This window comes from Frankiales bacterium (genome assembly GCA_016125335.1).
GTDB lineage: Bacteria > Actinomycetota > Actinomycetes > S36-B12 > CAIYMF01 > Longivirga.
Genome location: WGLY01000004.1, coordinates 1 through 113308 on the forward strand (window position 1 = coordinate 1; position 113308 = coordinate 113308).

The following is a 113308-nucleotide window of genomic DNA, read 5'->3' on the forward strand; positions in this document are numbered from 1 at the left end:
CCCCACCCCGCCCGTCGTCACTGGCTGAATGACCGGAGAACCGGCCGGTTTCCGCGCTTTCCGGCAGTAACGCGCAGCCCTCGGGCCGCCGGATCGCAGGGGTCGCGGGGCGGGTCGCCTGGCTCGCAGGGATCAAGCCTGACCGCCCGGAGAGACAGGCGACCCGCCCCGACCCGCCCCACCCGTCGTAACTGGCCGAATGACCGGAGAACCGGCCGGTTTCCGCGCTTTCCGGCAGTAACGTGCGGCCCCGTCACCAGGCGGCGACGAGGAGGTCGCGCGTCCCTTCGAGCAGCTCCGGCATGGTCTTGGTCGCGCCGATCACGGTGATGAAGTTGGTGTCGCCGCCCCAGCGGGGCACCACGTGCTGGTGCAGGTGGCCGGCGATGCCGGCGCCGGCGATCGAGCCCTGGTTCATCCCGATGTTGAACCCCTGCGCGCCGGACACCGCGCGCAGCGTGGCCATCGCTCGCTGGGTGAAGGCGCCGAGCTCGGCGACCTCACCGGCGTCGAGCTCGGTGTAGTCCGCCACGTGCCGGTAGGGGCACACCATGAGGTGGCCCGCGTTGTAGGGATACAGGTTCAGCACGGCGTACACCTGCTCGCCCCGCGCCACCACCAGCGACTCGGCCCCGTCGGTCGATGGCGCCACGCAGAACGGGCAGTCCTCACCGGAACCCTCGTGCGTCGGCTTGTTCTCGCCGCGCAGGTAGGCCAGGCGGTGCGGGGTCCACAGCCGGTCCCACGCCTCCACCCCGCCCATCTCCGGCCTCACACCTGCACCCGTCGCGCCACGGCGTCGAGGATCTCCGCCACGGCGTCGGCGACCGGCACGCCGTTCTTCTGCGAGCCGTCGCGGTAGCGGAAGGAGACCCCGCCGGCCGCGACGTCGTCGTCGCCGGCGATGAGCATGTAGGGCACCTTCTGCTTCTGCGCGTTGCGGATCTTCTTCTGCATCCGGTCGTCGCTGCGGTCGACCTCCACGCGTACACCGGCCTTGCGGAGCTGGGCCGCGACGTCCTCCAGGTAGTCGACGTGCCCGTCGGTGATGGGGATCCCGACGACCTGCACGGGCGCCAGCCACACGGGGAACGCCCCGGCGTAGTGCTCGAGCAGCACCGCGAAGAACCGCTCGATCGAGCCGAACAGGGCACGGTGGATCATCACCGGGCGCTGGTGGCTGCCGTCCGCCGCGGTGTACTCGAGGCCGAAGCGCTCAGGCAGGTTGAAGTCCACCTGGATGGTCGACATCTGCCAGGTGCGGCCGATCGCGTCGCGCGCCTGCACGGAGATCTTCGGGCCGTAGAACGCGGCGCCACCCGGGTCCATGACCAGCTCGAGGTTCTGCCGCTCCGCCGCCTGGCGCAGCGTCTCGGTCGCCTCCTCCCACGCCTCGTCGGTGCCGACGAACTTCACCGGGTCCTTGGTCGAGAGCTCGAGGTAGAAGTCGTCGAGGCCGTAGTCGCGCAGCAGGTCGAGCACGAAGGTGAGCAGCGAGTCGAGCTCGCCGGGCATCTGCTCGGGGGTGCAGTAGATGTGCGCGTCGTCCTGGGTGAAGCCGCGCGCCCGGGTGAGCCCCTGGATGACGCCGGACTTCTCGTAGCGGTACACGGTGCCGAACTCGAACAGCCGCAAGGGCAGCTCGCGGTAGGACCTGCCCCGCGCGTCGAAGATGAGGTTGTGCATGGGGCAGTTCATCGGCTTCATGTAGTACTTCTGCGGCGCGCGCTTGAGCTCGCCGTCCTCGGAGTACTCGGCGTCGAGCTCCATGGGCGGGTACATGCCCTCGGCGTACCAGTCGAGGTGCCCCGAGATCTCGAACAGCCCCGCCTTGGTCAGGTGCGGGGTGTTGACGAACTCGTAGCCGGCCTCCTCGTGGCGCTTGCGCGAGTAGGCCTCCATCTCGCGGCGGACGATCCCGCCCTTCGGGTGGAACACGGCCAGACCCGAGCCGATCTCCTCGGGGAAGCTGAACAGGTCGAGCTCCTGGCCGAGGCGGCGGTGGTCGCGCTTCTCGGCCTCCTCGAGGAAGGCGAGGTGCGCCTTGAGCGCGTCGCGGGACTCCCACGCGGTGCCGTAGATGCGCTGGAGCATCGGGTTCTTCTCGCTGCCCCGCCAGTAGGCCGCAGCGGAGCGCATGAGCTTGAACGCCGGGATCATGCGGGTGCTCGGCACGTGCGGGCCGCGGCACAGGTCCGACCAGGCGGTCTCGCCGGTCTTGGCGTCGATGTTGTCGTAGATGGTGAGCTCGGCCCCGCCGACCTCGGTCGCCTCGCCCAGCTCCTCCGACGACCCGCCCTTGAGCCCGATGAGCTCGAGCTTGTAGGGCTCGTGGGCGAGCTCGGCGCGGGCCTCCTCGTCGGTGACGACCCGGCGTGCGAAGCGCTGGTTGGACTTCACGATGTCCTGCATGCGCTTCTCGAGCGCGCCGAGGTCGTCGGGGGTGAACGGGCGCTCGACGTCGAAGTCGTAGTAGAAGCCGTCGCGGATCGGCGGGCCGATGCCGAGCCGCGCCTCGGGGAACTGCTGCTGCACGGCCTGCGCGAGCACGTGGGCGGTGGAGTGGCGCACCACCGAGCGGCCGTCGTCGCTGTCGGCGGGCACGGCCTCGACCTCGTCGCCGTCTCGGACGGCGTAGGACAGGTCCCTGAGCTCTCCGCCCACCCGGGCGACCACGACCGAGCGGTCGGGGAACAGGTCGGCGGCGGTGGTGCCGTCGGCGACCACCCGCTCCTCGAGCGACCCGTCGGGCTGGCGGACGGTGATCTGCGGCACGTCGGCTCCTGGTGCTCGGCGGCACGGCCGTGACGAGGGGCCGACCGCGTGGGACCCGGCGGGTACGAGGCGCCGGGCTCTGGCCCGACGAGGGTACCGGCGTCAGGTGTCCGCGCACCGCCGGGAATCCGGCCGGCGGGTCACGCCACGGTGAACGTGATGCGGTAGAGGCCGCCGGACAGCGTGACGGCGTAGATCTCGCGGTTGTCGTCGACGCCGAACCCGGAGACCCCGGGCAGCGACGTCGGCGAGCCCAGCGTGCGTCCGCGCAACGGCCAGATCCGGCCGGTGACGTAGTCGCCGAACACGTAGGTGCCCACGGCCGCGGGGTTCGCGCGGCCGCGGTAGACGTAGCCGCCGATGATCGCCTCCGCGGCGCGCGAGGAGGGGCACCCACGGACGCTGTCGGGGTGGCACAGCTCCAGGGTCGGGCCGATCATCGACGCGCCGGTGCAGTGCGAGGCGAGGTAGGGGTGGGCGGCCTCCCGGCACGACCACCCCAGGTTCGCCCCGCGCGCCCGGCTGCGGCCCACGACGTCGATCTCCTCGTAGCGGTTCTGGCCGACGTCGCCGATCACCTGGTTGCCGTTGGTGTCGAACGACCAGCGCCACGGGTTGCGCAGTCCCGACATCCAGATGAACCGCTGGTAGACCCGCGACGTGGCGAAGGGGTTCGTGGGGGGCACGCACGTGAGGTGGCCCTTGCACATGACGTCGATCCGCAGCATCTTGCCCAGACGCGAGCGCAGGTTCTGCGCGTTGCGGTCGGGGTCGCCGCTCCCGCCGCCGTCGCCGGTCCCGAGGTAGAGGTAGCCGTCCGGCCCGAACGCGATGTCGCCGCCGTTGTGGTTGGCGCGGCCGGGGTGGCTCACGACGAGCAGGGTCTTGCGGGTGTTCGCACTGACCCGCGACGCCGAGGCGCTGGGCACGAAGTAGCGCGCGAGCACGAGCGCCCCGTCGCTGCGGGTGTAGGTGACGAACAGCCGGTGCGAGGTGCGGAAGTCCGGCGCGAAGGCCAGGCCGAGCATGCCCCGCTCTCCCCCGCTGGTGACCAGCGAGCGGATGTCGAGGTAGGTGCCGGTGATCCGCCCGCCCTGCACGACGCGGATCCGGCCGGCCTGCTCGACGACGAACAGCCGGCTCGTGCCGTCGTCGGCGGACCGGACGAGCACGGGGCTCGACAGCCCGCTCGCCACCCGGGTCGCGTGCAGCCGCACACTCGTGGCCGCAGGCGTGGCGGTCGCGGTCGCCGCCGCGGCGGGACGCACCCTGGCCACCGCGGACGTGGCTGGCCCCGGCGGGACGGCGGCCAGGGCGGGGGCGAGCAGCGACCCGCCGGCGACGAGCAGCGCGGTCGCGACGACCACCGCACGACGGTGACGAGGATGGGACATCAGCTCGGGCATCGGGCGACCTCCGGCGACGACGGTACGGGACGGCGCACGTCCCGGCGCGTCACCGATCCTGCATCAGGAGAGCCCCGGCGACGGGAGCTCGCGCGTCGGGTCCACCAGATCGGACGCACCGGCGGTGGCGCACCACAGGTCGACGTCGCTCACCCGCGCGCCGGCGCGGAGCAGGTCCGGCAGGGCCGGGTGCGGCCCCGGCACGCAGAGCCGCACCGCCCCGGACGGCCCCACCCGCGGACGCAGGCCGGCCACGAGGCGCACGAGCGCGCTCGGGTCCGGCGTGAGGGCGCGGGCGACGACCCAGGAGTCACCGTCGCGACGCACCGCGGCGGTGACGGCCGGCCCGCCCTCGGGGTCCCGCACCCGGGCGGTGGCGAGCCCCTCGACGCGCAGGTGCCATCCCGCCTCCCCCGGCATGTGCTCGCCCAGCTCCAGCGGCGGGGGCGCCTCGGCCGATGTCCCAGGGACGGCGAGGTACAGCAGCGGCCACCGCGGGACGGCCCCGTACCTCGCGTACGACGCCAGGGCGCGGGGGTCCTGCGACGCCGACGTGGCGCGGTCGCGCGAGCCGTCCCACAGCGCAGCCAGCAGCAGACCGCCCACGCCGTGGTCGCGCGCCGGGGGTGCCACGAACAGGTCCGTGAGGAAGCTCGTCCCGTCCCTGCGGATCGCACCCCCGTAGCCCAGGACGCCGGTCTCGCCGTCCGCCACCACCACGCGACCGCGGGCGGCGACGTGGCGGAGGTAGCCCGCGTCGCCGCCTGAGACCGGCCCCGTCTCGTCGCACTGCGCCGCGATGGCCGCCACGGCCTCGGCGTCGGCGTCCTCGAAGTCCCGGACACGCGTCACGCGGCGACTCTAGGACCGGACCGGGGGCGCCGTCCGGCCCGGCAGGCACTGCCGCCGGACGACGACGAGGGCCCCCGGCGACTGCCGGGGGCCCTCGTGCGCGGTGGGCGATACTGGGTTCGAACCAGTGACCTCTTCGGTGTGAACGAAGCGCGCTACCACTGCGCCAATCGCCCGTGCAGGCGGCGACTCTACCAAAGCGCCGTGGGTGCTCCGAACCCGCTGGGACGTCCCGGAACCCGCGGCCGGTTCCGTCCGTTCCCTGTGCGTGACCTCACAGCGTGAGCGGGCGTCGCGAGACGCCGCGACGGGGACATCCCGTCCGGACGCGCACGACGCGTGGTCCGAGAGGAGAACCCCCGTGCTACCCGTGAACGTCCGCATGCAGCTGCGCCTCGTCCTCGGCGACGACCGCGCCGTCGCCGTGCCGGCGACGCTGTCGTACTCCCGGGACCTCCCCTACGCCGTCACTGCGACGTTCCACACCGCCGACGGCGACATCGCCTGGGTCTTCGGCCGCGACCTGCTCTGCGCGGGGGTCGAGACCCCGTCCGGCGACGGCGACGTCGCCGTCTGGCCGTCCGTCGTCGACGGCCACGAGGTCATCTGCCTGTCGCTGTCGAGCCCCACCGGCAGCGCCCTGCTGGAGGCGGAGGTGGCCGCCGTCGAGGAGTTCCTCGACCTCGCCTACACCGCCGTGCCCGCCGGCACCGAGGGCGAGCACCTCGACCTCGACGCCGAGCTGGCGGCGCTGCTCTCGGACGACCCGTCGCCGCAGCCGTGATCCGGGCCGCTGGCACACTCGCGTCGTGACCCCGACGACGCGCCCGGTCGACGCCCCCACCCCCCGCCGCACCGAGTCCGGCGCCGTCGTCCTCGACTGGTGGTGCGACCTGGCCTGTCCCGACTGCGCGGACTCCGTCGAGATCCTCGACGACCTGCGCGACGCCGTCGGGGACGCCGTGGAGGTGCGGCTGCGCCACCTGCCCCTCCCGCAGCACGTGTGGGCCGTCGCGGCCGCGCAGTGCCAGGTGGAGGCGGCGGCCCAGGGGCGCGGCGACGAGTACGCCGTCCACGCCCTCGCCGCGCTCGACACGATCGACGGGCCCGCGGACTACGTGGAGCTCGCCGAGCACCTCGGGCTGGACTCCGACGCCGTCGCGGAGGCGCTCTTCGACGGCCGCCACGCCGAGGCCGTGCGGGCCGACCACGACCACGGCCGCGCGCTCGGCGTCACCACGACCCCCACCTTCGTCGTCGACGGCCTGCTCGTCGACGGCGACGCCACGCTCGACGGGGTGCTCGACCTGCTCGTGGCACGCGTCCGCGCGGCCCGCGGCTGACCGCACCGGCACCCGACGGGCGCCCGGCTCAGGGGTCGACGTCGGCCTTGCGGCGCTGCTCGAACAGGTCGGCCAGCAGCGTGGTGACCGGCCCCACCGCGAGCTCGCGGTCGTCCACCCGCACGACCGGGTGCACGTCGCGGGTCGAGCTGGTGATGAAGACCTCGTCGGCGGTGAGCAGGGCGTCGTAGGGCAGGTGCCCCTCGCGGGCCGGCACCACGAGCTGCGCCCACTCCAGCACCAGCTCGCGGGTGACCCCGGCCAGGCACCCGGTGTCGAGCGCCGGCGTGACCACCTCGCCGTCGACCACCACGAAGACGTTGCTGCCGGTGCACTCGCACAGCCGGCCCCGGGTGTCGGCGAGCACGGCCTCGGACGCGCCGGCCGAGCGCGCCCGGGCCAGCGCCACCGCGTTCTCGGCGTACGACGTCGTCTTGAGCCCGGCGACCGCCGAGCGCTCGTTGCGCACCCACGGGACCGTCGCCAGCGTGGTGGTGGGCGGCCAGGGCGTCGCGGGCGCGAGGGTGACCACCAGGGTCGCCTCGCCGTCGCCGCGCTCGCTGCCCAGCGGCCCGGCACCCGAGGTCACCGTGATCCGCAGCCGGGCGAAGTCGGTGGCCACCCCGGAGCCGGACACGACGGCGTCGACGGCCTCGCGCAGCCGATCCTCCGCGGGGCCGGCGATGCCCAGCCCGTCCAGCGACCGCCGCAGCCGGGCCAGGTGCCGGGTCAGGGCGAACGGGGCGCCGTCGCGCACGAGCACGGTCTCGAAGACGCCGTCGCCGACGGTGAGGCCGTGGTCGAGCACGGAGACGACGGCGTCGCCGGCGTCGACCATCCGGTCGCCCACCCAATACCTCGTCACGGGGCGTCAGCCTGCCACGCCGGCGACCGTCGACCCGGATGCCACGGCCAGCAGCCGCGCGGCCTTGAGCTCGGTCTCGCGCCACTCGGCCTCGGGATCGCTGCCCCACGTGATCCCGGCGCCGGTGCCGAAGCGCAGCACGCCCTCGCGCAGCCAGAACGTGCGGATCGCCACCGCGAGCTCGGCGCGCCGGCCGGCCCCCACGACGCCGACCGCGCCGCAGTAGGGGCCGCGCCCCTCGGGCTCCAGCTCGTCGATGAGCCGCAGCGCGCTCGACTTGGGCGCGCCGGTGACAGAGCCGGGCGGGAACGCGGCGTCGAGCAGCTCGGGCCAGCCCGCGCCGGGCCGCAGGACGCCGCGGACGGTGGAGACCAGGTGCACGAGCCCGGGGTGCTCCTCCACGGCGAGCAGGCTCGGCACCGTGACCGAGCCGGTGCGGCACACGACGCCGAGGTCGTTGCGCACGAGGTCAACGATCATGACGTTCTCGGCGGCGTCCTTCGCCGACAGGTCTGCGGGCGTGCGGCCCGTGCCCTTGATCGGACCCGACTCCACGACGTCGCCGTCCCGGCGCAGGAACAGCTCCGGCGAGGCGCTCACCACCGAGACTCCGTGGTCGGGCAGGTGGACCACGGCTGCGTACGGCGCGGGGTTGCCGGCGGCCAGCAGCGTCGCGAGACCGCCGACCTCGGCCGCGCCCGGGTCCGGCATCGCGGCCGTCATCACGCGGCACACGTTCGCCTGGTAGACCTCGCCGCGCGCGATGCGCTCGCGGACGGTGCGCACGGCCTCGACGTACTGCTCGCGGGTGAGCGAGGTGCGCCAGGCCGACGGCGCCGGCCCGCGCCATCGCCCGACCGGCAGCGGCGCCTCCCGCACCGTGGCGAACCGCGCCAGCACGGGGGCCGAGTCGTAGGGCAGCACCACGGCCCAGGCTCCCCCGGCGTCGAGCACCGCGGGGTCGTGCTCCACCGCCTCGAGCCCGGTGAGCAGCCGTCCGCCGGCCCACGCCCAGGCCTCGCTCACGCCCGCCCCGGCACTGCTCGCGGCGCCGTCGTGAGGGCCCGCGACGCGGTCCCGGTCCAGGTCACGGGTGCATCATCCCGGTGCGGCAGCACCGCGGTCCCGCTTTGGAGTGTCCTGCGCGGATGGGTTATGGTTTCGTCCCGCAGCAGGGGGAGCCCGGCTGCAGCGCGGACGTGGCTCAGTTGGTAGAGCATCACCTTGCCAAGGTGAGGGTCGCGGGTTCGAGTCCCGTCGTCCGCTCGGAAGACCTCCCTGAGGTCTCACTCGGTGGAGTGGCCGAGAGGCGAGGCAACGGCCTGCAAAGCCGTGTACACGGGTTCAAATCCCGTCTCCACCTCGGGTACCACCGGCACCATGGGCGATTGGCGCAGGGGCTAGCGCGCTTCCTTGACACGGAAGAGGTCACAGGTTCGATTCCTGTATCGCCCACCGAACGAAACCCCTTGCATCGCAGGGGGTTTCGTCGTTTCTACCGCAGGGGGCGGAGCTCCCGCGCATGGGAGCCGCACCGCCGGCGGCCGGGCCAAGGACAGCCTCCCCTGCGTGACGCACGCCGCCGCCGCGAGCCCGGTCCACGATGGGAACCTACGGTAACGTAACTGAAGGTTCCGACGTCGCCGAGGAGGGCCCCGTGACCCCCAGCAGCTCGCTCCCCCGCGTCATCCAGGGCGGCATGGGCGTCGCCGTCTCGTCGTGGCGCCTCGCCCGCGCGGTCAGCACGGCCGGCGAGCTCGGCGTCGTGTCCGGGACGGCGCTCGACGCCGTTCTGGCCCGGCGGCTCCAGGACGGCGACCCGGACGCGCGCCGCGCGCTCGACGCGTTCCCGGACCGCGACGTGGCGGCGGCCGTCGTCGAGCACTACTACCGGCCGCAGGGCCGGGGCCCCGGCGAGCCCTACCTGCCGACCCCGCGCCCCTCGCTCACCCCGTCGCTGCGCGCGCAGCGGCTCATCGTGGCGGGCAACTTCGTCGAGGTGTGGCTGGCAAAGCAGGGCCACCACGGACCGGTCGGCGTCAACTACCTCGAGAAGATCCAGATGACGACGCCGTGGGCCGCCTACGGCGCCATGCTCGCCGGCGTCGACGTCGTGCTCATGGGCGCCGGCATCCCCGCGCACATCCCCCGCCTGCTCGACGACCTCGCCGAGCACCGCACCACCTCGCTGCCGGTCGACGTGGCCGAGGCGGCGGAGGGCACCGCCCACGTCGTGACGATCGACCCCTCCTCGCTCGTCGCGGGCGACGGCGCGCCGCTGCGGCGCCCGCTGTTCCTGGCGATCGTGGCCAACCACGTGCTGGCCCAGTACCTGGCCCGCGACGCGGCCACCCGGCCGGACGGGTTCGTGGTGGAGGCGCCGACCGCGGGCGGCCACAACGCGCCGCCGCGCGGGGCCCTCGTGCTCGACGACGACGGGCAGCCGGTGTACGGCCCGCGCGACGCCGTCGCCGTCGACAAGCTGGTGGCCCTCGGCCTCCCCTTCTGGCTCGCAGGGTCGTACGGCTCGCCCGAGGCCCTGCGCTCGGCGCTCGAGCAGGGCGCCGCCGGGGTGCAGGTGGGCACGCTGTTCGCCCTCAGCCACGACTCCGGGTTCGATCCCGCGCTGCGCGACCGCCTGCTCGCGGGGATCGCCGCGGACTCGCTGGTGACCCGCACGGACGTGCACGCCTCGCCCACCGGCTTCCCGTTCAAGGTCGCCGTCGTCGACGGCACGCTCTCGGACCCCGCTCTGCGCACCGCCCGCACCTCCGTGTGCGACCTCGGCCACCTGCGGACGCCGTTCGTCCGCGCGGACGGCCGGGTGGACTACCGCTGCCCCGCCGAGCCCGGCGCGATCTTCCGCCGCAAGGGCGGCGACCCCGCGGCGTCCGAGGGGCGCGTGTGTCTGTGCAACGCGCTGATGGCCACCGTGGGCCTCGGGCAGACCCGACGCTACGGCACGGTCGAGCCGGCGCTGGTGACGCTGGGGGACGACCTGGCCGGGCCGCGAGAGCTGCTGCGCCGGCTGCCCGCCGGCTGGAGCGCCGCCGACGCCGTCGCCTACCTGCGCGACGCGGTGCCGGCCAGCTGAGCCCCGACGCCCTCCGCCGCGACCGGTGCCGGCCGTCCTAGGCTGGCGCGCCATGGGCGACCCCGTCTTCGACCTCACCGATCCCGCGACCGTGCGCGACCCCTACCCCGCGTTCGAGCGGCTGCGGGCCGAGGGCCGCGCCGTGTGGGACGACGCGCTCGGCATGTGGCTCGCGTTCCGCTACGACGACGCCAACGCCGTGCTGCGCACCCGTGCGCTCGGCCGCATCTTCCGGCCGCGCGAGCCGGAGGACGTCTGGGAGACGTTCAACTGGCTGCACGAGGACGCGCTGCTGGAGAACGAGCCGCCCAAGCACACCCGGCTCAAGGCGCTCGTGGCCAAGGCGTTCGCCCGCGGGCACATCGAGCGCCGCCGCGACCGCATCCGCGAGATGTGCACGACGCTGCTCGACTCGGCCGAGGAGCGCGCCCGCGACACCGGCACCTTCGACGTGATCGCCGACTACGCCGAGCCGCTTCCCGTCCTGGTGATCGCGGACCTGCTCGGCTTCCCCGAGTCCGACGTCGCGCTGCTGCGGCCGTGGTCGCAGGCGATCGTGAAGATGTACGAGTACGACCGCACGCCCGAGGACGACCGCCGGGCCGAGCAGGCCTGCCGGGAGTTCGCGGCGTACGTCGACGAGCTGGCCGACGCCCGCCGCCGCGAGCCGCGCGACGACCTCGTCACGCACCTGGCGCAGGTGGAGTCCGAGGGCGAGCGCCTCACCGAGCGCGAGCTGGCCGCCACCGTGGTGCTGCTGCTCAACGCCGGGCACGAGGCGTCGGTCAACGGCTTCGGCAACGGGATCGTGCAGCTGCTCGCCCGGCGCGACCAGTGGGCGCGGGTGCTGGCCGACCCCTGGGGCGCGGCGCCCACGGCGGTCGAGGAGATGCTGCGCTACGACACCCCCTCGCAGCTGTTCGAGCGCACCGCGACCGCCGACGTGGAGGTGGCCGGGGTGACGGTGCGCGAGGGCCAGAAGATCGCCGCGATGCTCGGCTCGGCCAACCGCGACCCCGAGGTGTTCGCCGACGCCGACACCTTCGACGTCGGCCGCGACCCCAACCCGCACATCGCCTTCGGCGCGGGCATCCACTTCTGCCTGGGCGCGCCGCTGGCCCGGCTGGAGATGCAGCAGTCGCTGCCGGTGCTCGCCGAGCGCATGCCCCGGCTCGAGCTCGCGGACGGCGCCCGGCCGCGTCCCACGTTCGTGCTGCGCGGCTGGGAGACGGTGCCGGTCGCCGTCGGGTAGCGATTCGCACTGGGCGACGCGCGAGAGGTCTGACAAGGTCCTGCCATGACCACCGCCGCGCTCGAGGGCCACGAGGCCCACCACCGCAGCCCCGACGACCTGCGCGCCGGGCTCGACGACGTCCGACGCAGCCCACGCGACGAGGGCGTGCTGCTGGGCCTGGTCGCCCGGCCGGCCGAGCTGGAGCGCCGCGAGCTCGACAGCGGCACGCTCGACCTCGAGCTGGGCCTGATCGGCGACACGTGGATCGAGCGCGGGAGCAGCCGCACGGCCGACGGCGGCCCCAACCCGGACGCCCAGGTCACCGTGATGAACGCGCGCGCGGCCCAGCTCGTGGCCGGCAGCCGCGAGCGGTGGGCGCTGGCCGGCGACCAGCTCTTCGTCGACCTCGACCTCGGGGTGGAGAACCTGCCCACCGGAACGCTGCTCACGATCGGCGAGGCGCAGCTGGAGGTGACCGCCGCCCCGCACACGGGCTGCAAGCAGTTCTCCGCGCGCTTCGGTGTCGAGGCCCTGCGCCTCACCGCGACGCCGGACGGGCGCGCGCTGCGGCTGCGCGGCATCAACACCCGGGTCGTGCACGGGGGCACGGTGAGCGTCGGCGACGCCGTCCGCGTGACCCGCCCGGGAGACCAGGGCTGAGGGTGCCTCAGTCGGCGGCGGCCACCAGCCGCCGCTGCTCGGCGACGTCGAAGTCCGCCGGCGGGAACACCGGGTTCATGTCGCGCAGGGACGACACGAGCAGGTTGGCCACCACCCAGTCCCGGTACCACTTGTGGTCGGCGGGCACCACGAACCAGGGAGCGGCGTCGGTGCTGCACCGGGTGAGCGCGTCCTGGTACGCCGCCTGGTAGTCGTCCCAGAACGCCCGCTCCTGCAGGTCGCCGGGGCTGTACTTCCAGTACTTATTCGGGTCCTCCAGGCGATCGGACAGGCGCTGCTTCTGCTCGCCCTTCGACACGTGCAGCATCACCTTCACGATGTGCGTGCCGCCGTCGACCACCCGGTGCTCGAACTCGTTGATCCGGTCGTAGCGCGTGCTCCACTCCGACTCCGGCACCAGGTCGTGCACGCGCACCACGAGCACGTCCTCGTACTGCGAGCGGTTGAAGACGCCGACGTGGCCGGCAGGGGGCAGCGCCTTGTCGATGCGCCAGAGGAAGTCGTGCTTGAGCTCCTCGGGCGTCGGCTTCTTGAACGAGGCGATGCGGACGCCGGCGGGGTTCATGGCGCCCACCACGCGCCGCACCGTGCCGTCCTTGCCGGACGTGTCCATCCCCTGGAGCAGGAGGAGCAGCGCGCGCCGGCCGCCGCCGACGCCCTCGGCGTAGAGCCGCTCCTGCTGGCCGGTGAGCTCCTCGAGGAGGGCCGTCGTCGCCTCCTCGGTCTCCTCCCGCTCCCCAGGGGCGGTGGAGGTGTCGTCCGGATCGCGGTCGGCGAGCAGGTCGCCCGAGGTGAACATCACGCTCCCCGCGACCGCGCGCGGCTCCAGCACCGAACCCTTGCCCATGGCCGACCTCCGTACGACAGGATGCCGCCATGGCAATCAGCGGCATCTTCTCGGCGATCCTGGTCGGTCTCATCATCGGGGCTGTGGCGCGGATCGTCGTGCCGAACAGCCAGCCGATCGGCTGCTTGCTCACGATGCTGGTCGGCATCGTGGCCGCGGCCATCGGCGCGGCGGTGGGCAGCGCGCAGAACTGGAACTTCTGGCTCACCTTCGCGCTCCAGGTGCTCATCGGCGCCATCATCGTCGCGATCTTCTCGGCCACGGCGCGTCCACGCGGGTAGGCGCCACCCCTCCCGCGTCCCGTCCTCGGGGAGTGCGCGCCGACCCGGCGTGCCACGATCGACCGGTGCGCATGCTGCTGCCCCGGTCGCGCGACGACCTCACCGACCTCGACATCGACGAGGCCTACGCCTGGCCGGACGGACCGTGGCTGCGCGCCAACATGGTGAGCACCGCGGACGGCGCCGCCCGGTCCCCCGACGGCCTGTCCGAGGGGATCTCCAGCGAGGCCGACCGCCGCGTGTTCGGCCGGCTGCGCGGGCTCGCCGACGTCGTGCTCGCCGGCGCCGGCACGGTCCGCCAGGAGGGCTACGGCCCCGCCCGGCCCAAGCCCGCGTTCGCCCAGCGGCGTGCGGCCGCCGGCCAGCGCCCGAGCCCCGTCGTCGCGGTGGTCACCCGGTCGCTGGCCCTCGACCTGGCCTCGGCGCTGTTCACCGACGCGCCCGAGCGCACGATCGTCGTCACCTCCGCCTCGGCCGACGCCGCGGCGCGTCGGCGCACGGCGGAGGTGGCGGACGTGCTCGTGGCCGGGGAGCACGACGTCGACCTCGGGCTGGCGCTCACCCTGCTGCACGAGCGGGGGCTGCGCCGCGTGCACGCGGAGGGCGGCCCCACGCTTCTCGCAGAGCTGGCGGCCCGCGACCTGCTCGACGAGCTGCTGCTCACCGTGTCGCCGGCGCTGGCCGGCGGCGGCTACACGGACCGGTCGGAGGTGCACCGGATCCTGGCCGGCTCGCCCCTGCCGGACGCGCCGCGCCCGCTGCGGCTCGAGCACGTGCTGGAGGACTCCGGCAGCCTGTTCCTGCGCTACCGGCGTCCCTGACCGGGCCGCGCCGCGGTCCTGAGCACGCGCGGCCGGGCGAGGTCGGTGTTGTCGAGCACGACGTCCGCGCGTGCCTGCGGCGCGGCGTCGGCCCGGTAGATCTCCTGCGCCTCCACGTAGCGGCGGGCCGAGGGGTGAGCCGGGTCGGGGTCGGTGCCGTCGCGCGCGGCCATGCGGGGGAAGGTCACCTCCGGCGGTACGTCCAGCCACACCGAGAGGTCCCAGGCGGCGACGAGCTCGGGCCGGTGCAGGAACAGGCCGTCGACCACGACGACTGTGCCCGGCGGCACGGCCTCCGGCACGCGCGGCAGCACCTCGTCGGTGCCGAGCACGTGCGCCCGGGGGCTGATGCGCAGGTCGCCGTCCGGCCCGAGGGGGTCGAGGACGTCGCGGCGGAACCGGTCCAGGTCGAACGAGTCGCGGTAGAAGCCCTCCGGCGAGGACCGGCCGCGGGCGTAACGGATCGCCCGCGGATGGTGGAAGTCGTCGATCGACACCTGGCGCACCCGGCGCCCCGCGGCGGTCAGGACGCCGGCCAGCTCGCCCGACAGGACGGTCTTGCCGGACCCGTCCGGGCCGTCGACGCCGACGAGCACGCAGCGGCCGGCGCCCGTGAGCGGCACGAGCCCGGCCAGCAGCGCGAGCACGGCGTCGCGCTCCGGTGTCCGCGTCGTGGGGGTCATCGAGCCGAGGATGCACCACGTGTCGGCGGCCACGGGCAGGATGAGGCGCCATGGACCTCCCGGTGATGCCCCCCGTCTCGCCGATGCTGGCCAAGCCCGTGCCCGAGGTGCCCGCCCCGGACTCCGTGCCCGGCGGCCTCGTCTACGAGCCCAAGTGGGACGGCTTCCGGTGCATCGTGTTCCGCGACGGCGACGAGGTCGTGCTCGGCAGCCGCAACGAGAAGCCGCTCACGCGCTACTTCCCCGAGGTGGTCGACGCCGTGCGGTCCGAGCTGCCCGAGCGCTGCGTGGTCGACGGCGAGATCGTCGTGCGCACCGGCGAGCGGCTCGACTTCGGCGCGCTCCAGCAGCGGATCCACCCCGCGGACAGCCGCGTGCGGATGCTGGCCGAGGCCACCCCGGCGTCGTTCGTCGCCTTCGACCTGCTGGCGCTCGGCGACGACGACCTCATGGGCCGCCCGTTCTCGGAGCGCCGCGCCGCGCTGGAGGGTGCGCTGGCGTCGGCCCGCCCGCCGGTGCACCTCACCCGCGTGAGCGGCGACCTCGACGAGGGCCGCCGCTGGTTCGAGGTGTTCGAGGGCGCCGGGCTCGATGGGCTCGTCTGCAAGGCGCTGGCGTCGGCCTACCAGCCCGACAAGCGGGTGATGCTCAAGGTGAAGCACGCGCGCACCGCCGACTGCGTGGTCGCCGGCTGGCGCCCGCACAAGCAGAAGGGCCCCGAGGGGCAGGACATCGTCGGCTCGCTCATGCTCGGCCTCTACGACGACGACGGCCGCCTTCAGTCCGTGGGCGTATCGGCGTCGTTCCCCATGAAGCGCCGCGCGGAGCTGGTCGAGGAGATCGCGCCGTACATGATCGGGCCGGACGACCCGCACCCCTGGGGCGAGTGGCGCGACGCGATGGCCCACGAGAGCGCGCGGCTGCCCGGCGCGGTCTCACGCTGGACGTCGGGCAAGACGCTGGACTGGAACCCGCTGCGACCCGAGCTCGTGGTCGAGGTCGGCTACGACGCGATGGAGGGCACCCGGGTGCTCCCTGGAGGGGTGACCGTGGAGGGCGCGCGCTTCCGCCACACCACGCAGTTCAAGCGCTGGCGCCCCGACCGCACGCCGGAGTCGTGCACCTACGAGCAGCTCGAGCGGCCCGTGCGCTACGCCCTCGGCGACGTCCTGCTCTGAGCGCGTGGCGCAGCCGGCTCAGCGGCCGCCGCGGGGGTTCTTGCCGTTCATCAGCCGCCAGGCGACCACGCCGAGGACGCCGACGAGCACGATGAACAGGATGATCAGCGTGAAGACCATGCGCAGACCCTAGCGGCTGGTCCCGTCCTCCAGAGCCGCGACGCCGCGCCAGCCCGCGATCCGCTCCCCTGGCTCTGCGAACGCCAGCCCGTGCTGCCCGAACACCTCCGGCCGCGCCCCCGCGAGACTCGGCATCGGCGGGATGGTCGCCGGGTCCTCCTGATCGAACCGGCGCGAGGGGTGGGTGGCCCACGGCGGCGGGGTGATGCCGGCTCGCTCGCACGCATGGTGCACGCACGCCCCCAGCAGCACGTTGAACGTCACATCTCCCACGACCGGCGGCTCGTCCGACGTGGCTGCCATCAGGTCCTTCGGCCCCAAGGACAGGAGGATCGCGAGGCCGTGGTCTACCACGCCGAGGGCCTCGGTGTCCGACCTCAACCACTGCTCGCCGCACGCAGCTCCGACCGTGGCCCAGAATCGGGCACCCCGGTCGCGCGACGACTCACGCAGAGGCGTGGGCGCGTCTCCCGGTGACGGCTTCCAGCGCACCCCGCCACCGTCGACGACCGGCACCAGGCCCGCCAGCGGTGCGCCCTCGGCGAGGGCGTCGCGGCACGCGCTCAGGAACCCGCCGATCGACTCCCAGGAGACGCCCCAGAGGTACGCCGTGCCCACGCCCATCTCGAAGAGCGTGACGCAGCCGCGCCGCGGACCCGGCCTGAGGTCCACCACGACGTGTGATCCGGCGAAGTCGTCGGCCACGGGCAGCAGGCCAGCGCTGAAGAACGAGATCTGCTCACCGGCCAGACCGTCCACTCCGGCGTGCACATCGTCCATCCCCACACCGAGGGCGCCCGGGTCCGTCTCCTCCGTCCCCGAGCCGGCGAAGCGGACCACGGCGATGCTCTCGTCGAGGCTCATCGGCGCACCGCCCAGCAGCAGGCAAGCCCCATGGTCACGCCCGACGCCGCCCTGAAGCGCGAACCACGAGCGCAGATCCTCGGGCCAGGCACCGTCCGCCGCTGCTCGCCGCAGCCGTGGATCGTCGGGAGCGACGCCGGCGCGCAGCGCGTCGTGAGCCTTCGGCGCATGGTCACGCAGCCACTGGCGCAGGTCCGACCAGCACGCCTCGACATCGGCCGACCTGCCCATGCGTCCCCCTCTGACAAGCCTGCGCTGCTCGCGAATCCGCGGTGGTCAGGGCGAACCGGTCACCGCGACGACCGACAGCGCGGGAGTCCAGCGCGCCTTGCTCATGGCTCCCCCCCCGTCCACTCGCCGCGTGATGCCGTGCGCATCATGCCTGTCCCGACAGCCCGCGGTCGACCGGTCGTCGCCCCTCAGGTGTCGGGGCGGGCGCGGCTGGGCTGCACCCGCTTGGGCTCGCCGGCCATCTTGGGATAGTCCGGCGGGTAGGGCATGTCGCCGAGGCCGCTCTCGCGCTCGTCGCGCTCGTACCACTCGAGGAACGGCGCGAGGTCCACGGCGACGTCGTCGATGCCGGCGTGCAGGTCGCCGAGCTCGGCGAACCGCGGGCCCACGGTGCGCACGGTGAAGTCGAACGGCGTGACGTCGTCGAGCTCGTCCCACCGCACCGGGGTCGACACGGGGGCGTGCGGCTTGGGGCGCAGCGAGTAGGCCGAGGCGATCGTGCGGTCGCGCGCGTTCTGGTTGTAGTCGAGGAACACCGTGCCGTGCGGGCGCTCCTCCTTCCACCACTTGGTGGTCACCCGGCCGGGCATGCGCCGCTCCAGCTCGCGGCCCACCGCGATCGCGGCGTGCCGCACGTCCGTGAAGCCCCAGCGCGGCTCGATGCGCACGTACACGTGCACGCCGCGACCGCCGGACGTCTTGGGCCAGCCGACCATCCCCTGCTCGTCGAGCAGCGCGCGCAGCTCGTGCGCCACCTCGACCGCGTCGCGGAAGTCGGTGCCCGGGCCGGGGTCGAGGTCGAGCCGAAGCTCATCGGGCCGGTCGACGTCGGTCCGGCGCACCGGCCACGGGTGGAAGGTGATGGTGCCGAGCTGGGCGGCCCACGCGATCACCGCGATCTCGGTGGGCGCGATCTCGTCGGCGGTGCGGCCCGAGGGGAACGTGATGTGCGCGGTCTCGACGTACGGCGGGGCGCCCTGCGGCACGCGCTTCTGGTAGAACGCGTCGCCCTTGAAGCCCTCGCGCGTGGAGATCTTCGCGCCCTCGACGACGCCGCCGGGCCAGCGCTCCAGCGTCGTCGGCCGGTTCCGCAGCGCCCGCAGGATGCCCTCGCCCACGGCGACGTAGTGCTGGACGACCTCCAGCTTGGTGACGCCGACCTCCGGGAAGTAGGGCTTGTCCGGGTTGCTCACCCGGACCGTGTGCTCGCCGACCGCGAGCTCCACGGGTTCCCCGAACGTGGTCGCCATGCCACGACGCTACGCGCAACCCCGTCGCGCCGGGGACGACACGACCGGCACCATGTCCGCCGTGACCACACGCGGCGTCCTCCCGCTCCCGTCCCCGCGGCGGCCCCGATGATCGGCGCGCTGCTCGCCGGCCTGGGCATCGGGATGCTGGTCGCGCTCCAGGTGGGCCCGATCTTCCTGCTCTGCGCCCGCACTTCGGCGCGCTTCGGCTTCCGGCCGGGCGCGGCCATCGGCGCAGGTGCAGCAACGATCGACCTCGGCTACGCCGTGCTCGGCGCCGTCGGCGCCTCCGTCGTCCTCCAGGCCGAGCCGCTGCGCGTCGGCCTGGGACTCGTGGGCGCCGCCGTCCTCGTGGTGATGGGTCTGCGCACGCTCTACGACGCCTTCCGCGTGCGCATCGGCGGCGAGACCGCGCTCGAGGTGGTCCGCCCCGCGGCCGCCTACCGCACGGCCCTGCTCGCCACCGCGAGCAACCCGCTGACCATCCTCACGTGGGCCGCCGTCTTCTCCGGCGCGGCCGTGGGCGACATCGCCGGCGACCCGCTGCACGCCGCCGCGTTCGTGGTGGGCACCGCCGCCGGGTCGCTGCTCTCGCACCTGCTGCTGGCCCTCGCGATGTCGGCCCTCGGCAGCCGCATGAACGAGACCGCGCTGCGCGTCGTCGACGTCGTCAGCGGGCTCGGGCTCATGGTGTTCGGCGGCCTCCTCGCCGCCCGCACCATCGCCTCCGAGTCGACCCCCTAGCTCACCCGGGCCGGCCTGTTCCGCCACCCAACCCGGCAGAACGCACCGCGGGAGGCGGGGCGGGTCGCCTGGCGCGCAGGGATCAAGCCTGACCGCCCGGAGCGGCAGGCGACCCGCCCCGCCCACCAGCCGCCTCAGGCCACAAGGACCCCGAGCAGGATCTGACGCACCCCACGCGGGACGGGTCGCCTGGCGCGCAGGGATCAAGCCTGACCGCCCGGAGCGGCAGGCGCCCCGCCCCGCCCACCAGCACGCCACCCGGACCCCGCGTAGGACGTCACGCACCCCACGCGGGACGGGTCGCCTGGTGCGCAGGGATCAAGCCTGACCGCCCGGAGCGCCAGGCGACCCGTCCCGCCACCCCGGACAACGCCGTCGAGACGAGGTCCGCCGGCGGCTCCGCCGTAAGCGGACCGTCAGCGGTCCCCGGTGGTCGCCGGGCGGGGCGCGTCGTACCTTCGCCGCATGATGCGCTCAGGGACGATGCCCGTCACCCGGCCGGACGGCACGCCGTTCGTGACCGTGAAGTCCGAGGACGAGTGGCGCTCGCAGCTCTCGCCGGCTGAGTACCACGTGCTGCGCGAGGCCGGCACGGAGCGGGCGTTCACCGGCGAGTACACCGACACGCACACCCGCGGCACCTACTCGTGCCGCGCGTGCGGCGCGCACCTGTTCTCCAGCGACACCAAGTTCGACTCGCACTGCGGCTGGCCGTCGTTCTTCTCCGCCCTGGCCGGTGACTCCATCATCGAGATCGAGGACCGCAGCCTGGGGATGCGCCGGGTCGAGGTGCGCTGCGCCTCGTGCGGCAGCCACCTCGGGCACGTGTTCTCCGGCGAGGGCTACGGGACGCCGACCGACCTGCGCTACTGCATCAACTCCGTGAGCCTCGTCCTCGAGCCCGAGGACTGACGCCGCCCGACGTCACCCGACACCGAGGCGCCGCGCGGCACCGGTGAGCAGGCGCAGCGACTCGGCACGGCGGAACGCCGACAGGTGCGGCAGGCCGTGCGAGTCGCCCTGGCCGAGGATGGCGAGCTGGGTGCCCAGCGTGAGCACGAGGTCGGTCACCGCGCGGTCGCGCTCGTCGGCGGTGAGCGCGGCGCCGTACGACGGGATCGCGCGGACCCGCTCGTCGAACTCCGCACGGTGCACGGCGTGCAGGTCGAGGAACACCTCGTCCAGCCACGACGGCCCCGGCCGGGCCATCCCCCAGTCGAGCACCACCACGGTGCCGTCCGGCCGGGCCAGCAGGTTGTCGTCGCGGACGTCCATGTGGCAGTGCGACTCGGTCGCCACCTCGTGGGCGAGCCGGTCGACCCGCTCGAGCAGCTCGGCGGAGCGCTCGTGCCACCACGGCGGGAGCACCGCGCGCTCGTCGTCGGACGACCCGTGGATCGCCCGCGCCCAGCGGCTCGCGGTGCGCACCATGTCCGGGCCGTCGGTCACGAGCGGGTCCGGCGTCAGCTCGCGGGTCTGCCGGCGCACGGTCTCGCGCGCGGCCGCCAGCACGTCGGGGTCGTCGAGGTCGGGGTGGGTGCCCTCGACGTCGTCGAGTACGAGCGCCACCCAGTCGCCGTCGTCGTACGCCGCCACCAGGGCCGGGCGGTAGTCCACCCGCGGCAGCTGCTCGAGGATGGCCCGCTCGCGGCGGAACAGCCGCGGGGTGACGGGGTTGAGCGAGCTGCCCACGGCCTTCACGAAGAACCGGGCGCCGTCCTCGAGGGTGATCCGCGCGGCGGGGCCGGGCGACATCCCGCCGGTCTGCGTCACGGCGGACACCACGCGCCCGCCGAGCCGCGACTCGAGCCAGGCGAGCAGCTGCTGCGGCGCGGCGTCGAGGTCGACCCGTGCGCCCGCGGCCCGCGGGGCCACCGGACCGGTCATGACCGCAGTCTGCCGCCGCTGACGCTCTGCGCCGCCCCGGTTTACCGGGCCGGTACGATCCGCCCCGCTCCGTCGTTACTGCCCGGACGACCGGAAACCGGCGCGAACTCCGCGCGTTCGGGCAGTAACGACGAGGCGGGTCAGGGGAGGTCGGCGACGAGGTCGGCGACCGGACGGCGGCGGCCCGTGTAGAAGGGGACCTCCTCGCGCACGTGCAGCCGGGCGCGCGAGCCGCGCAGGTGACGCATGAGGTCGACGATGCGGTACAGCTCGTCGGCCTCGAACGCGAGGATCCACTCGTAGTCGCCGAGCGCGAACGCCGCGACGGTGTTCGCGCGCACGTCGGGGTAGTCGCGGCCCATCTGCCCGTGCTCCACGAGCAGCTCGCGGCGCTCGTCGTCGGGCAGCAGGTACCACTCGTAGGACCGCACGAAGGGATAGATGCACACGTAGGCGCGCGCCTCCTCCTCCGCGAGGAAGGCGGGGACGTGCGACTTGTTGAACTCCGCGGGACGGTGCAGCGCCATCTGCGACCACACCGGCTCGAGGACGCCGCCGAGCCGCGTACGGCGGACGCGGTGGTAGGCGTCCTGGAGGTCGTCGCTGCTCGCCGCGTGCATCCACAGCACGATGTCGGCGTCGGCCCGCAAGGCGGAGACGTCGTACCAGCCGCGCACCACGACGTCCTTCGCCGCGAGCTGCTCGACCAGCTCGTCGACCTCGCGCGCGACGGCGCTGCGGTCGCCCTCGCCGAGCGGACGCACGGCGCGGAAGACCGACCAGGAGGTGTAGCGGATCGCGTCGTTGATGTCGCGGGCGGCCTTGCCCTGCTGCGGACGCTTTCCGGTGGGGCCGGGGGTGGGGGTCGGCTCAGCCATGGCGCCATTCTCCGTCCGACGACAGCCGCTGGGAAATCAGGGTGGCGGCATGGTCGGCCCGCGCGATGCAGGCCGGGATGCCCACTCCGTCGAAGGCCGCCCCGACGGCGGTGAGCCCGGGCAGGTGCTCGAGCGCGAGCGTGATGCGCGCCGCGCGGTCGACGTGGCCGACCGAGTAGCGCGGCAGCCCGCCGCCCCAGCGGCTCACCCGCCACGCGACCGGGCGCGCGCGTCCGAGGCGGAGCACGAAGCCGAGGTCGTCGGCGGCGACCCGGGCGAGCGACTCGTCGTCGCGCTGGAGCACCTCGACGTCGTCGGCGTGCCCGAGCGAGCAGCGCACGGCGACCACGCGCCGCTCGGCGCACTCCTCGCCCAGCCAGCCCCACTTGTGCGAGGCGAACGTCGCCGCCTTCACCACGCGGCCCTCCGACGGCGGCACGAGGTAGCCGCTGCCCTCCGGCACGTCGCCGCCGGGCAGGTCGTCGACGGAGTAGAGCAGGGTCACCACGGCCACGGACGTGGTCTCGATCTCGCCGAGCTCGGTCTCGGCCTGCACGGACAGGCCGCGCACCAGCTTGTGCGCCGCGGGTGCCGGCACGGCGAGCACCACGGCGTCGGCGGTGACGACGCGCTCCGCGACGGTGGCCCCCACGACGAGCTCCCAGCCGCGCTCGGCGCGGCGCAGGTGGCGCACGGTGGCGCCGGTCTCGATCCGCACGCCGGCCTCGCGCAGCCGTTCGGCGAGGGCGACCGGCAGCCGCCCGACGCCGCCGCGGATCCCCGCGAACACCGGCCGCGGCTCGGCGTCCTCGCGCACCGGGCCGCGCACCGACCGGGCCGCGGCCAGCAGCGAGCGCTCGTGCTGGACGGCGTCGAACAGCCGCGGGACGGCGGCGCGCATGGAGACGTTGACGGCACGGTCGGCGTAGACGCCGAGCAGCAGCGGCGAGACCAGGCGGTCCACCACCTCCGGACCGAGGCGGCGGCCGACGAACTCGCCGAGCGAGATGTCCTCGCCGGTGGGCGTCTGCGGCAGCACGTGGTCGAGCGGGAGCCGCGCGAGGGCGGCGGAGGAGAGCACGCCGCTGCGCGCCAGGCGGGCGAGGTCGGTCGGGACGCCCATCACGAGGCCGGGCGGCAGCGCGAGCAGGTCGCCCCCGACCACCAGGCTGGGCGCGGCCACGGCCGGGTGCACGAGGTCGGCACCGAGGCCCACCTCGCGGGCCAGGGCCACGGCCTCGGGGCGGGTGGCGAGCATCGACTCGGCGCCCTCGTCGACGTCGACGCCGTCGAGCGAGGACACCAGCAGCTTGCCGCCCACGCGGTCGGCGGCCTCGAGCACGGTGATCTCGACGTCGTGGCGCAGCCGGCCGAGGCGCCACGCGGCGGCCAGGCCGGAGATGCCGGCGCCCACCACCACGACGTGCGGGCGGCGGGTGCGGTCGGCGTCGCTCACGGCACCACCCTGCCACCGCCCGCCGCGGTCGCGTGCCGGTGCCCCCGGCCCGCCCGCCCCCTCACCGGGCGGTCAGCTCGTGCACGAGCTCGACCACCCGCGTCAGCACGTCGGGGTCGGTCTCGGGCAGCACGCCGTGCCCGAGGTTGAACACGTGCCCGGACAGGCCCTCGGCGTCCGCGAGCGTGCGGCGCACGCGCGCCTCCACCGCCTCCGGGCCGGCGAACAGCGCCGCGGGGTCGAGGTTGCCCTGCAGGGCGTGGTCCGGGCCCACCCGTCGGGCCGCCTCGTCGAGGGGCACGCGGAAGTCGACGCCGACCACCTCGGTGCCGGCGTCGCGCATGTCGGCCAGCAGCTCGCCGGTGCCCACGCCGAAGTGGAACCGCGGCGCGCCCAGGGCGCCCACGGCCTCGAGCGCACGGCGGGAGTGCGGCAGCACGTACTCGCGGTAGTCGCGCGCGGGCAGGGCGCCCACCCAGGAGTCGAACAGCTGCACGGCGCTGGCGCCCGCGAGCACCTGCTGGCGCAGGAACTCGCCCGCGATCGCCGAGAGCCGCTCCAGCAGGGCGTGCCACAGCTGCGGCTCGCCGTACATGAGCGCCTTGGTGCGGGCGTGGTCGCGGCTCGGGCCGCCCTCGACCAGGTAGGACGCCAGGGTGAAGGGCGCCCCGGCGAACCCGATGAGCGGGGTGGACCCCAGCTCGCCGGCCAGGGCCGCGACGGCGGCCAGCACGGGAGCGACGTCGTCGGGCTCGAGCGCCCGCAGCCGGTCGAGGTCCGCGCGGGTGCGGAACGGCTCGGCCACCACCGGGCCCACGCCGGCGACGATGTCGAGGTCGACCCCGATGGCCTTGAGCGGGACGACGATGTCGCTGAAGAAGATCGCCGCGTCCACGCCGTGGCGCCGCACGGGCTGGAGCGTGATCTCCACGACGAGGTCGGTCGTGAAGCACGACTCGAGCATCGGGACGCCGGCCCGCAGGGCGCGGTACTCCGGCAGCGAGCGACCCGCCTGCCGCATGAACCACACGGGCGTGTGCGGCACGTCCTGGCGGCGGGCGGCGCGCACCAGCGGCGCGTCGACCGTGCGGCCGTCCACCAGCGGGTGGCCCGCCGGCAGGGCCGCGGGCGTGGTCGTGGGGGCCGGGCTGCTCGTCACACGAGGATGCTCGCACCCGGCCCCGCGGCCGTCGAATCGCCCGCCCCCGGGCGCGCCCTGCCGGCTCCGGCGCCTCTCGCGACCTACTCTCGGCGGGTGACCAGTCGTCGACGCGACCCGGGCGCCGACACCGGCGCGGGCGCGGTGCCGAGGGCGTTCGCGGACGCCCTCGCGGGCATCCGGGCGGTCACGCTCAGGCCGGAGATCGTCGTCGAGGAGACCCCCGCCCCGCTGCGGCTCTCGCCGTACGCCCTCGCCCTCCAGGCGGAGGTCGTGGTGGACGACGAGGAGGCCGCCACCGGCCGCTTCGTGCTGCTGCACGACCCCGTGGGCCAGGAGCCCTGGGAGGGCGACTTCCGGATCGTCTCGTTCGTCAAGGGTGCGGTCGAGCTCGAGATCGCCCAGGACCCCCTGCTCACCCAGGTGGGCTGGTCGTGGCTGCTCGAGGCCCTCGAGTCCCGCGACGCCGCCTTCCACGCCGAGTCCGGCACGGTGACCCGCACGGCGTCGGAGTCCTTCGGCGGGATCGCCGACCGCGGGCCATCCGGCGACGTCGAGATCCGCGCCTCGTGGACCCCGAGCACCGACGACATCGGCGCGCACCTGGCCGCGTGGGGCGACGTCCTGGCCCAGGTGGCCGGGCTCCCGCCGCTGCCGGCCGGCGTGGCGGCGCTGCCCCGCCCGCGCCGGCGCTGACTCCTACCGCCTCGCGCGGCGGCCCTGCGCCACCGCGCGGCGGGGCACACCCCGGACCCGCCCGATCGGCCCGACGACGCGGCACCGCCGCCCCGTGCCGCACCGCCCGCGATGACCAGCCCGGATGGCCCCACCGGGCCACCGCCGGGCGAGCGCACCGCCAACTGGCGCGGACGGTCAGGTCAAGACCACGCGCGATCCGGCCGATACGCACACGGAAGCCCGGACAGGACCCGAGGTCCGGCACGTGGGACGCAGGAGGAATGCCGTGGTGGCACTTGTCGAGCGCCCGTCGGCGGTCGTCCCGCTGCCGAGGGCTCGGTTCACGGCGCTCGTCGTGGCCGCGTCGCCCTCGCGCAGGGCCGCTCTCGTGGGTCGCCTGCGCCTGCTCGGCGCCCGCGACGTCGTCGAGGCGGCCAGCGGCGCCGAGGCCCGCGTGCGTGCCTTGTACGACGGTCCCCGCGACCTCGTGGTGATCGAGGGCGGACTCCCGGACGGGGCCGCGCTGCCCCTGCTGGCCGAGCTGGCGAAGGTGGGCTGGCGCCGCGTCGTCCTGCTCACGGTGCGCGACGACCCCTACGCCGTCCGTGCCGCGCTCAACGCGCACGTGCGCTGCTACATCGTGACCCCCGACGACCTGCCGGTGCCGGCGTCCGGCTCGGCCCTGCTGCGCAGCCGCCCCCGCGGCGGTTCGCCCGACGAGCTGTCCGGCCGCGAGGTGGAGGTGCTCCAGCTCGTGTCGGAGGGCCGGTCCAACAAGGAGATCGGCGACGCGCTCGGCCTCTCGGCGCTCACGGTCAAGAGCCACCTGGCCCGCATCGCACGGAAGGTCGGCACCGGCGACCGCGCCGAGATGGTCGCCCACGCCATGCGCTCCGGCCTCGTGCGCTGACTCCTCCGCCTCACCACCACCTCGCCCGCACCCCTGCCGACAGGGCCGGGGCAGCGCCCTGCGGGGCTGCGCACCGTGCGGTCCCTATCCTGAACGGGTGACCGACGCCGCGCCCGTGCCGATGCCGGGCGACGCGTCCTCTCCCCCGGCCGCCGCTGGCGCCGACACCTCCGGCGACCCGGCGCCGGCCGCACCCGAGCGCCCGGCCGCCGTCCCGCTGCTCGCCCCGCGCGAGGGCGTCCCGCCCGTGATCGAGACGGCCGAGGCGCTCGAGGCGGCCGCGGCCGCCCTCGCCGCGGGCACGGGTCCCGTGGCGGTGGACGCCGAGCGGGCCAGCGGCTACCGCTACGGCCAGCGCGCCTACCTCGTGCAGCTGCGCCGGGCCGGTTCGGGCACGCACCTCGTGGACCCCATCGCGGTGCCGGACCTCGCCGCCCTGGCCGAGGCGCTCGAGGGCACCGAATGGGTGCTGCACGCGGCGTCGCAGGACCTCCCCTGCCTGCGCGAGGTGGGGCTAGCGCCCGCGCGCCTGTTCGACACCGAGCTCGCCGGCCGGCTGCTGGGCCACCCCAAGGTGGGCCTGTCCGCCCTGCTCGAGGAGGTGCTCGGCTACTCCCTGGCCAAGGAGCACTCCGCGGCCGACTGGTCCACCCGCCCGCTGCCGGAGCCCTGGCTGCGCTACGCGGCGCTCGACGTCGAGCTGCTCGTCGAGCTGCGCGACGCGCTCGAGGCAGAGCTGCGTGAGGCGGGCAAGCTGGCCTGGGCGCACGAGGAGTTCGACGCCGTGCGCGACGCCCCGGCGCCCGCGCCCCGGGTCGACCCCTGGCGCCGGACCTCGGGCATGCACAAGGTGCGCCGGCCGCGCCAGCTCGCCGTGATCCGCTCGCTGTGGCTGCGCCGCGACGAGATCGCCCGGCGCCGGGACACCTCGCCGAGCCGGGTGCTGCCGGACTCCGCGATCGTCGCCGCGGCGACTGCCGCCCCCTCCCTGGGCCCGGACGGGCTCTCCGCGGTGCCGGCCTTCGGCGGCCGCGGCGCCCGGCGCCACCTGCGCGAGTGGCAGGCCGCGCTCGACGACGCCCTCGCCCTCGACGACGCGGACCTGCCGGTCACCTCCCTGCCGGCCGACGGCCCGCCCCCGCCGCGGTCGTGGGCGGACAAGGACCCCGACGCCGCCGCCCGCCTCGCCGCCGCCCGCACCGCGGTGGGGCAGGCGGCCGACCGGCTCCGGATGCCGGCCGAGAACCTCGTGACCCCCGACCTCGTGCGCCGGCTCGCGTGGGAGCCGCCCGCCGCCCTCACCGAGGACGCCGTGGCCGCCGCCCTCACCGGCGGCGGGGCGCGCCCCTGGCAGGTCGCTCAGGTCGCGCCGCTGCTCGTGCCCGCGCTGCACCGCACGGCGGCCGACGCCGCCGCCGACGCCGCGGCCGACGCGGCCCGGCACCCCGCTCCCGCGTCGTCCGACGAGCCGGCACCGCGCTCGGCTCCCGCGGCGTCCGGGCAGGCCGGCACCGCTGCGGGCACGGTCGCGGGCCCGCGACGCCGGCGGCCGGTTGCGGAGCCGCGGTCATCGTCGGGCGCGGCGTCCGGCTCGGCGCCCAGCGCGGCGCCCCTCGTGGAGCCCGGCGCGGCGCCCGCGGAGCCCGCCGAGGGACGCACCCGGCGTCGCCGACGGCGGTCCCGACAGCCGGACACCGCTCGACTTGAGACGGGCGACCCCGACATGCTTAGGTGAGCCTTACCTACATGGAGGACAGGAACGCCGATGCTCGCGAACTATCTGATCGGTCTGCGTGAGGGCCTTGAGGCGGCCCTCGTCGTCGGCATCCTCGTGGCCTACGTCGTCAAGGCGGGCCACCGCCAGCGCCTGGGGATGGTCTGGGCCGGCACCGGAGTGGCCGTCGGGCTCTCGCTGGCCTTCGCCGGGGCGCTCACGCTCACCTCGCACACGCTGACCGAGGAGGCCGAGCACGCCTTCGCGGGCACGCTGTCCGTCGTGGCCGTCGCGCTGGTCACCTGGATGGTCTTCTGGATGCGGCGCACCGCGCGCGAGCTGCGCGGCGAGCTGCACGGCCGCCTCGACCGCGCGCTGGCCGGCGGCGGGATCGCGCTCGGCATGGTCGCGCTCGTCGCGGTGCTCCGCGAGGGCCTGGAGACCGCGCTGTTCCTGTGGGCGGCCACGGTGGGCTCCACCGCCGCGGCCTCGGCCCTCCTCGGGGCGCTGCTGGGCATCCTCACGGCGGTCGGCATCGGCTGGGCCGTCTACCGCGGCGCCGTGCGGCTCAACCTGGCCACCTTCTTCACCTGGACCGGGGCCCTGCTCGTGGTGGTCGCCGCCGGCGTGCTCGCCTACGGCGTCCGCGACCTGCAGGAGGCCGGCTGGCTGCCCGGCGGCGAGAACATCGCCTTCGACGTGAGCGGCACCATCGACGAGAACGGCCCCGTGGGCACGCTGCTCGGCGGCTTCTTCCACTTCGACCCGGTCACCACCTGGCTCCAGCTCACCGTGTGGGCGGTCTACCTCGTGGTCACGCTCGCGTTCTACTTCCGGCCGCACCACCCGGTGCCGGCCGAGGTCGCCGAGCAGCCCGAGCCCTCCCGCGCCTGAGCCGCCCGAGCACCCGGTGGCCCCGGACGCCCGCCTGCTCGACGCCGTGCGCGCGGCCCTGCGCGCCGCGGCCGACCCGCAGCGCGCCCCGGCCATGCAGGACTACATGAAGTCCACGATGCCGTTCCTGGGCGTGCCCCGGCCGGCGTTCACCGCGGCGCTGCGCCCGGTGTGGGCGGCCCACCCGCCGCGGGACCGCGCCACGTGGGAGGACTCCGTCCGCGCGCTGTGGGACGACGCGGCCGCACGCGAGGAGCGCTACGCCGCCCTCGCCCTCCTGTCCGCGCGCCCGGCGCGGGGGTGGCACGACTCCGGCCTGGTGCCGCTGCTCGAGCACCTCGCGGTCACCGGGGCCTGGTGGGACCTCGTCGACGACGTCGCCTCCCACCACGTGGCCCCGCTGCACCGCGCGGACCCCGACGCCCTCGCGCCGGTCCTGCGCCGCTGGTCGGTGGCCGACGACCTGTGGCTGCGCCGGGCCGCGATCCTGGGCCAGCTGGGCTCGGGTGCCGGCACCGACCGCGACCTGCTCCGCGAGGTGATCGCCGCGAACCTGCCGGGATCGGCGTACGGCGGGGAGTTCTTCGTGCGCAAGGCGATCGGCTGGGCGCTGCGCGACCTCGCCCACCGCGACCCGGACTGGGTGCGCGCCTACCTGGCCGAGCAGGGCCAGGCGCTCAGCCCGCTCTCGCGCCGCGAGGCCGGCCGACACCTGGCCGCGGCGCCCTCCTGACGGCCACCCAGCCCCTGCACGCGCCCGCACCCGGTCTCTCAGCCGGTTCCCATCCGTGCCATAGGGCGACCTCAGGCCCACCCGACAGCATCGGACCCACGACGGCGCACCCCCGCGCCCGACCGCCAGGAGGCCTCGTGCAGCACCGCCCGTGGACGCCGAACCACCGCGACGCCCTGCTCGGCCGGGTCTCCCGGCTCACCGCCGGCACGGCCGTCGTGGGCACCGTGGGCGCCGTCGGGCTCGCCGCCGGCCTCGGGGTGACGGCCAGCACCACCGCCGCCGCGAGCACGACCACCACGCGGTCCACCACCGCGCAGCCGGTCCAGGCGCGCACCACGACCGGCTCCGGCACCGCCTCGTCCGGCACCTCCTCGAACGGCTCCTCGACGAGCTCGAGCGGCTCCTCCCGCGCGAGCCGCGCAGCCGTGCAGGTGCAGGTGCTCAACGGCAGCGGCATCCAGGGGGCCGCGGCGGCCGAGGCCCAGCGGCTCACCCAGCAGGGCTTCACCGTCGTCGGGATCGGCAACGCCCCGCGCGTGGCGCGCACGCTGATCGCGGTGTCGGCCCACGACATCGCCGGCGCCCGCACGCTGGCCGACGCGACCGGCGTGGGCCCCGTCGCCACCGCCGACACCAACGGCTACGTCGTGCTCATCCTCGGCCCGGACTGGACCGGGTCGGGCACCTCCTCGAGCTCGAGCTCGAGCTCGTCCTCCAGCCAGGTGCAGCCCTGGCAGCCGCCCGCCCCGTCCGTGCAGGGCGGCGGGGGCGGCCCGGTCGTGGCCTCCGGCGGGTCCTGACCCGCCCGGCTCTCCCCTGGGCCTGCCCGGCGGCGCCCGACCGGCGCCGGCGGGCAGGCGGGGCGCCACGCCGGCCCCCGACCCGGCGTCGCGGGCCCGGTTACCGGCGGGTAGCATCGGTCATTACCGACCGGTAACACCCGTCGGTCCGCCTCCTGCTGGGAGTTCCCGTGACTGCATCCCGTGCCGTGCGCGACGTCGTGCTGGTCGACGCCGTCCGCACGCCGTTCGGCAAGGCCGGCGCGAACGGCATGTACGCCGAGACCCGCGCCGACGACCTCGTGGTGGCCGCCTTCCGCGAGCTGCTGCGCCGCAACCCCGCGCTGCCGGCCGAGCGCATCGACGACGTCGCGGTGGCCGCGACCACGCAGATCGGTGACCAGGGGCTCACCCTGGGCCGCACCGCGGGGATCCTCGCCGGCTTCCCCCGCTCGGTGCCCGGCCAGTCGGTCGACCGGATGTGCGCCGGCGCGATGACCGCCGTCACCAACCTCGCGAGCGGCATCGGCGTCGGCGCCTACGACGTCGTCGTCGCGGGCGGCGTCGAGCACATGGGCCGCCACCCCATGGGCGAGGGCGTCGACCCCAACCCGCGCTTCGTCTCCGAGCGGCTGGTCGACACCGAGGCCCTCGTCATGGGGCGCACCGCCGAGAACCTGCACGACCGCTTCCCGCACCTCACCCGGGCGCGCGCCGACGAGTTCGCCCTGCGCAGCCAGGAGCGCACCGCCAAGGCCTACGCCGACGGCGTCATCCAGCAGGACCTCGTGCCCGTGGCGGTCCGCAGCGCCGAGAGCGGCTGGGGCGTGGCCACCGTCGACGAGCCGCCCCGCCCGGAGACCACGCTCGAGGGGCTCGCGGCCCTGCGCACGCCGTTCCGCGCCCACGGGCGGGTGACGGCGGGCAACTCCGCCGGGCTCAACGACGGCGCGACCGCCGCGCTGCTCGTCGCCGAGGACGTCGCGGCCGAGCTGGGCCTGGCCCGCAAGGCGCGCCTGGTGTCCTTCGCCTTCGCCGGGGTCGCCCCCGAGGTCATGGGCATCGGCCCGGTGCCCTCCACCGAGAAGGCCCTGGCCCGCGCCGGGCTGTCGATCGAGGACATCGGGCTGTTCGAGGTCAACGAGGCCTTCGCCGTGCAGGTGCTGGCCTTCCTCGACCACTTCGGCCTCGCCGACGACGACCCTCGGGTCAACCCGTTCGGCGGCGCGATCGCCGTCGGCCATCCCTTGGCGTCGTCGGGCATCCGGCTCATGGCCAACCTCGCGCGGTCGTTCGAGGCCCACCCCGAGGTGCGCTACGGGCTCACGACGATGTGCATCGGCCTGGGCATGGGCGGCACCGTCATCTGGGAGAACCCGCACCACGAGGGCGAGGACGCATGAGCACCGTGACCACCGCAGCGGCGCTGCCGGAGGAGATCGTCACCCGGTCCCTCGTGCGCGTCGTCGACCTGCCGGGCGGCGGTGGCCGGGCCGCCGTGCTCACGCTCGACAACGGCCACGACCACACCAAGCCCAACTCGTTCGGCATCGGCGGCCTCACGTCGATGTCCGAGGCGCTCGACCGGGTCGAGGCCGACGCCGCGGCCGGCGAGATCGCCGCGCTCGTCGTCACCGGCAAGCCGTTCGTGTTCGCGGTCGGGGCCGACGTCACCGGCATGCCGGCCATCCGCGACATCGAGCAGGCGCGCGCGCTCGGACGCCTGGGCCACCAGGTGTTCCGGCGGCTCGGCGAGCTGCCGGTGCCGTCGTTCGCACTCGTCAACGGCGCCGCCATCGGCGGTGGGCTCGAGGTCGCGCTGCACTGCACCTACCGTGCCGTGTCGACCGGTGCCGGCATGATCGCCCTGCCCGAGGTCTCGCTCGGCATCGTGCCGGGCTGGGGCGGGGCCTACCTGCTCCCCCGCCTCGTCGGCGCCAGGTCCGCCGTGAAGGTCGTCGTCGAGAACCCGCTCAACCAGAACCGGATGCTGCGGCCCGACGAGGCGCTCGCCCTCGGGATCTTCGACGTCGCCTTCGAGCCGGCCGACTTCCTCGTCGAGGGGCTGCGCTGGGTGTCGCGCGTGCTCACCGGCGCCGAGACGGTGACCCGGCCCGAGGTCGACCTCGGCCAGGCGTGGGACGACGCCGTCGCCGCCGGACGGGCCGCGGTCGACGCCAAGCTGCACGGCGCGGCGCCCGCGCCGTACGCCGCGCTCGACCTCATCGCTTCGGCGCGCACCCGCACCCGCGACGAGGGCTTCGCCGCCGAGGACGAGGCGCTCGCCACGCTCGTGATGGGCGACGAGATGCGCGCCAGCCTCTACTCCTTCGACCTCGTGCAGCGCCGCGCCAAGCGGCCCGTGGGCGTGCCGGACAAGGGCCTCGCGCGCCCGGTCACCAAGGTCGGCGTCGTCGGCGCCGGGCTCATGGCCAGCCAGCTCGCGCTGCTGTTCGTGCAGCGCCTCGAGGTGCCGGTCGTGATGACCGACCTCGACCAGGCGCGCGTCGACAAGGGCGTCGCCTGGGTGCACGGCGAGATCGACACCCGCCTGGCCAAGGGCCGCATCAGCCCGGACAAGGCCAACCGGCTCAAGGCGCTGGTCACCGGTGCGACGTCCAAGGACGTGTTCGCCGACGCCGACGTCGTCATCGAGGCGGTCTTCGAGGACCTCAAGGTGAAGCAGCAGGTCTTCGCCGAGGTCGAGCAGGTCGTGTCCGACACGTGCGTGCTGCTCACCAACACCTCGTCGCTGTCGGTGTCGGCCATGGCCGAGGGGCTGGCGCACCCGGAGCGGGTGGTGGGCTTCCACTTCTTCAACCCCGTGGCGCTCATGCCGCTGCTCGAGATCGCCCGCGCCGAGCGCACCGACGACCCGTCGCTCGCCACGGCGTTCGCGCTCGGCAAGTCGCTGAAGAAGTCGTGCGTGCTCGTCGCCGACGCGCCGGCGTTCGTCGTCAACCGGCTGCTGACCCGCTTCCTCGGCGAGGTCACCGCCGCGTACGACGAGGGCACCCCGTTCGACGTCGTCAACGCCGCGCTCGAGCCGCTCGGGCTGCCGATGTCGCCGTTCGTCCTGCTCCAGCTGGTCGGGCCGGCGGTGGCCTTCCACACCGCCGAGACGCTGCACCAGGCCTTCCCCGACCGGTTCGGCGTCTCGGAGAACCAGCGCCGCATCGTCGAGGCCGGTGTGGGAACCCTGCTGGCCTGGGACGGTCCGGTGCCCCGCATGGCCGACGACGTCGCCGCGCTGCTCGAGACCGGCACGACCCCCTCCACCGCGGAGCAGGTCCGGCAGCGGGCGCTCGACGCGCTCGCGCAGGAGGTCCGGCTCATGCTCGACGAGGGCGTCGTCGCCGACCCGCGCGACATCGACCTCTGCCTGCTGCTCGGTGCCGGCTGGCCGTTCCACCTCGGCGGCATCACGCCGTACCTCGACCGCACGGGCACCAGCGAGCGGGTCACCGGCCGCCGGTTCCTCGACCCGTGGGTGGCCTCGATCGGCTGAGGCCGACCGGACGCCGCCACGGCGCTGCCCGCGATCGCGTCCCCCCGGATGGGGGTCGCGTGACCGTGAGTCCACCCGCCGCCACGGTGCGTGCACCCGTGTCACCCTGCGGGGCGTCGAGGCGGCGCGGCCGGCCGCGTACGGTCGGAGCATGGCCGAGGACCGCGTGTCGACCGCACTGCGTCGCGCGGTCCTCGCCGTCTCCCTGCTCGACGCCGACCTCGCCGACGTCGAGCTCAGCGACGCCGGGGTGAGCCTCGGCGCGGCCGGGTCCACGCTGGCCGTCGGCTGGGGCGAGCTGGTGCTCGCCGCGGGCGGATCGGACACCCCGGGCGACGAGGTGCAGCGCCGGGTGCGCCGCTGGCTGCGGCTGCGCCGCGCCGTCGCCGAGGCCGTGGCGGTCGCCGACTCCCCGGAGTCCGGCGCTGACCACCTGCTCGCGCGGGTGCGTCCGCTCGGCCTGCCCGTGGGGCACGCCCTGCATCCCGGTCCGGCCTGGACCGTGCGGCCGGTGCTCGGCGGGGCGCTCGAGCTCGGCCTGGCGCTGCGCGGTGTCGACGACGACGCCCGGCGCGACCCGGACGCGTGCGGCGTGCTGCCCGTCTCCCTGCTCACCGCGGCGGGCCTCGACCCCGCGGCGGCGCTCGAGCGGGCCGAGCGCTACCTGGAGGACATGGCCGGGCTCGCGGCCGAGCGGTTCGTGCGCGACACCTCGGCGGTGCTGCGCCCGCTCGGCGACGCCGACGTGCCCACCCTGCTGGCCTCGGCGCGGTTCCGGCGGATGCTGCTGGGCGGCGAGGGGATGCGCTCGGCGGCGATCCCCACCCGGCGCCGCGGCTGGCTCGACCTGGGCCGGCTCGACCCGGCGTTCGTGCCCGCGGCCGCGGCCCTCACCGACCCGCAGGAGCAGGGGTTCCCGCGGCCCGTGCTCGTCACCGCCGACGAGGTGACCCTCGTGCGGCCGGGCGGCGACATCGTCGCCCAGTCGCTGGCCGACCCCGCCCCGGTGGAGCTCGGCACCCCGGTGGAGCGCCTGGCCTGAGCGCAGGGCCCCTCAGAGGCCCGGCCGGTCAGCCGGCGTCGTCGGTCGCGGGCGCGTCGGCGAGGTCGGCGGCCGGGGTCGCGGCGGCGTTGTCGAGCCGCGCGACGGTCTCGACCACGGCGCGCGAGACGTCCTGCGCGGTGAGCCCCAGGCGGGCCAGCACGCTGCTGCGCGAGCCGTGGGCCAGGAACGCGCGCTCGATGCCGAAGTCGCGGAAGGCGACGTCGACGTCCGCGTCGCGCAGCGCGGCGGCGATCGAGCTGCCGATCCCGCCCTGGCGCACGTTGTCCTCCACGCTGACCACGAGCCGGTGCTCGCGGGCCAGCTCGACCAGCGCGGGCGGCACCGGGCTCACCCAGCGCGGGTCGACCACCGTGACGGCGATGCCCTGCTGCTCGAGCCGGTCGGCCACCTCGAGCCCGAGGCCGGCGAAGGCGCCGACCGCCACCACGAGCACGGTGGCGTCCTGGTCGCGGCGCAGCACGTCGACCGTGCCGATGCGCTCGATCGCCGGGATGTCCGCGGCCACGGCCCCCTTGGGGAAGCGCAGCACGGTGGGGGCGTCGGACACGGCCAGTGCCTCGCCGAGCTCCTCGCGCAGCGTGGCGCCGTCGCGCGGGGCGGCGATGCGCAGGCCGGGCACCACCTGGAGGATCGACATGTCCCACATGCCGTTGTGGCTCGGGCCGTCGTCGCCCGTGACCCCGGCGCGGTCGAGCACGAAGGTGACGCCCGCGCGGTGCAGGGCGCAGTCCATGAGCACCTGGTCGAAGGCGCGGTTGATGAAGGTCGCGTAGACGGCCACCACCGGGTGCAGCCCGGCGTAGGCCATGCCGGCGGCGCTGGTCGCCGCGTGCTGCTCGGCGATGCCGACGTCGTAGGTGCGGTCCGGGAACTGCTCGCAGAACGCGTCGAGGCCGGTGGGCCCCATCATCGCGGCCGTGACGGCCACGACGTCGCGCCGCCGGTGCCCGAGGCGGACGAGCTCGTCGCTGAAGACCGAGGTCCACGAGGGGCCGCCGCTGCGCAGCGGCAGGCCGGTCTCGGCGTCGATCACGCCGACGGCGTGGAAGCGCTCGGCGTCGTCGCGCAGGGCGGGCTCGTAGCCGCGGCCCTTCTCGGTGATGACGTGCACGATGACCGGCCCCGGGAAGTGCCGGGCGCGGGTGAGCGCGTGCTCGAGCGCGAGGCAGTCGTGGCCGTCGACCGGGCCGATGTACTTGAGCCCGAGATCCTCGAACATGCCCTGGGGCGCGAGGACGTCCTTGAGGCCCTTCTTGACGCCGTGCAGCGCCTCGTAGACGGGCTCCCCCACGACCGGGGTGCGGCCGAGGGCGCGCTTGCCCCAGTCGAGCACGCGCTCGTAGCTCGAGGCGGTGCGCAGCGTGGCGAGGTGGGTGGCCAGACCGCCGATCGTGGGCGAGTAGGAGCGGCCGTTGTCGTTGACCACCAGGACGACGGGCCGCTGGGAGGCGGCGATGTTGTTGATGGCCTCCCAGGCCATGCCGCCGGTGAGGGCTCCGTCGCCGATGACCCCGACCACGTGGCGCTCGCCGAGCTCGCCGGTGCGCTCGAGACCCTTGGCGATGCCGTCCGCCCACGACAGCGCCGTGGAGGCGTGGGAGTTCTCGACGACGTCGTGCTCGGACTCCTCGCGGCTCGGGTAGCCGGACAGGCCGCCCTCCTGCTTGAGGGCGTCGAAGCCCTCGAGGCGGCCGGTGAGCATCTTGTGCACGTAGGCCTGGTGGCCGGTGTCGAAGACCAGGACGTCCTGCGGCGTGGTGAACACGCGGTGCAGCGCGATCGTCAACTCGACGACGCCGAGGTTGGGCCCGAGGTGGCCCCCGGTGCGCGTCACCTTCTCGACCAGCTCGGCGCGGATCTCCTCCGCGAGCGCAGGCAGCGCGTCGGGCGGCAGCGCCTTCAGGTCGCGCGGCGACCGGATCCCTCGGAGCACGGACATGCCGTCCAGTCTAGGGACGCGGGCGGGCTGCGCACGCGCTGCGCGGGGCGCGGTGTCCGTCCTCACACCGGACCGACCGCATCGCGGACCGGACGACGGGGCCGGCCGCCTCAGACGCCGGCGCGGCTGCGGCTCGAGCGGCGCCGGGGGGCGCTGACCACGCCGAGCGGGTCGTCGAGCAGCGGGGCGAACGCCACCTCGGCGGCCCCCAGCAGGGTGGAGTCGTCGCCCAGGGCGGGCGGCACGAGCACGACGTGCTCGCTCGGGGCCGCGGTGAGCGACCCCGAGAGCGCCCCCTCCACGCTCTCGCGCACCAGCGGCAGGATCTCGCGGAGCGTGCCGCCGAGCACCACGACGTCGGGGTTGAAGATGTTCACGAGGTTGACCACGCCCACCGCGAGCCAGCCGCCGACGTGCTCGAGGCCGCGGATCGCCTGCTCGTCGCCGGCCAGGGCCGAGCCGACGATCTCGCTCACGCTCGTGGACTCGTCCGCGCCGGTGGCCAGCCGGACGGCCGGCTCACCGATCTCGGTCTCCCAGCAGCCGATCGCGCCGCAGCGGCAGGCCCGGCCGTGGGGGTTGACCCGCATGTGGCCGACCTCGCCGGCGTAGCCCTCCGCACCGGTCAGCAGCTTGCCGTCCACGGTGATCCCGCCGCCGACGCCGACCTGCCCGGACAGGTAGATCACGTTGGCCGCGCCCATCGCGCTGCCGCGCAGCCGCTCGGCGATCGCACCGAGGTCGGAGTCGTTGCCCACGACGACCGGGGTCGACACGCTCAGCGCGGACGCGAGGTGCGCGCCCAGCGGGACGTCGACCCAGCCGAGGTTGGGGGCGAAGCGCACCAGGCCGTCCGGCTGGCGCACCAGGCCGGGCACCCCGACGCCCACGCCCACCTGCACGGCCCCCTTGGGCGCGAGCTCGAGCAGCTCCTCGCAGGTCTCCACCAGCTGGGCGAGGATCTTCTCCTCGCGCTGCTGGCCCTTGCGGTAGCGCTGCTCGCGCCGGTGGAGCACCACCCCGCCGAACCCCACGATCGCCGCGATCGTGCGGTCGACCCGCAGGTCGATGGCCAGGACGTACGCGCGGTCCTGCACCGGCTCGACGCCGTACGACGGCCGCCCGACCCCGCGGCCCACCGGCTCGGTCTCGCGGACCAGGTCGACGGCGACGAGGTCGGCGATGAGGCCGCCGACGGTGCTGCGGTTCAGGCCGGTGTGGCTGACCAGCTCGGAGCGGGAGGTCGACCCGTGGTCGTGCAGGAACCGGACGAGTGCCGCCAGGTTGTGGCGGCGCACCTCGTCCTGGGTGGCGCCTGCGAGCGACACGGGTCGACCTCCACGCCCCGCGTCAGGCTCGGCCGCTGGCCAGGGAGCGCCGGCGCGAGAGCGCGTCGACGCTCGCCGCGACCAGGAGGACCAGGCCGGTGACGATGAACTGGATGCCGGACTTGTCGGTGATCAGCGGGAGGCCGTTGCCGATCACCGCCACCACGAGACCACCGAGGATCGCGTCGCGGACCTTGCCGCGGCCGCCGAACAGCGACGTGCCGCCGATGACGGCCGCACCCACCGCGTAGAGCAGGGTGGTCGACCCACCCGTGGACGGCGAGATCGAGTTGTCCTTGGACGCGAACAGGATGCCGGCGACGGCGGCGAGCGTGGAACAGAACACGAAGCAGACGACCTTCACGTTCGCCACGCTGATGCCGGCTCGGCGGGCCGCCTCGGCGTTGCCGCCGACGGCGTACACGTGACGGCCGAAGCCGGTGCGCTGCAGCAGGAACGACAGCCCCACGAGCAGGACCAAGATCACGATGACGACCCACGGGATGCCCTTGATGGACGTCAGCTGCGGGTTGCGCGAGCGCTCCTGGTTGAGCAGGTAGGTCGCCCCGCCCCAGAGCACCACCAGGGAGACGACCTTGACCATCCAGACCGTCATTGACTGGACCTCGAGCCCGGCCGCCCGGCGACGCGACATCGCGCGGTAGGTCGAGAACACGTAGCCCAGCACCACGATCGCGAAGAGGATCCAGCCGGCGAGCGGCGACATGTTGCCGTTCATGATCGCGAGGATGAAGGGGTCCTGGACCCCGATCGTGCCGCCCTCGCCGATGATGATGAGCATCGCGCCCTGCAGCGCCAGGAACATCGCCAGCGTCACGACGAACGACGGGATCCCCAGCCGGGCCACCAGCAGTCCGATGAACAGGCCGATGATGACGCCGGTGAGCAGCGTGGCCGTGAGCGAGGCCCAGACCGGCCAGCCGTGCAGGGTGAGCGTGACGCCCAGCACTGCGCCGGCCGTGCCTGCGGCGTAGCCCGCGGACAGGTCGATCTCGCCGAGCAGCAGCACGAACACCAGGCCCATCGCCAGCACGATGTAGGTCGCGCTCTGCGTGATGAGGTTGGCGAAGTTGAAGGTGCTGAAGAAGATGTCGCCCTTCAGCGCCGTGAAGATGACGACGAGCGTGATCAGCGCGAGGACCGCGGGCAGTGCGCCGAGGTCTCCCCCGCGGATGCGGGCGATGTAGTCGCGCGTGGCGGCACCGAGGCCCCCGGCGGAGTCCGCCGGCTGCACCTTCTCCGGGGCGGACATGGTGGCGCTCATGCGACGGCTCCCGAGGTGGAGGGATCGCGCGGGAGACCGATGTCCCCGCTGCGGCCCGCGGTGATGAGCTCGACCACCTGGCCGTGGCTCACGTCCTTGGCGTGCACCTGCGCGGCCATCTGGCCGAGGTACAGGCAGGCGATGTCGTCGGCCACCTCGAACACGTCGTTCATGTTGTGCGAGATGAGGATGACGGCGAGGCCGTTGTCGGCGAGGCGGCGCACGAGCTTGAGCACCTGCTCGGTCTGCGCCACGCCGAGTGCGGCGGTCGGCTCGTCGAGGATGACGAGCTTGGAGTTCCACAGCACCGCGCGGGCGATGGCCACCGTCTGCCGCTGCCCTCCCGAGAGGCTGGCGACGGTCTGGCGCACCGACTTGAGCGTGCGTACCGAGAGGCCGGCGAGCGTCGAAGACGCGCGCTGCTCCATCTCGGCCTCGTTGAGCACGACGCCCCGCGACAGCTCGCGTCCCAGGAACATGTTGTGCACGACGTCGAGGTTGTCGCACAGCGCGAGGTCCTGGTACACGACCTCGATCCCGAGGGCGTTGGCGTGCTTGGGGTCCGACACGTGCACGACGTTGCCCTCGAACGTGTACGTGCCGCTGTCGAACGAGTGGATCCCGGCCAGGCCCTTGATCAGCGTGCTCTTGCCGGCGCCGTTGTCGCCGACGAGTGCGGTCACGCGTCCCAGGCTGACCGTGAGGTCGACGTCGCGGAGCACGTGCACCGCGCCGAAGCTCTTGTTCACCTTGCTGAGGGTCAGCAGGGGCTGACCGCTGTCAGGTTCTGTCATGCGTCCCTCGCTCGACGTCGGGAGCGGCACGACCGTGGGGTCGCGCCCGCGGGAGGTTGTCCCAGGCAGAGTCTGCCCCTGGGAGAGGGTCCGGGGTGGCCGCGCGCGTCAATCCACGCATATCGCGAGTCGGCGCGGCGGCTCGATCGTGCGGTTGCTGCGCCACCGGGAGCGGGTGGCACACGTGGGGGTGGACATCGAGTCGATGCCCACCCCCACGTGCTGCTGGGTCAGGACACGCCGTACTTCGTGCAGGCGGCCTTGAGCTCGGCGGTGGTGCAGAGCTTCGCGGCGGTGGTGAAGCCGTCGGCCACGACGTCCTTCACGGTCGCAGCGGTGATGCCCTGCGGGGTGAGCAGCACGGACGGGACGTCCTTGCCGGTGGTGCTGTCGGCGGTCTTGCCGGTCGCCAGGGAGTCGGCCTTGGCCTGGTCGCCCTGGATGAGCGCGATCGCCAGCGCGGAGGCCGCGTCGGCCTCCTTCTTGATGGCCTTGTAGACCGTCATGCACTGGGTGCCGAGCAGCACGCGCTGCAGGCCCTCGTCGGTCGCGTCCTGACCGGTCACCGGGATCTTGCCGGCGAGGCCGTTCTTCTTCAGGACGGCGATGACCGCACCGCCGAGGCCGTCGTTGGCGGCGTCGACGCCGACGAACTTGCCGGCCTGCTGGGCGTAGATCTGCTCGAAGATCGTGCCGGCCTTGGTGTTGTCCCAGTCGGGCACGGACTGGTCGGCCACGATCGTGTAGCCGGCGTCCTTGATCGCCTTCTCGTAGCCCTGCTTGAACAGCGTGGCGTTGTTGTCGGTCGGCGAGCCGTTGAGGAGCACGACGCCGCCGGTCTTGTCGCCGTTGTCCTGCATGCACTTCACGAGGCCCTCGCCCTGCGCGGTGCCGACCGCGACGTTGTCGAAGGACACGTAGTACGAGGCGCCGCCGCCGAGGGTGAGGCGGTCGTAGTCGATCGTCTTGATGCCCTGCGCGGCGGCCTTGGTCTCGCAGGCCTTGCCGGTGTCGCTGTCCAGGTTCACGATCATGAGGACCGAGACGCCGTTGCTGATGAACTGGTCGCAGAGCGTCGCGAACTTGGTCTTGTCACCGTTCGCGTTCTGGATGTCCGCCGTCACACCGGCCGCGTTGAACGCGTCCATGAGGAGCGGACGGTCAGCCGTCTCCCAACGCGCCGAGGAGGCCGTGTCGGGGAGGATGACGCCGACGGTGCCGCCCGAGGCGGCCGGGCTCGACGCGGCAGCGGTGTCCGAGCTCGCCGGCGAGCTGCTGGTGTCGGTCGCGGTGCTGCTGCCGCACGCGGCCAGCAGCAGGGACAGGGCCACGGCTCCCGCCACGGCCAGGGAACGCTTGCTCATTCTCGTCCTCTCTCGCACGGGTCCGCCGTGCCTGAAGGCCCCGGGTGAGCCACCCGGGAGGGAGCGCCCGGGGATCGGTGACCCGCCGGGAATGTTGCCAGCCCGAACATATTGGCCGCGGTGTGGCCCAGGCCACTGTTCCCGGCAACGAATTCGTTGTGTCCGGTAACAATTTCGTCACGCGCCCGACACCTCGGGCGGCTATGTCCGGATTCGTGTGCGTCCCAAGGGGATCCGAGCCCCACTCGGTGTAAACGCGTACACGCCGGATGGTCCGCGGGGCGGGACGACCGGTACGCCCGCGGTCTCCCCCGTCGCCCGGAGCGGGGCGCGCTCGGTGGCTCGCACGGCCTGACGAGGGCCCGGCGCACGCCCGGGCGCATCGCGACGGCGAGCGGACCGGGACGGGCGGAACCGCTCACGGGATCAGAGTCGCGGCCGCCAGCGGGTGCCCAGCAGCGCGTCCTCCACGAGCGCGACCTCCCGGGCCGCCCGTGCCAGCCGGGCCCCCTCGGCCTCGAGCGCCCGCAGCGCGGCGTCGAGCACGTCCACCTCGACCCGCTCGCGCAGCTCGCGGCGGGCGCCGGCGTACGCCGCACGCGCGCCGGCCAGGGACGCCTCCACGTGGTGGGCGGCGAAGCGGGCGAGCACCACGGGATGCCGGCGCAGCACCTCGTGGCCGCGGTAGTCGGCAGGGCACTGGTCGAGCAGCCAGGCGACCGCGGTGTCCTCCCACCCCGGGGCGGCCGGCGGCAGTACTGCGCGCGGCCATCCGGGAGGGGCCTGCTCGGTGCTCACGAGCGCGACTCTAGTGGGCGCTGGGGACGACACGCCGGTATGCGTCGCCGTGGATGACTATGTACGGATCTCGTTGCGGCGCAACGGATCCCGGCTGTCGGGGACTGTCGGCGGTGCCGCGTAGCGTGCCCGGCATGACGTCCACCGGCGCGAGGTCGCAGGAGCGCGCGCACGAGCTGCTCGCGCGGATCGAGCGCGACGTCGCGGCGCTGGCGCTCGCGGAGCACGAGGGCGAGCCCGCCGGCGGCCCGGCGCTGCCGGATATGGTCACGCGCCTGCTGGCCGCGGCCGACACCGTAACCGCGGTGGCGCACGCGGCCGCTGCGCGCCTCGAGCTCTCGGGCGAGCTGCGGACCACCGGGCACCTGTCGCTGCGGCGCTTCCTCGGCGAGCGCGCCGGGATGTCGGCCACCCGGGCCGGCGAAGTCGCGGGCACTGTCCGGCGCCTGCGGCGCTACCCGGAGGTGCTCGCGGCCTGGCTGTCCGGATCGCTCAGCCGCGACAAGGTCCAGGTGCTCACCCGCGAGATCGACCGCGCGGTAGCCGATCTCCCGCTGCTCGAGCGCGCCGTGCGCCGGAGCGAGGCCGTGCGCGAGCTGCTGCCCCTGGCCACCGTCGTCACGGTCGGCGAGGTGCGGCAGGCCACCGACCACCTCCGCCTCGCCCTCGACCCGGAGTCCGCGGGCGCGAGAGCGCTTCGCGCTTACGAGGAGCAGTTCCTCGACGTGGTGCGCGTGGGCGAGCAGTACGTCGTGCGCGGCGCGCTCGACCTCGGCACCGGTGCCGCGTTCCGCACGCTGCTCGACCGCGAGCGCGACCGGCAGTTCCGCGACGGGTCGATCCCGACCGCCGCCGATCCGACCGGCGACCCCATGCTGGACGAGGCCGCCGACGATCGCCGCCGCCGGCTCGCCGCCCCGCACCAGAACGCGCTCGCCCTCGGCCGGCTCGTGCACGACTGGCTCGGTGCCGGTGAGGTCGGCACCCGGCACGGCATCCGCCCCCACGTCACGGTGCTCGTCGAGGCCACGACGCTCGGCGCCGGGCTGCCCGGCGAGCTCGACGTGCCCGGCGAGCCCGGTCCGGTGCGGATCCCGGCGCAGACCGTACGTCGGCTGCTCTGCGACGCCGAGGTCACCGAGATCCTCACCGCCGGGAGCGTGCCGGACTCCACCCGCCCCCGTGGCCGGCATGACCGGATCGCCGGCCAAGCGCCGGACGGGCCTCCGGACCTGCTGCCCGGCCTGGCCCGGCTCCCCCGTCGTCACCACGTGTGGGACGAGCACCGGCGCTACCGCACCGTCCACCCGCGTCTGTGGCGGGCACTGGTCGCGCGCGACCGCCACTGCGCGTTCCCGGGCTGTCGCATGGGCCCGGACTGGTGCGAGGCCCACCACGTGCTCGAGTGGGAGCACGGCGGAGAGTCGACGCTGGCCAACCTCACGCTCCTGTGCTCACGCCACCACCACCTGGTCCACGAGGGCCGGTGGCGCATCGCCCGGCGCGATGGCCTCGACCCCGGGCACCCCGAGCACCTCGCCTTCGTGCCGCCCGACCCAGCCCGGCCCTGAGGAGGGGCCCCCAGCAGGCGCCACCCCGCCGCCCTCGCGGCCGGGTCCCGTCGGCGTGCCGAGGTGCGCCGGGTGCCCGGCGCGCCCTGCGGCTACGAGGCGAGCGAGCGGAGGACGTACTGGAGGATGCCGCCGTTGCGGTAGTAGTCGGCCTCTCCCGGGGTGTCGATGCGCAGCACGGCGTCGAACGAGAGCACCGAGCCGTCAGCGCGGGTGGCGTCCACGCGCACGGTGCGCGGTGTGCGGCCCTCGTTGAGCTCCGTGACCCCGGTGACGCTGAAGGTCTCGGTGCCGTCGAGCCCGAGGGAGTCGGCGTTCTTGCCGGCCGGGAACTGCAGCGGCAGGACGCCCATCCCGATGAGGTTGGACCGGTGGATGCGCTCGTAGGACTCGGCGATCACGGCGCGGACGCCGAGCAGCGCGGTGCCCTTGGCGGCCCAGTCGCGCGAGGAGCCGGAGCCGTACTCCTTGCCCGCGAGGATCACCAGCGGCGTGCCCTGGGCGGCGTAGGCCTGCGCGGCGTCGTAGATGAACGCCTGCGGCGCGCCCTCCTGGGTGAAGTCGCGGGTGTAGCCGCCCTCCACGCCGTCGAGCAGCTGGTTGCGCAGCCGGATGTTGGCGAAGGTGCCGCGGATCATCACCTCGTGGTTGCCGCGGCGGCTGCCGTAGGAGTTGAAGTCCTTGCGCTCGACGCCGTGCTCGGCGAGGTAGCGACCGGCGGGGGTGTCGGCCTTGATGGAGCCGGCCGGGCTGATGTGGTCGGTCGTGACCGAGTCGCCCAGCTTGGCCAGCACCCGGGCGCCGGCGATGTCCGTCACCGGGTCCGGCGTGGCCGACATGCCCTCGAAGTACGGGGGCTTGCGCACGTAGGTGGAGTCCGGCGCCCAGTCGAACGTGCTGCCGGTGGGCGTGGGCAGCGACTGCCAGCGCTCGTCCCCGGCGAAGACGTCGGCGTAGCGCGACGTGAACATGTCCGCGTCGATGCAGGAGTCGATCGTCGCCTGCACCTCGGCCGGGGTCGGCCAGATGTCCTTGAGCAGCACGGGGTTGCCGTCGGCGTCGGTGCCGAGGGGCTCCGAGGTGATGTCGAGGTCCATCGTGCCGGCGATCGCGTAGGCGACCACCAGCGGCGGCGAGGCGAGGTAGTTCATCTTGATGTCCGGGTTGATCCGGCCCTCGAAGTTGCGGTTGCCGGAGAGCACGGCCGCGGCGGCGAGGTCGTGGGCGTTGACCGCCGCGCTGACCTCCTCCGGCAGCGGGCCGGAGTTGCCGATGCAGGTGGTGCAGCCGTAGCCCACGAGGTCGAAGCCGAGCTTCTCCAGGTAGGGCGTGAGCCCCGCCTTGTCGTAGTAGTCCGTGACGACCTTGGACCCGGGCGCCAGCGTGGTCTTCACCCACGGCTTGCGGGTGAGGCCCCGCTCGACCGCGTTCTTCGCCAGCAGGGCGGCGCCGATCATCACCGACGGGTTCGAGGTGTTGGTGCACGACGTGATCGCCGCGATGGTCACCGCGCCGTGGCCGATCGTCACCTCGGTGCCGTCGACGGTGAAGGTGGCGGTGGCGTCCGGCTCCGAGGTGTACGTCGGCAGCGCCGTGCGGAACGCGTCCTTGGCCTCGCTGAGCACCACGCGGTCCTGGGGCCGCTTGGGCCCGGCGATCGACGGCACGACCGAGCCGAGGTCGAGCTCGAGCAGCTCGGAGTAGACCGGCTCGTGCGCGGGGTCGTGCCAGAGCCCCTGCGCCTTCGTGTACGCCTCGACCAGGGCGACCTGCTCCTCGGTGCGCCCGGTGAGCCGCAGGTACCGCAGCGTCTCGTCGTCCACCGGGAAGATGGCGACGGTGGAGCCGTACTCCGGGCTCATGTTGCCGATGGTGGCGCGGTTGGCCAGCGGCACCGCGCTCACGCCCTCGCCGTAGAACTCCACGAACTTGCCCACGACGCCGTGCTTGCGCAGCTGCTCGGTGATGGTGAGCACGAGGTCCGTGGCCGTGGCGCCCTCGGGCAGCGAGCCGGTGAGCTTGAAGCCCACCACGCGCGGGATGAGCATCGAGACCGGCTGCCCCAGCATCGCGGCCTCGGCCTCGATGCCGCCCACGCCCCAGCCGAGCACGCCGAGGCCGTTGACCATCGTGGTGTGCGAGTCGGTGCCCACGCAGGTGTCGGGGTAGGCCTGGCCGCCGCGCACCATGACCACGCGCGCGAGCGCCTCGATGTTGACCTGGTGCACGATGCCGGTGCTCGGCGGCACCACCTTGAACTCGTGGAACGCCGTCTGGCCCCAGCGCAGGAACTGGTAGCGCTCGAAGTTGCGCTCGTACTCCAGCTCGACGTTGCGGCCCACGGCCTCGGGGCTGGCGAAGTAGTCGGCGATCACCGAGTGGTCGATGACGAGCTCGGCCGGCGCCAGCGGGTTGATCAGGTCCGGGTCCCCGCCGAGGTCCTGCATCGCCTCGCGCATCGTGGCCAGGTCGACGACGCAGGGGACGCCGGTGAAGTCCTGCATGATCACGCGGGCCGGCGTGAACTGGATCTCCTCGGACGGCTCCGCCGCCGCGTCCCACGAGCCGAGCGCACGGATCTGGTCCGCGGTGACGTTCGCGCCGTCCTCGGTGCGCAGCAGGTTCTCGAGCAGCACCTTGTGGGTGTAGGGCAGGCGCGCCGCGCCCTCGACCGCGTCGATCCGGAAGATCTCGTAGGTCGCGTCCCCCACCGTGAGGTCGGAGCGGGCGCCGAAGGTGTCCTTGCTGGCCATGGGATGCGTCCCTTCGCAGTGCGGGGCGGTCGGTGGCGGAGGTCAAAGTATCTTGACGTCAAGATACTTCACCTTACCGCCCGGCGCCACCCTCCCGCGCCGGGGCCCCTCGCGCAGGGTCAGGACGACGGCGGCAGCAGCAGGGCGACGGCCTCGAGGTGGTGCGTCATCGGGAACAGGTCGAAGCCGCGCACCGAGGCCAGCCGCCATCCCGCCTGCCGGAGGTGGCCGACGTCGCGGCCCAGCGCCGCGGGGTCGCACGCCACGTACGCGACCGCGCGCGGGCCGAGGGCGGCCACCCGGTCGAGCACCGCCGCGCCCGCGCCGCTGCGCGGGGGGTCGAGCACCACGAGGTCGGCGTGCTGCACCGCGCCGGCCCGCAGCCAGCGCCCGACGTCGCCCTCGTGGATGGCCACGGTCGGCAGGTCGTGCAGGTTGCGCCGCGCGTCCCGGCAGGCGTCGGGCGAGGCCTCCACCGCGTCGACGCGCCCCTGCGGCCCGAGGTCCGGGGCCAGGCACCCGGCGAAGAGCCCGACACCGGCGTAGAGGTCCACGAGATGCTCGCCGGGGCGCGGTCCCAGGGCGCCGCGGACAGCGTCCACCAGCGTGCCCGCGGCGCCCGGGTGCACCTGCCAGAAGCCCGCGGCGCTGACCCGCCACGAGCGGCCGCCGGCCTCCTCGGACACCCACCTGCGGCCGCGGCGGCCGGCCACGGCGACCTCGCGCGGCAGGCCGTCCGGCACGGCGGCGGACGGCGGCTCGAGCACCACGGCCGCATCGCCGGTGGACGAGCGGATCGCCTCCACCTCGGTGGCGCCCGGCCAGCGCAGCGCCGTGAGGCCGAGGTCGCGCACCCCCGGCGTCGCGAGGGGGCAGTCCCCCACCACCTCGAGGTCGTGGCTGTGGAACCGGCGCAGGCCCAGCTCGCCCTGCGCCGTCACGGCGAAGCGCACCCGGGTGCGCCAGCCCAGCCCGTCGGTGTCCCCCGCGACCGCCTCGACGTCCACCGCGTCCGCGAGCGGCACGCCCTCGACGTCGTCCACCCCGCCGAGCCGGGCGAGCTGCTCGCGCAGCACCTCGGCCTTGAGCCGGCGCTGGGCGATCAGCGACGCGTGCTGCCAGTCGCAGCCGCCGCACCGGCCGGGCCCGGAGTGCGGGCACGGGGGCACCACGCGGTCCGGCGAGGCGTCGAGCACGCGCACGGCGTCGGCCCGGGCGAAGCGGCCCCGGGGCCCGATTGCGGTGATGACCGCCTCGACCCGCTCGCCCGGCAGCGCGTGCCGCACGAACAGCACGCGCCGCTCGTGGCGGGCGACGACGTGACCGCCGTGCGCGACGCGCTCGGCCACGACGGTCACCCGCTCGCCGACGACGGGCGACCAGGGCTCGGCGGGCTCTCCGCTCACGGACGGGTGGCGCGGCTGCGCGGCGCGGCCTCGTACTCGCCCGCGACGACGGCGTCCTGGATGCCCGCCTTCGGCTCGCCGCGGCGCACCGCGCCCGCGGCCACCGACTCGGGCCGGTCGGCCAGCAGCTCGCTCGAGGCCAGCTGCCACGGCACGGCGCACACCATGACGCCGGGGCTGAACAGCAGGCGGGTCTTGAGCCGCAGCGCGCTCTGGTTGTGCAGCAGCTGCTCCCACCAGCGGCCGACGACGTACTCCGGGATGTAGACCACGACGAGGTCGCGCGGGCTGTCGCGGCGCACGCTCCGGACGTAGTCGAGCACCGGCCGGGTGATCTCGCGGTAGGGCGAGTCGAGCACCGTGAGCGGCACCGGGATGCCGCGCCGCTCCCAGTCGGCCACGAAGGCCGCGGTGTCCGGCGGGTCGACGTCCACGGTCACGGCCTCGAGCGTGGACGGCCGGGTCGCGCGGGCGAAGGCCAGGGCGCGCAGCGTGGGCTTGTGCACCTTGGACACAAGCACGATCGCGTGCACCCGCGAGGGCAGTGTCACGGACTCGTCGTCGCCCGCGGCCAGCTCGCGCCGCACGTGGTCGTAGTGCTTGTGGATGCCCTGCATGAGCAGGTAGAGCAACGGCATCGCGATGCACACGATCCAGGCGCCCTTGGTGAACTTGGTCGCCAGCACGATGACGAGCACCGTGCCGGTCATCACGAACCCGATGGCGTTCACCGTGCGGCTGCGCAGCATCCGCCGCCGCTCGGCGACGCTGGGCTTCTGCCGCAGCAGCGCGTTCCAGTGCCGGATCATGCCGAGCTGGCTGAAGGTGAACGAGACGAAGACGCCCACGATGTAGAGCTGGATCAGGTTGGTGACCTCGGCCTGGTAGACCACCACGAGCAGGATCGCGAGGCCGGCCAGCACCACGATGCCGTTGGAGAAGGCGAGCCGGTCGCCGCGCGTGTGCAGCTGCCGGGGGAGGTAGCCGTCGCGGGCGAGGATCGAGCCCAGCACCGGGAAGCCGTTGAACGCCGTGTTCGCCGCCAGCGCCAGGATCAGCGCCGTCACGAAGGACACGTAGAAGAAGCCGAGGTCGAACTCGCCGAACACCGCCTGGGCCACCTGCGCGATGACGGTCTTCTCCACCTGGCCGTCCGGCAGGCCCTGGAGCACCAGCGACGAGTCGGGGTCGACGACGTGCACCTGCGTGTAGAGCGCGAGCCAGGTGATCGACACGAACATCGTCATCGCGATCGTGCCCAGCAGCAGCAGCGTCGTGGCCGCGTTGCGGCTCTTGGGCTTGCGGAAGGCGGGCACGCCGTTGGCGATGGCCTCGATGCCGGTGAGCGCCGTGGTACCGGACGAGAAGGCGCGGGCGACGAGGAACGCGAGGGCGAAGCCGGTGAAGGTCGAGGTGCCCACGATCTGCCAGTCGGCGCTCTCGGCCCGCAGGGTGTCGCCCGCCACGAAGATGCGGTAGAGCGCGTAGCCGGTCATCCCGAAGATGCCGAGCATGAAACCGTACGTCGGGATCGCGAACAGCGCGCCGGACTCGCGCACGCCGCGCAGGTTCATGAGCGTGATCACCACGATGATGCCGACCGCCCACTCGCCCTTGTTCGCCCCGATGAAGGGGTAGGCCGAGGCCAGGTTGGCCACCGCCGAGGCGATGGACACGGCCACGGTGAGGACGTAGTCGACCAGCAGCGCGCTGGCCACGAAGACGCCTGCCTTGGCGCCGAGGTTGGTCGTGACCACCTCGTAGTCGCCGCCCCCGCTGGGGTAGGCGTGGACGTTCTGCCGGTAGGACGCGACGACGACGGCGTAGACCAGCACCACCAGTCCGGCCACCCAGGGGGCGTAGGCGTAGAACGCGGTGCCGCCGAGGGCCAGGACCAGCAGGATCTCCTGCGTGGCGTAGGCGTTGGACGAGAGCGCGTCCGAGGCGAACACCGGCAGGGCGATGCGCTTGGGCAGCAGCGTCTCGGAGAGCTGCTCGCTCGCCAGCGCGCGCCCCACGAGCAGGCGCTTGCCGAAGTTCGTCAGAGGAGGCACGTCACCGCACTCTACGGGCACACGGGCGGCCCGGGCCGGTCGGACGCCGTGTAGCGTTCGACCTCGTGCACGTCGTCATCATGGGCTGCGGCCGCGTGGGCTCCGCGCTGGCCCTCACCCTCGACCAGGCCGGCCACTCCGTGGCGGTCGTCGACCAGTCCGCGACGAGCTTCAGCAAGCTCCAGGCGGACTTCGCCGGCCTCACCGTCACCGGGATCGGGTTCGACCGCGACACGCTGCTCAAGGCCGGCATCGAGCGCGCCCACGCCTTCGCCGCGGTGAGCAGCGGCGACAACTCCAACATCCTCGCCGCCCGGGTGGCCCGGGAGACCTTCTCCGTGGAGAAGGTGGTCGCCCGCATCTACGACCCCCGACGGGCGGAGGTCTACCAGCGGCTGGGCATCCCCACGGTGGCCAGCGTGGCCTGGCAGACCGACCAGATCCTGCGCCAGATCCTGCCGGACTCCGTCGGCGACGAGTGGCGCGACGGCTCGGGCAAGGTCGCCCTCACCCAGCTGCCCGTCGCCGAGGAGTGGGTCGGGCATCGCGTGAGCCGGCTGGAGAAGGAGTCCGGCGCGCGCGTGGCGCTCATCACCCGCTACGGCGAGGGCATGCTCCCCGACGTCGACACCGTGGTGCAGGCCGACGACGTCGTGCACGTGCTCCTCGACCCCGCGCAGCGCGACGCGATCGCCGCGGTGCTCGCCGCCGGACCGGAGGCGCACTGATGAGGATCGCCATCGCCGGGGCCGGCAAGGTCGGCCGCGCCATCGCGCGCGAGCTGGTCAACAACGGCCACGACGTGCTGCTCATCGACAAGGAGCCGGAGAAGGCCCGGCCCGACGTCGTGCCCGGCGTCTCCGCGCTGCTCGGCGACACCTGCGAGATCGCCGTGCTCGACCGCGCGGACCTGCCCTCGTGCCAGGTGCTCATCGCGGCGACCGGCGACGACAAGGTGAACCTCGTGGTGTCGCTGCTGGCCAAGACCGAGTACGGCGTCCCCCGCGTGGTCGCCCGGGTCAACCACCCCAAGAACGAGTGGATGTTCGACGAGGCCTGGGGCGTCGACGTCGCCGTCTCCACGCCGCGCATGCTCTCCGCCCTGGTCGAGGAGGCGGTGACCGTCGGCGACCTGGTGCGGCTGTTCACCTTCCGCCAGGGCAACGCCAACCTGGTGGAGCTCACCCTGCCGGCGTCCTCGGCAGTGGTCGGCGCGCGCGTCGCCACCGTGCGCTGGCCGGTCGACACCGCACTGGTCGCGATCATCCGCGACACCCGCGTGATCGCGCCGAGCCCCGACGACTCGCTGGAGTCCGGCGACGAGCTGCTCTTCGTGGCCTCCCCCGAGCAGGAGCCGGCGCTCGAGGCACTGCTCGGCGGCTGACCGCCGCGTCACCCGTCCGCCGTCCGGGACGGCGAGGGCGGGACGACCCGGGACGAACCCCGGGTGCGTCGTCAGTCGCCCGCCGCGCCCTCGCGGGCGAGCGCGTCGTCGGCGCGCTCCGGCACCGGAGCCTCGGCCCGCGCCTTGCGGATGAGCCGCCAGGAGAACAGCCCGGCCAGCGCGAACAGCGGCCAGCCGAGCGCGAGCTTGGCGACGCCGAGCGGCCCCACCGCTCCGGCGAGGTAGAGCGGCACCTGGATCACGAGCCGGGACAGGTAGACCGCCACGAACGACCACGTCGCCAGCGCGTAGGCGCGCCGCTGCTCGGGCACCGCGCGCCAGCCGGTGATGTCGCCGGTGGCCGCGCCCACGGCGTAGCCGAGCAGCGGGTGGCCCACCAGAGCCGAGATCCCGAGCGCGAGCCCGTAGACCAGGTTGATGAGCAGCCCGGGCAGGTAGAAGTCCTCGGCCCGCCCGGAGCGCGAGGCCAGCCACGCGCAGAAGGCGATCCCGATGAACCCGGAGAGCACCTGCTGGAGCGACTCGCGGCGCACCAGGCGCAGCACCGCGAGCACCGCGCCCGAGCCCACCGCCGCCCATAGCGCCGGGCCGAGCACGTTGCCGTCCAGGACGTAGACCACGAGGAAGAGCGCGCCCGGCACGCTGGAGTCGACCAGCCCGCGCCAGCCGCCGATGGCGTCGGCCATGAGCTGCTCGGTGGTGGCGTCGCCCGGCCGCCCGGTGCCCTCCCCGGCGCCGCCGCTGAACGCCTCCGCCAGGTGGTGGTCGTGGGGGTGCTCAGGATGGCGCTCCGGCTCGTGGCCGGCCGGCACCGCGTCCGCCGTCATCGGCGTCAGTCCGTCACGGTGGGGAGCAGCTCGTAGCGCGGGTTCACCATGGCCCGCTCGCCGTCGCGCACGATGGGACGGCCGTGCACGACCAGGTGGCGGCCCGGCGTGATGCCCGGGATGCGCCGGCGGCCGAGGAACAGCAGCGTGAGCCGGCCGGTGCCGTCCCACAGCTCCGCCTCGACGGCGGGCGCCTTGGCCACCGGGCGCAGGGTGACCGACCGCAGGCGGCCGGTGACCGTGGTGACGAGGCCGCCCTGGCAGTCGCGGATGTGCGTCGCGCCCTGCGCGGTGGCCTCGTCCTCGAGCCGGTCGGCGTCGAGCTCCGACTGGGTGCGCGCGATGCGCGCCAGCCGCCCGCGCCCCGCGGTGTCCGTGCTCATGCGTCCAGGCTAGCCGTCCCGCGGCCGCCCACACGTCGGCCCGAGCGCCGCGGCTCCCCCGCGCGGCGTGACAGCATCACCGGCTGTGACGGGCATCGCACTCCTCGTCCACGGTGCGGGCTCCTGCCCGGCCACGGCCGCCCGGCTGCTCGGCCCGGCCGTGCCCGCAGGAGCGGCGGTCGTGGAGGTCGACGCGCGCGGGCACGTCGAGGACGTCGTCGCCCGCCTCGCCGACCATGCGGCCCACGCGCACGTCGTGCTGGCGGCGGGGGTCTCGCTCGGCGCCCACGCCGTGGCCCTGTGGGCCGCCCGCGGCGGGCGGGCCGACTCGCTCGTGCTCGCGATGCCGGCCTGGACCGGCCCGGCAGGCCCCGTCGCGGGGCTCACCGCCGCCACGGCGGCCGAGGTGCGGGCGCGCGGGTCGGCCGCGGTGCTGGCCGGGCTGCGCGCCGCCGCGGCCGGCGACTGGGTGGTGGACGAGCTGGCCCGCGGCTGGGCCGAGTACGACGACGACGCGCTCGCCGCGGCGCTCGAGGCCGCGGCGGCCAGCCCCGGACCCACCCTCGACGAGCTGGGCGGCGTCGACGTGCCCGCCGCGGTGGTCGCGCTGGCCGACGACCCGCTGCACCCGGCGGAGGTGGCGGCCGCCTGGGCCGCGGCGCTGCCGCACGCCGCCCTGACCGTCGTGGCGCGCGGCGCTCCCGGTCCGGACCGCGGCGCCCTCGGCCGTGCCGCGCGCGCGGCGCTGGGGCGGCTCAGCGCGTCTCGGTGATCTCCGGCCCGCGCTCGGGCATCGACAGCGGCGGGCGCTCCTGCCCCTCGGCGCCCTGACGGGCCATGCCCTCGGGCACCTGCTCGGGCACCTGGAGCGGGAGCTGGTCGCCCGGCGCCATGGCCTCGACCCCGCGCACCACGACCGTGGCGCGCAGCACCTGCTCGAGCACCTCGGCGGCGGCGGCGTCGCGCGCGGCGGCGCCGGTGAACAGCGCGCGCAGGAACCACCGCGGGCCGTCGATGCCGACGAACCGCACCGGCTGCATCTGCGACTGGCCCTGCGGCCCCTCGGCCACGACGGTGGAGCGCACCTCCGGTCCGAACGGCCCGTTGACGACGTCCACGGTGCCGCCGGCGGCGAGGTTGGCGCGGATCTCCTCGCGCACGTCGTCCCAGATGCCCTGCGTGCGCGGCGCGGCGAAGGCCATGAGCTGCATGCCCGAACGGCCGTCGACGACCGTCACGGACATCACCCGCTCGGCGGTCTCGTCGAGGTCGAGGCGCAGCTCCATCCCCTCGACACCGGGCACCCGCAGGCCGCCGAGGTCGAGCCGCGTGATGCCGTCGTCGTCGACCTCGGAGACGTCGAACGGCCCGCCGCTTCGGTCCGCCGCGGCGGACGTGTCGGCCTGGGTCCCGGCGTCGGCGCCGTCGTCGGCGTCGTCCTCGTCGCCGGCCCCGGGGCCGACGTCGTCGATGTCGGGCTGGTCGGCGTCGGACGGATCGCGACGGCGGCGACGGAACACCAGGACTCCTCGGCTGTGGCACGGGACGGACGGGCGGGCGGTGACCGCCCTCGGGGACGACGCTAGCGGCCCGACGAGCCGAAGCCACCCGCACCGCGGTCGGAGCCGGGCAGGGACTCGACCTCGTGCAGCACGGCGTGCTCGACGCGCTGGACGACGAGCTGGGCGACCCGGTCGCCACGGTCGAAGGTGACCGGCTCGCGCGGGTCGAGGTTCACCACGGACACGGCGATCTCCCCCCGGTAGCCGGCGTCGATCGTGCCCGGGGCGTTCACCAGGGAGACGCCGTAGCGCACGGCGAGGCCGGAGCGCGGGTGCACGAACGCGGCGTAGCCCTCCGGGAGGGCGATCGCGACGCCGGTGGGCAGCAGCACGCGCTCGCCGGGGGCGACCACGGCGGCCACGCGCGTCACGAGGTCGAGGCCCGCGTCGCCGGGGTGGGCGTAGGACGGCAGCGGCAGGTCCGGGTCGATGCGGTGGACCAGGACGTCGACGGCGTGCGGCGGCCGCGGCGTCACGGGTTGACCTCGAGGTTGCGCAGGCTGCTGCGCACGGCGCGGTCCTCGCGCGCCTGCTCCACGTCCTCCGGGCGGCCGTGGGCGGTGAAGTGCTCGACCGGCACCTGGATGAACATCGCGGCCGCGGTGACGGCCACCGGCCCGTCGGCCGCGCCGATCCGGCCCACCGCGCGGGTGAAGACCTTGCGCCCCTTGACCCCCACGACGTCGGTGCGCAGGTGCAGCGTGGTGCCGACCGGCACCGGGCGGCGGAAGTCCACCTCGAGCCGCGCGGTGACCGCCGGGGCCGAGAGCAGCCAGTTGAGCGCGCCCAGCGCGTCGTCGAGGGCGGTGGTGAGCAGCCCGCCGTGGGCCAGGCCCGGGGCGCCCTGGTGCTGGTCGGTCACCGTGAACGTGCCGTGCAGGCTGAGGCCCTCGCCCGCCACCAGCGCCAGGTGCAGCCCGCTGCCGTGGTCCACGCCGCAGCCGTAGCAGCGGGTGTAGTGGCTCGGGATCGGCTCGCCGGGCGCCGGCGCGGCCGGGCTGCGCTCGGGCACGACGGCGTCCGGTGGCGGGGTGGTCGGCAGCAGGCCGCCGCGCGCAGGAGGCGCGCCCTCGGGCGCCGCGGGTGGCTCGCTCGTCACGGTGCTCGACCCTACCGGCCGGGCGTGCCCCGCGGACGTGGCAGGCTCGGGCGCGTGAGCGACGCCGACGACGCGGGCCCGGGGCCGCAGCCCTGCGTGGAGGGCGTGGACGGCACCCTCGTCGCCTACCGCGAGCGGGTGCACGCCCCGTGGTGGATGTGGCTGGTCACGGTGCTGCTCACCAGCTCCCTCGGCATCGCCTACGGGTTCCCCCTCGGCGCGGGGTGGGGGCTTCTGGTGTTCCTCGGCGCGCAGGGCCTCGCGGCCTGGTGGCTGCTGGGCTCGGCGCCGCTGCTCGTGGTCGACGACCGCGTGCTGCGCGCGGGCCGGGCCCGCCTGCCGCTGCGGTACGTAGGGCGGATCGCGCCGCTGGACGCCGAGCAGACCCGGCAGGTGCGCGGCCCGCGGGCCGACCCCGCCGCCTACCTCTGCCTGCGCGGCTGGGTCGCGCGCAGCGTGCTCGTGGAGGTCGACGACCCCGACGACCCGCACCCCTACTGGCTGCTGTCCACCCGCCACGGCCGCCGCCTCGCCACCACGCTCGCCCCGGCCCGCGACGCCGCCCGCGAGGCGGTGCCGCCGTCGGGCGGCCCGCCCACGTCCCGGGCGGACGTGGCAGGCTGGGAGGGCGAGACGAGCCGGACCATCGGCACGAGCACCAGCGACGGCACCGGCGCAGCCGGCGCCACCGGTGGTGGAGACGACACCGACGGCGACAGGACAGGAACGGCATGAGCACAGACGTCAGCCCCGTCCCCGCGGACGACGACCTGGTCGACGCGCCGCGCGCCCTCTCCCTCGCGGCGCCCGTGATCGCACTGGTCGGCACGTGGGCGGCCCGCAAGGTGCTGGAGAAGGCCTACGTGCGCTCCACGGGCAACAAGCCCCCGAGCGCCGCGGACCCCGACGCCTCGATGCGCCGGGTGATCGTGTGGGCGGTGGCCACCGCCGCGGTCGTCGCCGTCGTGCAGGTCGCGGTCGACCGCATGACCGCGCCGCGGCACGCGGGCGACTGAGGCCGCGCCGGCCCGCGCGACCGCGCTCGGCGGCTCAGGCCGGCGGGGGCGTCCCGCGCTCGGCGGCCACGCGGCGCAGGTCCAGGCGCATCGCGTCGGCCAGCAGCCGGGTCTCGCGGTGGTTGACCCGGGCGCCGATCGCGGCGCCCACGAGGAACGGCACGAGGGTGCCGAGGTTGCGGGCGAACCGGGCGAGCATCCGCTTGCCGAGCTGCTGGCGCCCGGCGATGCCCAGCACGTTGGGGATGGTCCACGGGCGCATCGGGTCGATCCCGCGCCGGCTCGCCCACGACCCGGCGAAGGCCACCGCGCGCTGCGCGCCCGTGCCGGGCACGGGCACGGAGTAGACGGCGTGCAGCTCGCCGACGAGCTTCACCTCGACGGCGGCCACGGCCACGGTCTCCACGACCACCTCGAGCGGGACGGTCACCAGCAGCGGCATCGCGGCCCACTCGGCCGCGGCCACGGCGCCGCCGGCAGCGCCGATGCCGCTCGTGGTCCGCGCGGCGTTGCGCACGAGGGCGTCGGCGAGCGCCTCGCCGGTGAGCCCGTGGTGGTGGCGGCTCAGGGTGTCGAGGTCGCGCACCGGGATGTGCGGTGCGGCGTCGATGAGGAGGTCGGCCAGCATGCGGCCGCTGGTGACCGCCTGGGCGCCGGCGCGGCGAGCCCGAGCTCCCACGATGGCGGAGAGCCGCACGAGCTGGCGGGCGCGCTCGGGCCGGGGCAGCGCGTCGTCGCCGAGCCGCTCGACGATCGCGGCCACCTCGCGGGCCTCCTGCTGCGCGACCAGGTCGGGCTCGGGCACGGCCGGGTCGCCCGGCGCGGGCGGACCCGGCGCCGGGTGCGGGGCATCGCGATGCGGCTCCCGCTCGCTCACGCGGGAGCCGCCCGGTGCTCGGGACCGGTCAGGCGCAGTCCCGGCAGATCGGGAGGCCCTTGACCTCCTTGGCCAGCTGGCTGCGGTGGTGCACCAGGAAGCACTTGGAGCAGGTGAACTCGTCGGCCTGCCGCGGGACCACACGGGTGGTCAGGACCTCGTCGGAGAGGTCGGCGCCGGGCAGCTCGAGGTTCTCGGCCAGCTCGACCTCGTCGACGTCCACGGAGGACGCCGCCTTGTTGGCGCGCTGGGCCTTGAGCTCCTCGAGGGAGTCCTCGGCGAGCTCGTCGTCGGTCTTGCGGGGAGCGTCGTAGTCAGTGGCCATGTGTCCTCGGCTTCGCGTGCGGTCCGTGCCCGGGCCCGCGTCCTCGGGGGCCCCTCGTCGTGCAGCCGGTCAACGTCCGGCCCCCCGGGTTTCATCCCCGCGGTCGGCCTCGACGTCCGGGGATTGTGCCCGACGCGGGTGACGGGAGAGAAACGACCCCCCGATGGCGCGTCGGAATGCGGGGTGGGAAGACTCACACCCGCGCGGGCTGCGCGCAACCGGCCCGTCCCGTCCAGGTGACCCAGGAGGCCCCCGCGTGCCCATCTACGCCCTCGGCGAACGAGTTCCGCGCGTGCACCCCGACGCCTTCGTGCACCCCGAGGCGGTGCTGATCGGCGACGTCACGATCGGCCCTGAGTCCACGGTCTGGCCGACCGCGGTGCTGCGCGGCGACCACGGCACGATCACCGTCGGCGCCCGCACCTCCGTGCAGGACGGCACCGTCGTGCACTGCACCGCCGACCTGCCCACGGTGATCGGCGACCGCGTCGTGGTGGGCCACAACGCCCACCTCGAGGGCTGCACGGTCGAGGACGACTGCCTCGTGGGCTCCGGCTCCGTCGTGCTGCACCGGGTGGTCCTACGACGCGGGTCGCTCGTGGGCGCGTCGGCCCTGGTGCCCAACGACACCGAGGTGCCCGGCGGCGCCATGGCGCTCGGCGTGACGTGCCGGATCCGCGAGGGCGCGGTGGCCGAGGGCGCGTTCGCCTACGCCGTCGAGCGCTACGTCGCGAACGGGCACTGGTACCGCGCCGAGCTGCGCCGCCTCGACGGCTGACCCCCGCGCCGGCGGCGTCGCGCGGCCCCGTCAGTCGGAGTCGGCCCCGAGCCCGGCCAGCAAGTCGTGCAGCGGCCCGAACAGGTGCGGGCCCGCGCCGATCACGAGCTCCTCGGACGCCGGGGCGCCGTGCAGCCCGCCGAGCCGGCCGCCGGCCTCGGTGAGCACCAGTCCGCCGGCCGCGACGTCCCAGGCGTGCGGTCCGCGCTCGTAGTAGGCGTCCACCCGGCCGGCCGCCACCCAGCACAGGTCGAGGCTGCACGCACCGGCGCGGCGGATGTCGCGCACCGTGGGCACCACCTCCGCGACCACCCGGGCCTGCGCCGCGCGGCGCTCCACGGTGTAGCCGAAACCGGTGGACACCAGCGCCTGCGGCAGCTCGACCGGGTCGTTCACGTGCAGGGTGCGCACCCCCTGCCCGTCGTGCAGGCGGGCGCCGCGACCGAGGACGGCGACGTAGGTCTCGCCCAGCGCGGGCGCCGCGACCACGCCGACGACGGTCGTGCCGTCGATCTCGGCCGCCACCGACACCGCCCACGACGGCAGGTCGTAGAGGTAGTTGACCGTGCCGTCGATGGGGTCGATCACCCAGCGCACGCCGGTCTCCCCCACGTGGTCCGCGCCCTCCTCGCCGAGGATGCCGTCGTCGGGCCGGGCCGTGAGGATGCGGTCGACGAGCAGCGCCTCGCTGCGCCGGTCCATCGCGGTGACGACGTCGGAGGCGCTGGTCTTAGTGGCCGCCACCGTGACGCCGGAGCGCCGCGCGGTGTGCACCGCGTCGGCCGCCTCGCACGCCGCGGCGACCGCGAGCTCGTGCAGCTCGTCGAGCAGGCCGGGGTCGTAGTCGAGGTTCACGTCCTCGATCCTGCCGCACCACGGCCCTCCCGCGCCGCCCGGGCGCGCGGGTCGCGCCCGCTCAGTCCGACCCGCACAGCGCCGGACGCGGGCCGCGCGGGTTCGGGCAGCAGCCGGCCGGGCACACGTCGTGCGACGGCCCCAGCGGGGTGAGCGCCCGGGGCGGCACGAGGCCGACCCGCTCGAGCACCAGCTCGCGCACGGCGGCGACGAACCGCGGGTCCGTGCCCACTGTCGCGGACCTCGCCGCCGGCAGGCCGAGCGAGCGCGCGTGCTCGAGCGCCACGGTGTCGAGGTCCCACACGACCTCCATGTGGTCGCTGACGAACCCGACCGGCACGAGCACGACGCCGGGGACCCCCGCAGCGGACAGCGCGTCGAGGTGGTCGCTCACGTCCGGCTCCAGCCACGGCACCTCGGGCGGCCCGGAGCGCGACTGGTAGACGAGGTCCCACTCGGGGTCCACCTCCACCCGCGCGGCGACCGCGGCGTGCACGGCGGCCGCCACCGCGCGGTGCTGGCGCACGTAGGCGTCGCCGCCCGGCCCGCTCGACGCCGCGGACGCGAGCGGGATCGAGTGCGTCGTGAACACCAGCCGGGGCGCGTCCACGCCGAGCCCCGTCACCGAGGACACGACCGCGTCGGCGACGGGCTCCACGAACCCGGGGTGGTCGAAGTAGTGCCGCAGTTTGTCCAGCCGCGGGGCCGGACCTGCGCCGTCCGCCTCGACGGCGGCCACGGCGTCGGCGAGGTTCTCGCGGTACTGCCGGCAGCCCGAGTACGACGCGTAGGCGCTCGTGACGAGGCAGAGCGCGGAGCCCACTCCGTCGGCGCGCATCTCGCGCAGGGCGTCGGCCAGGAAGGGGCCCCAGTTGCGGTTGCCCCAGTACACCGGCAGGTCGAGGCCCGCGCCCGCGAGGTCGTCGCGCAGGGCGGCGAGCAGCGCGCGGTTCTGGCCGTTGATCGGCGAGACGCCGCCGAAGTGCGTGTAGTGGGCGCCCACCTCCACGAGGCGCTCGCGCGGGATGCCGCGGCCCCGGGTCACGTTCTCCAGGAAGGGCACGACGTCGTCCGGGCCCTCCGGGCCGCCGAAGGACACGAGCAGCAGCGCGTCGTAGGAGCCGCGGGGTCCGGTCACCGTCATGGGGGCGATCCTGGCAACGGATTCGTGGTTCCGCACACCGGGTGGATAGCGTCCGGTCGTGCTCACCCGCTACGTCGACGTGCTGCGTCGGCCCGGCGCGTTCCGCATGTCCACGACCGGGTTCGTGGCCCGGTTCCCGATGTCGATGATCGGCCTCGGCGAGGTGCTGCTCGTCTCCAGCCAGACCGGCAGCTACGGCCTGGCCGGCGCGCTGTCGGCCACCGGCGCGCTGGCCAACGCCGTCTTCGGCCCTCTCATCGGCCGGGCGACCGACCGCCTGGGGCAGAGCCGGGTCGTGCCGCTGCTCGTCGGCGCGCACGTCGTCTTCCTCACGGCGTTCGTGGTGCTGGTGCGCACCGGCGCGCCCACGCCGCTGCTGTTCGTCTCCGTAGTGCTCTCCGGCGGCACGTTCCCCAGCTTCGGCTCGCTGGTGCGCGCCCGGTGGGCCTTCCTGCTCGCCGGCGACCCGCCCGCGCTGCGCACCGCGTTCGCCTACGAGTCGGTGCTCGACGAGGTGATCTACGTCGCGGGGCCGCCCATCGCGACGGTGCTCTCGGTGTCGGTGGTCGACTTCGGGGCGCTGGCCGCCGTGGCCGTGCTGCTGGTGCTGGGCACCGCGCTGTTCCTCCTGTCGCGCTCGACCGAGCCGCCGCCGTCCGGCTCGGTGGTGCACGGCCGCGGCTCGGCGCTGCGCTTCCCCGGAGCGCTCCAGGTGACGATCGCGTTCGTGTTCCTCGGCGGCCTGTTCGGCGCCTTCGAGGTCGTCACCGTGGCCTTCGCCGACGAGCACGGCGTGCGGTCGTGGACCGGCCTGCTCCTCGCCCTCTACGCGCTGGCCTCGGGCGTGTCCGGCGTGGTGCTCGGCGCGGTGCACCTGCGCGCCCCGCTGCACCGGCAGTTCCTCGGCTTCTCCGCGGCGCTCGCGCTGGCGACCGTGCCCTTCCCGTTCATCGACAGCCCCTGGCTGCTGGGCGCGCAGTGCCTGCTCGCCGGGCTGGCCGTCTCGCCGGTGCTCATCAACGGGTTCGCCCTCGTGGAGCGGCTGGTGCCCAACGAGCGGCTCACCGAGGGCCTGGTGTGGACCAACACCGGCATCGGCGTGGGCCTGGCCGCCGCCGCGGCCCTCGCCGGCTGGACGATCGACCGCTACGGCGCGTCCACGGCGTACTGGATCTGCGTGGTGTCCGCGGCAGCCACGTTCCTGGTGATCGCCGCGTCGTCGCGCACCCTCACCCGGGCCTGGGACGCCGCCTACGCCCCGGACGCCGCGGCCACCTGACGCCGCCCGCACCGCGTGCCCCGGTTGCCCGCGTGGCGGTGCTCGACCCGGGCGCCGTCTCGGGTGAGACTGGCGGGGACCCCGCTGCGACCGACCGCCGTGGGGGACGCGAGGAGGCCCTGATGCGCGAGCTGTCCTTCGTCGGGCTGTCGGACGACGGGACGTCCCTCGTGCTCAGCAGCACCGACGGGACCCGCTACGCCGTCCCCTGCGACGAGCGGCTCGAGGCGGCGGTCCGCCGCGACCGCAGCCGCCTGGGCCAGCTCGAGATCGCCCTCGACGGCACCTCCCCGCGCGACATCCAGACCCGGGTGCGCCACGGCCAGAGCCCCGACGACATCGCAGCGTCCTCGGGCCTCGCCCCCGAGCGGGTGATGCGCTTCGCCGGCCCGGTCCTCGCCGAGCGCGAGCACATGGCGGTGCAGGCCCGCGAGACCGAGCTGCGCGACGCCGGGCGCGCCGGCACCGTCGAGGAGCTCGTGCTCGTGGCGCTCGAGCGCGGCGGCGCCGACGTCGAGGGCCTCGAGTGGGACGCGTGGCGGCGCGAGGACGGCCGCTGGTCGGTGCTCGCCTCGTGGGACCCGGTCGACGAGGTCGCCGAGGGCGCCACGGCCGCGCTGTGGATCTACGACCCGGCCGGGCGCACCGTGCACGCCGACGACCCGGCCAGCGCGTGGCTGCTCGGCGAGGTGGCCACGGCCGAGCCGGAGCAGGCCGAGGAGGGCAGCGAGCGCCCGGTGCTGGTGGGGCTGCCCGCCCCGGACGACGCCTGGGACGACGACACCGACGACCCGGACGCCGCGCTCACCGCGATCGTCGACCGCGACTCCGGTGGCGCGCAGGTGGTCGAGCTGATCGACCGCCCGCCAGTGGAGCCCGACGACGCCTCGCCGCTCGACGACCTCTACGACACGCTTCCCGGGCTGGCCCGCCCGGAGAAGGCGCGCACGTCGCGCCGCTCGCGGCGCAAGGCCGCCCGCGCGGTGCCGGCGGTGGCCGAGGGCGACGTCGAGAAGGGCGGCAAGCCGCGGGCCACCGTGCCGAGCTGGGACGAGATCCTGTTCGGCAGCCGCAACCCCGAGTCCTGACCCGGCCCGTCGCCCGCGCGGCTCAGCCCATCGGCCCGGTGGCGACCGGGCGCCGCGGGTCGCTGACCCAGTCCGACCACGAGCCCGCGTAGAGCGCGGCGTCCACCCCGAGGGCCCGCAGGGCGAGCACGGTGTGGGCCGCCGTGACACCCGAGCCGCAGTAGGCGGCGACCTCCACGCCGGGGCCCACCCCGATGGGGTCGAACCGCTCGTGCAGGTCGTCGGGCCCCAGGAAGCGCCCCGCGATGTCCAGCGCCATCGACGCCGGGGCGCTGAGCGCTCCCGGGATGTGCCCGGCGACGGGGTCCACCGGCTCCACCTCGCCGGCGTAGCGAGCGGCGGCCCGGGCGTCGAGCAGCACCCCGTGGGCCGGCCACGCCGCGGCCTCGTCGGCGTCGATCACCCGCAGCCGCGCGACCTCCGCGACGAACCGGCGACCGTCGGGCGGGCCGTCGTCGCCGAAGGGCAGCGGCACCGGCCCGCTCTCGAGCTCGCCGCCGGTCTCGCGCCAGGCGGCCAGGCCGCCGTCGAGCACGCGGACGTCGTCATGCCCGTGGTGCTCGAGCAGCCACCAGGCCCGCGCCGCCACGGTGCCGTCGCCGGCGTCGAGCACCACCACGGGACGGTCGAGGGTGACGCCGCAGCGGCGCATGGCCCGGGCGAAGCGGGCCGGGTCCGGCAGCGGGTGGCGCCCGCCCGGCCCCCGCGGCGGGTCGGCGAGGTCGGCGTCGAGGTCGACGAACACGGAGCCGGGAACGTGCCCGGCCTCGAACAGCTCGCGCCCGGGCGGGCCGAGCAGGCTCCACCGCACGTCGAGCACCACCGGGGGCGACGCCGAGGCCAGCGCCTCGCGCAGCCCGGCGACGTCGACGAGCGGTCCGCGGGTCACCCGGTGCCCGCCGCCCCTCGCGGTGCCACCGGCTCATCGAGCCGGGTGACGGTGCCGGAGACGTCGACGGCCTCCTCGCCGAAGGGCAGCGGCGTGGGGCTCATGTGCGCCGCCTGCGCGCGGGCGGCGGTCATCCGCCGGGAGTGGTGGCGCCGGCAGAGCACCTCGTAGGCCACGGCGTCGGCGGAGAACGTGTCGCCCACCACCACCTGCTCGCCCTCCACGACCATGGCGCCGTTGACGGTGCGCGCGTTGTGCGTGGCGCGATCGCCGCACCAGCACAGCGCCTCCACCTGGAGCACCTGCACGCGGTCGGCGAGCTCCACGAGGCGGGCCGACCCGGGGAACAGACGGGTGCGGAAGTCGGTGAGGATGCCGAAGGCGAAGACGTCGACGCCGAGCTCGTCGACGATGCGGGCGAGCTGGTCGACCTGCTCGCCGGTGTAGAACTGCGCCTCGTCGCAGATGAGGTAGTCGCAGCGCCCCCCGGCCTCGAGCACGTCGACGACGTGGGCCCAGAAGTCGGTCTCCGGGCTCACCTCCACGGCCGGCACCTTGAGCCCGAGACGGCTCGAGAGCGTCTCCTCCCCCGCGCGGTCGAGCGAGGTGAACACGATGCCGGCGCGCCCGCGCGCCGCGTGGTTGTGGTCGGTCTGCAGCGCCAGGGTGGACTTGCCGCAGTCCATCGTCCCCGAGAAGAAGACGAGCTCGGCCATGCGCGGGGGCTCCTGGGGGTGCGGGGCGGGTGGGCGGTGCCGCCCAGTATCGCCCGGGCGGGCGGCGCCGCGGGCGGTGACGCACCGGGCGGGCACGCCGAGAGGCCCGGACGACGGGCGTCCGGGCCTCTCGTGGTGGCCCCGAGGGGCTGGTCCGGCGTCGCGGGCCGCCGGGCCGTGGTGCGGGTGCGGCCGTCAGGTGCCCGGCCGCCGGGTGCGGGTCAGACCCGGAACGCCTTGAAGTTCGACGCCCACGACCGGTCGATGCTGGTCGTCACCTTGTAGAGGCCCGTGCCGAGGCGCTGGCGGCCGAAGTTGAACAGGCCGCGCGCCTTCACGGACGTGGTGTGGATGCGGTACCAGCGGGTGCCGACCTTCTTCCACATCGACACGGAGCCGCCGACGCGGCCGGTCTTGCCGGTCACGATGCGGTAGACGCCCCAGCGCTTCACCGTGAACGACAGCGACGGGACGGCCTGCACGAGGCGGTTCGCCGACGTCGCCGGCGCGACGAGGTCGTCGCCCGCGTACTTCCAGTGGAAGTACGTGTTGCGCCAGATCCGCGGCGTGGTGCCGCTCGCGGCGGCGGGGTCGACGACCGTGGTCCAGGTCTTGCCGCCGTCGATCGACTTCTCGAGCACGCCGGCCACCGTGGAGACGTCCTGCGCGAGCCCGGTCTTGTAGGTGCCCGACGCCGTGTAGCCGACGGTGCGGCCGGCGAAGATGCGCGTCTTGGAGACCGCGAACGCCGCGGTGACCGGCAGCTTGTTCGCCACCGCGCCCACTGCCGGGGGCTCGGCCTGCAGCGGGGTGATCTGCGAGAACCACTTGCCGCTGCCGGTGGGCCACATGGTGCCCGCGGTCAGCGGGGTGGAGAACGTGTTGTCGGTGGTGGAGTAAGGCGTGATGTTCGTGATGGTGTTGCCGCTGTCGAGCGTGAGGCTCCACGCGTACCACGTGCCGCCGGACTGCTTGAGCCCCAGCAGGTTGTCGAGGTTCGGCAGCGCCGTGATGCCGGTGCCGGTCTGGACCCCGCTCTGGGCCGAGGACGGCGTGACGGAGAAGGTGGTCCAGGTGGCGCACGGGTCGTTGACGCACTCGCCGAACACCAGGGTGTCGTCGTCGGTGAACACGAGGTTGTAGGGCAGCAGCTGGGGGTCGCTCGCGGTGTTGCCGGTGTAGTTGTAGCTCGTCCACAGCGGGGTGGAGTCGAACGCGGCCCCGGTCTGGCTGATGTCGAACACCTTGATCTGGCTGCGGTTCACGCCGATCGAGCCGGAGTTGGGGTAGCTCTGCTGGAGCACCGCGGCCTCGAGGCCGTTGGGCGAGACGGCGAGCCGGTAGAGGTAGGTGTGCGAGCCGGGCGCCGCGGCCCACGGGTTGAACTCCGCGCCGATGCTGATCTGCGTGGTGGTCTGGGTGTCCACCGCGTACTTGAACAGGTTGCCGTGCACGACGAACCACACGGTGTTGCCGTCGGCGCTCACGACCGGGTTCGCGTCGTTGTAGGTCGACACGATGCGCGAGGTGCCGTTGTTGGTCACCACGAGCGCCTGCGTGCCCCCGGCGGTGCGCACGCTGGTCGCGACCGTCGTGGTGGCGGTGGTGGTGGTGCCGCTCGAGGCGTCGAAGAACCTCGTCGACAGGGTGCCGGACGTGAGGTTGGTGGCGTCGGTCACCGCGGCGGGCGCGAGCCCGGCCACCTGGCGCAGCGGCCCGGGCTGGGACGCGTCCGTGGTCTCGATGAAGGCGAAGTTCGTCGCGTCGGTCGGGGCGACGGCGGACGCCGCCTGCGGCACGGCGACGGCCAGGCCGACGAGCACGGCGCTCGCGGTGGCCAGGGCCGCGGCACGGCGCGCGGTCGGAACGGTCATGGAGGGTCCCCCTCGGGATCTGGTGCTCGGCTACTCTCAGTGACCGGTCCGCTCCCCAGGCCCGGCGACGGTCGGGCCCACCCTCGCACACGCGCACGGGTGGACACACACCGCGAACCCCGGATCACCCGAAAGGGCGAGGAGCGCTCCGTTCATCGGACCGTCGCGCGTGGTTCACCCGCCGTGCCCGGGCCGTTCGGCCCTTCTGCGGGGACGCCGGCCCCCGCACCCGGGGCGGCGGGAGCGCTCAGCGGCTACGCGCCGCAGTCGCCTGCGACAGCGCGGCGGCGAACACGAGGGTCTGCGCCACCACCTCGGCGCCGTCGGCGGCCTCGGACACCCGCAGCGCGAGGTCGTCGTTGGACGCCGTGCCGGTGTAGCCGTGGTCGGCCTCGCAGGCCGGGTCGCCACAGGTGGCCGGCTCGAGGTCGATGCGGCTCACCGCGCCCCACCCGATCGTGAGCACGACCTCGCGCACCGGGGAGCCCCGACGGTGGGAGGCGGCGTCGGCGGCGACGCGGGTGACGACCACGGAGTCGATCCGCTCGAGCCGCACGGCCTCGGTGGAGGCGGTGGCGTAGGTGGTGGGGCTGGTCTCGTCGGCCGGGTTCTCGTCGGTGTGCCCCACGATGAGCCGCGTGGGCGTCAGCGCGAGCACCGTGACGTGCCGGCGCAGCTCGTCGTGGTCGAACGTGGCCTCGTGGTGGACGACGTAGGACAGCACCGCCTCGTCGGCCAGCGCCGTGTCGAGGGTGTCCGAGACCAGCTCGGGGTAGTAGCCGCTGCGCTCGATGTCCGCGCGCAGGCGGGGTGCGAGGGTGTCGCCCGTCATGGACGTCATCCTCCCACCTGCACCGCCACGCCGGTGGCCGCACCCGTGCGCCCGTCCTCCTCGGGGGTGATGATCCGCCCGAGCATGCGCAGCGCGACGCCGGCCAGCCCGCAGCCCACCGCCAGCCCGAGCGCCCACAGCACGCCGAAGCCGTTGCCGAGCGCCCAGCCCGCGATCGCCGGCCCGAGCGCGCCGGAGACGCCCCACACCTGCCCGGCCACCGCGTTGTAGCGCCCGCGCAGGTGCGGCGGGGCGAAGGCGTTGATGAGGGAGGGACCCACCGGCGAGAACACCATCTCGCCGAGCGCGAAGAGCCCGAAGCCCAGCGCGATGACGACGCCGGCCGCCACCGGGTGCAGGCCGGCGGAGGCTGCCACGACGACCCAGAACACCGCCCAGATCGCGGCGGTGACGCCGAGCATGCGGGTGCGCGAGCGGCCCTCGATGCGCTTGAGCACCAGCACCTGGATGCCCACGATCAGCGCCGTGTTGAGGAAGAAGACCAGCCCGATCGCGCGGGCCGGCAGCCCCACGACCTCGGTCATGAACACCGGGAGTCCGGCGTCGATCGAGCCGTAGCCGCACGTGAGCAGCAGCAGCGCCCCGCCGAGGTACACCAGCAGCCGCCGGTCGGCGAGCACCGCCAGGTAGCCGACCGGCGCGTCCTCCTCGTGCGGCTCGGGCGCCTCGCGTCCGCGCACGTGCGTCAGGGACAGCACGGCGACGAAGTAGGCGAGGAACGACAGGCCGTTCACGACGTACACGGCGGTGAAGGTGCCCGGGCGGCTCGCGTCGATGAACGTCGAGGCGACCAGGCCGCCGAGGCCGAGGCCGAGGTTGAGCATCATGAACTGGAGGCCGAAGACGCGCTGCCGGTGCTCCGGCGGGGCCAGCCGCGCGAGCAGCGCCCCCTGCGGCGGCCAGAGCCCGGCGCCGCCCACCGCCATCGCGGTCGAGGCCGCGACGGCCTGGGGCACGGTGGTGACGAAGCCGAGCGCGATGGTGGCGGCCCCGGACACCAGGCACGCCACGAGCAGCACCGGCCGGGGGCCCACCCGGTCGACCAGCGCGCCGACGAACGGCGCGATGACGAGCATGAGGACCGCCTGGTAGCTGAGGATCAGCCCGGCGGTGCGGAGCTCGATACCGCGGACCTGGTGCAGGTAGACGACGAACAGCGCGAGCGCCAGGCCGCCGCCGAGGGCGTTGAGCCCGACCCCCACCAGCATGCGCACCAGCGGCGGGGTGAGCACCTCCCGGATCGAGACGTGCTCCCCATCGACGACCGTCCCGACCTCGCTCACCCGAGCATGAGACCACGCACCACCGACACCGCGGAAACGGGTTAGGCCTGGGCCGGACGGCTCACGCGCCGAGCCGGCGAACCCCTGTGTCGACCCGTGCCGCGGCCCGCCGCAGCACCGCCCGCGCACCCAGCACCGCGAGGCCGTGCGGGGCCACCACCACGGGCTCGAGGCGCAGCTCGGCGAGCTCGGGATGCTCGTCGGCGAGCAGGCCCACGCGCAGCAGCAGGTCCTCGAGCGCAGCGCGGTCGGCCGGGGCCGTGCCGCCGAAGCCCTCGAGCAGCGGGGCCGCCCCCGGGGCCCGCACGAGGTCGCGGGCGTCGACGTCGGTCAGCGGCGGGATGCGGTAGCCGCGGTCGCCGAGCAGCTCAGGCACCACCCCGGCGAGGCCGAACGACACCACCGGCCCGAAGAGCGGGTCCTCCTGCGAGCCCACCACGCAGGCCACGCCCGGCGTGGCCATCCGCTGGAGCACCAGGCGGCGCGCGGCCGCCGGGTCGAGCGAGGCCACCATCGAGAGGTAGGCCGTGCGCACCGCGCGCTCGTTCTCGATGTTGAGCCGCACTCCCCCGAGGTCCGTGCGCGTCGCGAAGCGGGGGTCGAGCGTCTTGAGCGCCACCGGGTAGCCCAGCGCGTTGGCGGCCTGGCGCGCGTCCTCCTCGGAGGACACCGGCACCACCGGCCACACCTCGATGCCGTACGCCGCCAGCATGCGGCTCAGCGCGTCGGCCGGGTCCTCGGCGTAGAGGATGAACTCGTCGAGCGCCGTCGGGGGCACCGGCGGGGCGTCGGGCAGCCCCGCGCCGGCGGCCGCGGCGTCGGCGTCGGCCTGCGTGACCACCGGCAGGATGTCGGTGTCCACGAGGTCGCGCGGGCGTGGCACCTGGGTGGGGCCGCCGGCCAGCACGTCCGCGACGACGGCCTCGGCGTCCTCCGGCCGCACCCCCGCCGGCTCGGGCACCTCGCCCAGGGGGCGCGCCCGCCACTCCGCGTAGCGGGTCACCCGCTCGAGCGCGAGCACCGCCTCCTCGACCGTGCCGTAGAAGGGCACCCGGCCCTCCGGGGCGATGTCCGGGTCGCCCTCGATGAGCCCGCTCTCCTCGCGCGCCGCGACCAGCACCGCGACCACCGGCTTCGCCCCGCGCGCGACGCTCGCGGCCACCACGCGCTCCCACGGCCGCCCGTCGGTGCCCACCACCGGAACGTGGGTCACCACCACGGAGTCGACGGCCGGGTCCTCGAGCACTGCGGCGAGCGCCACCGCGAGGTCCTCGGGTGTGACGTCGTGGCCCAGGGTCACGAAGTCGCCCACCACCTCGAGCCCCGCGCCGTCGCAGGCGTCGGCGGCCAGCACGCCGAGGGCGTCGGAGTTGCTCACCACGGCGACCCGGCGGCCGGTCGGCAGCGGCTGGAACGCCAGCAGCCCGGCGACGTCGTAGAGCTGGCTCAGGGAGTCGGTCTCGATGATCCCGGCCTGGGCGAACATCGAGTCGATCGCGGCCGGCGGCAGGGCGGTGCGGCGCGTGGTGTGGCCCAGCGGGTAGGCCTGCGTGGTGCGTCCGGTGCGCATGGCCACGACCGGCTTGGTGCGGCCGAGCCGCCGCGCGATGCGGGTGAACTTGCGCGGGTTGCCCAGGCTCTCGAGGTAGAGCAGCACCACCGAGGTCCGCGCGTCGTCCTGCCAGTACTGGAGCAGGTCGTTGCCGGACACGTCGGCGCGGTTGCCGGCCGAGACGAAGGTGGACACGCCCAGACCGCGGCGGGCCGCCCGGGCGAGGATCGTGCCGCCGAGCGCGCCGCTCTGGCAGAAGAACCCGATCGGCGCGCGCCCGGGCATCACGGGCGCGAGCGAGGCGTTGAGCGACACGTCCTCGTCGGTGTTGACGATGCCGAGCGCGTTCGGCCCGATGACGCGCATGCCGAGGCCGCGCGCGCGGCGCACCAGAGCGCGCTGGCGCTCCGCGCCCTCGCGGCCGGACTCGGCGAACCCGCTGGACACCACGAGCAGCCCGGCGACGCCGGCCGCACCGCAGTCGTCGACCACCGCCATCACCTCGTCGGCGGGCACCGCCACGACCGCGAGGGTGGGCACCTCGGGCAGCTCGAGCACCGACGGGTAGGTGGGGACGCCGAGCACCTGCTGCCCCTCAGCGGCGGCCCCGCGGTTGACCGCCGACACGGCACCGGTGAACTCGCCGTCGAGCAGGTGCGCGAGCAGCCGGTGGCCGACCGACGACGGGTCGCGGCCGGCGCCCACCACCACGACCGACGTCGGGTTCACCAGCGCGGCGATGCTGCGCGCCTCGGCGCGGTGCTCGCGCGCGACGCGCACCGCCTCGGACGACTCCGACGGCTCGATGTCGAACGAGAGCGACACGACGCCGTCCTCGAGGTGGTGCGACGGGTGGTAGCCCGCCTCCTCGAACGTGGAGAGCATGCGCCGGTTGGTGGGCAGCACCTCGGCCACGAACCGGCGCACCCCGCGCTCGCGCGCCGCGGCGGCGAGGTGCTCGAGCAGCACCGAGCCCAGTCCCCTGCCCTGGTGGTCGTCGCGCACCACGAACGCCACCTCGGCGTCGGTGCCGTCGACCCGGTCGTAGCGCCCGACGCCGACGAGCTGCCCGCCGACGGTGGCTACCAGCGCGACGCGGTCGACGTGGTCGACGTGGGTGAACCGGTGCAGGTCGCGCTCGGTGAGCTCGGGGTAGGGCGCGAAGAAGCGGAAGTAGACCGTCTCGTCGGACAGCGACCGGTGGAAGGCCGCGAGCCGGTCGGTGTCGTCCGGGGTGATCGGGCGGATGCGCACCGTCCGGCCGTCGCGGACCACGACGTCGGCCTCCCAGTGCGCGGGCGGCGGGGCCGGGGCCGCCGGCGTCGGGGCAGCGCTCACGGGGCCACGGTAGCGGTCCGCGCGGGCCGTCCTCCCGCACGGACCGGCGCGCCGCGGGCCGCCGCGAGAGGGCCCGCGCCCGCCGGTAGCGTGGCGCCATGCGCCTGCAGGTCCACCCCGAGGTGGCCGACGCCGTCGCCGCCGGCCGCCCCGTGGTGGCCCTCGAGTCGACGATCATCAGCCACGGCCTCCCGCGGCCGGACAACCTGCGCGTCGCGCGCGAGATCGAGCAGTCGGTGCGCGACGGCGGCGCCGTGCCGGCGACCATCGCCGTGGTGGGCGGCGTCCCGCGCGTGGGGCTCGACGAGGACGCCCTGGCCACGGTCGCCGGCGACGACTCCGTGGTGAAGGTGAGCGTGCGCGACCTCGGCACGCTGGTCGCCCGCGGCGGGCACGGCGCCACCACGGTGGCCGCCACCGCGCACCTGGCCCACCTCGCCGGCATCGACGTGTTCGCCACCGGCGGCCTCGGAGGCGTGCACCGCGGCGCCCGCGACACCTGGGACGAGTCGGCCGACCTCACCACCCTGTCGACGACGCCGGTCACCGTCGTGTGCGCGGGGGTGAAGTCGATCCTCGACGTGGGCGCGACGCTCGAGCGCCTCGAGACGCTCAACGTGCCCGTGCTCGGCTACCGCACGGACCGCTTCCCCGGCTTCTACCTGGCCGACTCCGGCTTCGCGCTCGACTGGCGCGTGGAGTCCGCGGGCGAGGTGGCCGACGTCGTCCGGGCCCGCCACGAGCTGCGGTGCGCGGGCGGCCTGCTCCTGGTCAACCCGGTGAGGGCCGCGGACGAGCTCGACCGCGACCTGCACGACGCCGTGCTGGCCGAGGGCCTCGCCGCGGCCGACGCCGCCGGGGTCCGCGGCAAGGACGTCACGCCGTTCCTGCTCGAGCACTTCCACACCGCCACGGCCGGGCGCTCGCTCGCGGTCAACGTCGCGCTGGTGCGCAGCAACGCGACCCTCGCCGCCGCCGTCGCGGCCGCCCTCGCGGCATGACCGGCGCCGAGCCGACGATGTTCGTCGTCGTCGGCCAGTGGATGACCGACGTCGTCGCGGGCCTGCCCGGGCCGGTGCGGCTGGGCACCGACACCCCCGCGCACGTGCGGGTGCTCGGCGGCGGCGCCGCGGCCAACACCGCCGCGTGGCTGGCGCACGACGGGCACCCCACCACGCTGGTGGCCCGGGTGGGCGACGACCTGCTCGGCCGCGCGGGCCGGACCGAGCTCGAGTCGCTCGGCGTCACGTGCGCGCTCGCCGTCGACCCCGTGCGCGCGTCCGGCACGTGCGTGGTGCTCGTCGGCCCGGACGGCGAGCGCACGATGATCCCCGACGCCGGCGCCAACGAGGCCCTCGCGCCGCAGGACCTCGCCGACGACCTGTTCGCCCCGGGGCGCCACCTGCACCTGTCCGGCTACGTCCTGCTCGTGGACGGCAGCCGCATGGCCGGCCTGTCGGCGCTCGACCGGGCCCGGCTGCGCGGGATGACGACGAGCGTCGACGTCGCCTCGGTGGGGCCGCTGTCCGACACCGGGGCGGCGCGCTTCCTGTCGTGGGTGACCGGCGTCGACGTGCTGCTCGCCAACGAGTCCGAGGCGGCGTTCCTGGCCGGGCTGCCCGAGCCGCGGCCGGACGACGACGCCGCCACGGTGCTGGCCACCGCCACCATCGCGGCCCGGACGCTGCGCTCGGCGGTGGGCACCGTGGTGGTGAAGCTCGGACGCCACGGCGCCTACGTCGAGGACGCCGAGGGCCGCACCGCCCACGCCGAGGCGCTGCCGGTGGACGTCGTCGACACCACCGGCGCGGGCGACGCCTTCGCCGCCGGGTGGCTGCCGGCCTGGTGCTCCGGCGCCGACCCCACGACCGCGCTCGAACGCGGCAACCGCTCGGCCGCGCGGGCCGTCACCCGGGTGGGCGCCCGCCCCTGACCTGCGCCGACGCCGCTCGCCGTCCGCTGCGGCGGCCGTCCGTCGTGGCGGTGCCGGGGGGCGTCGGGCGGCGGTGGCAGAGTGGCACCGTGACGGGACCCCGCCCGCACCCCTCCCGGCGAGCGCCCTCGCCCCGACGCAGGAGCACCTGAGCACCGCATGGCCCGTCGCACGACGCCCCCGCCGCCGGACGTCCCCGAGAAGATCGTCGACATCGACGTCTCCGAGGAGATGCGCGGCTCGTTCCTCGAGTACGCGTACTCCGTCATCTACGCGCGGGCCCTGCCCGACGCACGCGACGGGCTCAAGCCCGTGCAGCGCCGCATCCTGTTCCAGATGGCCGAGATGGGCCTGCGCCCGGACCGCGGCCACGTCAAGAGCGCCCGCGTCGTGGGCGACGTGATGGGCAAGCTGCACCCGCACGGCGACGGCGCGATCTACGACGCGCTCGTGCGCATGGCGCAGCCGTTCTCGCTGCGGCTCCCCCTCGTCGACGGGCACGGCAACTTCGGCTCGCTCGACGACGGTCCGGCCGCGATGCGCTACACCGAGTGCCGGCTGGCCGCGAGCGCCCTGCTCATGACCGCCGGCCTCGACGAGGACGTCGTCGACTTCTCGCCCAACTACGACGGCCGCGAGACCGAACCGGGCGTGCTCCCCGCGGCGTTCCCCAACCTCCTGGTCAACGGCGCGTCGGGCATCGCGGTGGGCATGGCCACCAACATCGCGCCGCACAACCTGGTCGAGGTCGTGGCCGCCGCACGGCACCTGATCGCCCATCCGCGGGCCACGCTCGAGGACCTCATGCGCTTCGTGCCCGGTCCGGACCTGCCCGGCGGCGGGCGCATCGTGGGCCTCGACGGCGTCCGCGAGGCCTACGAGACCGGCCGCGGCTCGTTCCGCATCCGGGCCACCGCCCACGTCGAGAACGTCACCCCGCGACGCAAGGGCATCGTCGTCACCGAGCTGCCCTACAACGTGGGGCCGGAGAAGGTGATCGCCAAGATCAAGGAGGCCGTCGACGCCAAGCGGCTCACCGGGATCGCCGACGTCATCGACCTCACCGACATGGAGTCCGGCCTGCGGCTGGTCATCGAGGTGAAGAACGGCTTCCACCCCGAGGCTGTGCTCGAGCAGCTCTACGCGCTCACCCCGATGGAGGACTCCTTCGGGATCAACGCCGTCGCCCTCGTCGACGGCCAGCCGCGCACCCTCGGGCTGCGCGAGCTGCTCGAGGTGTTCGTCGACCACCGGCTCGAGGTCGTGCGTCGCCGCTCGGCGTTCCGGCGGCGCAAGGCCGAGGAGCGGCTGCACCTCGTCGAGGGTCTGCTCGTCGCCATCATCGACATCGACGAGGTCATCGCGCTCATCCGCTCCAGCGACGACCCCGCCGCCGCGAAGGCCCGCCTCATCGCGGTGTTCGACCTGTCGGACGTGCAGGCCACCTACATCCTCGACATGCCGCTGCGCCGGCTCACGAAGTTCAGCCGGATCGAGCTCGAGGGCGAGCGCGACGAGCTGCGCGCCCGCATCGAGGAGCTCACCGCGATCCTCGACGACGACAAGCGGCTGCGGAAAGTCGTCAGCGACGAGCTCGCCGCGGTGTCCGCCGAGCACGGCACGCCGCGGCGCACCGTGCTGCTCGAGGCCTCCGCCGCGCCCGTCCGGTCCGCCGCGGTGCCGCTCGAGGTGGCCGACGAGCCGTGCGTGGTGCTGCTGTCGAGCACAGGGCTGCTGGCCCGCACCGGCGACTCGAGGGACCTGCCCGGCGACGGGGAGCGCGGCCCGCACGACGTCGTCGTGTCCGCCGTGCACGCCACGGCGCGCGGCCACGTCGGCCTGGTCACCAGCACCGGCCGGGTGCTGCGCCTGCCGGTGCTCGAGCTGCCCGCGCTGCCGCCCACCCACGGCGCGCCCTCGCTCGCCGGCGGCGTCCCGCTGGCCGCGCTCGCGGAGCTCGAGCGCGGCGAGCAGCCGGTGGCGCTGTGCTCGGTGTCCGGCGAGGGGCAGGGGCTCGCGCTGGGCACGGCGGCCGGCGTCGTCAAGCGGGTCTCGCCGGACGTGCCCGCCTCGGCCGACTCGTGGAGCGTGGTCCGGCTCGACGACGGTGACCGCGTGGTCGGCGCGGTCGAGCTCTCCACCGGTGAGGAGGAGCTGGTGTTCGTCACCACGGACGCGCAGCTGCTCCACTTCCCCGCCAGCAGCGTGCGCCCGCAGGGCCGCCCGGCCGGCGGCATGGCGGGGATCCGCGTGGACGACGGCCAGCGCGTGCTGTTCTTCGGCGCCGTCGACCCCGGCCGCGACAACGTGGTGGTGACCGCGGCCGGCACCACCGGCGCCCTGCCGGGCACCTCCGGCGCCACCGTCAAGGTCACCCCGTTCGCCGAGTTCCCGGGCAAGGGCCGGGCCACCGGCGGCGTGCGCGCGCAGCGCTTCCTCAAGGGCGAGGACACCCTGCTCGTGGCGTGGGCGGGCCCGGCACCTGCGCGCGCGGCCACCCCGCAGGGCGCGCCGGCCCCGCTGCCCCCCGTGGACCCGCGCCGCGACGCCTCCGGGCTGCCCACCTCGCGCCCGGTCGCGGCGGTCGGCGGCCCGCTCTCGCCCGGCGGCCCCCGGCCGCCCTCGGCGGACCCCTCCGCGGACGACGCCTCCGGCGCCGACGAGCCGGTCTCGTGAGCTGGGGCCCGCCGTCGGACGGTCCCTCGCGCTGCTCGGTGCTGGCGCGCCAGCTCGACGAGCCGCTGCCGGGCACCGCGCCCCGGGCCCGGGCGTGGCTCGTGCTCGAGCAGCCCGGGCCCTACGGCTTCCGCGCCGTCACCGAGTCGCACCTGCCCGCGCCGCTGCAGCACTCCCTGGGCACCCTTCCCAAGGACGCCGGCACCACCGTGCTGCTCGCCCGTCCGGTCGGCCGCCACGCCGACGACCACGTGCCGGTCGAGGGCCGGCGGTTCTGGCTGGCCCACACCTCGCCCGGCGGCGTGCGCATGCGCGCCGGGCGGCTCGACGACGCCGAGCTCACCCGGCCGGACCTGCACGACGTCCTGATCGGCGCGGCCGACGGCCGGCTCCCCCCGTGGGGCTCGCGCAGCACGGACCCGCTCCTGCTCGTGTGCACCAACGCGCGGCGCGACGTCTGCTGCGCCATCGAGGGCCGCCCGGTCGCCGACGCGCTCGCGGCCGACCCCCGGCGGGCCGGCTCCGTGCTCGAGGTGAGCCACCTCGGCGGGCACCGCTTCGCCCCCACCGCCCTCCTGCTGCCGACCGGGCACTCCTTCGGCCGCTTCGACGCCCGGGCGGCCGGCGACATCCTCGACGCCGCCGGCCGCGGCGAGCTCGGCGCGCTGGCCCACCACCGCGGCCGCACCGCGCTCGCCCAGCCCGCCCAGGCCGCCGAGCACGCCGTGCGCGCGCAGGCGCACGTCACCGAGATCGACGCGCTGGACGTGCTGCGCCGCTCCGGCGAGCAGGTGGTGCCGATCGCCCTGCGCTGGGGCGGCACCGACGGAGTCGCCGACGTCGAGGTGCGCCACCGCGACGGCCGGGCCTGGCGCGTGGTGGTGCGTCGTCGCACCCTCACGCCGCCCCGGCCGGAGTCGTGCGGCAAGGCGCCGGCCGACGGCCACGCGTGGGTCGCGGACGAGCTCGAGCCCGTCCGGCCGTGGCGCTGACCGGCTGCCGGCGCCCGCGCCACCGGGCGGGGCCGCGGTTCGCTACGGTCGCGCCGTGACCCAGTTCCCGAGCGAGACCTTCGCCGACGCCCTCGCCGGCAACGACCTCTACGCCGCCGGCTTCGCGGGCACCGCGCTGACGGGGCGCGCGGCGAAGGGGCTCGCGCTGGTCACCTGCATGGACAGCCGCATCGAGCCCCTGGGCCTGCTCGGCATGGAGCAGGGCGACGTGAAGATCGTGCGCAACGCCGGCGCCCGGGTGACCGACGACGTCCTGCGCACCCTCGTGCTCGCCACGTACTTCCTCGACGTCACGCGCGTGCTGGTGATGCCGCACACGCACTGCAAGATGGCCAGCGCCACCGAGGAGCAGATGCACACCCAGATCGAGGAGGACTACGGCGTCGACACCTGGTCGGTGGAGTTCCGCACCGTGCCGGACCAGGAGGCCGCGCTCGCCTACGACGTGCGGCGCATCCGCTCCTACCCGCTGCTCCCCCGCGACCTCGTCGTGGGCGGCGCCGTCTACGACGTCCACACCGGACGCCTGCACCCCCGCGACGTGTGAGGCGCAGATCCGGCGCGCGGGGCGCGTAGCCTGCTGCGCGTGGGGATCGCTGACCCGGTGCGCGCGCTGTACGGCGCGCTCCTGAAGCGACGGCTGCGCACCGTCGCGCTGCCGGCCCACGTCGCGGTCATCATGGACGGCAACCGCCGCTGGGCGCGGGAGCACGGGCACCCGAACCCCAGCGTGGGCCACCGGTTCGGCGCCGAGCACGTCGAGCACCTGCTGGCCTGGTGCGCCGAGGTCGGCATCGGGCACGTCACCGTGTGGGTGGCCTCGAAGGACAACCTGGCCAAGCGGCCCGGCCCCGAGGTCGCATTCCTCATGGAGGTCGCCGAGGACGTCATCGCCTCGCGGCTGGCGACCGCGGGCGGCTCGTGGCAGCTCCACCTCGCCGGCGACCTCGACCTCCTCCCCGGCTCCACGTCGCGGGCGCTCAAGGCGGCCCGGGAGGCGACGCTCTCCCGGCCCACGCGCCACCACCTCACCGTGGCCATCGGCTACGACGGGCGCAGCGAGATCGTCGACGCCGTGCGCTCCGCGCTCGTCGACGCGGCCGCGGCCGGCACCAGCGCCGCCGAGCTCGCGACCCGCTTCGACGAGGACGACGTCTCGGCGCACCTCTACAACCCGGGCCTGCCCGAGCCGGACCTCATCATCCGCACGAGCGGCGAGCAGCGGCTCTCCGACTTCATGCTCTGGCAGGGCGTCGAGTCGCAGCTGTGGTTCGCCGACGTGTACTGGCCGGCGTTCCGCCGGGTCGACTTCCTCCGCGCGCTGCGCTCGTTCGCCGCGCGCGACGCCGGGGCCTGAGCCGGCGCCGCGACGCTCACCCGCCGGCGGCGCCGAGCAGGCCGTCGCGCTCGTGGATCGTGGTGCGGTCGCGCCCGCGCGAGGCGCCCAGCGCGCGCTCGGCGGCGTCGATCGCCGCCCAGCCCGTGCGGTCGACGGCGGCCCGGCCGCGCTCGCGCAGCAGGTCGGCGCAGCCGTCGCCGGCGCAGGGGTCGACGCCCTCGAGGTCGGCCAGCAGCGACGCGACGGTGGCCGCGGCGTCCTTCTTGTTGGTGCCGATGATCCCGGTGGGCCCGCGCTTGATCCAGCCGGCCACGTAGAGCCCCGGAACCGGTGCGCCCTCCTCGTCGACGACGCGACCGTCGACGTTGGGGATGACGTTGCGGGCGGAGTCGAAGGGGACGCCGGGAAGCCCGACGCCGCGGTAGCCCACCGAGCGCACGACCAGGTCGGCGGGGACCTCGTAGGTCTCGCCCGTGCCGTGGGCGCCGGTCTCGTCGACGGTGGTGCGCTCGACGACCACCGACTCGACGCGGTCGGTGCCGCGCAGCTCGGCCGGGCGGGCGTGGAAGTGCAGGTGGATGTGGCGGTGGGTGGTGTCGGCCACGTGGTCGGACCAGCTGCGGATCACCTCGACGTTGCGCGCCACCACGCGGTCGCTCTCCACCAGCGCCGCGCTCACCGGCTCGAGCTCGAGGTCCGTGGGGTCGATGAGGACGTCGACGCCGTCGAGGTCCGCGAGCTCCTTGAGCTCCTTCGTGGTCCACGTGGCCTGCGCCGGCCCGCGGCGCCCGAGCACGTGGACGTCGGTGACGCCGGACGCCGCGAACGCGTCGAGGACGTGCTGCGGCATGTCGGTGCGTTCGAGCCGCTCCAGCGGCGCGGTGAGGATGCGGGTGACGTCGACGGCGACGTTGCCGACGCCCACGACCACCACGGACCGTGCCGCGGCCAGCGCCGCCTCGATCCTCTCGCGGTCGGCGTCGGGATGGCCGCAGTACCAGGCGACGAGGTCGGTCGCCGCGACGCTGCCCTCGAGGTCCTCGCCGGGCACGCCCAGGCGGCGGTCGCGCGCCGCGCCGTAGGTGAGCACCACGCCGTCGTAGGCCGCGAGGAGCTCGGCCACCGAGACGTCGGCCCCGGCGTCGACGTCGCCCACCTCCACCCCGGCGAGCAGGCGCACCTCCGGCCGCTCGAGCACGTGCGCGAGGGTGTCGCGCACCGAGCGGATCGAGAAGTGGTCCGGCGCGACGCCGTAGCGCACCAGCCCGAACGGCACGGGCAGGCGGTCGAGGACGTCGACGTGGACTCCGGCTGAGGCGAGGGCGTCGGCCGCGTAGAGCCCGGATGGGCCGGCACCGACGACGGCGATGCGATGGGTCACATCGGCATCCGACCACACCCGGCGCCCCCGACGCCGCCCGGGTGCCGCGTGTCGCGCGAGCTCACCCGGGCAGGCCGAGCGCCTCGCGCGCCTCGGCGTAGGACCGCGACGGGTCGGTGACGTCGAAGAGCACCGCGCGCATGCCCACGGCCACGGCGCCCGCGACGTTGCCGGGCTGGTCGTCGACGAACACGCACTCCTCGGCGGCCACGCCGAGGCGCTCGGTGACCAGGGCGTAGATGCGCGGGTCGGGCTTGAGCACGCCCTCGACGGACCCGTCGACGAGCAGGTCGACGTCGCCGAGCACCGACATCCGGGCGACCCACTCCGGGCTGTGGAACGCCTGGAGGTCGTTGGTGCACACGGCCACCGCGAGCCCGGCGGCGTGCGCGGCGTGCACGAGCAGGCGGGCCTCGGGCCGCACGAGCTCGCGCTCCTCGCCGTCGAAGAGCACGTCCATCAGCCCGCGGAAGCCCGCGTCGGCCCCGGTGAGCGCGGCGAACTCGGCCGCGCGGTCCTGCCAGTACGCGCGCTCGGTGGTCTCCCCCGCCTGCATCCGGCGCCACTCGGCGTCCGCGGCGGGGTCGAACGGGCCGGACCACGCCAGCGAGCCCGGCGCCAGCCCCGCGCGCCGCTCGCCGCCGCGCAGCAGCTCGAACGGCGTGCGCAGCACCGGGCCGCCGAAGTCGAGGACGAGGGCCTTCACCGCCGCACCGTCACCTGCACGCGGGCGCCGTCCGGGTGCGCGAAGGTCGCCGACACCGCACCACCAGGCCCGACCGGGTGCGCGGCGGTGAGCCCACCCGTGATCACGACGTCGTCGGGCCGCAGGGTCTCGCCGGCCTCGGCCAGCGCCCCCACGAGCCAGGCCAGCGCGGCGGCGGGGTGGCCGGCGGCGTCGGCTCCCCGGCCCGACGCCACCGCGCGGCCGTCGACCTCGAGGGTGACCGCCACCTCGTCGAGCCGCGACAGCGGCAGCTGGGGGCCGAGGACGACGCCCGCCGCCGACGAGCCGTCGGCCGTGTTGTGCTCGACGTCGAAGCGGTAGTCGCGCCACGCCGAGTCGACCACCTCGAGCGCGGCGTGCGCGGAGGCGCAGGCCGCGAGCACCTCCTCCGGGCCGGCCCCGGCCGGCGGGGTGCGGGCCAGGCGCAGCGCGATCTCCGGCTCCACCCGCGGGTGGATGAGCCCCGCGGGGAGGGTGTCGCCGTCGCCGATCACCATGTCGGACAGCAGCGGGCCGTGGTTGGGCCGGTCGATGCCCATCTGGGCGCGCATCGCCTGCGAGGTGTAGCCCAGCTTCCACCCGATCCGGTGCGATCCCCGGGCCGTGCGGCGGCGGGTGAGCGCAGCCTGCACGCGGTATGCCGTGGCCAGGTCGCCCACCGGCAGGCCGTCGGCGTCCAGCTCGGCCGCGCGCAGGTGGGCGGCGTCGATCGTCGCGGCGACGTGCTCCACGTCGACGCCGGTGCCGGAGGTCAGTGCTCCTCCTCCATGATGGTCACCCGGTCGAAGCGCACGACCTCGCCGAACCATCCGCAGGCGCCGCACCACGTCATGAAGTTGCGGGTGTCGCCGGTCCAGTACTCCGTGGTGATGCCGCCGTGCTCGCCGATCGAGGCCGCGCACATCGGGCAGAACCGCGGGCGGTCGAGGTAGTGCCGCTCGGCGTCGCGGGCGAACCAGGCCCCGGGCGGCGGCAGCTCGTGCGGGTCGGCCGGGAGCGGCGCGGACTCCGCGGCCCGCGCCACCACCTCCGACCGGTCGTCAGGCACCAGCCTCGGCCTTCTCCAGGTTCGCCCAGTAGGACTCGTGCAGCTCGAGCAACTGGTCCTTGATCGGGCTGTAGCGCATCGACCCGCCGTTGATCCAGGCCGCCGCGAACGTGCGCTCGGCACCGAACTTGTCCTTCTCGCAAGGCAGGTTGATGATGTCGTGCTTCTCCCGGACCGTCCCGATCGGGTCCTCGCCGTTGGCGACCTTGCGCATGTTCTCCTTGAACATCTTGCGCAGCATCGCGACACCGGCGTCCGAGCGGCCGAGGTGCTCCTGGGTGCGGTCGGTGATCTCGCCCTGCGACACCCAGGCCATGATGTCCTGGCCCTCGATGTAGTCCGTGATGAACCGGCCCTGCTCGTCCTTCCACAGGTACTCGTAGACGTGGGGGCGCTCCTGCGTCGTGAGCAGCTCGCCGGGGTTGTGCGTGGAGTAGAAGAGCTTCCAGGTGTGGGTCTCGTCGATGGGCACGCGGATCTGCATCTGGTCGATGTAGGCGCCGCCCACGCGCATGTAGAACGGGAACACCAGCGGGTGGCCGATCTTCCAGTCGTCGTTCTCCTCGGTGGAGCCCTCCAGCACGCGGCGCTTGAGGATCCCCCACTCCATCTCGTCGAAGCCCGTCTTGATGTGGCGCTTCTGGAACGCCTTGGGCGCCTCGAACCCCTGGGTCTCGCCGACGAAGTTGAAGTAGTAGCCGTGCAGCCACTCGACGTGGTGCGGGTCGACGGAGTTCTCCATGATCTGGAGCCAGTTGCACGGGATCGTGGTGTAGCCGACGTCGCGCACGCCGTCCTTCACGAACACGTCGAAGCGCGGCAGCTCGGGCGCCGGGTCCGGCCCGACGTACACCCACACCATGCCGCCCATGGTCTGCGCCTTGCCCGACTTCATCGTCACGCGGTCGCGGAAGTTCTGGTTGTCGGCCTCGGCCGGCTGCTCGACGCACGTGCCGTCGAAGCCGAACTTCCACCCGTGGTATCCGCAGCGGATGCCGTCCTCGTGCACGACGCCGTAGGTGAGCGACGCGCGGCGGTGCGCGCACTTCTCGCCGATGATCCCGTACTTGCCGCTCGGGGTCTTGTAGAGGGTCCAGTCCTCGCTGAGCAGCCGAACGGTGCGCGAGGGCACGTCGTCGAAGTCCTGCTCGAAGGCGATGGGGTACCAGTACCGCCGGAGCAGCTCGCCCATGGGCGTTCCCGGGCCGATCTGGGTGAGCTCGTTGTTCTGCTCCACCGTGAGCATCTCGTGTTCCCTTCGGACTGGACGCAGGTCTGGCCGTCGTTCGCAGTGTGCCGGAGCGTCCCGCCCGGGAGGCCGCGTCGGCCCCCCAGGCGGGACAGGGTGTCCTCAGTCGAGGACGGTGACCTTGCCGTTGGACCCGTCGACGCGGATGCGCTGCCCGGTCCTGATGGTGGAGGTGGCGAAGCCGGTGCCGGTCACGGCCGGCAGACCGTACTCGCGGCACACGATCGCGGCGTGGCTCATCATCCCGCCGGTGTCGGTGACGGTGGCCTGGATCTTGCCGAAGATCGGCGCCCAGCTCGGCGCGGTGAGCGGGGCCACGAGGATCTCGCCCTCCTGCACCTCGTTGATCTGGTCCGGGCCGAAGATCACCCGGGCCGGGCCCTCGACGACGCCGGGCGAGGCGGCCATCCCGGACAGCGACCCGTCCTCGCCGGCCCCGCCGCCCAGCCAGTTGGCGATGGAGTCGGAGGTGATGCCCCAGAGCATGATCGTGAACGGCTCGGTGACGACCTCCGGCGGCGTGCCGAGCGCCGGCGTCGGCTTCCACTGCTCGAGGGCGGTGAGGATCTGCTTGCGCTTGGCCACCAGCGGGGGCCAGTACGACGGGCCGCGCGGCGGGGCGGGCGCCGCCCACGAGTGGTAGAGGTCGAACAGTGCGTCGGGGACCTCGTGGCGCTTGAGGTAGAAGATGTCCTCGGGCTCCTCGAGGAAGCCCTCCTTGGCGAGCACGCCGCCGATGTCCTTCATCTTGCGCCAGATGACCGAGTGGCTCCAGTGCTCGACGTAGAAGTTGTGGTTCTCGACGTACGGGAACACCACGCGGGCGAGGCCGAGCTTGCCGTGGAAGGCCTCGCGGTCCTCGTCGCTGGCGAGCAGCGAGGTGTACTCGGCGACGATCCGGTCGCGCTCGGCCGAGATCGCCTCGGTGGGCCGCGCGATGTCGGCGCCCGAGCGCAGCTTGTCGATGTAGCCGCGGATGAACTCGAACGGGATCTCGACGTTCTCGATCCAGATCTTGTCCTGGCTGGAGAAGCCGGAGCCGGTCGAGAAGTTGAACCACGGCTCGGCCGACTGCTCGAAGGAGGAGATCCAGGCCTGCCCCGCCTCGCCCGAGGACTTCAGCGCCTCGCAGGTCGCCGTGACGTCGCCGAGCGAGAAGGCCTCGGCCACGCCCGTGTCGAGGGCCATGCGGGCCAGCCGCTTGAGCTCCTCGTCGGGGCGGAAGAGGTCGACCTCGACACCGGCGACCATCTTGGCGATCGCGAGGTCGGAGATGCCCGGGAACGCCTGCTTGCAGAAGCCGAAGAAGTCCAGGTAGGCGGCGTACCCCAGGTTGAGGAACTCGAAGTGGTACTGCCACAGGGTGCTCGCGGAGTTCAGCAGCTCGAGGTAGTTCGCCTGGATCTGGCCGCCGGCGCCCTTGCCGGCGCCCGAGGTCACGACCTCGAGCGGCTCGACGTCGGGCAGGGGCGAGAACTCCAGGGCCTCCATGCCCTTCACCAGGTCGCGGATCTTGACCAGCCAGTTCTCGTAGAGCTGGTTCCAGTTCACGAAGTAGTGGCCGGCGCGCTGCATGAACTGCTCGGCGCGGGCGGGGATGTCGGCCTCGGGGGCCGGCACCGGCGAGAGGTACGTGTAGCCGTTGACGATGCGGAAGTCGATCCCGTTCGCCGGTGGGACGAGGAGGTGACGCGTGTTGTACTGCGAGAGCGCGACGATCGCGACCTCCATCAACGACGCGTCCCAGGGCAGCAGGGGCTTGGGCCAGTGGACGCCGTCCTGGAACCAGAACATGGAGTCCTCGTACTCGGCGCGTGCCGGACTGCACGTGGAGGAGTACGCGTAGAGCTCCTGCCAGCCTTCGGCTCCGGGCGGAGTGGTGATCTCCGACGGGAGCGGGAACTTCCCAGCCATGCCCTCTCCTTCTCGACGGTCCTCGCGGTCCGTCCCTGGGGTGACTGCCGCTCCGTCGCGGCGGTCTCGGTGGTTGGCGTGCACGGGGAGTCGGTCAGGAACTCCCCGCCCCCTTGGAGTGCAGCGGCGACATCAGCGTCGAGACGATGCTCGACATGAAGTCGCCGGGTGCGGACCCGGGCGCCACGACGGCGCTCGGGCCCTTCTTGCTCCATACCGTCTCCGGCCGCGACTGCAGCAGGATGATGTTCTCGCCCTCCGGCAGGTCGAGGTCGACGGCCCACTCGATGTCCTGCGGGCAGCCGTAGTGCCGCTCGGCTGTCTTGGCCAGCTTGGCGATCGCCTTGATCTCGGTGTCGGTCAGGCAGGGCGCGTCCACCCGGTCCGGCGCGGTCTCCACCTTCTCGACGGAGTCGTGGTCGGTGAGCACGTACTCGTGGGTCTTGCTGCTCACGACGCGCTTGGTGACGTCGAGCATCACCTTGTCGACGCGGTAGTTGTCCGGGGTGACCTCCCCGGCCACCACGCCCTCGCCGAACCCCCACGCGGCGTCGATCGCCACCTGCGAGCGGTCGCCGTTGGTCGGGTCGAGGGTGAACGCCACCCCGGCCGCCTTGGGGTGCACCATCTTCTGGACGACGACGCACATCTCGACCGAGCGGTGGTCGTAGCCCATCTCCACCCGGTAGCAGGTGGCGCGGTCGGTGAACAGGCTGGCCCAGCAGCGGCGCACGGCGTCGATGACGTCCTCGACGCCGCGCACCCACAGGTAGGTGTCGTGCTCGCCCGCGAACGACGCGTCGGGCGAGTCCTCCGAGGTGGCCGAGGAGCGCACCGCGACGGGCACCTCCTTGGTGCCGGCACGCGCGCCGAGCTCGAGGTAGGCGCCCCGGATCTGCAGCTCGATCCCCTCGGGGATGGGCATGGTCTCGATCAGGCGCCGGATCTCCGCGCAGCGCTGCGTGACCGAGTCCGTGTCGTTGACGTCCATGCCGTACAGCAGCCGGGCGACCTGGGCGTCGAGGTCGGCCTCGTCGCGGGCCCGGCGGTAGGCGTTGGTGGTGATCGCGAAGCCGGGCGGCACCGGGAGGCCGGCGCCGGTCATCTCGCCGAGGCTCGCGGCCTTGCCGCCCACCTCGCTCTTCATCCCGGCCCAGTAGCTCTCGAACCAGCTGATCGTCGTCATCGGACCTCCTCGGCGACGTCGCGGCCGGTCGCGGTGCCGGACCACCAGTCGGGGAGCGAGTCCAGGTCGGGCACCTGCACCTCCTGCACACGGTTGCGGTAGAGGACGAGCGCCGTGACGCCGCCGTCGATGAGGCGGACCCGGACGAACTCGGTGTTGAACGGCTCGCCGGGGTCGTAGCCCATCGCCCAGGTGGCGAAGGCGCGGATCGGACCCGAGTGGGTCGTGACGACGACGGAGTTGCCCGGCGTCTCGCGGTGGATGCGCAGCAGCCCGGCCCAGAACCGGCGCACGGCCGAGACAGGGGGCTCGAAGTGCAGCAGCGGCATGGTGAGCCAGTGGGTGATGGGGTCGCCTCCGCCGTTCTGGATCTTCCAGAACCGGTCGATCTCCACCAGCCACCCGGGCCGCTCGCCCATCGAGGTGCGCTCGAACGCCTCGAGCTCCTTCGCGTAGAGGCGGAAGGCCGATGTGACGTCGCGCAGCCCCTCGGGCGTCGCGACCCCGAAGTTCTGGAACTCGCGGTAGGCGACGATCTCGCCGACGGTCGCCTCGCGGCCGAACAGGCTCATGCCGTCGAGCAGCCCGCGCCGCAGGTGCTCGGCGGTCTGGCGCGCCCGGTTGGTGTCGGCGCAGGCGATGCGCACCGTGTGGCCGTCCAGCACGCGGCGGGCGATCTCCTGGCCCCGCCGGTGGGACTGCCACGACCCCAGCGGCGTCAGCCCGGACTCCGAGCTGTAGCCCTGAGTCTCACCGTGACGCACGAAGTAGACGTCGGTGGCGACCTGCGCGGCCTGCTCGCGGCGCTCGGGGACGATCTCCTTCGTGCGGGTGACCTCCGCCCAGCCGCGGGTGGTGTTGATCTGCTGGCCGTCGTAGCTGGGGACCCGCGACTCGAAGGGGTCGACGTTCTCCCGCCGCTCGCGGAAGCGGCGCAGGTAGAGCGGCGTCGCGTCGTCGGCCGCCTCCTCGTGGGTGACGCTGCGGCCGGCGCGCTCGAGGTAGCGCGCGAGGTAGGCCGGCGCGTCCGGGCGCTCGGTGCGGGGCAGGGTGGGGCCGGCCTCCGGCTCCTGGACGGCGGTCACGTGTGCACCGTCAGGAACCGCTGGTTGACCACGCCGTCGTACCAGAAGAGCGCCCGGCCCATCTCCGCCTCGGTCCAGATCGTCGGCTCGTCGTCGGGGTCGACCCAGTAGCCGCCGGTGAACACCTCGTTGCGGTTGCCGACCGGGTCGAAGAAGTACAGGCAGTGGCCGCGCGTGGCGCCGTGCCGCGTGGGGTTCGTCTCGATGCGCACCCCGTGGTAGGCGCAGATGTCCGCGGCGTCGCGGATCGCCGTCCAGTCCTCGACCGCCCACGCGAAGTGGTGCAGTCCGCCGTTGGGCCCCGTGACCAGCGCGATGTCGTGGCTGGCGTGGGAGACCTCGAGCCACGTGGCGATGCGGAACCCGTCGTCGCCGAGCACCTGCTCGGTCACCCGGAAGCCGAGCACCTCCACCAGGAAGTCGGTGATGCCCCCGACGTCCTCGGCGGTGAGGAACAGGTGGTCGAGCCGGGGCGGGGCGATGCCGACGAGGCCCAGCGGCTTGGGCGGCGGGTTGGTGAGCGGGAGCAGGTTGCCCACCTGCTGCATCCCGTGCACGAGCTCCATCGAGTGCCCGCTCGGGAGGGTGAAGCGGATCGCGGCGCCGTGGCCGGGGGCCCACTCGTCCGGCGCGTACCGGGTGACGTCGACGCCGGCCTCCTTGAGCCGCGCGGCGTACACGTCGAGGTCCTCGGCGTCGGTGACCTTGAAGCCGAAGTGGTTCAGCCCGTGGGTGGGCTCCCAGGTGAGGACGACGGAGTGGTGCTGGTGCTCGTCCCAGCTCTTGAGGAACACCCGCTCGCTCTCGCGGGCGGTCTCCACGAGGCCGACGACCTCGCAGTAGTAGGCGGTGGCGAGCTCGAGGTCCGGGACGCGGACCTCCACGTGGCTCAGTCGCAGGATGCCCATCAGGTGTGCACCTTCATGAAGCGGTCGTTGAGCTCGCCCTCGTAGTAGAAGACGGCGCGCCCGATGTTGTCCTCGGTCCAGGTGATCGTGGGGAAGTCGGGGTCGGGCCGGTACCCGCCGGTGAACACCTCGTTGCGGGTCCCGAGCGGGTCGAAGAAGTAGATCGTGGATCCGCGGGTGACCCCGTGTCGCGTCGGGCCGACGTCGATCTGGATGCCGTTGTAGGCGAGGGTGTCAGCGGCCTTGCGGACCGCCTCCCAGTCGTCGAGCCAGAACGCGAAGTGGTGCAGCCCGCCGTTGGGGCCGGCCACCACGGCGAGGTCGTGCGGGGAGTGCGACCGCTCCATCCAGGTGCCGATCTGGTGGCCGTTGCCGTCGAGGAGCTGCTCGGTGACGCGGAAGCCCAGCACGTTGGTGTAGAAGGTCGTCGCCTCGCCGACCTCCTCGGCCGTCACCAGCAGGTGGTCCATCCGCGGCGGGGCGATCCCCGGCACCCCGGTGACGAACGGCGCCGGGTTCACCTTGGGCAGCAGGCCGCCGACCTTCTCGACGTCGTGCACCAGCTCCATGACGTGCCCGGACGGCGTGGCGAACCGGATCGACTCGCCCTGGCCCACGGACTCGCCCTTCGAGACCCGCTGCACGGGGAAGCCGTAGCGGGACACCGCGTTCTCCAGGTCGGACAGGTCGTCCTCGCGCTCGACCTTGAAGCTCATGAGGTCGAAGCCCACCCGCGGGGCGTACACCAGGCGCAGCGAGTGGTGGTCGGTCTCGTCCCAGCACTTGAGGTAGACCGAGTCCGCGTCGCGCTCGACGACGACGAGACCCATCACCTCGGTGTAGTAGGCGGTCGCGAGATCGAGGTCCGTGACCGTCACGTCGACGTGGCCGAGCCGCAGGATGCCCATGGCGGCGAAGGTAGGCGGTGCTGTCCCGCACATCGGACCGATGTGCCGCCATGCGGGACGTTGGTGACGTAGCGTCCGAGCCATGACCGCAGACCCCGGGCAGCTCCGCGAGGCCATGGCCGGCTTCGTGTCCGCGCTGCACGGCGCCTACCTGGACCAGGCACGGCACCTGCCCGTGGGCGAGCGCGGATCCCTGCCGCTCCTCCAGGTGGATCGTGTGACCGTGCTGGCCGTGGGGGTGCGCCACCTGCACGTGCTGGCCACCACCGCGCCGCTCGCGCCCCCGGCCGGGCCGGAGGTCGCCGTCCCCGGCTCCCTGCCGGGCCTCGAGTGGACGCTGCGGTTCTTCGACCCCATCGTGGTGCCCGCCCTGGGCGCCGTCGACGAGAGCGACGGGCCCCAGCCCGCGGCCGTGCGGGAGGTGCTCGGCGTCCCCGACGTCGTCTACCACCTGTCGGTCTCGCCGGGCGCCGGCCTCTCGGCGCACCACGCGCAGCACGCCGGGACGGCACTGGCCAACCAGCACGCAGCGGCCTTCCACGACCACGACACGATCCGCGCCCGCTCCGGCGGCGGCTCCCGGGGCGAGATCGCCGACGAGTACGCCGTCGCCGACCGGCTCGGCCTGCACCGGGCCGCGCGCCTGCTCGCACTTCAGCTCGCACCGCGCGACGAGCGCCTCTCGGCCGTCTGCGCCGACTCCGAGGCCGACGACGACGCCGTGCGCGCCGCCCTCGTCGCGGCGCTGCGCGCGCCGTCCGAGGTCCCCCACCCGGCGGGGCGCTGACATGACCGACCGGGAGCTGCGCCCGCTGGGCGACACGCAGGTGCTCGCGTCGGTGAGCAACGCCGCCCGCCTGCTCAAGGAGTTCGGCAAGGGGGACCGGGAGATCGGCGTCAGCGAGCTGTCCCGCCGGCTCGGCCTGGGCAAGAGCACGACCCACCGGCTGCTCCACACGCTCACCGTCGAGCGGCTCCTCGAGCAGGACCCGGACACCGGCTGCTACCGGCTCGCGCTCACCATGCACGAGCTCGGAGCGAGCGTGCAGTCCGCGATCGACCTGCACACCGCGGCGAACCCGGTGATCGAGCAGCTGCGCAACCTCACCAAGGAGACCGTGCAGATCGCCGTGCTCGACGGCCGCCACGTGGTCTACGTCGAGCGCCGCGAGTCGCCGCACACGATCCGGCTCTTCGGCCGCGTGGGCCACCGCAACGACGCGCACTGCACCTCCACGGGCAAGGTGCTCCTCGCGCACCTCCCCCAGGCCGAGCTCGACCGGGTGCTCTCCGGCTGGCGCCTGCCGCGCAAGACGCAGTACACGATCGCCGACCAGGCCTCCCTGCGCGTGCAGCTGCACCAGGTGCTGGTGCAGGGATGGGCCGAGAACGTCAACGAGACCGAGCTCGGAGTGGCGTCGATCGCCGCCCCGATCCGCGACCTGCGCGGCACCGTGGTGGCCGCGCTGTCCATCGCCGGCCCGATCCAGCGCATGGAGGGCGCGACGCTGCGCCGCTACGTGCGGCCGGTGACCGAGGCCGCGGCCGCGATCAGCCGGCGGCTGGGCTGGGTCGAGCCCGCCGCCCGTCAGGAGGGTACCCGATGACCCTGTCCGCCGAGCGCGCCGACGAGCTCGCCGCCGCGCTCTACGAGGCCCGGCGCACCCGCGTGCCGGTGCCTCCGCTCACCGAGGCCGACCCGGACCTCACGCTCGAGGACGGGTACCTCGTGCAGCAGGGCGTCGTGCGGCGCTACCTCGAGGACGGCGACCGCGTCGTCGGCTACAAGCTCGGCCTCACCAGCAAGCCGATGCAGCAGCTGCTCGGCGTGGACTCCCCCGACTTCGCTCCGGTGATGGCCTCGCACGTGCACCTCGACGGCGCCGCCGTCGCCGCGGCCGACTACATCGCGCCCCGCCTCGAGGCCGAGATCGCCCTCGTGCTGGGGGCCGAGCTGTCCGGGCCCGACTGCACCCCGCTCGACGTGCTCCGCGCGACGGAGGGCGTCGTCGCCTCGATCGAGCTCGTGGACAGCCGCGTCGCCGACTGGCGGATCAAGCTCCCCGACACGGTGGCGGACATGGCCAGCAGCGGGGCCATCGTCGTCGCCGGGCGGGTCGTCCCGGTGGCCGACGTCGACCTCCTGCTCACCGGCATGGTCTTCACCCGCGACGGCGAGGTCATCGCCACGGGCGCCGGCGCCGCGGCGCTGGGCAACCCCGCCGCCGCGGTCGCCTGGCTGGTGCGCACGCTGCACCCGCTGGGCGCCTCGCTCCCCTCCGGCTCGATCGTCATGACCGGAGCCCTCCACGCCGCGGTGCCGGTCGCCGCCGGCGAGACCTACCGCGCCGAGTTCGACCGGCTCGGCCCCGTCACCGTCCGGATCGTCTGAGAGGCCTCGCCGTGGGACTTCCCGTCGCCATCATCGGTTCCGGCAACATCGGCACCGACCTCATGTACAAGATCGAGCGCTCCCCCTCGCTCGACCTGGTCGCGCTGATCGGGATCGACCCCGACAGCGAGGGCCTGGCCCGCGCCCGCGCCCGGGGCTACGAGGCGCCGCACACCGGGATCGACTGGGTGCGCGAGCACCCCGACTCCGTGCGCATGGTGTTCGACGCCACGAGCGCCTACGTGCACGTGCGCCACGCCAAGGTGCTCGCCGAGCTGGGCATCCGTGCCATCGACCTGACTCCGGCGGCGCGCGGACCCAAGGTCATCGCCGCGGTCAACCTCGAGGAGCACCTCGACGCGCCGAACATCAACATGGTCACCTGCGGCGGCCAGGCAACCACCCCGATGGTCGCCGCCGTCAGCCGGGTCACCCGGGTGCCCTACGCGGAGATGGTGTCGGCGGTCTCGTCCCGCTCGGCCGGGCCGGGCACGCGGCAGAACATCGACGAGTTCACGCGCACGACGGCGAAGGCGCTCGAGGAGATCGGCGGTGCCGAGATCGGCAAGGCCATCATCATCCTCAACCCGGCCGAGCCACCGATCCTCATGCGCAACACCGTGTTCTGCGGGCTGCCTGAGGGGACCGACCACGCGGCCGTGCTGTCCTCGATCGAGGCGATGGTCGCCGACGTCGCCCGCTACGTCCCCGGCTACCGGCTCAAGCAGCGCCCGGTGATCGAGGAGGGCCCGTTCAACACCCCCGGCGGCCTCGTGCCGCACCGCGTCGTGATCCTCCTCGAGGTGGAGGGCGCGGGCGACTACCTGCCCACCTACGCCGGCAACCTCGACATCATGACCGCCGCCGCAGTGCGCGTCGGCGAGGCCATCGCGTCCCACCAGGAGGTCGCGGCATGAGCACCGCTCCCGACACCGGCCGCACCGAGGTGACGCGGGACTTCCGCCTCATCGACTCCACGCTGCGCGACGGCTCGCACGCCATCTCGCACCAGTACGACGTCGACCAGGTCGTCGCCATCGTCCGCGGGCTCGACGCCGCCGGCGTCCAGGTCATCGAGGTGGCCCACGGCGACGGGCTCGGCGGCTCGTCGTTCAACTACGGCTTCAGCAAGGTGGACGAGCTGGCCCTGGTCGAGGCGGCCGTCGGGGCCACCACGCAGGCCCAGATCGCCTGCCTGCTCGTGCCCGGCATCGGCACCGTCGACGACCTCAAGCGGGTGCGCGACCTCGGCGTGGGCGTGGCCCGCATCGCCGTGCACTGCACGGAGGCCGACATCACCGAGCAGCACATCAAGGCCGCCAAGGACCTCGGCATGGAGGCCGTCGGCTTCCTCATGATGGCCCACATGAACGACCCGAAGGGTCTGCTCCAGCAGGCCCGCCTCCTCGAGTCCTACGGCGCGGACACCGTCTACTTCGCGGACTCCGCGGGCGCGCTCACCACGAACGAGGTGCGGGCCCGCGTGGCCGAGATCGTGGGCGGCATCGACGTACCGCTCGGGGTGCACGCCCACCAGAACCTGTCGCTGGCCGTGGCCAACAGCATCGCCGCCTACGAGGAGGGGGCGCGCAACCTCGACGGCACCAGCGCCGGCCTCGGCGCGGGCGCCGGCAACTGCCCCACCGAGATCCTCGCGGCCGTGTGCGAGAAGAACGGCATCGAGTCCGGCGTCGACGTGCTGAAGCTGATGGACGTCGCCGAGGAGGTCACCCGGCCGCTCATGAGCCGCCAGCAGGTGGTCGACCGCGCCGGCCTGCTGCTCGGGTACGCCGGGGTCTACGGGTCGTTCCTGCTGCACGCGCAGCGTGCGGCCGAGCGCTACGGCGTCTCGCAGGCCGACATCCTGCTCGAGCTCGGTCGGCGCAAGGTGGTCGGCGGCCAAGAGGACATGATCATCGACGTCGCGCTCGAGCTCGCCGGGGCGCACGCCGACGCGGAGGCGACGGCGTCGTGAGCGACATCGCGCCCTTCGTCGACCGGCTGCTCGGCGCGGTCAGCGAGCGCCGCGCCCTCGAGCCGCTGTCGGCGAGCATGGAGCTCGACGAGGACACCGCCCTACTGGTGCAGGAGGCCGTGGTGCGCGCCCGCGTCGAGGCGGGTCACGCCGTCGTCGGCGCGAAGCTCGGGCTGACCAGTGCCGCCAAGCAGCGCCAGATGAAGGTCGACCGGCCGCTCTACGGCTGGCTCACCGCCGACATGGCGCTCGACACGGGTGCGGCGCTGCACTGCGAGCGGTTCATCCAGCCCCGGGTCGAGCCGGAGATCGCGTTCCTGCTCGGGCGCGACCTCGAGGGTCCGGACGTCACCGCCGCCCAGGTGCTCGCCGCGACCGAGGCCTGCTTCGGGGCCATCGACGTGCTGGACTCCCGCTACGCGGGCTACTCCTTCACCTTCGACGACGTCACCGCCGACAACGCGTCCTCGGCCGGCTTCGTGCTGGGCGGCACCGCGCTCGACCCCTACGGCATCGACCTGCGCCTCACCGGCTGCGTGCTCGAGCGCAACGGCGAGCTGGTGTCCACCGCCGCCGGCGCCGCGGTCATGGGCCACCCGGCCACGGCGGTGGCCTGGCTGGTGCGTGCGCTCGCGCGGCGCGACCAGGGGCTCGAGGCGGGTCACGTCGTCATGGCGGGCGGGATGACCGAGGCCATCCCCGTTGCGCCGGGCGACACCGTCGTGGCCCGTTTCGACCGGCTCGGCTCCGTCGAGCTCGCCTGCCGTTAAGGAGGTCCGACGATGCCGCTCATCCAGGTGACCATGGTCGAGGGCCGCACCGTGGAGCAGAAGCACGCGCTCATCTCCGGCCTGACCGACGCCATGGCCGAGGCCACGGGCACCCCTCGCGACCGCATCCGCGTCGCCATCTACGAGATCACCGGCGAGGACTGGGGCGTCGGCGGCGTCCCCTACTCCGTCGCCCGGGCCCCCCAGCCACCCGCCCCGGAAGGAACCCAGCCATGACCTCCGCGCCCCTCGTCGACCAGCCCCGCGCGGTCCGCCACTTCATCGACGGGCAGTGGGTGGACTCCCTCGACGGCGCCACCTTCGACTCCGTGTCCCCCATCGACAACTCGGTCGTGGCCACCGTGGCGGAGGGGTCGACCGCCGACGCCGACCGCGCCGTCGCGGCCGCACGGCGCGCTTTCGACGAGGGCCCGTGGCCGCGGATGTCGCCCGCCGAGCGGCGGCGCATCATCCACCGCGCCGCGGCCCTCATCGAGGAGCGGCTCGACGAGCTCGCGCTCTGGGAGACGCTCGACATGGGCAAGCCCATCAGCGAGTGCCGCACCAAGGACGTGCCGCGCACGGCGTACAACTTCCGCTTCTTCGCCGACTTCGCCGAGCAGCAGCACACCGAGGCCTTCCCCCGGCCGTGGGACAAGGTGCTCACGTACACCCTGCGCGAGCCCGTCGGGGTCTCGGCCTGCATCTCGCCGTGGAACTTCCCCATGATGCTGGAGTCCTGGAAGGTCGCCCCGGCGCTGGCGTTCGGCAACACCGTGGTCCTCAAGCCCGCGGAGCAGTCGCCGGTCACCGCGTCCCTGCTGGCCCAGTGCTTCGCCGACGCCGGCATGCCCGAGGGCGTGCTCAACGTGGTGCAGGGCTTCGGCCCGGACGCGGCCGGCGAGCGGCTCACCACGAGCCCCGGCGTCGACCTGGTCACCTTCACCGGGGAGAGCGCCACGGGGCGGATCATCATGGCCAACGCGGCCGCGACCCTCAAGCGCGTCTCCTTCGAGCTCGGCGGCAAGAGCGCGAGCATCGTGATGGAGGACGCCGACATGGACCTCGCGGTCAGGGGGACGATCGACGGCATCTTCCGCAACCAGGGCGAGGTCTGCCTCGCCGGGTCGCGGCTGCTGGTGCAGCGCTCCGTCTACGACGAGTTCCTGGCCCGCTACGTCGAGGCCGCCGAGTCGCTCGTGGTGGGCGACCCGCGCGAGGCCGCCACGCAGATCGGGCCGCTGGTCTCCACCGAGCATCTCGACAAGGTGCTCGGCTACCTCGAGCTCGGGCAGGCCGAGGGCGGCAAGCTCATGACCGGCGGCCACCGGGTCACCGACGGCGCCCTGGCCCGCGGCAACTTCGTGGAGCCCACCGTGTTCGCCGACGTCGACAACTCCTGGCGCATCGCCCAGGAGGAGATCTTCGGCCCCGTGCAGGTCGTGGTGCCGTTCGACACGGTGGACGAGGCGATCGCGCTCGCCAACGACAACCGCTACGGGCTCGCCGGCATGGTGTGGACCACCAACCTCGACACCGCGCACCGCGTCGCGCGGGAGGTCCGCACGGGGACGATGTGGGTCAACTGCTTCTTCGTGCGCGACCTTCGGGCCCCCTTCGGGGGCATGAAGGACTCCGGCATCGGGCGCGAGGGCGGCGCCTACTCCGAGGAGTTCTTCACCGAGTCCAAGGCCGTCGTCATCCAGTTCCCGTCCTGAGCACGGCACCGGGGACGAGGAGGCACGCGTGGCGACCGCACGGGTGAGCGCTGCCGCACTGGCCGGGCCGGGTCGGCTCCGGGTCGAGGTGGGCGGCTGCGCGGTGCTCCTGGCGCTGGTGGACGGCGTCCCCCACGCCGTGGCCGACGGCTGCCCGCACCGCGGCACGTCGCTGGCGGACGGGGTGGTGCGCGACGGCGTCGTGACCTGCCCCGCGCATCTCTGGCAGTTCGATCTCAGGTCGGGCGCCCGCCACGACACCCGGGGCGAGGGGCTGGCACGGTACGAGGTGAGCGTCGTCGGCGACGAGCTCGAGGTCACCGTGCCGGACGGTCCCCCGGCGCGCAGCCTGCGCGAGGTGCTCCTGGCGCACGCCCGGGGCGAGGAGTGACGGCCGGCCGGGCCGCACGGGAGGACGAGGAGGTAGGTCGGTGACCGGCGTGGACGTGGTGCTGTGGGACATCGGGCAGGTGCTCTACCAGTCGCCGTTCGAGCGGTTCGGCGAGCTCGAGGCCTACGCCGGGCTGCCGGCCGGGTCGCTGCCGCGCGGGCCGTTCGCACCCGACGGCGACCCCGAGTACGACGCCGTCGACAGCGGCAAGCGCGACGAGCCGGACTACTGGCGCGACATCGAGGTGCTGGCCCGGCGCACGGTGCCGGACCTGTCCATCTACGACGCGCTGCGCGAGCTGGGCTGGGACGGGCGCGGCCGGCCCGTGGTGCTCGACCTGCTGGCCGACATCCCGCGCCGCTACCGCCAGGCCGTGCTGACCAACGACGCCACCAAGTTCCTCGGGGAGGGCTGGCGCCGCACGTGGGAGTACTCCGGGTTCTTCGAGCGCGTCATCGACTCGCTCGACACCGGCGTCCGCAAGCCGGAGGAGCAGGCGTACCGCACCGCGGTCGAGCTGCTCGACGTCGCGCCGGAGCGCGTGCTGTTCGTGGACGACCTCACGGTGAACGTCGAGGGCGCCCGGGCCGCCGGCCTGCAGGCCTACCGGTTCGACACCACGGACCCGGCCGGCTCGGTGGCCGGCCTGCGCGAGGTGCTGGCGCTGGGCTGAGGCGGGCTCAGGAGGCGGTGTCGCCGCGCCGGCGCAGGTCGCGGGAGTCGAGCACGCTCGTGACCACGATCCCGACCACGAGCAGGGCCTGCACGCTGAGCACCAGCGGGCTGACGTGACCCAGCGCCTCCACCACCAGCAGGGCGAGGACGCCGACCACGCACAGCAGCCGGAGGCGGAACCAGCGGACGTCGTGCGGGCGCTTCACCGGACGCTCCTTCCCTCGCTCCGACCGTAGCCCGGGCCGGGCGCGGCCGCGGCCCGACGCGCTCAGACGTCGATGCGCGCCCGGTCGAGTCGGGCCGCGCCGTCGACCAGGAACTCCTTGCGCGGCGCGACGTCGGTGCCCATGAGCAGGTCGAAGACCTCGGTGGCGGCGTCGACCTCCGACATGGTGATCCGCCGCAGGGTGCGGGTGGCCGGGTCCATCGTGGTCTCGCGCAGCTGCGCGGCGTCCATCTCGCCGAGGCCCTTGTAGCGCTGCGGCGTGCGGAAGGTGCGGCCCTTCGCGGTGAGGTCGGCCAGGACGGCGCGGTACTCCTCCTCGCTGTAGGTGTAGACGATCTCGTTCTTCTTCCCGCCCGGGGAGGTCACCTCGAAGCGGTGCAGCGGCGGCACCGCGGCGTAGACCCGGCCGTCCTCGAGCAGCGGGCGCAGGTAGCGGTGCACCAGGGTGAGCAGCAGGCAGCGGATGCGGGCGCCGTCGACGTCGGCGTCCGACATCAGGATGACCTTGCCGTAGCGCGCCTGGGCCAGGTCGAACGTGCGGCCCGAGCCGGCGCCGATCACCTGGATGATCGCGGCGCACTCCGCGTTCTTGAGCATGTCCGCGACGGACGCCTTCTGCGTGTTGAGGATCTTGCCGCGGATGGGCAGCAGCGCCTGGTGCTCGGCGTTGCGCGCCAGCTTCGCGGTGCCCAGCGCGCTGTCGCCCTCGACGATGAACAGCTCGCTGCGGGCGACGTCGTCGCTGCGGCAGTCGGCGAGCTTGGCCGGCAGGGCGGAGGACTCCAGCGCGTTCTTGCGGCGCTGCACGTCGCGGTGCGCCCGGGCCGCGATGCGCGTGCGCGCCGCGCCGGCGACCTTCTCCAGCACGCTCTTGGCGATCGCCTTGTCGCCGCGCGGCGGCGAGGCGAACCAGTGGCCGAGCTCCTTGCCCACGACGTGCGCCACGATGCGCGAGGCCGCAGGGGTGCCGAGCACCTCCTTGGTCTGGCCCTCGAACTGCGGCTCCGCCAGGCGCACCGTGACCACCGCGGTCAGGCCCTCGACGATGTCGTCCTTGACGACGTTGTCCTCGGTGGTCTTGAGCACCTTCTGCGCCCGCAGCGCCTCGTTCACGCTCTTCACGAGCGCCCGCTCGAAGCCGGCGACGTGGGTGCCGCCCTTGGGGGTGGCGATGATGTTGACGAAGGACCGGATGTCGGTGTCGTAGCCGGTGCCCCACCGCAGGGCGACGTCGACGGTGAGCTCTCGCTCGACGTCCTGGGTGCTCATGTGCCCCTTGCCGTCGAGCACGGGCACCGTCTCGGTGAAGTGGCCGGACCCCTTCAGCCGCAGGACGCCGCTCACCGCCTCGTCGCGGCAGAGGAAGTGGACGAACTCGGTGATGCCGCCCTTGAAGCAGAACGACTCGGTGGTGGGCTCCGGCCCGCGCTCGTCGTGGATCGCGATGCTCAGGCCGGGCACCAGGAAGGCCTTCTGGCGGGCCTGGGCGCGCAGGGCCTCGAGGTCGAACTCGGCGTCCTTGACGAAGATCTGGCGGTCCGCCCAGTAGCGCGTGCGGGTGCCGGTGACGCCCTTCTTGGCGCGCCCGGCCACGACGAGGCCCGACTTCTTCGTGAACGGGGCGTCCGGGCCCTCGCCGTCGAACACGCCCGGGACGCCCCGGCGGAAGGACATGGTGTGCACCTTGCCGTCGCGGTCGACCTCGATGTCGAGGCGCTCGGAGAGGGCGTTGACCACGGACGCGCCGACGCCGTGCAGGCCCCCGGACGCGGTGTAGGTGCCGCCGCCGAACTTGCCGCCGGCGTGCAGGCGGGTCATGACGACCTCGACGCCGGTGAGCCGGGTCTTGGGCTCGACGTCGACCGGGATGCCGCGGCCGTCGTCGCGCACCTCGACCGAGCCGTCCGCGTGCAGCACGACGTCGATGCTCGTCGCATGGCCGGCGAGCGCCTCGTCGACGGAGTTGTCGATGATCTCCCACAGGCAGTGCATGAGGCCGCGGCCGTCGGTGGAGCCGATGTACATACCGGGGCGCTTGCGGACCGCGTCGAGGCCCTCGAGCACCGACAGGTGCTTGGCCGAGTAGCCGCCCGAGGGCTTGCCGGCACGGGCGGCGACGGGCTGGGCGGTCATGGTGCGGCACGCTCCGGGGACGGTCGGCGGGAGGCCGGCGCGAGCGCCGGCGCGGCGGCGGGAGGCGCCCCGCGGCCGTGCCACGAGGGTAGTCGCGCGCGGGGACAGGACCCCCGCGGGGACGCCGCGACACGCGCACCCGGGCCGCTCGTGTGTCCGGCGTGTGACGGCCGGGTGACGATCGCGGCACACCGGTCCGCAGGCCCCCCACCTGCGGGAGCCTGCGGAGGGTGACGCGCACGACACGCCGCGGGATGGGCTTGGAGCGCCCGGGTGATCCAGGTCACGATCGGCTTACGCCGGAGGCGAACCAGGGACGCCCTGGGCGGTGCTCGTCGTTGGACCGTGCGAGACTGATGGCCGACCAGGAGGTAGCCGATGACCCCCACGCTGAGCCCGACCACACCGCTCACTGCGCTCGACCGCTGTGACCGCTGTGGCGCCCAGGCGTACGTCCGGGTCACCCTCGCCGCGGGCGGCGAGCTGCTGTTCTGCGGGCACCACTTCCGCGAGCACGAGGCGCGGCTGCGTCCCCTCGCCCTCGACGTCCAGGACGAGACCGCGAAGCTGGCCGAGCCCGCTCCGGTGCGGCCCGAGGACGACTGAGCGACCCCGAACCACCGAAGGCCGCCGACTCCGTGTCGGCGGCCTTCGTCGTGCGTGACCGGCGTCGGGCGGTGAGGACCGGCGCCACGGCCGCCCGCCCGGGTTCCGGACCCGACGCACGAGGACCCCGGCTGCTGCCGGGGTCCTCGGGACGGTGCGACCTGGTGGGACCGTGAGGTCCGGGAGGTCAGGCAGGGATCGACTCGACCGAGGGCGCGCCGACCATCTTGCTCGCGTCCACGTGACGGCCGTGGTACCAGCCGATGCCGGCGAGGACCAGGAGGGCCACGGAGGCGCCGAGGGCGACCCATCCGGCGATGAAGGCGATGGTGCCGAAGATCGAGAACGCGTAGGTGTTGAGCAGCAGGCCGCGCAGGGTCTCACCCATGAACAGCGTCTGGCGCTGGGCGGCGAGGGCCGGGTCGCGCTTGGTCGGGTCGCTGTTCGAGGCGATGTACTCGGAGGAGACCTGGCTGTAGGTCTTGCCGCCCGCGACGCCCTCGAGGTGGACGGCGATCATGTCCGAGTAGGACTTGGCGAGCGCCCCGGTGGTGACCTGCTGGCCCGCGTACTGCTGGAGGTTCTGCAGCTCGGGCGAGGCGAGCTGGTCGGCCGGCGGGAAGTAGATCTGCTGTGCGGTCAGCTCGTCCGTCACCGTGTTCTGGGTGAAGTTCGCGGCGTACAGCAGGATGCCTCCGGCGATGGCCATGACGATCGCCACGACCAGTCCGACTGTCGCGAGCGTGAGGTCGAGAGTCCTGCGCTTCATGGTGTTGCCCCCTTGCTAGTTCTGGTGTCGTTGTCCGACAGCAAGGACGCTAGAACCGTTGGTTCAACGATGAACCACCCAACGCGTGTGGCCTGATGCACGCAGGCGAGCCTTACTTCAGTCGCTCGCCGGGCGACGTCCTGGTCACGACGGTCCCCCGATCCTGATATCCGTTGCGGCACAACGGCTTTCGTGACCGCACCGCGCCTCCGGCGAAGGCCGCCGTATCCCCCGGATGCACGGTCCGCGCGGGCCCGTGTCTGCTAGATCACGTCCCGTCACGGCGCTCCGCCGCGACACCGGCGCCCCGCACCGCGTCGGCGGGATGCGACCGCGGCACCTGCGGACCCGCGGGCGCCGGTCGCGCGCGACGCGGCGTCCGCCGCAGGATCGGGCGCCGCCGGGCCGTGCCGCCGCCGGATCTCCGGTGCGCGCGCCGCCCCGCCTCACGTCCGGTCGAGGGCTACGGTGCCGTCGTCGGGGCCACCGGCCCCGGCCGCGGCCGCGGGCGCCCGCCCGGGTCGCGGGTCTCGGAGCCGCGACGACGCGGCGGAGGAGCGGACGTGCTCACCGACATCGAGATCGCGCAGGGCGCCCGGCTGGAGCCCGTCTCGCGCATCGCCGAGCGCCTCGGCATCCCGGAGGACGCGGTCGACCCCTACGGCCGGTTCAAGGCCAAGCTCGACCTCGCCTACCTCGACTCCCTCCCGGACCGCGACGTCTCCCGACTCGTGCTCGTCACGGCCATCTCCCCCACGCCGGCGGGCGAGGGCAAGACGACGGCCACGGTCGGCCTCGGGGACGCCCTGCGCCGCACCGGTCGCGACGCGATGATCTGCCTGCGCGAGCCCTCGCTCGGCCCGGTGTTCGGCATGAAGGGCGGCGCGGCGGGGGGCGGCTACGCCCAGGTGGTGCCGATGGAGGACATCAACCTGCACTTCACCGGCGACTTCAACGCCATCGGCCTGGCGAACAACCTGCTGGCCGCACTGGTGGACAACCACGTCCACCACGGCAACGAGCTGGAGATCGACGTCCGCCGGATCACGTGGAAGCGCGTCGTCGACCTCAACGACCGCGCGCTGCGCCGGATCGCCGTCGGGCTCGGCGGCCCCGCCAACGGCTACCCGCGCGAGGACGGCTTCGACATCACGGTCGCGAGCGAGGTCATGGCCATCTTCTGCCTGGCCTCCTCGCTCGAGGACCTCAAGCGCCGCCTCGGGAACATCGTCGTCGGCTACACCCGCGAGCGGAAGCCGGTGACCGCGCGCGACCTGCGGGCCGACGGCGCGATGGCCGTGCTGCTCAAGGACGCGTTCCGGCCCAACCTGGTGCAGACGCTCGAGGGCACGCCCGCGCTGGTGCACGGTGGGCCGTTCGCGAACATCGCGCACGGGTGCAACTCCGTCGTCGCCACCCGCGCGGCGCTCAAGCTGGCCGACTACGTCGTCACCGAGGCGGGCTTCGGCTCCGACCTCGGCGCGGAGAAGTTCGTCGACATCATGTGCCGAGCGTCCGGCCTGCGGCCCACGGCGGCCGTCCTCGTGGCCACCGTGCGGGCGCTCAAGCTGCACGGCGGCGTGGCCCTCGCCGACCTCGGCCGTGAGGACGTGGACGCCGTCCGGCGCGGCTTCGCCAACCTCGAGCGCCACCTCCGCACGGTGACCGAGGTCTACGGCCTGCGCTGCGTCGTGGCCGTCAACCGGTTCGGCACCGACACCGACGCCGAGCTCGACCTGGTGCGCCGGCTGGTGCAGGAGCAGGGCAGCACGGCGGTCGTCGCGAGCCACTTCTCCGACGGCGGTGCCGGGGCCGTCGACCTCGCGGACGCCGTCGTCGCCGCCTGCGAGGACCCGACGCCCATGACGCTCGTCTACCCCGACGAGGCCACGCTGTGGGAGAAGGTCGAGACGGTGGCCCGGCGGGTCTACGGGGCGGCGGGCGTCACGGCCTCCGCGGCCGTGCGCGCGCGCGTGGACGAGCTCCAGGACTCCGGGTTCGGTGGCCTGCCCGTCTGCGTGGCGAAGACGCAGTACTCGTTCTCCACCGACCCCACCCTGCGGGGCGCGCCGTCCGGGCACACGGTGGACGTGCGCGAGGTGCGGCTGGCCGCCGGGGCCGAGTTCGTGGTGCTGGTGTGCGGCGACATGCTCACGATGCCGGGCCTGCCCTCGACCCCCGCCTCCACCCGGATCGACCTCGTCGACGGCCGGGTGGTGGGCCTGGCCTGACCGGCGCTGCGCCGCCCCGCGTCCGTCGGTCCGCTAGCGTGCCGACGTCGTCCCCGTCCGCCCGAGGTGCCCGTGCCGCAGCAGCCCACCGTCGTCGTCAGCTTCGACCTCGACGCCGAGGAGGTGTGGCTCGGCGAGGACCCGGCCAACGCGGGCCGGCCGGGCGTCCTGTCGCAGGGCGCCTACGGGCCGCGCGTGGCGGTCCCGCTGCTGCTCGACCTGCTCGAGCGGCTCGGCGTGCGCGCCTCGTTCTTCGTCCCGGGGCGTGTGGGCGAGCGCCATCCGGGGGCCGTGCGGGCCGTCGTCGCCGCCGGCCACGAGGTGGGGCACCACGGCCACACGCACACCTCGCCCACGCGGCTCGGCCCCGAGGCCGAGGAGGCCGAGCTGCTCCGCGGGCTCGAGGTGCTGCACGGCCTCGGCGCCGAGGCCCGCGGCTACCGGTCGCCGTCCTGGGAGCTCAGCGCGGTCACGCTCGACCTGCTCGAGCGCCACGGCTTCGCCTACTCCTCCAACCTGATGGACGACGTGCGGCCCTACCGCCACGAGGGACGGCGCATCGTCGAGGTCCCCGTGCACTGGACGCTCGACGACGCTCCGCACTTCTGGTTCAGCCTCGCCTCGTGGGACCGAACGATCCGCAGCGCAGCGGAGGTGCGGGCGCTGTGGGAGGAGGAGCTCGACGGCTACCGCCGCGTCGGGGGCACCGCCGTGCTCACGATGCACCCGCAGATCATCGGCCGGCCCGGACGGCTGGCCATGCTCGACTCGCTCCTCACCGGGCTCGTCGCCGCGGGCACGCGCTTCGCCACCGCCGGCGAGGCGGCAGCAGCGGTGCCCTGACGGTCAGCCCAGCCGCACCAGCGGACGCCGCGGATGGCGCCGCCGTGCGGCGGCCAGGCGGGCGAGGACCGTCTCGCGGTCGAGCGCACGGCCGCGGCGCGACTCGTCCGGCAGCACCGGGGTTCCTGCGGCTGCGGAGGCCGAGGCCGTCATTCCTGTCGTGATGGTCGTCATGGGTTCCTCCGTCCTATCGGGCCAGGCGAAGGCCGATGCCCAGCTCGGCCGACGCGAGGAGTCCGGACACCAGCGCGGCTCGCCGGGTGGCCGACGGCGTGGCGGCGACGGCGAGCATGCTGAGGGCGTGCACGGCGTCCACCGCCGCACCCGCCCGGCGCACGCTGGTCCTGGGCAGCAGCGCCGTCACCAGCCCCTGCACGAGGTCCCGCCCGCCGAGCACGCGAGCTGCCGCCACCCCGAGCTCGTCGTATTGATGGGCGTTCGCCGCGCAGAAGAGCCGGTCCGGTGCCGCGAGCAGCGCACCGCCCCAGGCGGCGCGCAGCACCGCGAACGAGCGGATGCGCGTCGCCGAGGTCATCGGCCACCGCCGGCGAGCACACGCCGGCCGGCGTCGACGGCGACCGACGCCAGGGCCACCGAGGCCACACCCGCCGCGGCGCCCACCACGCCGTGGTGCTGGCTCGCCCACGACTGGATGCTGTGCGACTTGGACCGGTGGTCGAACACGCCGTGGGCGCCGTGGTCGGTGCCGTCGCGGCCGTCGACCGGCTGCCAGAGGTTGACCTCGTCCGAGGGCGGCACGTCGTCGGCCTGCTGCGAGGAGTAGCCGGTGCGGGCCAGGTAGCGGTCGAGCAGCCCGGGCGCGACGGCGTTGGCGACCAGCGTGCCGGCGGTGGACGCGCCGACCCAGTACTCGCGTCGCCGCGGATGGTCCATGGCATGCAGCACGGCTCGCGCGGCGACCTCGGGCTGGTAGATGGGCGGCACGGGCTGCGCGTGCTTGGGCAGCCGCGAGAGCACCCACGAGAACTGCGGCGTGTTCACGGCCGGCATCTGCACCATCGTGGTGCGGATGCCGCTCTTCTCGTGCAGCAGCTCGCAGCGCAGGGACTCGTTGAAGCCCTGGATCGCGTGCTTCGCGCCGCAGTACGCCGTCTGCAGCGGGATGCCGCGGTAGGCGAGGGCCGAGCCGACCTGCACGATCGTGCCGCGGTCGCGCGGACGCATCAGCTGGAGGGCGGCCATGGTGCCGTATACGTAGCCCAGGTAGCTCACCTCGGTGACGCGGCGGTACTCCGACGGTGTGATGTCGGGGAACCGGGCGAACACGGACGTGAACGCCACGTTGATCCACGCGTCGACGGGGCCGAGCTCGCGCTCCGCGGTGCGCGCCGCGCTCATCACCTGGTCGGAGTCCGAGGTGTCGGTGGGCAGCACCAGCGCAGTGCCGCCGGCGTCCTCCACGTCCTTCGCGGCTGCGGCCAGGCCCGTCTCTCCCCGGGCCAGCAGCGCCACGGAGACGCCCCGCTCCCCGAGGCCGCGGACGACCGCACGGCCGATGCCGCCGCTCGCGCCGGTGACCACGACGACCTTCGCTTCCCTGCGCCTGCCCAGGTGCATCCCACGTCCTCTCCGTCGCTGGGGTACCGGTGCGCCGTTCCCGTGATGTCCGGGCCGAAACCCCTGCGGTGGACGGAATCCGGAGATCGATCCGCTTCTCGTCCAAGACTCGGCCCGGACCGTGCGGGGCCGTGGAGCGCCGACCACGGGGACGCCGTCGCGACCTCGCCCGGGCTGCGGACAGGGGGTCTGGATGCGGCGTCGCCGCCGCCCTAGGTTCACCCCGACGTCACCGCGCAGTCACGAGCCGGGACCACTCTCGGCCCGTCCGGTGCGTCATCGCCCGGTCCCTGCAGTCACTGCCGAAGGGAAGACCATGCATCTGCGCCGCCCCAGCTCGCGGCTCGCGACGACCGCCGTCACGGCCGCCGCCGCCGCGACCGTCACCGCAGCGCTCATCAGCGCCCCGTTCGCCCTGGCGAACGGGCGCGGTGACGACTCGCCGCACGACTCGGGCTCGACCCGGCTCGACCACGTGTTCGTGATCATGCTGGAGAACCACTCGAAGGAGGGCGTGATCGGCGACGTCAACGCGCCGTACATCACCTCGCTGGCCGACACCTACTCGGTGGCCACCCACTACTACGGCGTCACGCACCCGAGCCTGCCCAACTACGTGGCGACGCTGAGCGGCTCCAACTGGGACGTCAACAACGACGACCCCAACAACCGCTTCGACCACACGAACCTGGTCGACTCGCTCGAGAACGCCCACCTCACGTGGGGCGCGTACATGGAGGCCATGCCCGCGAACGACAAGCTCACCGACTACTGGCCGAGCGAGAGCACCAAGCTCTACGCCTCCAAGCACAACCCGTTCGTGCTGTTCGACGACATCCGCAACGACCCGCAGCGGATGGCGAACGTGAAGCCGTACACCGACCTCGCGGGCGACCTGAACTCCCGGTACGCGCCCAACTTCGTGTTCATCTCGCCGGACCAGTGCAACGACATGCACGGAGGCGTGTACACCCCGGTCGTCGGCTACCCGGAGACGCAGCACTGCGGCTACGGCTCGGCCAACGACGACCCCAACGACGCGGCGCTCAAGCAGAACGCGGACGCCTTCGTGAAGCAGGCGGTCACCACGATCATGTCGAGCCGCTCGTGGACCCGGCACTCGGCCATCTTCATCGTGGCCGACGAGGGCGACTACAACTCGACCGCCTCCAACGGCGGGTGGGCGACCACCGAGGGCTGCTGCGACTCCCCCGTCGTCCCGGCGGGTGCTCCGGACATCAACGCCGCGTGGCCCGGCGGCGTGTACGGCGGCGGGCTCGTGCCGGCCATCGTGATCCCCGGCGGCAACCACCCGCACCACGTGGTGGTCGACACCCCGTTCAACCACTACTCGCTGCTGCGCACGGTGGAGGACGCGTTCGGCCTGCCGGAGATCGGCTACTCCAGCGACCACGTCCAGGTGCGCACCATGGACGCGCTCCTGGCCCACTGATCGACCGGCCTGCGGGCCTGCGCACGCATGACGACGGTCCGCCCCTCAGGGGCGGGCCGTCGTGCGCGTCAGGGCAGCAGCCCGTGCCACGACCAGCGCGGCAGCTCGAGGTCGTCGGGCACGTCGTCGGCGGACTCGTGGTAGCGCGCCATCGTCGTCGTGGTGGCCCAGGCGAAGTAGTCGTGCAGCACGGCGCGCAGCCGCGGGTCGTCGATGCCGACGTCGGACATCGCGGCGTCGAAGCACTCGATGGCGCGCTGGTCCATCTCGTGGTGCTCGCCGTTGCCGCTGTGCAGCCGCACGACGAACGACTCGTCGGCCACCGCGCCCGAGTACGCCCGGGGCCCGCCGAGCGCCTCGCCCCAGTAGGCCGCGAGCCGCTCGTCGTGCTGCGGGTGGAACCCGTGCGAGAACGCGTGACTGACGACGGCGTCGGCCATCACCCGGGCGTGCCAGGCGCGGGCCAGGGCCAGCAGCCCGTCGGCCCCGCCGGCCGCGTCGTACACCGTGGTCATGCCCGCAGCATCCCACCGCCGCGCAGCCGAGGGGCTGCCGTCGCCGCGAGCGGCCCACCTCTTAGGGTGCAGCCCATGCTGGTGGAGCGACGGTGAGCCGGGCGACCTCGCAGTCGCCGCCGACCGTGCAGCCGGGGCTCTCCGACGAGCGGCGGATCGTCGCCTCCGTCGCGGTGTCGGCACTGGGGACGTGGAGCTACAACGTCGGCATCGCCGTGTACGCCTACCAGGAGACCGGCTCCACCGCCTGGGTCGCCGCAGCCACGGTGGGACGCTACGTGCCCGCGCTGCTCATCACGTGGGTCGGGAGCAGGTTCACCGACCGGCTGCCCCGTCGCTCGCTGGCCGTGGGCGCCGACCTGGTGTGCGCGCTCGTCATGCTCCTGCTGACCGTGACTGCGGCGCTGCACGGCCCGATCCCCCTGGCGATCGCGCTTGCCGCGGTGAGCTCGGGTGCCGCGCGGATCCAGAGCGCCTCGGCGCTCGCGGTGGCCGCCGACGTGGTGAGCGAGTCCCGGCTGCCGCGCACCGCGGGTCTGCTCAGCGGGGCCGAGGCCGTCGCGGTTGCGGCGGGCCCGGCGGTCGCGTCGCTTCTGCTGGCCGTCTCGGCGCCGCCCGTCCTCTTCGCCGTCAACGGGCTCACGTTCGTCGCAAGCGCGATCCTCCTGCGGCGCCTCCGCGACGTGCCGCCCAGGCCCGCCCACGAGCGCCCGGGCGGTGGTGGGCTGACGCACCCCGACGTCCGCGCGGCGCTGCGAGGTGTGCGCCCCCTGCTGGTGGTGCGCACCACGGTGGCGTTCGTGTACGGCGTCGACATCGTCCTGCTGGCCGTCATCGCCACCGACAACCTCGACATCGGCACCGGCGGGTACGGATGGCTGCTGGCGGGAGCCGGCCTCGGAGGGCTGGTGTGCGCCTGGTGGATCCGGCGTGACGGCGGCGGAGGCCCAGCCACGGCGCCGTCGATCGTGGGCCTCGCGCTCTACACCCTGCCTCTGCTGGCCTACCTCGCCATCGACACGCTCGGCGGGGGCCTGCTCGTGCAGGCCGTGCGCGGGTTCGGCTGCGTCCTGGCCACCGCCACCGCGGTGTCGGCGCTCCAGCGCTCCGTGCCGTCAGCCGTGTCCGGACGCGTCCTGAGCGCCACCCACATGCTGGTGATGGTGGGCACCAGCGCGGGCGCCCTGGTGACACCGGTCCTCCTGTCGGTGTGGGGCCTGCCCGCGACGCTCGGAGCCGTGGTCCTGGTCGCCGTCGTGGCGGCCGCGGTCGTCGTGCCGGCGCTCGCGCACTTCGACCGCCGCGGCGCCGAGTCGCTCGCCGCGCTCGACCCGCGGGTCGACCTGCTGCGCAGGCTGGCCATCTTCCACGACGCGAGCCGGGCCACCCTGTACGAGGTTGCCGATTCCCTCGACGAGAGCGAGGTGCCCGCCGGGGCACCGATCCTGGTGGAGGGCGAGCATGCCGATCGGCTGGTGGTGCTGGTCGCCGGCAGTGTCGAGGTCGCCACGGGTTCGGGCGACGCGAGGCGGTCCCTGCGCACGATGCACGCGCCGGCCTACGTCGGGGAGATCGGGCTGCTGCACGGCATCCCCCGCACGGCCACGGTGACCGCCGCGCAGCCGTGCCGGCTGTGGTCGCTCCCCGCGGAGACGTTCCTCGGAGCGGTCTCGCAGGCGGGCGTCTCCAGCGCGCTGACGGAGAACGTGCGCGTCCGGTTGTCGTAGGGCGCAGGTTTCGACCTGCGCCCGCCCGGTGAGGCCACCGTCAGTCCGAGGCCCGGCTGCGGGCGTCCCCGACGGGCGTCCGGACCCCCCAGCCGGTCGCAGGAAGGGAGGGTCGCATGTCGACCTTCGGTCACACCGTCACCGTGGACCGGCCGGTCCGCGAGGTCTACGAGCTCTGGTCCCGCTTCGAGTCGCACCCCGAATTCATGGACGGCGTGGAGCAGGTGGACGCCGTCTCCGACCGTCGTTCCCACTGGACCGTGCGCGTCGCCGGCGTCGAGCGCGAGTACGACGCCGCCGTCACGAGGATGCGCCAGGACGACCTCATCGAGTGGGACACCGTCGACGGGCCGACCCAGCACGGCTCGGTGTCCTTCACCGAGGTGGACGACGACGCGACGATGGTCACGCTCACCGTCACGTTCGAGCCGGAGGGCGTCACCGAGCTGCTCGGCGACGTGTCCGGCGTGGTGGCCGGCAGCGTCGAGCGCTCGCTCGAGGGGTTCCGCGAGTACGCCGAGGCCCAGCCACGAGCAGCCGGTTCCCCGTGACCCTCAGCGGCCTGGGCTCGGCGCACGACACCGACCGCGCCCTCCGGGAGCTGCTCGAGGAGATCCGCATCGCCCAGATGGGCGCTCAGATCATGCTCGGGTTCCTGCTCGCGATCGCCTACACCTCCACCATGCAGCGAGCGGACACGGCGGACCGCGTGCTGTGGGCGTGGGCGGTGGGGGTGACGTCGTCGGCGTTCGTGCTGCTGCTCGGGCCCGTCGTGCTGCACCGCCTCAACTTCGGCCTGCGCGACCGACCGAGGATCCTGCGCGTGGGTCACGTGCTGACCATGCTCGGACTCGCGGCGCTCGCCGCCGGAGTGGTGCTCAGCGTGTGGCTCGCGGCGCGCATCGCCGTCCCGGAGGCGGCGTCCCCGCTGCTCGTCTGGTCGTCCGCGCTGGTCGCGCTCACCTGGCTCGCGCTCCCGGCGGTGCTGCGCCGCCGGCGACGACCGGTGCGTGGCCCGGACGGCCGCGTCCCCCGGGAGCCGGGCCCGTGACACCCGGGTGTCCGGGCGGCCCGGGGACAGGACCGCCCGGACCGCCCCGCACCGCGGCCCGAGGCTCGAGCCTGCCTTTGGCTCAGGAGCCCTCGCGCACCAGGTGGATCTCGTCGGCGACGAGGCCGTGTGCCTCGCGGTGGACGGTGTTGGCGGCCTCGGCGTCGGGCGCCTCGGCCAGGCAGAAGATCCTGCCGTTGGGCTCGTCGACCCAGTACTGCAGGTAGCGCACGCCGTGCTTCTCCTGGTGCTCGAGGTCGGCCGCGTGGGCCTTGGCGACGTCCTCGAGCGTGACCGCGGCGCCGAGGTTGTGGACGTCCATGTACAGGGGCATGTCGGGTTCCTTCGGGGTGCGGCGGTGCCCTCTGCACCGCGTCGTCCCGTTTCTACGGCCGTGCGACCCTGCGGCGGATCGGTGACGACCACCCATCCGCGGACGTCGGCCCACCCAGGTTTGCCGACCGGGGCAGCGAGCGCGGGCTCAGCCCGCGCGCTCGACGTACTCCTGCGGGTCGCGGTCCTTGGCCCGCACTCCCTCGGCGTGCTCGGCCTCGAACCGCGCGAACGCCACCGCGATCTCGTGGCGGACGGCGAGGTCGGCGTGCAGCCGGAAGTCCGGGAGGTCCTCGCGCTCCTCCTCGGCCATGTGGTCGCTGTTGGCCTCCCGGGCCTCGGCCACCGCGTCCCACCAGCCTTCGCTGCCCACCTCGTGCCGCTCGACCTCCGCGCACGCGTCACGGATCTCGTTGTGGTCCTTGATGACGTCGGTGACCTCGGCCTCCACGCTCGGCTCGCCGCCCGCCCCGGTGCCGATGCGCAGCAGGTGGGGGTAGAAGAGCTCCTCCTCCGCCGCCGCGTGCACCTCGAGCAGGATCCGCAGCCTCGTCCAGAGCGCCTCGAGCGTGGCGGTGTCGTCGCGGTCGACGTCGTCGAGGTAGGAGAACAGCCGCCGCTGCTCGCTGTGGTCGTGGAGGATCAGCTCGGTGATGTCCATCAGGGCTCCCTGGGTCGACGTCGGCTCGGGCAGCCGCTACCCGGCGGACCACGTGACGAAACGCTCAGCACCGGATCCCCGGGGTTTCGAGGCGCCCCAGCGGGTAGGCCGCGGCGACCGAAACCGGAGCGACACCCTCCCGAGGAGGCCGCCATGGCTTCACGCACGCCCGGCCGGCACGGACCGCTCGCGACGGCCCGCTACCGCATCAAGCGCCTGTTCACGTTCCTCTACGGCCCCGCCGACCTGCGCGACGAGGTGGACCCGATCAGCCTGATGGACAAGGAGATGGGGCGCACGCACGAGCCGGCCGAACCGGTCGAGCCCAACGAGCGGCAGAAGTCCTACAGCCGGCTCCCCCGCCAGCACGAGTGAGCACCTGGTCCCGCAGGCCGCTGCGGCGACGGGCCGCGGCGCACGTCGACGGTCAGGAGGCGGCCGCGCCCGGACCCGGCGCCGTCGCGTCGACCACGGCGAGGAGATCGTCCTCGTCGGAGGCGAACGGCAGGACGAGCGCGATCGCGTCCGCGTGCCCCGCCCAGCGCCGGCACAGGGCGGGGGCCTCCTCGTGGGTCCCGAGCAGCAGCACGTCCTCGGCGAGCCGGCGCGCGGCCGACGGGAGCACCGGCGAGCGCGGGTCGTCGTTCGCCGCGAGCAGGGCGTCGATCTCCGGCCCGTAGCCGTGCGCGCGCAGGACACGCGGATACACCGGGCCCATGCGGGTGGTGTAGGCGAGCAGCCACTGCGCCGCGAGCCGCTCGGCACCGCGCTCGTCCGCCGCGATCGCGAGCGGCACGCACGCGGTGACCGTCGGCGCCGGACGCTCGTGCTGCGCCGCGGTGCGCACGAGCTCCGCCCGGCCGTCGTCGAGGGCCGTCGCCGGGAGCAGGAAGGGCAGCCACTGGTCGGCGACGGCGCCGGCCAGGCGGATGCTCGGCGTCGTCACCGCCGCGAGGGCCAGCGGCACGGGCGCCGGTGGCGGGCACTGGAGCGCGAGCGGACGGGCGCCCTCGACGGCGTCCGGCAGCCGCTCGCCCCGCAGCAGCGCGCTGGTCGACCGGCACACCCGCTCGAGCTCCGCGAGCGGCGAGCCCCAGGCACGGCCGGGCGACGACGGCGAGCATCGCGACGAGAACGGCGCGCCGGCCCCACACGGCCCAGCCGCGGACGTCGTCGCTCACCCGGGCGTGGGGCGACGTCACGCTCGGCGGGGCCGCGACCTCATCACGGAGCACGGCGCCCCAGGTACCCCTCCGACGCCGTCGCACACCCGGGGCTCGCAGGTTTCGTCGAACCCTGACGGGAAACCGCGGGCCGACCACGGGAACCGCTGGAGGCGACGCATGAGGATCGGCTACTTCCTGTCGTGCGAGGAGTACGGCGTGCAGGACCTGCTCGAGCAGGCCGTGCTGGCGCAGCGGGCCGGCTTCGAGGCGCTGTGGATCAGCGACCACTACCACCCGTGGACCGACGAGCAGGGCGAGAGCGCGTTCGTCTGGTCGGTGATCGGGGCGCTGAGCCAGGCGGTCGACCTCCCGGTGGCCACCGCCGTGACCTGCCCGACGACGCGGCTGGGCCCGGCGATCGTCGCGCAGGCCGCGGCGACCGCGCAGGTGATGCTGCGCGGCCGCTTCCGGCTCGGCGTCGGGACGGGCGAGGCGCTCAACGAGCACATCCACGGCCAGGCATGGCCCGCTGTGGACGAGCGACTCGACATGCTCGAGGAGGCCGTAGCCGTCATGCGCGAGCTGTGGACCGGTGAGCCGGTCGAGCACCGCGGCCCGCACTACACGGTGGACCGCGCGCGCATCTACACCCGCTGGCCGACCGCGCCCGAGGTGTACGTGTCGTCGTTCGGGCCGACCTCGGCGCATCGCACGGTCGCGTTCGCCGACGGGCTCACCACGACGTCGATCGACGACGAGGTGCTCCCGGTCTTCCGCGACGCCGCCAAGCCGCTCACCGCCGGGTACAAGGTCGGCTGGGCGCCCACCGAGGAGGAGGGCGTGGACCACGCGCACCGGCTGTGGGCGTCCTCGGGGCTGCCCGGCGAGCTCGCGCAGGTGCTGCCCACCCCGGCGCACATCGAGCAGGCCAGCTCGCTGGTGAGCCGGGAGGCGACGCGCGAGAGCGCGGTGTGCGGCCCCGACGTCGACCGTCACGTGCAGCAGGTGACCCGCTGGCGCGACGCCGGCTTCGACGAGGTCTACGTGGCGAACATGGGCCCGCACTTCCGCGACATGATCCGCGCGTACGGCGACGAGGTGCTGCCGCGCGTTCGAGCCGCATGAGACTGCACGCCGCGTCCGCGATCCGCCGAGCCGCGGTCGCGACGCCGGTGCTCGCGGCGACCGCTTCCCGGCAGCACCGGGCCGCCCGTGGGCATGTGCGCCATCATCGGAGCCGTGGACATGCTTCGGGGACAGGTCGCGGTGGTCACGGGCGGGGGGCGCGGCATCGGGCGCGCGGTGGCGGAGACCCTGGCCCGCGAGGGGATGTCGCTGGGGCTGCTCGGCCGCAGCGCC

110 protein-coding genes, 4 tRNA genes and 1 pseudogene (1 of these 115 cut by a window edge) are annotated in these 113308 nt (G+C 74.3%); 56 read left to right on the top strand and 59 right to left on the bottom strand.

The features are described 5' to 3' along the window. Positions 1 to 253: 253 nt before the first annotated feature. From GC157_02755 to GC157_02775, 5 genes are all read right to left on the bottom strand, one after another. Entirely contained in the window at positions 254 to 763 is a 510-nt protein-coding gene (locus GC157_02755) for an HIT domain-containing protein (protein MBI1376393.1), read from the bottom strand. An 8-nt stretch (positions 764 to 771) separates the two neighbouring features. Continuing rightward, complete coding sequence (locus tag GC157_02760; protein MBI1376394.1) at positions 772 to 2775, bottom strand: threonine--tRNA ligase; 2004 nt, start codon at positions 2773 to 2775, stop codon at positions 772 to 774. A 140-nt stretch (positions 2776 to 2915) separates the two neighbouring features. Continuing rightward, complete coding sequence (locus GC157_02765; GenBank protein ID MBI1376395.1) at positions 2916 to 4181, bottom strand: glucose sorbosone dehydrogenase; 1266 nt, start codon at positions 4179 to 4181, stop codon at positions 2916 to 2918. A gap of 63 nt (positions 4182 to 4244) precedes the next feature. Beyond that, a complete protein-coding gene (locus GC157_02770) occupies positions 4245 to 5033 on the bottom strand; it encodes a hypothetical protein (GenBank protein ID MBI1376396.1) in 789 nt (262 codons plus the stop codon). Positions 5034 to 5137: 104 nt separating this feature from the next. Continuing rightward, positions 5138 to 5209, bottom strand: a tRNA-Val gene (locus GC157_02775). A gap of 206 nt (positions 5210 to 5415) precedes the next feature. On the opposite strand from GC157_02775, the gene GC157_02780 reads away from it, so the two are divergent. Both GC157_02780 and GC157_02785 read left to right on the top strand, forming a co-directional pair. Next, positions 5416 to 5817 (top strand): SsgA family sporulation/cell division regulator, encoded by a 402-nt coding sequence (locus GC157_02780; protein ID MBI1376397.1) that lies wholly within the window; start codon positions 5416 to 5418, stop codon positions 5815 to 5817. 25 nt (positions 5818 to 5842) lie between these two features. Next, complete coding sequence (locus GC157_02785; GenBank protein MBI1376398.1) at positions 5843 to 6376, top strand: thioredoxin domain-containing protein; 534 nt, start codon at positions 5843 to 5845, stop codon at positions 6374 to 6376. Between the two features lie 28 nt (positions 6377 to 6404). On the opposite strand, the gene GC157_02790 is transcribed toward GC157_02785, so the two are convergent. Beyond that, on the bottom strand, positions 6405 to 7214 hold the full coding sequence (locus GC157_02790) for a 4-amino-4-deoxychorismate lyase (protein ID MBI1376399.1): 810 nt from the start codon (positions 7212 to 7214) through the stop codon (positions 6405 to 6407). Positions 7215 to 7247: 33 nt separating this feature from the next. Beyond that, entirely contained in the window at positions 7248 to 8327 is a 1080-nt protein-coding gene (locus GC157_02795; protein ID MBI1376400.1) for an anthranilate synthase component I family protein, read from the bottom strand. A 107-nt stretch (positions 8328 to 8434) separates the two neighbouring features. Here GC157_02795 and GC157_02800 point away from each other — a divergent pair. The 6 genes from GC157_02800 (at position 8435) to GC157_02825 (ending at position 12229) form a co-directional block, all read left to right on the top strand. Then, positions 8435 to 8507, top strand: a tRNA-Gly gene (locus GC157_02800). A 26-nt stretch (positions 8508 to 8533) separates the two neighbouring features. Then, positions 8534 to 8604, top strand: a tRNA-Cys gene (locus tag GC157_02805). A gap of 19 nt (positions 8605 to 8623) precedes the next feature. Continuing rightward, positions 8624 to 8696, top strand: a tRNA-Val gene (locus GC157_02810). Between the two features lie 148 nt (positions 8697 to 8844). Then, positions 8845 to 10335, top strand: a complete 1491-nt coding sequence (locus tag GC157_02815) for a nitronate monooxygenase (protein ID MBI1376401.1) — start codon at positions 8845 to 8847, stop codon at positions 10333 to 10335. A 52-nt stretch (positions 10336 to 10387) separates the two neighbouring features. After that, positions 10388 to 11587: a cytochrome P450 gene (locus GC157_02820; GenBank protein ID MBI1376402.1), complete on the top strand. Its 1200-nt coding sequence runs from the start codon at positions 10388 to 10390 to the stop codon at positions 11585 to 11587. A gap of 45 nt (positions 11588 to 11632) precedes the next feature. Next, positions 11633 to 12229 (top strand): MOSC domain-containing protein, encoded by a 597-nt coding sequence (locus GC157_02825; protein ID MBI1376403.1) that lies wholly within the window; start codon positions 11633 to 11635, stop codon positions 12227 to 12229. 7 nt (positions 12230 to 12236) lie between these two features. Here the strand turns inward: GC157_02825 and GC157_02830 are convergent, their stop codons facing one another. Next, positions 12237 to 13049 (bottom strand): polyphosphate kinase 2 family protein, encoded by an 813-nt coding sequence (locus tag GC157_02830; protein ID MBI1376404.1) that lies wholly within the window; start codon positions 13047 to 13049, stop codon positions 12237 to 12239. 77 nt (positions 13050 to 13126) lie between these two features. Here GC157_02830 and GC157_02835 point away from each other — a divergent pair, with 77 nt between their 5' ends. Together GC157_02835 and GC157_02840 are read left to right on the top strand one after the other, a co-directional pair. Continuing rightward, complete coding sequence (locus tag GC157_02835) at positions 13127 to 13378, top strand: GlsB/YeaQ/YmgE family stress response membrane protein (protein MBI1376405.1); 252 nt, start codon at positions 13127 to 13129, stop codon at positions 13376 to 13378. A 65-nt stretch (positions 13379 to 13443) separates the two neighbouring features. Continuing rightward, positions 13444 to 14199, top strand: a complete 756-nt coding sequence (locus GC157_02840; GenBank protein MBI1376406.1) for a pyrimidine reductase family protein — start codon at positions 13444 to 13446, stop codon at positions 14197 to 14199. Here the strand turns inward: GC157_02840 and GC157_02845 are convergent. After that, entirely contained in the window at positions 14184 to 14882 is a 699-nt protein-coding gene (locus GC157_02845) for a uridine kinase (GenBank protein ID MBI1376407.1), read from the bottom strand. The two genes, GC157_02840 and GC157_02845, sit on opposite strands and share 16 nt — an antisense overlap. A 50-nt stretch (positions 14883 to 14932) precedes the next feature. Here GC157_02845 and GC157_02850 point away from each other — a divergent pair, with 50 nt between their 5' ends. Next, complete coding sequence (locus GC157_02850; protein MBI1376408.1) at positions 14933 to 16060, top strand: ATP-dependent DNA ligase; 1128 nt, start codon at positions 14933 to 14935, stop codon at positions 16058 to 16060. Between the two features lie 129 nt (positions 16061 to 16189). Here GC157_02850 and GC157_02855 read toward each other — a convergent pair whose 3' ends face one another. Together GC157_02855 and GC157_02860 are read right to left on the bottom strand one after the other, a co-directional pair. Further along, a complete protein-coding gene (locus GC157_02855) occupies positions 16190 to 17275 on the bottom strand; it encodes a hypothetical protein (GenBank protein ID MBI1376409.1) in 1086 nt (361 codons plus the stop codon). Positions 17276 to 17463: 188 nt separating this feature from the next. Further along, a complete protein-coding gene (locus GC157_02860; GenBank protein MBI1376410.1) occupies positions 17464 to 18525 on the bottom strand; it encodes an ATP-dependent DNA ligase in 1062 nt (353 codons plus the stop codon). 108 nt (positions 18526 to 18633) lie between these two features. On the opposite strand from GC157_02860, the gene GC157_02865 reads away from it, so the two are divergent. Continuing rightward, entirely contained in the window at positions 18634 to 19269 is a 636-nt protein-coding gene (locus GC157_02865) for a hypothetical protein (protein MBI1376411.1), read from the top strand. 483 nt (positions 19270 to 19752) lie between these two features. Beyond that, entirely contained in the window at positions 19753 to 20181 is a 429-nt protein-coding gene (gene msrB, locus GC157_02870) for a peptide-methionine (R)-S-oxide reductase MsrB (protein ID MBI1376412.1), read from the top strand. 12 nt (positions 20182 to 20193) lie between these two features. Here the strand turns inward: msrB and GC157_02875 are convergent, their stop codons facing one another. The 4 genes from GC157_02875 to hemE form a co-directional block, all read right to left on the bottom strand. After that, a complete protein-coding gene (locus GC157_02875; GenBank protein MBI1376413.1) occupies positions 20194 to 21156 on the bottom strand; it encodes a phosphotransferase in 963 nt (320 codons plus the stop codon). A gap of 140 nt (positions 21157 to 21296) precedes the next feature. Further along, a complete protein-coding gene (locus GC157_02880) occupies positions 21297 to 22034 on the bottom strand; it encodes a hypothetical protein (protein ID MBI1376414.1) in 738 nt (245 codons plus the stop codon). Continuing rightward, a complete protein-coding gene (gene hemG, locus GC157_02885) occupies positions 22027 to 23451 on the bottom strand; it encodes a protoporphyrinogen oxidase (protein ID MBI1376415.1) in 1425 nt (474 codons plus the stop codon). Before hemG ends, GC157_02880 begins: the two co-directional genes overlap by 8 nt. A 100-nt stretch (positions 23452 to 23551) precedes the next feature. Next, positions 23552 to 24649, bottom strand: a complete 1098-nt coding sequence (hemE, locus tag GC157_02890) for a uroporphyrinogen decarboxylase (protein MBI1376416.1) — start codon at positions 24647 to 24649, stop codon at positions 23552 to 23554. Positions 24650 to 24655: 6 nt separating this feature from the next. Here hemE and GC157_02895 point away from each other — a divergent pair, with 6 nt between their 5' ends. From GC157_02895 to GC157_02935, 9 genes are all read left to right on the top strand, one after another. Beyond that, the gene (locus tag GC157_02895) at positions 24656 to 25345 is read left to right on the top strand and encodes a DUF3000 family protein (protein ID MBI1376417.1); all 690 of its coding nucleotides are present in this window, start codon (positions 24656 to 24658) and stop codon (positions 25343 to 25345) included. A 124-nt stretch (positions 25346 to 25469) separates the two neighbouring features. Then, positions 25470 to 26237, top strand: a complete 768-nt coding sequence (locus GC157_02900) for a DNA-binding response regulator (GenBank protein MBI1376418.1) — start codon at positions 25470 to 25472, stop codon at positions 26235 to 26237. 121 nt (positions 26238 to 26358) lie between these two features. Further along, complete coding sequence (locus GC157_02905; GenBank protein MBI1376419.1) at positions 26359 to 27972, top strand: ribonuclease D; 1614 nt, start codon at positions 26359 to 26361, stop codon at positions 27970 to 27972. Positions 27973 to 28002: 30 nt separating this feature from the next. Beyond that, positions 28003 to 28845 (top strand): iron transporter, encoded by an 843-nt coding sequence (locus GC157_02910; protein MBI1376420.1) that lies wholly within the window; start codon positions 28003 to 28005, stop codon positions 28843 to 28845. Positions 28846 to 28861: 16 nt separating this feature from the next. Continuing rightward, a complete protein-coding gene (locus GC157_02915; protein ID MBI1376421.1) occupies positions 28862 to 29578 on the top strand; it encodes a DNA alkylation repair protein in 717 nt (238 codons plus the stop codon). Between the two features lie 137 nt (positions 29579 to 29715). Next, positions 29716 to 30381 (top strand): hypothetical protein, encoded by a 666-nt coding sequence (locus GC157_02920; protein MBI1376422.1) that lies wholly within the window; start codon positions 29716 to 29718, stop codon positions 30379 to 30381. 188 nt (positions 30382 to 30569) lie between these two features. After that, on the top strand, positions 30570 to 31763 hold the full coding sequence (locus GC157_02925; GenBank protein ID MBI1376423.1) for an acetyl-CoA C-acyltransferase: 1194 nt from the start codon (positions 30570 to 30572) through the stop codon (positions 31761 to 31763). Next, entirely contained in the window at positions 31760 to 33868 is a 2109-nt protein-coding gene (locus GC157_02930; protein MBI1376424.1) for a 3-hydroxyacyl-CoA dehydrogenase, read from the top strand. The genes GC157_02925 and GC157_02930 overlap by 4 nt, the downstream gene beginning before the upstream one ends. Before the next feature lie 151 nt (positions 33869 to 34019). Beyond that, positions 34020 to 34910, top strand: coding sequence for a hypothetical protein (locus GC157_02935; protein ID MBI1376425.1), 891 nt, complete (start codon positions 34020 to 34022; stop codon positions 34908 to 34910). A gap of 28 nt (positions 34911 to 34938) precedes the next feature. On the opposite strand, the gene dxs is transcribed toward GC157_02935, so the two are convergent. The 6 genes from dxs to GC157_02965 form a co-directional block, all read right to left on the bottom strand. Continuing rightward, positions 34939 to 36873, bottom strand: coding sequence for a 1-deoxy-D-xylulose-5-phosphate synthase (gene dxs, locus GC157_02940; GenBank protein MBI1376426.1), 1935 nt, complete (start codon positions 36871 to 36873; stop codon positions 34939 to 34941). A 110-nt stretch (positions 36874 to 36983) separates the two neighbouring features. Continuing rightward, positions 36984 to 38201, bottom strand: a complete 1218-nt coding sequence (locus GC157_02945) for an ROK family protein (protein MBI1376427.1) — start codon at positions 38199 to 38201, stop codon at positions 36984 to 36986. A 22-nt stretch (positions 38202 to 38223) separates the two neighbouring features. Continuing rightward, complete coding sequence (locus GC157_02950) at positions 38224 to 39486, bottom strand: ABC transporter permease (GenBank protein ID MBI1376428.1); 1263 nt, start codon at positions 39484 to 39486, stop codon at positions 38224 to 38226. Then, positions 39483 to 40280 carry an ATP-binding cassette domain-containing protein gene (locus GC157_02955; GenBank protein ID MBI1376429.1) on the bottom strand — a complete coding sequence of 266 codons (798 nt, stop codon included), beginning with the start codon at positions 40278 to 40280 and terminating at the stop codon, positions 39483 to 39485. Before GC157_02955 ends, GC157_02950 begins: the two co-directional genes overlap by 4 nt. A gap of 230 nt (positions 40281 to 40510) precedes the next feature. Next, the gene (locus tag GC157_02960; protein MBI1376430.1) at positions 40511 to 41644 is read right to left on the bottom strand and encodes a substrate-binding domain-containing protein; all 1134 of its coding nucleotides are present in this window, start codon (positions 41642 to 41644) and stop codon (positions 40511 to 40513) included. Between the two features lie 426 nt (positions 41645 to 42070). Continuing rightward, positions 42071 to 42442 carry a hypothetical protein gene (locus GC157_02965; protein MBI1376431.1) on the bottom strand — a complete coding sequence of 124 codons (372 nt, stop codon included), beginning with the start codon at positions 42440 to 42442 and terminating at the stop codon, positions 42071 to 42073. A gap of 53 nt (positions 42443 to 42495) precedes the next feature. On the opposite strand from GC157_02965, the gene GC157_02970 reads away from it, so the two are divergent. Beyond that, positions 42496 to 44013 carry a DUF222 domain-containing protein gene (locus GC157_02970; GenBank protein MBI1376432.1) on the top strand — a complete coding sequence of 506 codons (1518 nt, stop codon included), beginning with the start codon at positions 42496 to 42498 and terminating at the stop codon, positions 44011 to 44013. A gap of 92 nt (positions 44014 to 44105) precedes the next feature. Here GC157_02970 and acnA read toward each other — a convergent pair whose 3' ends face one another. The 3 genes from acnA to GC157_02985 all read right to left on the bottom strand — a co-directional run bounded on the left by acnA (position 44106) and on the right by GC157_02985 (position 50226). Continuing rightward, on the bottom strand, positions 44106 to 46766 hold the full coding sequence (gene acnA, locus GC157_02975) for an aconitate hydratase AcnA (GenBank protein MBI1376433.1): 2661 nt from the start codon (positions 46764 to 46766) through the stop codon (positions 44106 to 44108). 119 nt (positions 46767 to 46885) lie between these two features. After that, positions 46886 to 48124 (bottom strand): class I SAM-dependent RNA methyltransferase, encoded by a 1239-nt coding sequence (locus GC157_02980; protein MBI1376434.1) that lies wholly within the window; start codon positions 48122 to 48124, stop codon positions 46886 to 46888. A gap of 44 nt (positions 48125 to 48168) precedes the next feature. Further along, complete coding sequence (locus GC157_02985) at positions 48169 to 50226, bottom strand: amino acid permease (GenBank protein ID MBI1376435.1); 2058 nt, start codon at positions 50224 to 50226, stop codon at positions 48169 to 48171. 65 nt (positions 50227 to 50291) lie between these two features. On the opposite strand from GC157_02985, the gene GC157_02990 reads away from it, so the two are divergent. Beyond that, on the top strand, positions 50292 to 50954 hold the full coding sequence (locus GC157_02990) for a TrkA family potassium uptake protein (GenBank protein ID MBI1376436.1): 663 nt from the start codon (positions 50292 to 50294) through the stop codon (positions 50952 to 50954). Continuing rightward, on the top strand, positions 50954 to 51610 hold the full coding sequence (locus GC157_02995) for a TrkA family potassium uptake protein (GenBank protein ID MBI1376437.1): 657 nt from the start codon (positions 50954 to 50956) through the stop codon (positions 51608 to 51610). Before GC157_02990 ends, GC157_02995 begins: the two co-directional genes overlap by 1 nt. 71 nt (positions 51611 to 51681) lie before the next feature. On the opposite strand, the gene GC157_03000 is transcribed toward GC157_02995, so the two are convergent. Both GC157_03000 and GC157_03005 read right to left on the bottom strand, forming a co-directional pair. Then, on the bottom strand, positions 51682 to 52458 hold the full coding sequence (locus tag GC157_03000) for a DUF3159 domain-containing protein (protein MBI1376438.1): 777 nt from the start codon (positions 52456 to 52458) through the stop codon (positions 51682 to 51684). A gap of 5 nt (positions 52459 to 52463) precedes the next feature. Then, entirely contained in the window at positions 52464 to 52841 is a 378-nt protein-coding gene (locus GC157_03005; GenBank protein ID MBI1376439.1) for a DNA-binding protein, read from the bottom strand. Positions 52842 to 52926: 85 nt separating this feature from the next. Between GC157_03005 and GC157_03010 the strand changes: the two genes are divergently transcribed. Beyond that, positions 52927 to 53613, top strand: a complete 687-nt coding sequence (locus GC157_03010) for an alpha/beta hydrolase (GenBank protein MBI1376440.1) — start codon at positions 52927 to 52929, stop codon at positions 53611 to 53613. On the opposite strand, the gene GC157_03015 is transcribed toward GC157_03010, so the two are convergent. From GC157_03015 to GC157_03025, 3 genes are read right to left on the bottom strand one after another with little or no spacing between them, the layout of a single operon-like run. After that, the gene (locus GC157_03015; GenBank protein ID MBI1376441.1) at positions 53597 to 54364 is read right to left on the bottom strand and encodes a DUF3710 domain-containing protein; all 768 of its coding nucleotides are present in this window, start codon (positions 54362 to 54364) and stop codon (positions 53597 to 53599) included. The genes GC157_03010 and GC157_03015 overlap by 17 nt on opposite strands. Before the next feature lie 59 nt (positions 54365 to 54423). Continuing rightward, complete coding sequence (locus GC157_03020; protein ID MBI1376442.1) at positions 54424 to 54879, bottom strand: dUTP diphosphatase; 456 nt, start codon at positions 54877 to 54879, stop codon at positions 54424 to 54426. Continuing rightward, a complete protein-coding gene (locus GC157_03025) occupies positions 54876 to 55448 on the bottom strand; it encodes a PaaI family thioesterase (GenBank protein ID MBI1376443.1) in 573 nt (190 codons plus the stop codon). Before GC157_03025 ends, GC157_03020 begins: the two co-directional genes overlap by 4 nt. Before the next feature lie 108 nt (positions 55449 to 55556). Between GC157_03025 and GC157_03030 the strand changes: the two genes are divergently transcribed. Both GC157_03030 and GC157_03035 read left to right on the top strand, forming a co-directional pair. Continuing rightward, on the top strand, positions 55557 to 56237 hold the full coding sequence (locus GC157_03030; GenBank protein MBI1376444.1) for a DUF3093 family protein: 681 nt from the start codon (positions 55557 to 55559) through the stop codon (positions 56235 to 56237). Beyond that, positions 56234 to 56518, top strand: a complete 285-nt coding sequence (locus GC157_03035; GenBank protein ID MBI1376445.1) for a DUF4235 domain-containing protein — start codon at positions 56234 to 56236, stop codon at positions 56516 to 56518. The genes GC157_03030 and GC157_03035 overlap by 4 nt, the downstream gene beginning before the upstream one ends. Before the next feature lie 34 nt (positions 56519 to 56552). Here the strand turns inward: GC157_03035 and GC157_03040 are convergent, their stop codons facing one another. Both GC157_03040 and GC157_03045 read right to left on the bottom strand, forming a co-directional pair. Continuing rightward, positions 56553 to 57323, bottom strand: a complete 771-nt coding sequence (locus GC157_03040; GenBank protein ID MBI1376446.1) for a hypothetical protein — start codon at positions 57321 to 57323, stop codon at positions 56553 to 56555. Positions 57324 to 57423: 100 nt separating this feature from the next. Next, the gene (locus GC157_03045; GenBank protein MBI1376447.1) at positions 57424 to 57720 is read right to left on the bottom strand and encodes a DUF4193 family protein; all 297 of its coding nucleotides are present in this window, start codon (positions 57718 to 57720) and stop codon (positions 57424 to 57426) included. Between the two features lie 256 nt (positions 57721 to 57976). Here GC157_03045 and GC157_03050 point away from each other — a divergent pair, with 256 nt between their 5' ends. Next, positions 57977 to 58498, top strand: coding sequence for a gamma carbonic anhydrase family protein (locus tag GC157_03050; GenBank protein ID MBI1376448.1), 522 nt, complete (start codon positions 57977 to 57979; stop codon positions 58496 to 58498). 30 nt (positions 58499 to 58528) lie between these two features. On the opposite strand, the gene GC157_03055 is transcribed toward GC157_03050, so the two are convergent. Beyond that, positions 58529 to 59329, bottom strand: a complete 801-nt coding sequence (locus GC157_03055; GenBank protein MBI1376449.1) for an inositol monophosphatase — start codon at positions 59327 to 59329, stop codon at positions 58529 to 58531. A gap of 85 nt (positions 59330 to 59414) precedes the next feature. Further along, complete coding sequence (locus GC157_03060) at positions 59415 to 60497, bottom strand: ferrochelatase (protein ID MBI1376450.1); 1083 nt, start codon at positions 60495 to 60497, stop codon at positions 59415 to 59417. Between the two features lie 58 nt (positions 60498 to 60555). Here GC157_03060 and GC157_03065 point away from each other — a divergent pair, with 58 nt between their 5' ends. Then, the gene (locus GC157_03065) at positions 60556 to 61776 is read left to right on the top strand and encodes an MFS transporter (GenBank protein ID MBI1376451.1); all 1221 of its coding nucleotides are present in this window, start codon (positions 60556 to 60558) and stop codon (positions 61774 to 61776) included. A 122-nt stretch (positions 61777 to 61898) separates the two neighbouring features. Continuing rightward, on the top strand, positions 61899 to 62864 hold the full coding sequence (locus GC157_03070; protein MBI1376452.1) for a DUF3071 domain-containing protein: 966 nt from the start codon (positions 61899 to 61901) through the stop codon (positions 62862 to 62864). A 22-nt stretch (positions 62865 to 62886) separates the two neighbouring features. Here GC157_03070 and GC157_03075 read toward each other — a convergent pair whose 3' ends face one another. From GC157_03075 to GC157_03100, 6 genes are all read right to left on the bottom strand, one after another. After that, positions 62887 to 63753, bottom strand: coding sequence for a sulfurtransferase (locus GC157_03075; GenBank protein MBI1376453.1), 867 nt, complete (start codon positions 63751 to 63753; stop codon positions 62887 to 62889). Beyond that, positions 63750 to 64469, bottom strand: a complete 720-nt coding sequence (locus GC157_03080; protein ID MBI1376454.1) for a thymidine kinase — start codon at positions 64467 to 64469, stop codon at positions 63750 to 63752. The genes GC157_03075 and GC157_03080 overlap by 4 nt, the downstream gene beginning before the upstream one ends. A gap of 221 nt (positions 64470 to 64690) precedes the next feature. After that, entirely contained in the window at positions 64691 to 66343 is a 1653-nt protein-coding gene (locus GC157_03085) for a hypothetical protein (protein MBI1376455.1), read from the bottom strand. A gap of 247 nt (positions 66344 to 66590) precedes the next feature. Then, complete coding sequence (locus tag GC157_03090; protein ID MBI1376456.1) at positions 66591 to 67175, bottom strand: phosphodiesterase; 585 nt, start codon at positions 67173 to 67175, stop codon at positions 66591 to 66593. Between the two features lie 5 nt (positions 67176 to 67180). Then, positions 67181 to 68479 (bottom strand): MFS transporter, encoded by a 1299-nt coding sequence (locus GC157_03095; GenBank protein MBI1376457.1) that lies wholly within the window; start codon positions 68477 to 68479, stop codon positions 67181 to 67183. 61 nt (positions 68480 to 68540) lie between these two features. Next, complete coding sequence (locus GC157_03100; GenBank protein MBI1376458.1) at positions 68541 to 71369, bottom strand: GNAT family N-acetyltransferase; 2829 nt, start codon at positions 71367 to 71369, stop codon at positions 68541 to 68543. 98 nt (positions 71370 to 71467) lie between these two features. On the opposite strand from GC157_03100, the gene GC157_03105 reads away from it, so the two are divergent. From GC157_03105 to uppS, 6 genes are all read left to right on the top strand, one after another. Next, positions 71468 to 72370 carry a pseudouridine-5-phosphate glycosidase gene (locus tag GC157_03105; GenBank protein MBI1376459.1) on the top strand — a complete coding sequence of 301 codons (903 nt, stop codon included), beginning with the start codon at positions 71468 to 71470 and terminating at the stop codon, positions 72368 to 72370. Between the two features lie 17 nt (positions 72371 to 72387). Beyond that, positions 72388 to 73302, top strand: a complete 915-nt coding sequence (locus tag GC157_03110; protein MBI1376460.1) for a hypothetical protein — start codon at positions 72388 to 72390, stop codon at positions 73300 to 73302. A 159-nt stretch (positions 73303 to 73461) separates the two neighbouring features. Next, complete coding sequence (locus GC157_03115) at positions 73462 to 75978, top strand: DNA topoisomerase 4 subunit A (GenBank protein ID MBI1376461.1); 2517 nt, start codon at positions 73462 to 73464, stop codon at positions 75976 to 75978. Next, positions 75975 to 76970, top strand: a complete 996-nt coding sequence (locus tag GC157_03120) for a sucrase ferredoxin (protein ID MBI1376462.1) — start codon at positions 75975 to 75977, stop codon at positions 76968 to 76970. The genes GC157_03115 and GC157_03120 overlap by 4 nt, the downstream gene beginning before the upstream one ends. A gap of 178 nt (positions 76971 to 77148) precedes the next feature. Next, positions 77149 to 77538: a carbonic anhydrase gene (locus tag GC157_03125; protein MBI1376463.1), complete on the top strand. Its 390-nt coding sequence runs from the start codon at positions 77149 to 77151 to the stop codon at positions 77536 to 77538. Between the two features lie 33 nt (positions 77539 to 77571). After that, positions 77572 to 78348, top strand: a complete 777-nt coding sequence (gene uppS, locus GC157_03130; protein ID MBI1376464.1) for a di-trans,poly-cis-decaprenylcistransferase — start codon at positions 77572 to 77574, stop codon at positions 78346 to 78348. A 16-nt stretch (positions 78349 to 78364) separates the two neighbouring features. On the opposite strand, the gene GC157_03135 is transcribed toward uppS, so the two are convergent. From GC157_03135 to GC157_03180, 10 genes are all read right to left on the bottom strand, one after another. Then, on the bottom strand, positions 78365 to 79729 hold the full coding sequence (locus tag GC157_03135; protein ID MBI1376465.1) for an NAD(P)-binding protein: 1365 nt from the start codon (positions 79727 to 79729) through the stop codon (positions 78365 to 78367). A 43-nt stretch (positions 79730 to 79772) separates the two neighbouring features. Further along, a complete protein-coding gene (locus tag GC157_03140) occupies positions 79773 to 80417 on the bottom strand; it encodes an HAD-IA family hydrolase (GenBank protein ID MBI1376466.1) in 645 nt (214 codons plus the stop codon). Then, positions 80414 to 81169 (bottom strand): hydratase, encoded by a 756-nt coding sequence (locus tag GC157_03145; GenBank protein MBI1376467.1) that lies wholly within the window; start codon positions 81167 to 81169, stop codon positions 80414 to 80416. Before GC157_03145 ends, GC157_03140 begins: the two co-directional genes overlap by 4 nt. A 20-nt stretch (positions 81170 to 81189) precedes the next feature. Continuing rightward, complete coding sequence (locus GC157_03150; protein ID MBI1376468.1) at positions 81190 to 81414, bottom strand: hypothetical protein; 225 nt, start codon at positions 81412 to 81414, stop codon at positions 81190 to 81192. A gap of 64 nt (positions 81415 to 81478) precedes the next feature. After that, positions 81479 to 82732 (bottom strand): Rieske 2Fe-2S domain-containing protein, encoded by a 1254-nt coding sequence (locus tag GC157_03155; GenBank protein MBI1376469.1) that lies wholly within the window; start codon positions 82730 to 82732, stop codon positions 81479 to 81481. Positions 82733 to 82837: 105 nt separating this feature from the next. Then, positions 82838 to 84649: a hypothetical protein gene (locus GC157_03160; GenBank protein MBI1376470.1), complete on the bottom strand. Its 1812-nt coding sequence runs from the start codon at positions 84647 to 84649 to the stop codon at positions 82838 to 82840. Positions 84650 to 84743: 94 nt separating this feature from the next. Further along, a complete protein-coding gene (locus GC157_03165; protein ID MBI1376471.1) occupies positions 84744 to 85835 on the bottom strand; it encodes a hypothetical protein in 1092 nt (363 codons plus the stop codon). Beyond that, on the bottom strand, positions 85832 to 86884 hold the full coding sequence (locus tag GC157_03170; protein ID MBI1376472.1) for a histidine phosphatase family protein: 1053 nt from the start codon (positions 86882 to 86884) through the stop codon (positions 85832 to 85834). The genes GC157_03165 and GC157_03170 overlap by 4 nt, the downstream gene beginning before the upstream one ends. 32 nt (positions 86885 to 86916) lie before the next feature. Continuing rightward, the gene (locus GC157_03175; protein MBI1376473.1) at positions 86917 to 87828 is read right to left on the bottom strand and encodes a catechol 2,3-dioxygenase; all 912 of its coding nucleotides are present in this window, start codon (positions 87826 to 87828) and stop codon (positions 86917 to 86919) included. After that, positions 87828 to 88736 carry a catechol 2,3-dioxygenase gene (locus tag GC157_03180; GenBank protein MBI1376474.1) on the bottom strand — a complete coding sequence of 303 codons (909 nt, stop codon included), beginning with the start codon at positions 88734 to 88736 and terminating at the stop codon, positions 87828 to 87830. The genes GC157_03175 and GC157_03180 overlap by 1 nt, the downstream gene beginning before the upstream one ends. Positions 88737 to 88818: 82 nt before the next feature. On the opposite strand from GC157_03180, the gene GC157_03185 reads away from it, so the two are divergent. From GC157_03185 to GC157_03230, 10 genes are all read left to right on the top strand, one after another. Further along, positions 88819 to 89523, top strand: coding sequence for a hypothetical protein (locus GC157_03185; protein MBI1376475.1), 705 nt, complete (start codon positions 88819 to 88821; stop codon positions 89521 to 89523). 1 nt (position 89524) lies between these two features. Then, complete coding sequence (locus GC157_03190) at positions 89525 to 90343, top strand: helix-turn-helix domain-containing protein (GenBank protein MBI1376476.1); 819 nt, start codon at positions 89525 to 89527, stop codon at positions 90341 to 90343. Next, the gene (locus GC157_03195) at positions 90340 to 91128 is read left to right on the top strand and encodes a 2-keto-4-pentenoate hydratase (protein ID MBI1376477.1); all 789 of its coding nucleotides are present in this window, start codon (positions 90340 to 90342) and stop codon (positions 91126 to 91128) included. Before GC157_03190 ends, GC157_03195 begins: the two co-directional genes overlap by 4 nt. A 62-nt stretch (positions 91129 to 91190) precedes the next feature. After that, on the top strand, positions 91191 to 92045 hold the full coding sequence (locus GC157_03200; protein MBI1376478.1) for an acetaldehyde dehydrogenase (acetylating): 855 nt from the start codon (positions 91191 to 91193) through the stop codon (positions 92043 to 92045). Continuing rightward, a complete protein-coding gene (gene dmpG, locus GC157_03205; GenBank protein MBI1376479.1) occupies positions 92042 to 93103 on the top strand; it encodes a 4-hydroxy-2-oxovalerate aldolase in 1062 nt (353 codons plus the stop codon). Before GC157_03200 ends, dmpG begins: the two co-directional genes overlap by 4 nt. A 77-nt stretch (positions 93104 to 93180) precedes the next feature. Further along, a complete protein-coding gene (locus tag GC157_03210) occupies positions 93181 to 93873 on the top strand; it encodes a 4-oxalocrotonate decarboxylase (protein ID MBI1376480.1) in 693 nt (230 codons plus the stop codon). A gap of 12 nt (positions 93874 to 93885) precedes the next feature. Next, complete coding sequence (locus GC157_03215; GenBank protein MBI1376481.1) at positions 93886 to 94110, top strand: 4-oxalocrotonate tautomerase; 225 nt, start codon at positions 93886 to 93888, stop codon at positions 94108 to 94110. Further along, entirely contained in the window at positions 94107 to 95591 is a 1485-nt protein-coding gene (locus GC157_03220) for an aldehyde dehydrogenase family protein (protein MBI1376482.1), read from the top strand. The genes GC157_03215 and GC157_03220 overlap by 4 nt, the downstream gene beginning before the upstream one ends. Positions 95592 to 95619: 28 nt before the next feature. Beyond that, positions 95620 to 95982, top strand: a complete 363-nt coding sequence (locus GC157_03225) for a Rieske 2Fe-2S domain-containing protein (protein ID MBI1376483.1) — start codon at positions 95620 to 95622, stop codon at positions 95980 to 95982. A gap of 40 nt (positions 95983 to 96022) precedes the next feature. Next, positions 96023 to 96655: an HAD-IA family hydrolase gene (locus GC157_03230; GenBank protein MBI1376484.1), complete on the top strand. Its 633-nt coding sequence runs from the start codon at positions 96023 to 96025 to the stop codon at positions 96653 to 96655. A gap of 7 nt (positions 96656 to 96662) precedes the next feature. Here the strand turns inward: GC157_03230 and GC157_03235 are convergent, their stop codons facing one another. Together GC157_03235 and GC157_03240 are read right to left on the bottom strand one after the other, a co-directional pair. Beyond that, positions 96663 to 96863, bottom strand: coding sequence for a hypothetical protein (locus tag GC157_03235; protein ID MBI1376485.1), 201 nt, complete (start codon positions 96861 to 96863; stop codon positions 96663 to 96665). 62 nt (positions 96864 to 96925) lie between these two features. After that, the gene (locus tag GC157_03240; protein ID MBI1376486.1) at positions 96926 to 99016 is read right to left on the bottom strand and encodes a DNA gyrase subunit B; all 2091 of its coding nucleotides are present in this window, start codon (positions 99014 to 99016) and stop codon (positions 96926 to 96928) included. Between the two features lie 378 nt (positions 99017 to 99394). Here GC157_03240 and GC157_03245 point away from each other — a divergent pair, with 378 nt between their 5' ends. Further along, the gene (locus GC157_03245) at positions 99395 to 99622 is read left to right on the top strand and encodes a hypothetical protein (GenBank protein ID MBI1376487.1); all 228 of its coding nucleotides are present in this window, start codon (positions 99395 to 99397) and stop codon (positions 99620 to 99622) included. A 187-nt stretch (positions 99623 to 99809) separates the two neighbouring features. Here the strand turns inward: GC157_03245 and GC157_03250 are convergent, their stop codons facing one another. Next, on the bottom strand, positions 99810 to 100391 hold the full coding sequence (locus tag GC157_03250) for a hypothetical protein (GenBank protein MBI1376488.1): 582 nt from the start codon (positions 100389 to 100391) through the stop codon (positions 99810 to 99812). 563 nt (positions 100392 to 100954) lie between these two features. Here GC157_03250 and GC157_03255 point away from each other — a divergent pair. Together GC157_03255 and GC157_03260 are read left to right on the top strand one after the other, a co-directional pair. Continuing rightward, complete coding sequence (locus tag GC157_03255) at positions 100955 to 102622, top strand: formate--tetrahydrofolate ligase (GenBank protein MBI1376489.1); 1668 nt, start codon at positions 100955 to 100957, stop codon at positions 102620 to 102622. Positions 102623 to 102628: 6 nt separating this feature from the next. After that, positions 102629 to 103465, top strand: coding sequence for a polysaccharide deacetylase family protein (locus tag GC157_03260; GenBank protein MBI1376490.1), 837 nt, complete (start codon positions 102629 to 102631; stop codon positions 103463 to 103465). Between the two features lie 187 nt (positions 103466 to 103652). On the opposite strand, the gene GC157_03265 is transcribed toward GC157_03260, so the two are convergent. Both GC157_03265 and GC157_03270 read right to left on the bottom strand, forming a co-directional pair. Further along, positions 103653 to 104000, bottom strand: a complete 348-nt coding sequence (locus GC157_03265) for a hypothetical protein (GenBank protein MBI1376491.1) — start codon at positions 103998 to 104000, stop codon at positions 103653 to 103655. Continuing rightward, on the bottom strand, positions 103997 to 105043 hold the full coding sequence (locus GC157_03270) for an SDR family NAD(P)-dependent oxidoreductase (protein MBI1376492.1): 1047 nt from the start codon (positions 105041 to 105043) through the stop codon (positions 103997 to 103999). The genes GC157_03265 and GC157_03270 overlap by 4 nt, the downstream gene beginning before the upstream one ends. A gap of 193 nt (positions 105044 to 105236) precedes the next feature. Here GC157_03270 and GC157_03275 point away from each other — a divergent pair, with 193 nt between their 5' ends. Beyond that, the gene (locus tag GC157_03275; protein MBI1376493.1) at positions 105237 to 106496 is read left to right on the top strand and encodes a phosphoesterase; all 1260 of its coding nucleotides are present in this window, start codon (positions 105237 to 105239) and stop codon (positions 106494 to 106496) included. A 68-nt stretch (positions 106497 to 106564) separates the two neighbouring features. Here the strand turns inward: GC157_03275 and GC157_03280 are convergent, their stop codons facing one another. Then, positions 106565 to 107011, bottom strand: a complete 447-nt coding sequence (locus tag GC157_03280) for an oxidoreductase (GenBank protein ID MBI1376494.1) — start codon at positions 107009 to 107011, stop codon at positions 106565 to 106567. A gap of 92 nt (positions 107012 to 107103) precedes the next feature. On the opposite strand from GC157_03280, the gene GC157_03285 reads away from it, so the two are divergent. Together GC157_03285 and GC157_03290 are read left to right on the top strand one after the other, a co-directional pair. Then, entirely contained in the window at positions 107104 to 108738 is a 1635-nt protein-coding gene (locus tag GC157_03285; protein ID MBI1376495.1) for an MFS transporter, read from the top strand. A gap of 116 nt (positions 108739 to 108854) precedes the next feature. Beyond that, a complete protein-coding gene (locus tag GC157_03290; protein ID MBI1376496.1) occupies positions 108855 to 109289 on the top strand; it encodes a cyclase in 435 nt (144 codons plus the stop codon). A 444-nt stretch (positions 109290 to 109733) separates the two neighbouring features. Here GC157_03290 and GC157_03295 read toward each other — a convergent pair. The 3 genes and pseudogenes from GC157_03295 to GC157_03305 form a co-directional block, all read right to left on the bottom strand. After that, positions 109734 to 109835 (bottom strand): annotated as a pseudogene (locus GC157_03295) (PadR family transcriptional regulator). A gap of 36 nt (positions 109836 to 109871) precedes the next feature. Beyond that, positions 109872 to 110123, bottom strand: coding sequence for a DUF4242 domain-containing protein (locus tag GC157_03300; protein ID MBI1376497.1), 252 nt, complete (start codon positions 110121 to 110123; stop codon positions 109872 to 109874). A 147-nt stretch (positions 110124 to 110270) separates the two neighbouring features. Then, positions 110271 to 110783, bottom strand: coding sequence for a cation-binding protein (locus tag GC157_03305; protein ID MBI1376498.1), 513 nt, complete (start codon positions 110781 to 110783; stop codon positions 110271 to 110273). Between the two features lie 153 nt (positions 110784 to 110936). Between GC157_03305 and GC157_03310 the strand changes: the two genes are divergently transcribed. Further along, positions 110937 to 111158 (top strand): hypothetical protein, encoded by a 222-nt coding sequence (locus tag GC157_03310; GenBank protein ID MBI1376499.1) that lies wholly within the window; start codon positions 110937 to 110939, stop codon positions 111156 to 111158. A gap of 52 nt (positions 111159 to 111210) precedes the next feature. Here GC157_03310 and GC157_03315 read toward each other — a convergent pair whose 3' ends face one another. Next, positions 111211 to 111849, bottom strand: a complete 639-nt coding sequence (locus GC157_03315; protein ID MBI1376500.1) for an LLM class flavin-dependent oxidoreductase — start codon at positions 111847 to 111849, stop codon at positions 111211 to 111213. Positions 111850 to 112126: 277 nt separating this feature from the next. Between GC157_03315 and GC157_03320 the strand changes: the two genes are divergently transcribed. Together GC157_03320 and GC157_03325 are read left to right on the top strand one after the other, a co-directional pair. Then, the gene (locus GC157_03320; protein MBI1376501.1) at positions 112127 to 113074 is read left to right on the top strand and encodes a TIGR03557 family F420-dependent LLM class oxidoreductase; all 948 of its coding nucleotides are present in this window, start codon (positions 112127 to 112129) and stop codon (positions 113072 to 113074) included. A gap of 93 nt (positions 113075 to 113167) precedes the next feature. Continuing rightward, positions 113168 to 113308, top strand: the beginning of a protein-coding gene (locus GC157_03325) for an SDR family NAD(P)-dependent oxidoreductase (GenBank protein MBI1376502.1). It continues 690 nt past the right edge of the window; 141 of the gene's 831 nt are visible here — the first part of the coding sequence; it begins with the start codon at positions 113168 to 113170; its stop codon lies off the right edge, out of view.

What these genes read in the sequence shown, in the direction of transcription:
- GC157_02815 (MBI1376401.1), top strand. Translation starts at nt 8,845, where the DNA reads ATGGGAACCTACGGTAACGTAACTGAAGGTTCCGACGTCGCCGAGGAG.
- GC157_03035 (MBI1376445.1), top strand. Translation starts at nt 56,234, where the DNA reads ATGAGCACAGACGTCAGCCCCGTCCCCGCGGACGACGACCTGGTCGAC.
- GC157_03275 (MBI1376493.1), top strand. Translation starts at nt 105,237, where the DNA reads ATGCGGCGTCGCCGCCGCCCTAGGTTCACCCCGACGTCACCGCGCAGT.
- GC157_03115 (MBI1376461.1), top strand. Translation starts at nt 73,462, where the DNA reads ATGGCCCGTCGCACGACGCCCCCGCCGCCGGACGTCCCCGAGAAGATC.
- GC157_03270 (MBI1376492.1), bottom strand. Translation starts at nt 105,043, where the DNA reads ATGCACCTGGGCAGGCGCAGGGAAGCGAAGGTCGTCGTGGTCACCGGC.
- GC157_03110 (MBI1376460.1), top strand. Translation starts at nt 72,388, where the DNA reads ATGTTCGTCGTCGTCGGCCAGTGGATGACCGACGTCGTCGCGGGCCTG.
- GC157_03195 (MBI1376477.1), top strand. Translation starts at nt 90,340, where the DNA reads ATGACCCTGTCCGCCGAGCGCGCCGACGAGCTCGCCGCCGCGCTCTAC.
- GC157_02910 (MBI1376420.1), top strand. Translation starts at nt 28,003, where the DNA reads ATGCTCGCGAACTATCTGATCGGTCTGCGTGAGGGCCTTGAGGCGGCC.
- GC157_03200 (MBI1376478.1), top strand. Translation starts at nt 91,191, where the DNA reads ATGTACAAGATCGAGCGCTCCCCCTCGCTCGACCTGGTCGCGCTGATC.
- GC157_03320 (MBI1376501.1), top strand. Translation starts at nt 112,127, where the DNA reads ATGAGGATCGGCTACTTCCTGTCGTGCGAGGAGTACGGCGTGCAGGAC.
- GC157_03265 (MBI1376491.1), bottom strand. Translation starts at nt 104,000, where the DNA reads ATGACCTCGGCGACGCGCATCCGCTCGTTCGCGGTGCTGCGCGCCGCC.
- GC157_03180 (MBI1376474.1), bottom strand. Translation starts at nt 88,736, where the DNA reads ATGGGCATCCTGCGGCTCGGCCACGTCGACGTGACGGTCACGGACCTC.
- GC157_02765 (MBI1376395.1), bottom strand. Translation starts at nt 4,181, where the DNA reads ATGCCCGAGCTGATGTCCCATCCTCGTCACCGTCGTGCGGTGGTCGTC.
- GC157_03155 (MBI1376469.1), bottom strand. Translation starts at nt 82,732, where the DNA reads ATGCTCACGGTGGAGCAGAACAACGAGCTCACCCAGATCGGCCCGGGA.
- GC157_03070 (MBI1376452.1), top strand. Translation starts at nt 61,899, where the DNA reads ATGCGCGAGCTGTCCTTCGTCGGGCTGTCGGACGACGGGACGTCCCTC.
- GC157_03085 (MBI1376455.1), bottom strand. Translation starts at nt 66,343, where the DNA reads ATGACCGTTCCGACCGCGCGCCGTGCCGCGGCCCTGGCCACCGCGAGC.
- GC157_02855 (MBI1376409.1), bottom strand. Translation starts at nt 17,275, where the DNA reads ATGGGCAGGTCGGCCGATGTCGAGGCGTGCTGGTCGGACCTGCGCCAG.
- GC157_02950 (MBI1376428.1), bottom strand. Translation starts at nt 39,486, where the DNA reads ATGAGCGCCACCATGTCCGCCCCGGAGAAGGTGCAGCCGGCGGACTCC.
- GC157_02850 (MBI1376408.1), top strand. Translation starts at nt 14,933, where the DNA reads ATGGACCTCCCGGTGATGCCCCCCGTCTCGCCGATGCTGGCCAAGCCC.
- GC157_03125 (MBI1376463.1), top strand. Translation starts at nt 77,149, where the DNA reads ATGGACAGCCGCATCGAGCCCCTGGGCCTGCTCGGCATGGAGCAGGGC.
- GC157_02875 (MBI1376413.1), bottom strand. Translation starts at nt 21,156, where the DNA reads ATGACCGGTCCGGTGGCCCCGCGGGCCGCGGGCGCACGGGTCGACCTC.
- GC157_02755 (MBI1376393.1), bottom strand. Translation starts at nt 763, where the DNA reads ATGGGCGGGGTGGAGGCGTGGGACCGGCTGTGGACCCCGCACCGCCTG.
- GC157_02830 (MBI1376404.1), bottom strand. Translation starts at nt 13,049, where the DNA reads ATGTTCACCTCGGGCGACCTGCTCGCCGACCGCGATCCGGACGACACC.
- GC157_03210 (MBI1376480.1), top strand. Translation starts at nt 93,181, where the DNA reads ATGGAGCTCGACGAGGACACCGCCCTACTGGTGCAGGAGGCCGTGGTG.
- GC157_03080 (MBI1376454.1), bottom strand. Translation starts at nt 64,469, where the DNA reads ATGGCCGAGCTCGTCTTCTTCTCGGGGACGATGGACTGCGGCAAGTCC.
- acnA (MBI1376433.1), bottom strand. Translation starts at nt 46,766, where the DNA reads ATGGCCAGCAAGGACACCTTCGGCGCCCGCTCCGACCTCACGGTGGGG.
- GC157_02935 (MBI1376425.1), top strand. Translation starts at nt 34,020, where the DNA reads ATGGCCGAGGACCGCGTGTCGACCGCACTGCGTCGCGCGGTCCTCGCC.
- GC157_03105 (MBI1376459.1), top strand. Translation starts at nt 71,468, where the DNA reads ATGCGCCTGCAGGTCCACCCCGAGGTGGCCGACGCCGTCGCCGCCGGC.
- GC157_03280 (MBI1376494.1), bottom strand. Translation starts at nt 107,011, where the DNA reads ATGACCACGGTGTACGACGCGGCCGGCGGGGCCGACGGGCTGCTGGCC.
- GC157_03175 (MBI1376473.1), bottom strand. Translation starts at nt 87,828, where the DNA reads ATGGGCATCCTGCGACTGAGCCACGTGGAGGTCCGCGTCCCGGACCTC.
- GC157_03045 (MBI1376447.1), bottom strand. Translation starts at nt 57,720, where the DNA reads ATGGCCACTGACTACGACGCTCCCCGCAAGACCGACGACGAGCTCGCC.
- GC157_03005 (MBI1376439.1), bottom strand. Translation starts at nt 52,841, where the DNA reads ATGAGCACGGACACCGCGGGGCGCGGGCGGCTGGCGCGCATCGCGCGC.
- GC157_03165 (MBI1376471.1), bottom strand. Translation starts at nt 85,835, where the DNA reads ATGACGACGATCAGCTGGTTCGAGAGCTACTGGGCCGGGATGAAGAGC.
- GC157_03300 (MBI1376497.1), bottom strand. Translation starts at nt 110,123, where the DNA reads ATGCCCCTGTACATGGACGTCCACAACCTCGGCGCCGCGGTCACGCTC.
- GC157_02970 (MBI1376432.1), top strand. Translation starts at nt 42,496, where the DNA reads ATGACTATGTACGGATCTCGTTGCGGCGCAACGGATCCCGGCTGTCGG.
- GC157_02865 (MBI1376411.1), top strand. Translation starts at nt 18,634, where the DNA reads ATGATCGGCGCGCTGCTCGCCGGCCTGGGCATCGGGATGCTGGTCGCG.
- GC157_03220 (MBI1376482.1), top strand. Translation starts at nt 94,107, where the DNA reads ATGACCTCCGCGCCCCTCGTCGACCAGCCCCGCGCGGTCCGCCACTTC.
- GC157_03290 (MBI1376496.1), top strand. Translation starts at nt 108,855, where the DNA reads ATGTCGACCTTCGGTCACACCGTCACCGTGGACCGGCCGGTCCGCGAG.
- GC157_03245 (MBI1376487.1), top strand. Translation starts at nt 99,395, where the DNA reads ATGACCCCCACGCTGAGCCCGACCACACCGCTCACTGCGCTCGACCGC.
- GC157_02960 (MBI1376430.1), bottom strand. Translation starts at nt 41,644, where the DNA reads ATGAGCAAGCGTTCCCTGGCCGTGGCGGGAGCCGTGGCCCTGTCCCTG.
- GC157_02845 (MBI1376407.1), bottom strand. Translation starts at nt 14,882, where the DNA reads ATGACCCCCACGACGCGGACACCGGAGCGCGACGCCGTGCTCGCGCTG.
- GC157_03090 (MBI1376456.1), bottom strand. Translation starts at nt 67,175, where the DNA reads ATGACGGGCGACACCCTCGCACCCCGCCTGCGCGCGGACATCGAGCGC.
- GC157_03240 (MBI1376486.1), bottom strand. Translation starts at nt 99,016, where the DNA reads ATGACCGCCCAGCCCGTCGCCGCCCGTGCCGGCAAGCCCTCGGGCGGC.
- dmpG (MBI1376479.1), top strand. Translation starts at nt 92,042, where the DNA reads ATGAGCACCGCTCCCGACACCGGCCGCACCGAGGTGACGCGGGACTTC.
- GC157_02860 (MBI1376410.1), bottom strand. Translation starts at nt 18,525, where the DNA reads ATGGCGACCACGTTCGGGGAACCCGTGGAGCTCGCGGTCGGCGAGCAC.
- GC157_03000 (MBI1376438.1), bottom strand. Translation starts at nt 52,458, where the DNA reads ATGACGGCGGACGCGGTGCCGGCCGGCCACGAGCCGGAGCGCCATCCT.
- GC157_02905 (MBI1376419.1), top strand. Translation starts at nt 26,359, where the DNA reads ATGCCGGGCGACGCGTCCTCTCCCCCGGCCGCCGCTGGCGCCGACACC.
- GC157_02895 (MBI1376417.1), top strand. Translation starts at nt 24,656, where the DNA reads ATGCTCGCACCCGGCCCCGCGGCCGTCGAATCGCCCGCCCCCGGGCGC.
- GC157_02780 (MBI1376397.1), top strand. Translation starts at nt 5,416, where the DNA reads ATGCAGCTGCGCCTCGTCCTCGGCGACGACCGCGCCGTCGCCGTGCCG.
- GC157_03250 (MBI1376488.1), bottom strand. Translation starts at nt 100,391, where the DNA reads ATGAAGCGCAGGACTCTCGACCTCACGCTCGCGACAGTCGGACTGGTC.
- GC157_03185 (MBI1376475.1), top strand. Translation starts at nt 88,819, where the DNA reads ATGACCGCAGACCCCGGGCAGCTCCGCGAGGCCATGGCCGGCTTCGTG.
- GC157_02995 (MBI1376437.1), top strand. Translation starts at nt 50,954, where the DNA reads ATGAGGATCGCCATCGCCGGGGCCGGCAAGGTCGGCCGCGCCATCGCG.
- GC157_03160 (MBI1376470.1), bottom strand. Translation starts at nt 84,649, where the DNA reads ATGGCTGGGAAGTTCCCGCTCCCGTCGGAGATCACCACTCCGCCCGGA.
- dxs (MBI1376426.1), bottom strand. Translation starts at nt 36,873, where the DNA reads ATGTCCGTGCTCCGAGGGATCCGGTCGCCGCGCGACCTGAAGGCGCTG.
- GC157_02900 (MBI1376418.1), top strand. Translation starts at nt 25,470, where the DNA reads ATGGCCCCACCGGGCCACCGCCGGGCGAGCGCACCGCCAACTGGCGCG.
- GC157_02820 (MBI1376402.1), top strand. Translation starts at nt 10,388, where the DNA reads ATGGGCGACCCCGTCTTCGACCTCACCGATCCCGCGACCGTGCGCGAC.
- msrB (MBI1376412.1), top strand. Translation starts at nt 19,753, where the DNA reads ATGCCCGTCACCCGGCCGGACGGCACGCCGTTCGTGACCGTGAAGTCC.
- GC157_03215 (MBI1376481.1), top strand. Translation starts at nt 93,886, where the DNA reads ATGCCGCTCATCCAGGTGACCATGGTCGAGGGCCGCACCGTGGAGCAG.
- GC157_02835 (MBI1376405.1), top strand. Translation starts at nt 13,127, where the DNA reads ATGGCAATCAGCGGCATCTTCTCGGCGATCCTGGTCGGTCTCATCATC.
- GC157_02930 (MBI1376424.1), top strand. Translation starts at nt 31,760, where the DNA reads ATGAGCACCGTGACCACCGCAGCGGCGCTGCCGGAGGAGATCGTCACC.
- GC157_02790 (MBI1376399.1), bottom strand. Translation starts at nt 7,214, where the DNA reads ATGGTCGACGCCGGCGACGCCGTCGTCTCCGTGCTCGACCACGGCCTC.
- GC157_03310 (MBI1376499.1), top strand. Translation starts at nt 110,937, where the DNA reads ATGGCTTCACGCACGCCCGGCCGGCACGGACCGCTCGCGACGGCCCGC.
- GC157_02880 (MBI1376414.1), bottom strand. Translation starts at nt 22,034, where the DNA reads ATGGCTGAGCCGACCCCCACCCCCGGCCCCACCGGAAAGCGTCCGCAG.
- GC157_02825 (MBI1376403.1), top strand. Translation starts at nt 11,633, where the DNA reads ATGACCACCGCCGCGCTCGAGGGCCACGAGGCCCACCACCGCAGCCCC.
- GC157_03305 (MBI1376498.1), bottom strand. Translation starts at nt 110,783, where the DNA reads ATGGACATCACCGAGCTGATCCTCCACGACCACAGCGAGCAGCGGCGG.
- GC157_03060 (MBI1376450.1), bottom strand. Translation starts at nt 60,497, where the DNA reads ATGACGGTGACCGGACCCCGCGGCTCCTACGACGCGCTGCTGCTCGTG.
- GC157_02955 (MBI1376429.1), bottom strand. Translation starts at nt 40,280, where the DNA reads ATGACAGAACCTGACAGCGGTCAGCCCCTGCTGACCCTCAGCAAGGTG.
- GC157_03190 (MBI1376476.1), top strand. Translation starts at nt 89,525, where the DNA reads ATGACCGACCGGGAGCTGCGCCCGCTGGGCGACACGCAGGTGCTCGCG.